94 protein-coding genes and 7 tRNA genes are annotated in these 100,275 nt (G+C 52.3%); 26 read left to right on the forward strand and 75 right to left on the reverse strand.

Annotated elements, in window-relative coordinates:
- On the reverse strand, positions 1–917 hold a 917-nt coding region (locus JSN25_RS11605), incomplete at its 3' end, for an oxidoreductase (protein WP_233638412.1).
- Between the two features lie 131 nt (positions 918–1,048).
- Between JSN25_RS11605 and JSN25_RS11610 the strand changes: the two genes are divergently transcribed.
- Positions 1,049–2,209, forward strand: coding sequence for a pyridoxal phosphate-dependent aminotransferase (locus tag JSN25_RS11610; protein ID WP_204524950.1), 1,161 nt, complete (start codon positions 1,049–1,051; stop codon positions 2,207–2,209).
- On the opposite strand, the gene JSN25_RS11615 is transcribed toward JSN25_RS11610, so the two are convergent.
- The 4 genes from JSN25_RS11615 to dsbG all read right to left on the reverse strand — a co-directional run bounded on the left by JSN25_RS11615 (position 2,210) and on the right by dsbG (position 6,073).
- The gene (locus JSN25_RS11615) at positions 2,210–2,827 is read right to left on the reverse strand and encodes an IbrB-like domain-containing protein (protein WP_038638649.1); all 618 of its coding nucleotides are present in this window, start codon (positions 2,825–2,827) and stop codon (positions 2,210–2,212) included.
- Positions 2,812–4,035 (reverse strand): phosphoadenosine phosphosulfate reductase, encoded by a 1,224-nt coding sequence (locus tag JSN25_RS11620; RefSeq protein ID WP_204524951.1) that lies wholly within the window; start codon positions 4,033–4,035, stop codon positions 2,812–2,814. The genes JSN25_RS11615 and JSN25_RS11620 overlap by 16 nt, the downstream gene beginning before the upstream one ends.
- 173 nt (positions 4,036–4,208) lie before the next feature.
- Positions 4,209–5,120, reverse strand: coding sequence for a DNA-binding transcriptional repressor CitR (citR, locus tag JSN25_RS11625; protein WP_204524952.1), 912 nt, complete (start codon positions 5,118–5,120; stop codon positions 4,209–4,211).
- A 206-nt stretch (positions 5,121–5,326) separates the two neighbouring features.
- Positions 5,327–6,073, reverse strand: coding sequence for a thiol:disulfide interchange protein DsbG (dsbG, locus tag JSN25_RS11630; protein ID WP_204524953.1), 747 nt, complete (start codon positions 6,071–6,073; stop codon positions 5,327–5,329).
- 366 nt (positions 6,074–6,439) lie between these two features.
- On the opposite strand from dsbG, the gene ahpC reads away from it, so the two are divergent.
- Both ahpC and ahpF read left to right on the forward strand, forming a co-directional pair.
- The gene (ahpC, locus tag JSN25_RS11635; RefSeq protein WP_004859485.1) at positions 6,440–7,003 is read left to right on the forward strand and encodes an alkyl hydroperoxide reductase subunit C; all 564 of its coding nucleotides are present in this window, start codon (positions 6,440–6,442) and stop codon (positions 7,001–7,003) included.
- A 150-nt stretch (positions 7,004–7,153) separates the two neighbouring features.
- On the forward strand, positions 7,154–8,719 hold the full coding sequence (gene ahpF, locus JSN25_RS11640) for an alkyl hydroperoxide reductase subunit F (RefSeq protein ID WP_038638660.1): 1,566 nt from the start codon (positions 7,154–7,156) through the stop codon (positions 8,717–8,719).
- Between the two features lie 101 nt (positions 8,720–8,820).
- Here ahpF and JSN25_RS11645 read toward each other — a convergent pair whose 3' ends face one another.
- The 8 genes from JSN25_RS11645 to JSN25_RS11680 form a co-directional block, all read right to left on the reverse strand.
- Entirely contained in the window at positions 8,821–9,381 is a 561-nt protein-coding gene (locus tag JSN25_RS11645; protein WP_137346971.1) for a desulfoferrodoxin family protein, read from the reverse strand.
- Positions 9,382–9,394: 13 nt separating this feature from the next.
- The gene (gene fadK / locus JSN25_RS11650; RefSeq protein ID WP_204524954.1) at positions 9,395–11,056 is read right to left on the reverse strand and encodes a medium-chain fatty-acid--CoA ligase; all 1,662 of its coding nucleotides are present in this window, start codon (positions 11,054–11,056) and stop codon (positions 9,395–9,397) included.
- Positions 11,057–11,059: 3 nt separating this feature from the next.
- A complete protein-coding gene (locus tag JSN25_RS11655; protein WP_038638665.1) occupies positions 11,060–12,382 on the reverse strand; it encodes an MFS transporter in 1,323 nt (440 codons plus the stop codon).
- Positions 12,383–12,448: 66 nt separating this feature from the next.
- Positions 12,449–12,733: a ferredoxin family protein gene (locus JSN25_RS11660; RefSeq protein ID WP_069323141.1), complete on the reverse strand. Its 285-nt coding sequence runs from the start codon at positions 12,731–12,733 to the stop codon at positions 12,449–12,451.
- On the reverse strand, positions 12,730–14,022 hold the full coding sequence (locus tag JSN25_RS11665) for an FAD-dependent oxidoreductase (protein WP_137351046.1): 1,293 nt from the start codon (positions 14,020–14,022) through the stop codon (positions 12,730–12,732). Before JSN25_RS11665 ends, JSN25_RS11660 begins: the two co-directional genes overlap by 4 nt.
- Positions 14,023–14,067: 45 nt before the next feature.
- Positions 14,068–15,024 (reverse strand): FAD-binding protein, encoded by a 957-nt coding sequence (locus JSN25_RS11670; protein WP_121528750.1) that lies wholly within the window; start codon positions 15,022–15,024, stop codon positions 14,068–14,070.
- A gap of 19 nt (positions 15,025–15,043) precedes the next feature.
- Positions 15,044–15,808: an electron transfer flavoprotein gene (locus JSN25_RS11675; RefSeq protein ID WP_038638677.1), complete on the reverse strand. Its 765-nt coding sequence runs from the start codon at positions 15,806–15,808 to the stop codon at positions 15,044–15,046.
- An 11-nt stretch (positions 15,809–15,819) separates the two neighbouring features.
- On the reverse strand, positions 15,820–16,965 hold the full coding sequence (locus JSN25_RS11680; protein ID WP_069323144.1) for an acyl-CoA dehydrogenase: 1,146 nt from the start codon (positions 16,963–16,965) through the stop codon (positions 15,820–15,822).
- Positions 16,966–17,372: 407 nt separating this feature from the next.
- Between JSN25_RS11680 and JSN25_RS11685 the strand changes: the two genes are divergently transcribed.
- The 4 genes from JSN25_RS11685 to JSN25_RS11700 all read left to right on the forward strand — a co-directional run bounded on the left by JSN25_RS11685 (position 17,373) and on the right by JSN25_RS11700 (position 22,243).
- A complete protein-coding gene (locus JSN25_RS11685; RefSeq protein WP_038638685.1) occupies positions 17,373–18,539 on the forward strand; it encodes an acyl-CoA dehydrogenase family protein in 1,167 nt (388 codons plus the stop codon).
- Positions 18,540–18,663: 124 nt separating this feature from the next.
- Complete coding sequence (locus tag JSN25_RS11690; protein WP_069323146.1) at positions 18,664–19,977, forward strand: MFS transporter; 1,314 nt, start codon at positions 18,664–18,666, stop codon at positions 19,975–19,977.
- Positions 19,978–20,009: 32 nt separating this feature from the next.
- On the forward strand, positions 20,010–21,224 hold the full coding sequence (locus JSN25_RS11695) for a CaiB/BaiF CoA transferase family protein (protein ID WP_038638690.1): 1,215 nt from the start codon (positions 20,010–20,012) through the stop codon (positions 21,222–21,224).
- Positions 21,225–21,292: 68 nt separating this feature from the next.
- A complete protein-coding gene (locus JSN25_RS11700) occupies positions 21,293–22,243 on the forward strand; it encodes a helix-turn-helix domain-containing protein (RefSeq protein ID WP_038638694.1) in 951 nt (316 codons plus the stop codon).
- Between the two features lie 47 nt (positions 22,244–22,290).
- Here the strand turns inward: JSN25_RS11700 and uspG are convergent, their stop codons facing one another.
- Both uspG and rnk read right to left on the reverse strand, forming a co-directional pair.
- Positions 22,291–22,719 carry a universal stress protein UspG gene (gene uspG, locus JSN25_RS11705; protein ID WP_016152215.1) on the reverse strand — a complete coding sequence of 143 codons (429 nt, stop codon included), beginning with the start codon at positions 22,717–22,719 and terminating at the stop codon, positions 22,291–22,293.
- A gap of 188 nt (positions 22,720–22,907) precedes the next feature.
- On the reverse strand, positions 22,908–23,318 hold the full coding sequence (gene rnk / locus JSN25_RS11710) for a nucleoside diphosphate kinase regulator (protein ID WP_005120853.1): 411 nt from the start codon (positions 23,316–23,318) through the stop codon (positions 22,908–22,910).
- A 276-nt stretch (positions 23,319–23,594) separates the two neighbouring features.
- On the opposite strand from rnk, the gene JSN25_RS11715 reads away from it, so the two are divergent.
- Together JSN25_RS11715 and JSN25_RS11720 are read left to right on the forward strand one after the other, a co-directional pair.
- Positions 23,595–24,425 carry an alpha/beta fold hydrolase gene (locus JSN25_RS11715; protein WP_038638697.1) on the forward strand — a complete coding sequence of 277 codons (831 nt, stop codon included), beginning with the start codon at positions 23,595–23,597 and terminating at the stop codon, positions 24,423–24,425.
- Positions 24,426–24,521: 96 nt separating this feature from the next.
- A complete protein-coding gene (locus tag JSN25_RS11720) occupies positions 24,522–25,145 on the forward strand; it encodes a flavin reductase family protein (RefSeq protein WP_087857129.1) in 624 nt (207 codons plus the stop codon).
- 41 nt (positions 25,146–25,186) lie between these two features.
- Here JSN25_RS11720 and rna read toward each other — a convergent pair whose 3' ends face one another.
- The 8 genes from rna to citC form a co-directional block, all read right to left on the reverse strand.
- Complete coding sequence (rna, locus tag JSN25_RS11725; RefSeq protein WP_160955443.1) at positions 25,187–25,993, reverse strand: ribonuclease I; 807 nt, start codon at positions 25,991–25,993, stop codon at positions 25,187–25,189.
- Between the two features lie 110 nt (positions 25,994–26,103).
- Complete coding sequence (gene citT / locus JSN25_RS11730) at positions 26,104–27,567, reverse strand: citrate/succinate antiporter CitT (protein WP_038638704.1); 1,464 nt, start codon at positions 27,565–27,567, stop codon at positions 26,104–26,106.
- A gap of 25 nt (positions 27,568–27,592) precedes the next feature.
- A complete protein-coding gene (gene citG, locus JSN25_RS11735; RefSeq protein ID WP_069323151.1) occupies positions 27,593–28,498 on the reverse strand; it encodes a triphosphoribosyl-dephospho-CoA synthase CitG in 906 nt (301 codons plus the stop codon).
- Positions 28,467–29,021, reverse strand: a complete 555-nt coding sequence (gene citX / locus JSN25_RS11740; protein ID WP_137351041.1) for a citrate lyase holo-[acyl-carrier protein] synthase — start codon at positions 29,019–29,021, stop codon at positions 28,467–28,469. Before citX ends, citG begins: the two co-directional genes overlap by 32 nt.
- Before the next feature lie 3 nt (positions 29,022–29,024).
- Positions 29,025–30,557, reverse strand: coding sequence for a citrate lyase subunit alpha (gene citF / locus JSN25_RS11745; RefSeq protein ID WP_038638713.1), 1,533 nt, complete (start codon positions 30,555–30,557; stop codon positions 29,025–29,027).
- Positions 30,558–30,566: 9 nt separating this feature from the next.
- A complete protein-coding gene (locus JSN25_RS11750; protein WP_137351146.1) occupies positions 30,567–31,475 on the reverse strand; it encodes an aldolase/citrate lyase family protein in 909 nt (302 codons plus the stop codon).
- Positions 31,472–31,768, reverse strand: a complete 297-nt coding sequence (gene citD, locus JSN25_RS11755; RefSeq protein ID WP_003831276.1) for a citrate lyase acyl carrier protein — start codon at positions 31,766–31,768, stop codon at positions 31,472–31,474. Before citD ends, JSN25_RS11750 begins: the two co-directional genes overlap by 4 nt.
- Entirely contained in the window at positions 31,765–32,841 is a 1,077-nt protein-coding gene (citC, locus tag JSN25_RS11760; RefSeq protein WP_038638718.1) for a [citrate (pro-3S)-lyase] ligase, read from the reverse strand. Before citC ends, citD begins: the two co-directional genes overlap by 4 nt.
- Positions 32,842–33,229: 388 nt before the next feature.
- On the opposite strand from citC, the gene dpiB reads away from it, so the two are divergent.
- Both dpiB and dpiA read left to right on the forward strand, forming a co-directional pair.
- On the forward strand, positions 33,230–34,891 hold the full coding sequence (dpiB, locus tag JSN25_RS11765) for a sensor histidine kinase DpiB (RefSeq protein WP_159121142.1): 1,662 nt from the start codon (positions 33,230–33,232) through the stop codon (positions 34,889–34,891).
- Positions 34,860–35,540, forward strand: a complete 681-nt coding sequence (gene dpiA / locus JSN25_RS11770) for a two-component response regulator DpiA (protein WP_087857132.1) — start codon at positions 34,860–34,862, stop codon at positions 35,538–35,540. The genes dpiB and dpiA overlap by 32 nt, the downstream gene beginning before the upstream one ends.
- 149 nt (positions 35,541–35,689) lie before the next feature.
- Here the strand turns inward: dpiA and dcuC are convergent, their stop codons facing one another.
- A complete protein-coding gene (gene dcuC / locus JSN25_RS11775) occupies positions 35,690–37,072 on the reverse strand; it encodes an anaerobic C4-dicarboxylate transporter DcuC (RefSeq protein ID WP_038638723.1) in 1,383 nt (460 codons plus the stop codon).
- Positions 37,073–37,522: 450 nt separating this feature from the next.
- Here dcuC and pagP point away from each other — a divergent pair, with 450 nt between their 5' ends.
- Together pagP and cspE are read left to right on the forward strand one after the other, a co-directional pair.
- On the forward strand, positions 37,523–38,086 hold the full coding sequence (gene pagP, locus JSN25_RS11780) for a lipid IV(A) palmitoyltransferase PagP (RefSeq protein WP_038638726.1): 564 nt from the start codon (positions 37,523–37,525) through the stop codon (positions 38,084–38,086).
- A 189-nt stretch (positions 38,087–38,275) separates the two neighbouring features.
- Complete coding sequence (gene cspE / locus JSN25_RS11785; RefSeq protein ID WP_000034825.1) at positions 38,276–38,485, forward strand: transcription antiterminator/RNA stability regulator CspE; 210 nt, start codon at positions 38,276–38,278, stop codon at positions 38,483–38,485.
- A gap of 51 nt (positions 38,486–38,536) precedes the next feature.
- On the opposite strand, the gene crcB is transcribed toward cspE, so the two are convergent.
- Complete coding sequence (gene crcB, locus JSN25_RS11790) at positions 38,537–38,920, reverse strand: fluoride efflux transporter CrcB (RefSeq protein ID WP_003831281.1); 384 nt, start codon at positions 38,918–38,920, stop codon at positions 38,537–38,539.
- 90 nt (positions 38,921–39,010) lie between these two features.
- Between crcB and JSN25_RS11795 the strand changes: the two genes are divergently transcribed.
- A complete protein-coding gene (locus tag JSN25_RS11795) occupies positions 39,011–39,799 on the forward strand; it encodes a deaminated glutathione amidase (RefSeq protein WP_038638732.1) in 789 nt (262 codons plus the stop codon).
- A 128-nt stretch (positions 39,800–39,927) separates the two neighbouring features.
- Positions 39,928–40,131, forward strand: a complete 204-nt coding sequence (gene tatE / locus JSN25_RS11800; RefSeq protein ID WP_038638735.1) for a twin-arginine translocase subunit TatE — start codon at positions 39,928–39,930, stop codon at positions 40,129–40,131.
- 97 nt (positions 40,132–40,228) lie between these two features.
- Here the strand turns inward: tatE and lipA are convergent, their stop codons facing one another.
- From lipA to JSN25_RS11850, 10 genes are all read right to left on the reverse strand, one after another.
- On the reverse strand, positions 40,229–41,194 hold the full coding sequence (gene lipA / locus JSN25_RS11805) for a lipoyl synthase (RefSeq protein WP_003022702.1): 966 nt from the start codon (positions 41,192–41,194) through the stop codon (positions 40,229–40,231).
- 206 nt (positions 41,195–41,400) lie between these two features.
- Entirely contained in the window at positions 41,401–42,042 is a 642-nt protein-coding gene (gene lipB / locus JSN25_RS11810; RefSeq protein ID WP_038638740.1) for a lipoyl(octanoyl) transferase LipB, read from the reverse strand.
- A gap of 113 nt (positions 42,043–42,155) precedes the next feature.
- Positions 42,156–42,419, reverse strand: a complete 264-nt coding sequence (ybeD, locus tag JSN25_RS11815; protein WP_003022706.1) for a DUF493 family protein YbeD — start codon at positions 42,417–42,419, stop codon at positions 42,156–42,158.
- Between the two features lie 106 nt (positions 42,420–42,525).
- Complete coding sequence (gene dacA, locus JSN25_RS11820; RefSeq protein ID WP_038638745.1) at positions 42,526–43,737, reverse strand: D-alanyl-D-alanine carboxypeptidase DacA; 1,212 nt, start codon at positions 43,735–43,737, stop codon at positions 42,526–42,528.
- A gap of 142 nt (positions 43,738–43,879) precedes the next feature.
- Complete coding sequence (gene rlpA, locus JSN25_RS11825; RefSeq protein WP_121528756.1) at positions 43,880–44,974, reverse strand: endolytic peptidoglycan transglycosylase RlpA; 1,095 nt, start codon at positions 44,972–44,974, stop codon at positions 43,880–43,882.
- A gap of 10 nt (positions 44,975–44,984) precedes the next feature.
- The gene (mrdB, locus tag JSN25_RS11830) at positions 44,985–46,097 is read right to left on the reverse strand and encodes a peptidoglycan glycosyltransferase MrdB (RefSeq protein ID WP_006685529.1); all 1,113 of its coding nucleotides are present in this window, start codon (positions 46,095–46,097) and stop codon (positions 44,985–44,987) included.
- A 2-nt stretch (positions 46,098–46,099) separates the two neighbouring features.
- A complete protein-coding gene (gene mrdA / locus JSN25_RS11835; RefSeq protein ID WP_006685528.1) occupies positions 46,100–48,001 on the reverse strand; it encodes a peptidoglycan DD-transpeptidase MrdA in 1,902 nt (633 codons plus the stop codon).
- Between the two features lie 30 nt (positions 48,002–48,031).
- Positions 48,032–48,499 (reverse strand): 23S rRNA (pseudouridine(1915)-N(3))-methyltransferase RlmH, encoded by a 468-nt coding sequence (rlmH, locus tag JSN25_RS11840; RefSeq protein ID WP_003022725.1) that lies wholly within the window; start codon positions 48,497–48,499, stop codon positions 48,032–48,034.
- A gap of 3 nt (positions 48,500–48,502) precedes the next feature.
- Complete coding sequence (rsfS, locus tag JSN25_RS11845) at positions 48,503–48,820, reverse strand: ribosome silencing factor (RefSeq protein ID WP_003022728.1); 318 nt, start codon at positions 48,818–48,820, stop codon at positions 48,503–48,505.
- Between the two features lie 254 nt (positions 48,821–49,074).
- Positions 49,075–49,686, reverse strand: a complete 612-nt coding sequence (locus JSN25_RS11850; protein WP_204524955.1) for an adenosylcobalamin/alpha-ribazole phosphatase — start codon at positions 49,684–49,686, stop codon at positions 49,075–49,077.
- A 96-nt stretch (positions 49,687–49,782) separates the two neighbouring features.
- Here JSN25_RS11850 and cobD point away from each other — a divergent pair, with 96 nt between their 5' ends.
- Positions 49,783–50,877 carry a threonine-phosphate decarboxylase CobD gene (gene cobD / locus JSN25_RS11855; RefSeq protein WP_137346987.1) on the forward strand — a complete coding sequence of 365 codons (1,095 nt, stop codon included), beginning with the start codon at positions 49,783–49,785 and terminating at the stop codon, positions 50,875–50,877.
- Here the strand turns inward: cobD and nadD are convergent.
- Genes nadD through leuS form a run of 4 tightly spaced genes read right to left on the reverse strand, consistent with a single transcriptional unit; the run spans position 50,852 to position 55,716 of the window.
- Positions 50,852–51,493 carry a nicotinate-nucleotide adenylyltransferase gene (gene nadD / locus JSN25_RS11860; RefSeq protein WP_087857163.1) on the reverse strand — a complete coding sequence of 214 codons (642 nt, stop codon included), beginning with the start codon at positions 51,491–51,493 and terminating at the stop codon, positions 50,852–50,854. The two genes, cobD and nadD, sit on opposite strands and share 26 nt — an antisense overlap.
- Before the next feature lies 1 nt (position 51,494).
- Positions 51,495–52,526, reverse strand: a complete 1,032-nt coding sequence (holA, locus tag JSN25_RS11865) for a DNA polymerase III subunit delta (RefSeq protein ID WP_069323158.1) — start codon at positions 52,524–52,526, stop codon at positions 51,495–51,497.
- The gene (gene lptE / locus JSN25_RS11870) at positions 52,526–53,119 is read right to left on the reverse strand and encodes an LPS assembly lipoprotein LptE (RefSeq protein WP_199966175.1); all 594 of its coding nucleotides are present in this window, start codon (positions 53,117–53,119) and stop codon (positions 52,526–52,528) included. The genes holA and lptE overlap by 1 nt, the downstream gene beginning before the upstream one ends.
- 14 nt (positions 53,120–53,133) lie before the next feature.
- Positions 53,134–55,716 (reverse strand): leucine--tRNA ligase, encoded by a 2,583-nt coding sequence (leuS, locus tag JSN25_RS11875; protein ID WP_204524956.1) that lies wholly within the window; start codon positions 55,714–55,716, stop codon positions 53,134–53,136.
- Between the two features lie 235 nt (positions 55,717–55,951).
- On the opposite strand from leuS, the gene JSN25_RS11880 reads away from it, so the two are divergent.
- Positions 55,952–56,434, forward strand: a complete 483-nt coding sequence (locus tag JSN25_RS11880) for a zinc ribbon-containing protein (RefSeq protein ID WP_006685521.1) — start codon at positions 55,952–55,954, stop codon at positions 56,432–56,434.
- Between the two features lie 96 nt (positions 56,435–56,530).
- Here the strand turns inward: JSN25_RS11880 and rihA are convergent, their stop codons facing one another.
- From rihA to miaB, 10 genes are all read right to left on the reverse strand, one after another.
- Positions 56,531–57,466: a pyrimidine-specific ribonucleoside hydrolase RihA gene (rihA, locus tag JSN25_RS11885; protein ID WP_160955896.1), complete on the reverse strand. Its 936-nt coding sequence runs from the start codon at positions 57,464–57,466 to the stop codon at positions 56,531–56,533.
- Between the two features lie 116 nt (positions 57,467–57,582).
- On the reverse strand, positions 57,583–58,308 hold the full coding sequence (gene gltL / locus JSN25_RS11890; RefSeq protein WP_000631392.1) for a glutamate/aspartate ABC transporter ATP-binding protein GltL: 726 nt from the start codon (positions 58,306–58,308) through the stop codon (positions 57,583–57,585).
- A complete protein-coding gene (gltK, locus tag JSN25_RS11895) occupies positions 58,308–58,982 on the reverse strand; it encodes a glutamate/aspartate ABC transporter permease GltK (protein WP_038638772.1) in 675 nt (224 codons plus the stop codon). The genes gltL and gltK overlap by 1 nt, the downstream gene beginning before the upstream one ends.
- The gene (gltJ, locus tag JSN25_RS11900; protein WP_038638776.1) at positions 58,982–59,722 is read right to left on the reverse strand and encodes a glutamate/aspartate ABC transporter permease GltJ; all 741 of its coding nucleotides are present in this window, start codon (positions 59,720–59,722) and stop codon (positions 58,982–58,984) included. The genes gltK and gltJ overlap by 1 nt, the downstream gene beginning before the upstream one ends.
- A gap of 160 nt (positions 59,723–59,882) precedes the next feature.
- On the reverse strand, positions 59,883–60,791 hold the full coding sequence (gene gltI, locus JSN25_RS11905) for a glutamate/aspartate ABC transporter substrate-binding protein GltI (protein ID WP_159121147.1): 909 nt from the start codon (positions 60,789–60,791) through the stop codon (positions 59,883–59,885).
- A 358-nt stretch (positions 60,792–61,149) separates the two neighbouring features.
- Complete coding sequence (lnt, locus tag JSN25_RS11910) at positions 61,150–62,688, reverse strand: apolipoprotein N-acyltransferase (protein WP_038638779.1); 1,539 nt, start codon at positions 62,686–62,688, stop codon at positions 61,150–61,152.
- A 24-nt stretch (positions 62,689–62,712) separates the two neighbouring features.
- Positions 62,713–63,591, reverse strand: coding sequence for a CNNM family magnesium/cobalt transport protein CorC (corC, locus tag JSN25_RS11915; protein WP_038638785.1), 879 nt, complete (start codon positions 63,589–63,591; stop codon positions 62,713–62,715).
- Between the two features lie 96 nt (positions 63,592–63,687).
- Positions 63,688–64,155: an rRNA maturation RNase YbeY gene (ybeY, locus tag JSN25_RS11920; RefSeq protein ID WP_003835559.1), complete on the reverse strand. Its 468-nt coding sequence runs from the start codon at positions 64,153–64,155 to the stop codon at positions 63,688–63,690.
- Entirely contained in the window at positions 64,152–65,198 is a 1,047-nt protein-coding gene (locus JSN25_RS11925) for a PhoH family protein (protein WP_204524957.1), read from the reverse strand. The genes ybeY and JSN25_RS11925 overlap by 4 nt, the downstream gene beginning before the upstream one ends.
- A 153-nt stretch (positions 65,199–65,351) precedes the next feature.
- On the reverse strand, positions 65,352–66,782 hold the full coding sequence (gene miaB / locus JSN25_RS11930) for a tRNA (N6-isopentenyl adenosine(37)-C2)-methylthiotransferase MiaB (protein ID WP_038643077.1): 1,431 nt from the start codon (positions 66,780–66,782) through the stop codon (positions 65,352–65,354).
- 147 nt (positions 66,783–66,929) lie between these two features.
- Here miaB and ubiF point away from each other — a divergent pair, with 147 nt between their 5' ends.
- On the forward strand, positions 66,930–68,105 hold the full coding sequence (gene ubiF / locus JSN25_RS11935; RefSeq protein ID WP_087857138.1) for a 3-demethoxyubiquinol 3-hydroxylase: 1,176 nt from the start codon (positions 66,930–66,932) through the stop codon (positions 68,103–68,105).
- A 104-nt stretch (positions 68,106–68,209) separates the two neighbouring features.
- Here the strand turns inward: ubiF and JSN25_RS11940 are convergent.
- The 12 genes from JSN25_RS11940 to nagB all read right to left on the reverse strand — a co-directional run bounded on the left by JSN25_RS11940 (position 68,210) and on the right by nagB (position 75,104).
- Positions 68,210–68,284: transfer RNA gene (locus JSN25_RS11940), tRNA-Gln, on the reverse strand.
- Positions 68,285–68,319: 35 nt separating this feature from the next.
- Positions 68,320–68,394 (reverse strand) — tRNA-Gln (locus JSN25_RS11945).
- A 43-nt stretch (positions 68,395–68,437) separates the two neighbouring features.
- A tRNA-Met gene (locus tag JSN25_RS11950) sits at positions 68,438–68,514 on the reverse strand.
- A gap of 20 nt (positions 68,515–68,534) precedes the next feature.
- Positions 68,535–68,609, reverse strand: a tRNA-Gln gene (locus JSN25_RS11955).
- 38 nt (positions 68,610–68,647) lie between these two features.
- Positions 68,648–68,722, reverse strand: a tRNA-Gln gene (locus JSN25_RS11960).
- Between the two features lie 23 nt (positions 68,723–68,745).
- Positions 68,746–68,830, reverse strand: a tRNA-Leu gene (locus JSN25_RS11965).
- An 8-nt stretch (positions 68,831–68,838) separates the two neighbouring features.
- A tRNA-Met gene (locus JSN25_RS11970) sits at positions 68,839–68,915 on the reverse strand.
- Positions 68,916–69,139: 224 nt separating this feature from the next.
- Positions 69,140–70,804: an asparagine synthase B gene (gene asnB / locus JSN25_RS11975; protein WP_038638793.1), complete on the reverse strand. Its 1,665-nt coding sequence runs from the start codon at positions 70,802–70,804 to the stop codon at positions 69,140–69,142.
- Between the two features lie 251 nt (positions 70,805–71,055).
- A complete protein-coding gene (gene nagD, locus JSN25_RS11980) occupies positions 71,056–71,808 on the reverse strand; it encodes a ribonucleotide monophosphatase NagD (protein ID WP_038638796.1) in 753 nt (250 codons plus the stop codon).
- Positions 71,809–71,865: 57 nt separating this feature from the next.
- Positions 71,866–73,086 carry a DNA-binding transcriptional regulator NagC gene (gene nagC, locus JSN25_RS11985; RefSeq protein WP_160955894.1) on the reverse strand — a complete coding sequence of 407 codons (1,221 nt, stop codon included), beginning with the start codon at positions 73,084–73,086 and terminating at the stop codon, positions 71,866–71,868.
- 8 nt (positions 73,087–73,094) lie between these two features.
- A complete protein-coding gene (nagA, locus tag JSN25_RS11990; protein ID WP_085047510.1) occupies positions 73,095–74,243 on the reverse strand; it encodes an N-acetylglucosamine-6-phosphate deacetylase in 1,149 nt (382 codons plus the stop codon).
- A gap of 60 nt (positions 74,244–74,303) precedes the next feature.
- The gene (gene nagB / locus JSN25_RS11995) at positions 74,304–75,104 is read right to left on the reverse strand and encodes a glucosamine-6-phosphate deaminase (RefSeq protein ID WP_003022803.1); all 801 of its coding nucleotides are present in this window, start codon (positions 75,102–75,104) and stop codon (positions 74,304–74,306) included.
- 342 nt (positions 75,105–75,446) lie between these two features.
- Between nagB and nagE the strand changes: the two genes are divergently transcribed.
- From nagE to JSN25_RS12015, 4 genes are all read left to right on the forward strand, one after another.
- The gene (gene nagE, locus JSN25_RS12000) at positions 75,447–77,396 is read left to right on the forward strand and encodes a PTS N-acetyl glucosamine transporter subunit IIABC (RefSeq protein ID WP_085047508.1); all 1,950 of its coding nucleotides are present in this window, start codon (positions 75,447–75,449) and stop codon (positions 77,394–77,396) included.
- Between the two features lie 186 nt (positions 77,397–77,582).
- The gene (glnS, locus tag JSN25_RS12005; protein WP_204524958.1) at positions 77,583–79,250 is read left to right on the forward strand and encodes a glutamine--tRNA ligase; all 1,668 of its coding nucleotides are present in this window, start codon (positions 77,583–77,585) and stop codon (positions 79,248–79,250) included.
- Between the two features lie 433 nt (positions 79,251–79,683).
- Entirely contained in the window at positions 79,684–81,090 is a 1,407-nt protein-coding gene (chiP, locus tag JSN25_RS12010) for a chitoporin ChiP (RefSeq protein WP_204524959.1), read from the forward strand.
- 49 nt (positions 81,091–81,139) lie between these two features.
- On the forward strand, positions 81,140–81,472 hold the full coding sequence (locus tag JSN25_RS12015) for a ChiQ/YbfN family lipoprotein (protein ID WP_038638809.1): 333 nt from the start codon (positions 81,140–81,142) through the stop codon (positions 81,470–81,472).
- 44 nt (positions 81,473–81,516) lie between these two features.
- Here the strand turns inward: JSN25_RS12015 and tcuC are convergent, their stop codons facing one another.
- The 8 genes from tcuC to ybfF all read right to left on the reverse strand — a co-directional run bounded on the left by tcuC (position 81,517) and on the right by ybfF (position 89,158).
- The gene (tcuC, locus tag JSN25_RS12020; protein ID WP_038638812.1) at positions 81,517–82,812 is read right to left on the reverse strand and encodes an MFS transporter; all 1,296 of its coding nucleotides are present in this window, start codon (positions 82,810–82,812) and stop codon (positions 81,517–81,519) included.
- Between the two features lie 53 nt (positions 82,813–82,865).
- Positions 82,866–84,005 (reverse strand): tricarballylate utilization 4Fe-4S protein TcuB, encoded by a 1,140-nt coding sequence (gene tcuB / locus JSN25_RS12025; RefSeq protein WP_042309776.1) that lies wholly within the window; start codon positions 84,003–84,005, stop codon positions 82,866–82,868.
- Positions 83,992–85,395, reverse strand: coding sequence for an FAD-dependent tricarballylate dehydrogenase TcuA (tcuA, locus tag JSN25_RS12030; RefSeq protein WP_137351029.1), 1,404 nt, complete (start codon positions 85,393–85,395; stop codon positions 83,992–83,994). Before tcuA ends, tcuB begins: the two co-directional genes overlap by 14 nt.
- 97 nt (positions 85,396–85,492) lie before the next feature.
- Positions 85,493–86,419: a tricarballylate utilization LysR family transcriptional regulator TcuR gene (tcuR, locus tag JSN25_RS12035; RefSeq protein WP_038638820.1), complete on the reverse strand. Its 927-nt coding sequence runs from the start codon at positions 86,417–86,419 to the stop codon at positions 85,493–85,495.
- A 127-nt stretch (positions 86,420–86,546) separates the two neighbouring features.
- Positions 86,547–86,993 (reverse strand): ferric iron uptake transcriptional regulator, encoded by a 447-nt coding sequence (gene fur, locus JSN25_RS12040; protein ID WP_003022836.1) that lies wholly within the window; start codon positions 86,991–86,993, stop codon positions 86,547–86,549.
- Between the two features lie 289 nt (positions 86,994–87,282).
- Positions 87,283–87,813 (reverse strand): flavodoxin FldA, encoded by a 531-nt coding sequence (fldA, locus tag JSN25_RS12045; protein WP_003022839.1) that lies wholly within the window; start codon positions 87,811–87,813, stop codon positions 87,283–87,285.
- A gap of 155 nt (positions 87,814–87,968) precedes the next feature.
- Positions 87,969–88,256, reverse strand: a complete 288-nt coding sequence (ybfE, locus tag JSN25_RS12050; RefSeq protein WP_042310165.1) for a LexA regulated protein — start codon at positions 88,254–88,256, stop codon at positions 87,969–87,971.
- Positions 88,257–88,384: 128 nt separating this feature from the next.
- Complete coding sequence (gene ybfF, locus JSN25_RS12055) at positions 88,385–89,158, reverse strand: esterase (protein ID WP_160955891.1); 774 nt, start codon at positions 89,156–89,158, stop codon at positions 88,385–88,387.
- 193 nt (positions 89,159–89,351) lie between these two features.
- Here ybfF and seqA point away from each other — a divergent pair, with 193 nt between their 5' ends.
- Entirely contained in the window at positions 89,352–89,894 is a 543-nt protein-coding gene (gene seqA / locus JSN25_RS12060) for a replication initiation negative regulator SeqA (RefSeq protein ID WP_204524960.1), read from the forward strand.
- Between the two features lie 24 nt (positions 89,895–89,918).
- Positions 89,919–91,559: a phosphoglucomutase (alpha-D-glucose-1,6-bisphosphate-dependent) gene (gene pgm / locus JSN25_RS12065; RefSeq protein WP_204524961.1), complete on the forward strand. Its 1,641-nt coding sequence runs from the start codon at positions 89,919–89,921 to the stop codon at positions 91,557–91,559.
- Positions 91,560–91,654: 95 nt separating this feature from the next.
- On the opposite strand, the gene kdpE is transcribed toward pgm, so the two are convergent.
- From kdpE to kdpF, 6 genes are read right to left on the reverse strand one after another with little or no spacing between them, the layout of a single operon-like run.
- Entirely contained in the window at positions 91,655–92,332 is a 678-nt protein-coding gene (kdpE, locus tag JSN25_RS12070; RefSeq protein WP_204524962.1) for a two-component system response regulator KdpE, read from the reverse strand.
- Positions 92,329–95,013, reverse strand: coding sequence for a two-component system sensor histidine kinase KdpD (gene kdpD / locus JSN25_RS12075; protein WP_204524963.1), 2,685 nt, complete (start codon positions 95,011–95,013; stop codon positions 92,329–92,331). The genes kdpE and kdpD overlap by 4 nt, the downstream gene beginning before the upstream one ends.
- Positions 95,014–95,023: 10 nt before the next feature.
- A complete protein-coding gene (gene kdpC / locus JSN25_RS12080) occupies positions 95,024–95,590 on the reverse strand; it encodes a potassium-transporting ATPase subunit KdpC (RefSeq protein WP_137351024.1) in 567 nt (188 codons plus the stop codon).
- A gap of 8 nt (positions 95,591–95,598) precedes the next feature.
- Entirely contained in the window at positions 95,599–97,647 is a 2,049-nt protein-coding gene (gene kdpB / locus JSN25_RS12085) for a potassium-transporting ATPase subunit KdpB (protein WP_085047503.1), read from the reverse strand.
- A gap of 20 nt (positions 97,648–97,667) precedes the next feature.
- On the reverse strand, positions 97,668–99,347 hold the full coding sequence (gene kdpA / locus JSN25_RS12090) for a potassium-transporting ATPase subunit KdpA (RefSeq protein WP_204524964.1): 1,680 nt from the start codon (positions 99,345–99,347) through the stop codon (positions 97,668–97,670).
- Complete coding sequence (gene kdpF / locus JSN25_RS12095) at positions 99,347–99,436, reverse strand: K(+)-transporting ATPase subunit F (RefSeq protein ID WP_077949339.1); 90 nt, start codon at positions 99,434–99,436, stop codon at positions 99,347–99,349. Before kdpF ends, kdpA begins: the two co-directional genes overlap by 1 nt.
- Before the next feature lie 308 nt (positions 99,437–99,744).
- Here kdpF and JSN25_RS12100 point away from each other — a divergent pair, with 308 nt between their 5' ends.
- Positions 99,745–99,951 carry a YbfA family protein gene (locus tag JSN25_RS12100; protein ID WP_003022870.1) on the forward strand — a complete coding sequence of 69 codons (207 nt, stop codon included), beginning with the start codon at positions 99,745–99,747 and terminating at the stop codon, positions 99,949–99,951.
- An 87-nt stretch (positions 99,952–100,038) separates the two neighbouring features.
- Positions 100,039–100,275: 2-thiouracil desulfurase family protein (locus tag JSN25_RS12105; RefSeq protein ID WP_204524965.1), on the forward strand; the 237-nt coding region annotated here is incomplete at its 3' end.

Here is a 100,275-nt window from a genome sequence, read left to right on the forward strand (position 1 = left end):
TTGAAGCGCTGATAAGCGGTAACTAATTGCGCCAGCACATCATCTTGTCCAAGCAGCGCGCACTGCACCAGAATGCCATACGCCACTTTGGTGCCATGGAGAAACTTCTCCGTTTGCGGGAGGACGGTCAGACCGTTATGGACCGAATGAGCCGCCGCTACACGGGTGTAGCGCTCGCCCAGGCCGCCGACCATACCGCCGCCGGCTATAATCGCATCCACCACGTCGCTAAACGCCTGGGTTAGTTCACCACGCTGCTTATCTGCCAGTGCCTGCTCGCTGCTTTCCAGCAGGACGTCGCGGATGGCCAGCGCGCCGTTGATGCCCAGACGTACGGTCAGAGGTAACGTTTCTGGCTGCGGAGCCAGCACCACTGCCTCATACCATTTCGCCAGCGTATCGCCAATACCGGCCAGTAAATACTCTTCAGGCGCGTTAAGTATGATTCGTGGCTCAACCAGCACCAAAAAATTGGCATCGTCGAATATTTCGAAATGCAGCGCCTGACCGGCATCGTTGTACCAGACGGAAAGCGGCGTCCAGGCCGCGCAGGTGGCGGCGATGGTTGGGATCGCCACGAAAGGTAAATCAAGGCGGCGAGCCAGCGCTTTAGCCGTATCGAGCAGTGTACCGCCACCCACGCCAATCACGATGCTGCGATCATCTCCCGATTCTTTTGCCAGTTGAGCAACATCGGTTTCGCTGCAATGTCCCTTAAACAGCAGGCGCTTAGCTTCGGCAAGATGAAAAGCTTCTGGCAGATAAGGACGCGCCGCGGCGATAGCTCGCTCACCGTAGACCCAGACGGCGTGTGAGAGTTGATCCGGGGTGAAAAAGTCGTGCAGTCTGGAGAGGCTACCGGTGTGGGAAAAGTAGTTAGCCGGGCCGGTGACGACGCGAATCTCGGTATTACTCATGTTGTGTTGTCCTTGTGCTGTCCTGATCTGGCAGGTTATTTTTATATAGACGTCTGAACGTCTTGATTGCCAAATACTAACATCGTGCTATAGTGGCTTCAACAACAACATCACACGTCGGGATAACAATAATGAGCAATAACCCACTGATTGTGCAAAGCAAACTCCCAAATCTGGGGACCACAATATTTACGCAAATGAGCGCGCTGGCACAGCAGCATCAGGCTATTAACCTCTCGCAGGGATTTCCTGATTTTGACGGTCCACATTTCTTGCAGGAACGTCTGGCATATCATGTCGCGCATGGCGCTAACCAGTATGCGCCGATGACGGGCGTGCAGCCGCTGCGCGAAGCCATTGCCGATAAAACCGCGGAGTTGTACGGTTATAAGCCCGATGCGACAAGTGAAGTCACCGTCACGGCAGGGGCTACAGAAGCATTGTATGCAGCCATTACAGCGCTGGTGCGGCCTGGTGACGAAGTGATCTGTTTTGATCCGAGCTACGACAGCTACGCGCCTGCGGTGGCGTTATCCGGCGGCGTGGTGAAACGTATTGCGTTGCAACCGCCGTCATTTCGTGTGAACTGGCAGGAATTTGCCACGTTACTCAGCGAGCGCACCCGGTTAGTAATCCTCAATACACCGCATAACCCATCTGCTACCGTCTGGCAGCGCGCTGATTTTGATGCGTTATGGCAGGCGATTAAAGAGCGCGAGATTTTTGTTATTAGCGACGAAGTGTATGAGCATATCTGCTTTGCCGCTCATGGACATGCAAGCGTGCTGGCTCATCCGCAGCTACGGGAACGCGCTGTTGCCGTTTCATCTTTCGGTAAAACGTATCATATGACCGGCTGGAAAGTCGGCTATTGCGTTGCACCCGACGCCATTAGCGCCGAGCTAAGCAAAGTCCATCAGTACCTGACGTTCTCAGTCAACACACCGGCTCAGCTGGCTCTGGCGGATATGCTGCGGGAGGATCCAATACACTACCGCGAGCTGCCCGCGTTTTATCAGAGAAAGCGTGATGTGCTGGTGAATGCGTTACGCGACAGCCGACTGGAAATTCTGCCGTGTGAGGGGACCTATTTTCTGCTGGTCGACTACAGTGCGGTCTCAACGCTTACTGACGTTGAGTTTTGTCAGTGGTTAACTAAAGAAGTGGGGGTTGCGGCGATACCGCTGTCGGTGTTCTGCGCCGATCCTTTCCCGCATAAGCTGATCCGCCTATGTTTTGCCAAGCAAGAATCGACGCTGTTAGCAGCCGCAGAGCGTCTGGTTTCGCTGTAATTATTTTACTGTCCAGGCTTTGGAAAACCGACGGTCGGCAAATAACTCCTGTAGGCCGTTGATTTGTTTCAGTCGCAACACTTCATCGTTATCCATGCCCAGTTCTTTAGCGATTTTTTCTTCACTCCAGCCCAGTTGCGATAATTCACGCACGATTTCCGACATGGCGTGGATTTGGTGGCGTCCGCGGGCGCGGTTATGGCGGATTGTCGCCGCCATACGTTCATGGCGATCGCGTTCCAGGCAGGCGACGGGCAGATAGCCTTTTAATCGTGGTTTTAGCGATGCTTTGTTTTTTCCTAATTCATGGCGGTGAAAGCCATCGATGATTTCATACTCTTCTTCCGTTGAGTGAACCACGACAATCGGCTGGGTGAAGCCATCCGCTTCGATGGATTTCAACAGCAGCTTTTTCTCCGGCGGCGCAACGTTATTAGGATTGTAATCATTGGGCGAAATGTGATCGCTTTTAATCCATAACACGCAATCTACTGGTTCTTCACGAAATGGACTGACGCTGTGGATTGCCATTCTGAATTCATTAATGGCTTCAATTCTATCTTTTTCTGGCAAACCAGAAAGAAAGCCGAGGAGTTCCTGTGTTAATCGTTGTTGCATAACAACCCCCATTCCTGACGTTTGGTTTTCATGCGTTCAGTATATCGCTGGTAGTTTTTCGTTTTTGTGGGGCTGAACGACAGTGCTCGACACCAGTAATCATTATTCAGGAGTACTTTGCAGATCCTTCTCCATGAGGGGATATCCCTGGAACCAATATCGCCTTCCTGACTTTCCGGGATATTGTCCATGCCTTTTTTCTTATACCACTGTATATAGACAGCGATTTTGTTGCGGTAATGTTCTGCGGTCTGTTCTGGCATGCTGTGTAATAGCAGCATGGCGTATTGCTGCCAACTTAAATGCTCTGGTTTGAGTATTTTCCGATGACCGTAAAAATGGTTGTCATGACCGGCGTAAATCCCGCCACTTTTAACGCCGCTGACGCGGGCGCACATAGCCGCCCATCGCTGTGGCTCAATGACATGGTACAGCCACAATCCCTGGCGTTGTTCCGGTCCAAAGGGCTCGCAAATACGCATATATCTTGTTGGGACCCCGGCCTGATACATCAGGTTATACAAGGGATTGCACGGCATTTTTGTCTTCGCAAACCATGTCCAGATATCGGCTGTTTTCCAGTCATATAACGGATAAATATACCAGGTGTGGCCACCTGGCGCTGCCGTCGTCCACGGCTTGTCATCGGCAAAACGTTGCTTACGCGAGTTGGCGATGGCCACAAAGCGGTTATAGGACTCGTCCGCGCGAATACCGACCATCATCGCTGCGGGACGCTTTTGTGAAAACCAATCTGCGAACTCGCGAACGAAGAGCTCAAAGGTCATACCGGGCTGATAGAAAGAAAAGAAATTGGGGTCGGTAATGGCATCGGCCGGTGGCTGACGCACCCACTGTATATTCGGCTCCCAGCACTGCCATTCGGGTTGATATTGTGAAAGCGCGTTTTGTGTGGTCAGAGGTAATGCGACCCAATAAAATTCTTCGATAACATCGGAATAACTCTCGCGTAGCGCCTGGACATAATCGATAGTGCAGGAAAACTGAGCTTCCCAGTCAATAAATAAGATGCTAATTTTTTTCTGTAACTGGCGGGCAAGGGTGGCCGTAAGATGGAGCATAAGACCGGAATCTTTTCCTCCCGATAATGAAACACAAATGCGCGGCAGCGTGTTGAGCGTCCATGTAATGCGCTCCTGTGCGGCTTCAAGTACATGTTGAGTTAGAGGTATTTTATAAACAGACATATCAAATCCATAGTGAGGAGCTGTTATTCCCCGCTATGGTAAATGGTCAGCATAAGAAATGCTAATCTATATGTGTCGTAATTCTCATAAATAATTCACCATTTCAATAAATGGCTTTTATGAATTATTAATATGAATTAATTACGCTCACCGGGAAAAAAATTAACAGGCGTTTATTCGCTATCTGGTGTAATTCTTTTTATATATGAGGCAAAGGAATCGTTAGAAAGCGAAGCGCGGTTATACATCAAATACAGTTTTGCTGACGGCAATTTTATACCGACGCTAATCTCCTTGAGATTAAAGACAGGGGAGTAAAATTCGTACATAACTCTGGGTATAATACCAATGATATCAGTGTTTGATATAACGTTAACGATTGAAATCAAAGAGTCGCTACTGAAACCAATATCACGATTGGCTAAAAGTTGATTCGTTTGTGACTGATACTCTTTCATCCCCTGTTCCTCAGTGAGGAGTAATGTAAATTTTTCCTTTAATAATTGTTCTACGGTACTTGAATCATTAATTCTGGGATGGTTACTGTTACGGACTAACACCCCTTCGAGCGTTTTGACCGGCGTGCATACAATGGAGCGGTTATGTACTGGTACGATTGTGAATACCAGATCCGCTTTGCGGTAAGATAGAATATTTTCAGCAGTTTCCGCGCTCATTAGAATGTCGTGATGTTCAATCTCAATATCAATATCAGAACCTTCTCTGAGGGAATGAACCATCTCGTATAAATTTAAATTGGTTGCCATTTGCGGGCTATAAATAATAAATTTTTTCTTTAAACTGGAGTTATGCATGATGTTAATTGTTTGCTCCAGTGAGTTGAGGTTTTGTTCCAGATGATGATGAAGATTGATGCCAGTTACCGTAGGCGTGATGCCTTTTCCCGAGCGAATGAACAATGGATCGTTAAACTGAGTACGAAGTCGTTGCAATGACTGGCTCACGGCCGAAGGTGTAATAAAAAGTGTTTCTGCAGCCTTGCTGATGCTCAGGTGCTGATAGATACATTCAAAAATAACAAGTAGGTTTAGATCGAATTTTTTAAGATCGTAAAGATTAGCCATGTATACTTTCCTCTGACGGTAAAATTTGAAATAATTAAATTATGAAATAGTTTGAAATGTACTTATTTACAGACTTTATGTTTCAGTGCTTAATGAACGATTAATTTAAACTAACATAGCACAAAACACTTTATTTTCACGAGAAAAAAAAGAAGTGTGGTGAGTGATTGAAATGAGAACGATAACAATCACTCATTTTATTACCTTTATTTATTTCCCATGATAATGTTTAATTTCTCCTGATCGGGTAACCCGACTTCCTGTTGCAGCGTATTGTCTTTACTCATGTAGTAGATGGCTGGCGTCACGTTAGCACCCAAATCATCCATCAACTTTTGATTGATATTGAGTATCTTCATCTGCTCGGGCGGGAGAGAGGCAGGAATTTCCAGCTTCATTTTGCCGCCGGAGGCTTCATAGTTATGCCAGGTTTTGGCCGGATCTTTTGTCGACAAGATTGCGGCAGCTGTTGCCGGGCTTTCAGGTTTGATTACGCCCACCAGTAGCGTACGCAACTGAACTTTACCGGAATCGACCCACGGACGCGCCTGCTGCCAAAACTGTTTGCAATAAGGGCAGAAGGGATCGGCGAACACGTAGACAATCACCGGGGCCTCTTTCTTACCATCCAGAATCCATGAGGCTTTTTCCATTCGCTGCCACATCTCGCGCCCTGCTGGGGCATAGATCTCTTTTTCTATCAGTGCATTACTGAGGTTTTCACCTTTCTCATTGTACATGTAGCCTGAGATAGCATGTTTGCCGTCGGGCGTGACGTAGATAGTGACGCCCATATCCTGATATTTACCCAGATAACCTTTCATTCCGCCAGGGGCATCGAAAGGTTTCAGAATAGTAATGCCCTGTTTCTCAATGGCTTTAACAGGGGCAGGTAGCTCTTCGGCATGAACGATAGCGGGAAGTAAGGATAAGAGTAAGGTACGCTTGAACATTGATTTTCCTTATAAAATCAGAAGGAAAGGGGACTGAATTGCAAAACCTATCACAGCCATAGGTAAGATCGACAGTCTGTCGATTGCCCTTTCTTTAGTTGGGTGATGTAATCCCAATCGCTGTTACGACCTTTGTTAAGGTAATGTAGAGCGCAACACATAGCCAGTTCTGCTGGTACTGAAGTTACCTGCGGGTAGCTCGGGTAATGAGGCTCCCTGCAAAGGGGGCCTTTTTTACTTTTGTCTTTTAGGTTCGATTGAGGAAGTTGTTAGTTAACGCTTATTGATTTGATAAAGGAAACGCATTAGCCCTTGGAAGAGATTTTCGTTAACTTATCTCTCAACGAAAACACGGAGGAAGTACAGATGTCCTTGATTAATACCAAAATTAAACCTTTCAAAAACCAGGCGTTCAAAAACGGTGAGTTCATCGAAGTAACCGAGAAAGATACCGAAGGTCGCTGGAGCGTCTTCTTCTTCTATCCGGCTGACTTCACCTTCGTATGCCCGACCGAACTGGGCGATGTTGCAGACCATTATGAAGAACTGCAGAAACTGGGCGTAGACGTTTACTCTGTTTCTACCGATACCCACTTTACGCACAAAGCATGGCACAGCAGCTCTGACACCATCGCAAAAATCAAATATGCAATGATCGGCGACCCGACTGGCGCCCTGACCCGTAACTTCGACAACATGCGTGAAGATGAAGGTCTGGCTGACCGCGCAACCTTCGTTGTTGACCCGCAGGGTATCATCCAGGCAATCGAAGTTACCGCTGAAGGTATCGGCCGTGATGCGTCCGACCTGCTGCGCAAAATTAAAGCCGCACAGTATGTTGCATCCCACCCAGGTGAAGTTTGCCCGGCTAAATGGAAAGAAGGTGAAGCGACACTGGCTCCATCTTTAGACCTGGTTGGTAAAATCTAAGCCAATTTGTAGGCCGGATAAACATAGTGCATCCGGCATTCCACAGGCGCAAATTTGCGCCTGTTTCATTCCAGCACCATGACGCAAGTTGCATTAATGCAGTCCCGCGAAGTCGGCTTGCATGATGATGTTTTCAGAGAGGGAAGAAGAATGCTCGACACAAATATGAAAACCCAGCTCAGGGCTTACCTTGAGAAACTGACCAAACCTGTTGAGCTGATTGCTACGCTGGATGACAGCGCTAAATCGGCAGAAATCAAGGAACTGCTGACTGAAATTGCTGAACTGTCAGAAAAAGTCACCTTTACAGAAGACAATACTCTGGCAGTGCGTAAGCCATCGTTCCTGATTACCAATCCTGGCTCTCACCAGGGGCCTCGCTTTGCGGGTTCTCCGCTGGGCCATGAATTTACCTCGCTGGTGCTCGCGCTGTTGTGGACCGGTGGTCATCCGTCAAAAGAGGCGCAGGCGTTGCTGGAGCAGATCCGCGATCTCGACGGTGATTTTGAATTTGAAACCTATTATTCACTCTCCTGCCATAACTGTCCGGACGTGGTGCAGGCACTGAACCTGATGTCGGTACTGAACCCACGCATTAAACATACGGCGATTGACGGCGGTACGTTCCAGAATGAAATTACCGATCGTAACGTGATGGGCGTTCCGGCGGTATTTATGAACGGTAAAGAGTTCGGCCAGGGTCGCATGACGCTGACTGAGATCGTGGCGAAGGTGGACACCGGCGCAGAGAAACGTGCGGCTGAAGAGTTGAACAAGCGTGATGCTTATGACGTACTGATTGTTGGTTCCGGCCCTGCGGGAGCGGCTGCGGCGGTGTACTCTGCACGTAAAGGTATCCGCACCGGTCTGATGGGCGAACGTTTTGGCGGTCAGGTTCTGGATACCGTTGATATTGAAAACTATATCTCGGTACCGAAAACCGAAGGCCAGAAACTGGCTGGCGCGCTGAAAGCACACGTTGATGACTATGATGTTGATGTGATCGACAGCCAAAGCGCCAGCAAACTGGTTCCTGCGGCGCAGGAAGGTGGGCTGCATCAGATTGAAACGGCATCCGGCGCGGTGCTGAAAGCGCGCAGCATTATCATCGCGACCGGTGCGAAATGGCGCAACATGAATGTTCCGGGCGAAGATCAATATCGCACCAAAGGCGTAACTTACTGTCCGCACTGTGATGGCCCACTGTTTAAAGGCAAGCGTGTGGCGGTGATTGGCGGTGGTAACTCCGGTGTTGAAGCCGCTATCGACCTGGCGGGCATCGTGGAACATGTGACGCTGCTGGAGTTTGCTCCTGAAATGAAGGCCGATCAGGTGCTGCAGAATAAACTGCGTAGTCTGAAAAACGTCGACATCATTTTGAATGCGCAAACGACAGAAGTAAAAGGCGATGGCAGCAAAGTCACTGGGCTCGAGTATCGTGACCGCGTAAGCGGCGATGTTCACAGTGTAGAACTGGCAGGTATTTTTGTTCAGATTGGTCTGCTGCCGAACACCAACTGGCTGGAAGGCGCCGTGGAACGTAACCGCATGGGTGAAATTATCATTGATGCGAAGTGCGAAACCAGCGTGAAAGGTGTTTTCGCTGCAGGTGACTGCACAACCGTACCCTATAAGCAGATCATCATCGCGACAGGCGAAGGCGCGAAAGCCTCGTTAAGCTCCTTTGATTATCTGATTCGCACCACAGTAGCATAAAAAAGTAAGACTCACCTGCAATGCCAAAACCGCCAGTCATCCGCTGGCGGTTTTTTATTTCGCTAAAGCGCGCACAACATGCTGACCTGCAATGTGAACCGTCAAAATGTGTACCGCCACAACCCATGCTGGTTGCACCAGGTATAGGCTGAAAATCCTCGTTTGCAGTTGAATTTACACTGTTTCCCTTTACAGATTGGGCGATCGCAATAAACATAAGCATCATTGCCCGCGAGTGCAAAAGTGGCTTCCGGCGGCGCGCCTGGCGGCAGATATTTAAATTGTCCCCCCTGAAAGGTGTAAATAAAGATCCACTCCAGATAGTGATCTGCCGTCATTGGATGCGCCGGATTACCTACCGTTACGGAAAGCGTATTTGATTCAAATCCCCCGGAAATGGTCATCAGCGGTTGATGCTGTTGGGCGAGCGCATCGGTAGTAGTGGCATCATTAACCCGTAACGCGACGAGTGTTTTTCCACAGCAGGTTATCGGGGATGTTTCGTCACGTATAGCCATGGTGACAAGGAACGCCCCACACTGAGGACAACGGTAGAAGTTCGGGTTAGGGCGGATAAAAGTGGGTTTGGTACTGTTTTTAATCCGGTTTGATACCCTGCGTACGTTGCGGGAATGTTCGGGAACAGTATGAGTGAGAGACATAACGCGCTCCTTCTTACGCCGAGGTTGTTAGACCAGTCGTTTCTTGCGAGAGGGATGCCAGACGCTGGAGAATATCCTGTCGGAGAATGTATTTTTGAATTTTGCCTGAGGCCGTACGCGGTAATTTGTCTATAACAACCAGATATTCCGGGTATTTATATTTTGCGATACGCCGTTGGGCGAAAAACGCGATGATATCAGCCAACTGAAGCGTTTTTTGTGGATGACTCAGCACGACATAAGCGCAAGAACGTTCACCCAGGCGTTTATCTGGCATGCCCACCACAGCGGCATCGTGGATATCCGGATGAAGCAGCAGAATATCTTCTATTTCGCGACTACTGATGTTTTCACCGCCACGAACAATAACGTCCTTTTTTCGGCCAGTAATTTTGATATAGCCGTCTTTATCCATCCGGCAATAGTCGCCGCTGTAATACCACCCGTCGTCGTCAAGCACCTGGTCGGTCAGTTCCGGTTCATCAAGATAGCCGACAAAAACATTGGGGCCGCGAGAGGCTTCTTCGCCCTCATTATTTTCCGCCAGAGTCATCTTCTTCTGGTCGACCACTCTGATTTCAACGCCTGCAGCGGCTCTGCCATCCGTGTTCATTTGATGAGTCAGAGAGTCATGCGGTTGCACTATCGCATGGGGAGCACTTTCTGTACTTCCGTATACGCCAAGGAGTTGAATCCCTGCCTGGTGACATTCCTGCAGAAGTTTTCCTGGGATTGTGGTTCCCCCGCACAGAAAGAAGCGAAGAGAAGAGAGACTGCTGCGCTGTGCTTTGGAAGCATACAGCAGATCGCACACGAACGGTGTTGCTCCCATGATGCAGGTGCAGCGCTCTTGCGCCAGTAATGCCAGGCACTCTTGCGGAGAAAATATGTCCATCAACACGCTGCTGGCGCCTGTTAAAAAAGGGGCGGTCACGCCATGCAGAAATCCTGTTGCATGGGCTAGCGGAGCGGGCATGAGAATCGAATCCGTCCAGTTTATATTGAGCGCCGCGCAGAAGGTTCGTTCACTGGCGATGATGGTATTGTGCGTCAGCATCACGCCTTTGGGATGACCTTCCGTACCGGAAGTAAAAAGAACAGCCGCCAGATCGTCGCTATGCGTTAGGACGTGATGCACTATTGGCGGAGAATCATTGAGGATCTGGCTCAGAACGGGGCCTGTGGGCGCAGGCGCCAGCTTATCAACCGCCACCACCTTCTCAAGCCAGGGCAGATCGGAACGGAGTGCGGCGATCCTATCTGCCGGGTTGTCGTTTTTAAAACTCGTTGGTGTAAACAGTATCCGGGCCCGGGATTTATTGAGTATCCAGGTCAGTTCACACTCCCTGAAAGCAGGCAGGAGCGGGACGATCACGGCTCCGCTTTTCAGACAAGCCAGATAAATTATCGTGAATTCACACCAGCCGGGCAACTGGAGCGCCACGCGATCGCCCGGGCGGATACCGACGTCAATGAGCCAGGACGCCAGCCGTCCCGCGGCAATATCCAGCGCTTTATAAGTATAGTTATCCCCCCGATTATCGGTGACCGCCACTTTGTCTGCATACGCTTTGGCCGACAGGGACCAGTAATCGGCTAATGTCGCATCTCCCCAGTGGCCCTGTTGCCGGTATTGCGCTTTACGCTCGGCATTGATTTTTAGGTTCGTTGTCATTGGTTATGTCTCAGACTGAGTTCTTTTTTTGCAATACATCGCCAGTGCGCCAGCCAGTAGCGGCAGAGGCAAAAACAGAAAGACGTCACTGAATGTCCAGCCTGCTGCGAGCATGAGCGAACCCACGCCTGCGCTGGTAATCGCGCCCAGCCGACCAATGCCCGTCGCCCAACCAACGCCGGTTGCCCGTATTGAAGTCGGGTAAAAGTGCGCAGCCAGTGCATAGCAACCGGGGTTGATCCCGTTGAGAGTGAAGCCAAGGATAAGAACCAGGGCATAGAGCAGGAAAAGCGAAGGGGTGAACAGCCCCAGAACTAATGCGCCGCATATGCTGCCTGACAGCGTCAGAATAATCGCCTCGTGTTTGCCCCAACGATCCATTTCAATACCAATGCAAAAATTGCCTATCATGCCGCCTATCTGAAAGACAGACCCCATAATGACGGCTTGAGAGAGCGTAAGTCCGGCATCTTTTATCATCAGGGGTAACCAACTGGATAAAAGGTAAACGCTGAAGAGTCCGACAAAAAGCGTCAACCACAGCGCCACCGTTCCCAGCGTGTAAGGGGGATGCAGCAGTGACTTTGCCGTGCTGGCGCGGGCTTTTTGCGGCTCGGTGGTGTAAAAACGCGTATCTTTGTCTGCAATTCCGGGAATAAACAGATTTAGCAGGCGAACCAGGCGCGCATCGTTACCGGCGTGCTGCACCAGATACAACATCGATTCAGGTAAACAACGCAGTAAAACCAGTGCCAGCAATAATGGCAAAATGCCGCCTGCGATAAGCACGGCGCGCCAGCCAAACGTTCCGAGCAACTGTTGGCTAAGTATGCCTCCCAGCGCTGCGCCAGAATTAAAGCCGCAATGGATCACCGTTGACAGGCGAGAGCGATAACGGTGGGGGGCGTACTCTGCAACCAGCGTCGTGATGTTGGGCATGGCTGCGCCTAACCCGAGTCCGGTAATAAAACGAAAAAAAGTCAGGCTGGATAAATTCCAGGCCCCGGCAGAAAGCAGGCTGCTGAGACCAAAAAAGACAACTGACCCAATAATTAACTTTTTACGTCCATAGCGGTCAGCTAGCGGGCCAGAAATTAAAGAGCCTGCCGCCAGCCCCAATAATCCACTCATCATAACCGGGCCCAGATCTTGTTTGGATAGTTGCCAGTGATCTATTAATGCCGGAGCAATGTAGCCAATTGCCGTGACATCGAAACCATCAATACCCAGAACAAAAAAACCGAGAAAGACAATAAACCATTGCCGTTTGCTGATGGGGTGTTTGTCTAAAATCGTACTGATATCAATTTGATTCTGTACCGACATGGTCTTCTCCCTGAACCGCGAACACGAGGTATCTCCTGATACGGCGATATGCTGTTTTGCAGGGGGTTAGCCGAAGCGAAATTCAACGCCAAACGTTCCTTGTGGATATTCCCATTTTTGTAGAATGGTGTGTGAACACAGCACCCGGCATGTGCCGCATTCGAGGCAGCCAGCATAATCAAAGTGAATATTGCCAGCGTCATCCTGGCGATATAATCCGGCGGGGCAGGCGAGGATCAGTTTACGGAACTGCTCTGGATCGGGGTTTTCCACCAGGACAATATGGGGATGGCTTTCATCGACCCTGAATTTATTCGTGCCCAATTTCACATCGACGTTCACGGTATTCATAATGCGCGAACTCCTTTAATGCCGTCTTTTAAGAGATTAATTAATCCGATTTTTTTGCCGTGCGCTAATACTGTCGAGCACAGTGAAGCAGGGGCCTTGCCGTTGACGGTAAACAGAGACGCCATGAGATCGGTTGCCATTTGCGGATATTGTTGAAAAATTCGCGGGTTCTCCATCATTGCGGGGAGGCGGCGGTAGTGGCGCATATCGCGTAACACCGCGCTTTTCTCCAGTGCGTTGGGATAAGCCTGGAGTTTTCCTTTACTGAAATCATTGGCATTTTTCGCGGCAATGACCGTTTGCGCCGCCACATTGGCTGCTGTGATGGCGAGATCCATGCCCCGCACGGTATAGCCCAGATTCAGACACATTCCGGCTGCATCACCGACAATCATCACTCCGTTCTCGACTAACGTTGGAACCATATCTATCCCGCCTTCCGGCACCAGATGCGCGGAATATTCCTGTAGCGTACCGCCTTCGATTAGCGGACGGATAGCAGGATGCTGTTTGAAGTCTTCCAGCATTTGCGGCACGGTTTTACGGGCATGCTCGATACCGTCGAGGCCGCATACCAGACCCAGTGAAAGCGTATCGCGATTGGTATACAAGAAACCGCCGCCCATTAATCCGTCTGATGGTGAACCGGCAAACAGCCAGGCGGCGCCTTCGTTACCTGTTAGCCCGAAGCGCTGCTGAATTTGTGCGGATGGCAGTGAAATCACCTCCTTCACACCAACGGCATAATGGTGCGGCGATGATTCTGGCACCATACCGATAGCGCGGCCCAGCAGAGAATTTACACCGTCGGCGAGGAGAACCACATTTGCCTCCAGGGTATCGTCTCCGGCCTGAACTCCCGTCACTCGTCCATTTTGACGGATCAGTGAATCTACTCTGACGCCGGTGATGAACTGAGCGCCAACGGCTTCTGCTTGCGCCATGAGCCAACTGTCAAATGTGCGGCGAAGCACCGTCCATGATTCTGCGACCGGGGCCTGTTGGGGGAGGCTCGCGAGATAGTCCAGCGTGACAGCGCTTTCTGTTGTAAGAAAGGAAATTCGCTCCCTGACGACTTTTCTTTCAACGGGGGCTATATGGGTAAAACCCGGCATAATTTCTTCCAGGCTGTGCGTGTAGAGTCGTCCTCCGGTCATATTTTTACTGCCCGCAGTATCACCACGCTCAATGACCAGCACATCCAGTCCTGCTTTTGCCATTACATAAGCGGCGATGCAGCCTGAGATGCCTGCGCCGACAACAATGGCGTCAAATTTTTCGTCCGACATCGCTTTTGCTCCTGTTGCCGCCATTCGGGATGGCGGCGTTAAATGTTAGTGCTGCAGCAGTTCCGTTAATGCCGGGACGACTTTATATATATCGCCTACCAGCCCGTAGTCGGCGTACTGAAAGATTGGCGCATTCTTATCTTTATTAATGGCGACAATGGTTTTGGCGCCATTACCGCCGACCATGTGCTGTATCTGCCCTGAGATGCCCAGCGCCAGATACACATCGGTTTTAAGCAGTACGCCAGAAACGCCAATGTAACGTTCACGATCCATCCAGTGCTCACCTTCAGCAATGGGGCGAGAGCAGCCGACTTCCGCATTCAGCGCAGCGGCTAAATCCCAGATCATATGCAGATCGTCTTTGGCCGCTAAGCCACGCCCAATACCGACGACACGACGGGCTTTACTGAGATCGATGCTGCTGACCGATTTTGCCCGGCGCGCTTTGCATAAAAGCTCATGTTGCGGTGGGATATAGCTGACGGGTATGGGAGCAAGCTGATGCGGCGCATTTGCTTCCAGCGGCTCGAATGCGCCACTCGAAACGGTCACGATAGCCGTAGGTGTGTTAATTTTTTCCCGACCAAACGCCAGACCGCCATACATTCGATGTTCGGCATACAGTTCGCCATTCTCCAGCGCCAGGCTGGTGGCATCATTAATCAGCGCTGATTGCAGCAGGATGCTAAGCCTGGCCGCCAGGCTTTTTCCTCGTCGGGTTGCCGCCAGAAGGATTAATGTGCCCGTCCTGAGCGCACTGTCGTCTTTTTCGGTATTTTGTATCAGGGCAACGAGGGTTTCTGCATAGTTTTCTAACCGTTGCTGTTCTGACTTTCCGCTCAGGACGTACACCGCGTCGGCATGTTGTACCTGCAAAGCCTCGCTCTCATCCCAGATGACCGCACTCACGTGTTCACCGAACTGCTTTGCTCCTGCAAGGAGATCCGCGTAACGGTCGGCGCTGTCACTCACTACCCATACCTGATTGATTTTGCTCATTCCAGCTTCTCCGTTGTCTTCAGTTCAGCACTTTATTGAGATGCTCTGCCAGGCGAGCGATATCTTCTGCGCCGTCGCCTTCAATGATGATGTGTTTACGTTCTGCCTGCTGCGGGGCATAAATATTGACCATTTCGGCCTCGGGAGACACCGGCGACCAGCCGATGTCATCGGCCGTCCATTGGGTAACGGGCTTTTTCCCTGCGCCGAGAATCGCTTTCATGGAAGGAATACGCGGTTCATTAATATCTGACGTGACGCACAAGACGGCAGGAAGCGGCACATCAATAATCTCTATTTCATTTTCCAGTGTGCGTTCGACCGTAACGTAGCCGTCATGGATTTCAATGTGGCTGACGGCATTGACGGTGGGCAGATGAAGCATTTCCCCGACACGCAGCCCGGTTTGCTGTGCATAGAGATCGCCAGAGCCTTCGCCACACAGCAGCAGATCAAAACCGATTTTCTTCGCTGCTGCGGCAATGACCCGGGAGGTTTCGTGCGCAAGCGCAGTTGACAGCCGCTCGTCGCGCACCAGGTAGAGTCCATGAGGACCTCGGGAGAGTAAATCTTTTCGCAGTTTGGCGTTATCCAGCGCCTGACCGCCAACGCACAGGGCTATGACTTCATCGTTTTCACCGGCCAGCAGGACGGCCTCTTCAATAGCATTGAGGTCGAATGGGCTGATTTTCTCTCCAGCACGCGTTGTGTCCAGCGTTCTGTCGGCGGTGATAGTGATGTCTTGTTCTTCCGCGACCAATTTATAACAGGCAAGTAATTTCATGACGTATCCTATTATTTTTCATACTGTTTCAGGATCTGGCGGGCTGAGATATACACCATAATCTCGTCAGTACCGCCACCGATGCGGTTAACACGGGTATCTCGCCAGAAGCGGGATACCCGGCTGTCATTGGTGTAACCAAGGCCACCTAAAATCTGCATCGCATCGTCAATGACTTCACAGGCTGACTGTGCGCAATACAATTTGCACATCGGCGCGGACAGGCGCATGGGTAAATCGTTGTCACATTCCCATGCCGTGCGATAGACCATGTTTTTCATGTTTTGGATTTTTATCGCCATTTGGGTCAGCTTGAGCTGAATCATCTGGAACTGGCCGATATTTTTATCGAACTGAATACGTTGGTTGGCGTAGCGGGCGGCATCTTCAAAGGCGCATTCCGCCACACCCAGCGAGTGTGCGGCGATGACGAGACGTTCAATATCGAAGTTTTCCATCATGTGAATGAAGCCGTAACCTTCGCGGCCCACCATCGCGCTTTCTTCCAGTTCAACGTTATCGAGAAAAACCTCACAGTTGCTGACCATGTGCCAGCCGATTTTGTGCAGGCTATTGCGCTTAACGCCCGGCATGTTTGGATCCACCCACCACAGGGTGAAGCAACGCTTCGGATCTTCCGGTTCGGGATTGCGTGCCAGCACCAGCATGTATGGGTAATCTTTGGCGCCCGTGATGAACGTTTTTTGCCCGTTCAGATAAACTTTGCCATTTCTTCGGGTATAGGTTGTGGCGACGCGGTTATTATCCGATCCCGCCTGCGGCTCGGTGAAGGCGAGTGAATAGGCAGGGATCCCGGTCAGCCCGACTTCAGCCGTTTTCGCCAACTGTTCTGCATTGCCAAAGCGCTGCATATTATGGATGCATTGGCCTTCCGTCATAATGTAGGCGGGAGCCCCCATGCGCGCGATTTCCTCCAGAACCAGCACTTGCGTCATCATATCGGCGGGGATGCCGCCGAGTTCTTCTGGAATGCCTAACAGCCCCACGCCGCTTTCGGCCAATGCCTGAAAGAACTTGCTGGGGAAGGCGCCATTTTCATCACAGGTCTTGAAATATTCTTCGGGAAAATCTCGTGTTATCAGTTCGCGGATACTGGCTAAAAGCAGTTCCTGCTCTTCGGTCAGGCTAAAGTCCATGATGTCTCCTCAATGATGCCTGCTGATAAGAATTGATGTTTCGGACGATGTTCATTTCTTTATATTCTGATCGTGCCTGGACGCCGACTTGCAGAATAATTGGTATGAGGAGAATAAATTCAGCGGGCATTAATGATGCATAGACATATTTAACAACGTCCTGGACAAAACGAGCATTTAGTATGTTTTTGTGATGCGGGTTCAGAAATAAGCGCTGGGTTTTGGTGATGTTCGATTTGTCCTGTTTTTGGTTAAATCTGTCAATGTCAGGAGGACGAATTTTATTTTTATAATCCATCACGTTAATTCATGGAAACAGGTTGGTTAGAATATCTTATCTTTTATATATTCATATTCTTATGGCCTGCATTCTTACCTGAGTATTCAACGTGGAGTGGGGTTGGTATATGTCCATTTTATCTCAGCAGCAACTGGAAGCATTGAAGAAAAAAGTCAGAAAGGTTACCGAAACTGAGCTGGAAGAAATTCAACTGGAAGTTGAGCGGACGAATGTCTTTCCTGACTCTTATTACGACGTTTGCCGTAAAAACGATCTGTTTCGTCTGGCAATGCCTGAAGAATTTGGCGGTATGGGACTCAACTGCGAACAGTTCTTTTCGGTGATGGAAGAGTTTTGCCGCGGGCCTGGTGGGATGCGTATGAACCTGCACCACGCCAACGGATTGAACTGGCGAATTATGTACGATCATGGCGCAGAAGATTTGCGTGCTAAATGGTTACCGCTGCTGGCGAATAAAGATGCGTATATTAACTTTGCATTAACTGAGGCGGATTGCGGTTCGGGTGCAGATATTCGTACTACCGCGGTTAAAAAAGGGGATAAATATATTCTTAACGGAACTAAGACGTTGATATCTCATACGGATATATCCGATGGGAGCTATGTTATTGCGGTTACGGATGAGAATAAGCGTAAAAAGGGTGGCTTAACAGCATTCTTTATCGAAACGAATACCCCCGGTTATTACATTGATCCTATGCCGCATATGATGGGGTGCCGTGGTGCGGGTCATGCTTATCTGCGTTTTGAAAACTGCGAAGTCCCTGCGCATAACATTATGGGGAAAGAGGGCGATGGCCTGGATATTTTCATGAATGCGCTGGCGCATTCACGCGCCATGATTGCCGTAACCTGCCTTGGCATGTCACAGCGCTTCCTGGAGCTGGCGATTGCCAGAGCAAAAGATCGTGTGACTTTTGGTAAGGCTCTCGTTTCTCGCCAGGCGATTCAACAAACGCTGGCGGATATGGGCACGCAGGTACATGCGCTGCGCGTCATGCTGCGCGACTGTGCGCAAAAATTCGACCGTGGCGAAGATATTGAGATGGTTTCAGCCATGTGCAAACTGCACGGCATTGATACCGTGCGTACGGTATCGGATAGCTGTCTCGAAATCTTTGGTGGTATTGGCTATTTCGAAGATAACCCGTATGGCCCGGTAGAAAGGATGTACCGCGATGCTCGTGCCCTGTGGTTTGAAGAAGGCCCACGTACCGTGCAGCGACTGACTATCGCACGCCCATTGATTGCCGCAGGTGGTGAGATTCGCTAGTCCGGGGGCGTTTGCACCGTGTCAGAGGTTAGCCGATTTTACGGGACACTAACCTCAGTTTTGGTCGTACGTCGCTGTTTATCCTGTGGCTACGGCCATTTTTGCTTTTTTGCGAGAGTGACCTATGAGTACATCACCAGGGAACAGACGCTGGGGCATTATTGTCCTGCTCATTATTGATTATTTCGTCATGTTTGTGGCGCGAAGTGGGATGTCGATGTGTGGGCCTGCATTAATGCAGGAATATGGCTGGAGCGCTATGCAGTTTGGCTGGGTATCCACGGCGTTTTTCATTGGCTATGCCGTCACAATGTTACCCGCGGGTTTACTGGCGGACAGGTTCGGCGGCGGGGTCGTTTTGGTGACCGGAACATTATGGTGGGCAGTTTTCACATTTCTAACGCCGTTAGGATCAACGCTGGGCATCATGATGTTGCTGCGTATTCTGGTCGGGATTGGCCAAGGGTTGCTTGTGCCGGCTAACTTTTCACTGGCGGCAAAATGGGTACCTAAGCATGAAGCAGGAATGGCGACAGGATTATTGCAGATAGGTTGCCCTACTGGTATTGCCGTTGCCATGGTTCTGGCTGCATGGATAGTCCAACGCTGGGACTGGCAGGCCGTGTTTTACGTTGTATCGGTACCCGGCGTACTGTGGTGTCTGCTGTGGTGGAAGCTCGGCAGCAACCGTCCGCAACAGGATACATTTATCACCCAGGGGGAACGAGACTATATTCTGGCTGGGCAAGTCTCTACTGAAATCTCTCCGGCCACACAAAATGAGCCGCTAAGTAAAGGCGATATTCTGGCAACCCCTTCAGTCTGGGCATGCGCCTTATGTTACTTTTGTACCAATTACCTCTTTTTTCTCTTCATGACCTGGCTGCCAACCTACTTTGCTATGGGGCGTGGAATCGATCTCAAACAAAGCGCGATTTTTTCTATGCTGCCGTATCTGGTGGCAATCTTTGCCTATCCGCTGGGGGGCGTAGTTACTGATGCCGCATGTCGTCGATTTGGACAAAACGTCGGACGTAAGATTTCTCCGGTACTGGGGTTATTATTAGCTGGGGTATTTTTGATCCTCGGCACTCAGGCAAACAGCTTGTGGAGTGCCGCCACGCTTATCTCTGCGTCGAACTTCTTCCTGTGCTTCACGATGGCTGCACACTTTTCAATTCCTATTATTTTCTCGCAAAAAGACACCGGTATGTTGGTCGGGCTGAACGGGGTGTTCGGGACGTTGGCGGGTATTCTCTCGCCTGTACTCGCTGGCTGGGTGATTGATGTCTCCGGTGGTCAGTACGAGTACGCACTGTATCTGGGCGCGGGCGTGGCGATTGTCGGAGCCTTCTTTATGTTAATTGCGCGCATTCGGCCAATAGAAAAGAAATCAGCACGCGTAAGCGCCGGTGGCCGTAAAGGATTTGCCGGTTAAACAGGCTACTCATTATTGAGGGAATATGACGTATGAGACCATTAGAGGGCGTTAAGGTCGTTGATCTGACATCATTTCTGGCTGCGCCAACGGTAGCGCGTATTTTAGGTGATTGGGGGGCGGATGTGATCAAAATCGAACCGCCCATCGGCGATCCTGGTCGTACGCAGGCGTCAGTTTTTAATATGCCGTATGAAGATGATGAGAATCCGGCATTTGATATTTCCAATGCCAATAAGCGTTTTCTGTGCCTGAATTTGAAACAGGAGCGAGCGAAAGAAATTGCCTGGCGTATTCTATCCACCGCTGATGTGGTAGTGACCAGCTATCGGACGAAAGCGCTGGAGCGGCTGGGGTTCTCATGGGAAGAGTTGCACCTGCGTTTCCCTCGTTTAATTTTCGCTCAGATTCTGGGGTACGGTGAGCAAGGGCCAGAAAAAGATACCGCAGGGTTTGATGCGACGGCCTATGTTTGCCGGGGAGGGATCCTGGGGTCGACAAACGAACGGGGGGAAACGCCGATTAACTCAGTTAATGGGTTTGGCGATTTCCAGGCCTCCATGTGTCTGGTTTCGGGTGTTTGCGCGGCGTTATATGGTCGTACGCTCTCCGGACAGGGGGATAAGGTCACTGTGAGTCTGCATCATACCGCGTTGTTTATGATGAGTATTGCCGTCACATCGGCGCAATACGGCAACGTTTATCCTAAATCCCGTTGTGAAGTCGCGAACCCGTTCAACAATACCTATAAAACCCGTGATGGTCGCTGGATGGTAATTTGTATCCCAGAGTACGATCGCTTTTTCAATAAGTTCATGACGCTACTTGGTCGCGAAGATTTGGTCGACAGTCCCGAGTTTTGTCGTATTGCCGATGTCAATCTGCATGGACGTAACCGGGATATTATCAGGATCATCAGTGAGCAGGTCGCTAAACGCTCGCTTGATGAAATGATGCAGATGTTAAAACAAAACGACTTTGCTCATGAGAAAGGCTTCACGCCTGATGAAATCCTTGACGATGAGCAGGCGTGGGCGACGGACTGTCTGCGAAATGTTGAATATATCACTGGTAACCGACGCGTGCTGGTGACCCCTCCTGTGAACATTGGCAGTATGGGGCCTGCACAAATTCGTCCATCCCGCAGATTAGGGCATGATTCGCAGCAAATTCTTTTGGAATACGGATATTCTGTCGAGGAGATAGCGCGTTTGAATGCTGACGGCGCGGTCATTATGCCCGCATAACCTTAGCCCGCCAGGGGATGACACCGTTGCCGCCTGGCGGGTCCATTTGATTGGGTGGGGAAGCATTGATGACAACGACCATTCCTACTTATGCGTTATATGGCGAGCAGTCGGAACCAGGCTGGGAAAATTTCTTTAATGTAGAAATGATCTCATTGCGTTCAAAACCCCTGAACTGGAAAGCCAGCCCGCATATTCATGACTCATTGATTCAGACCCTCTTTATTCAGAGTGGCGAGGTTGATGTTTTAATGAATTACACCCGGATGAAGTTGAAGGGGCCGGGTCTCATCCTTGTACCTGCGCAGACCGTTCATGGTTTTGATTACCGGCCCGGTACGGAAGGGATGACGATCACTGCCTCACAAGGGCCAATGGAGTCGGTAATGGGATTATTGGCGCCCAACGTTCTCACTCTGATGCATAAGCCCTGCGTAATCCCCCTCGATGGCTCCCCAGAAGACGGGAAAATTATTCAGGGTTTTTATCAGTCTTTACAAAAAGAGATGCAGAAACCGAGGGTTAATCATAAGGCAATGTGCATTTCGATTTTTATTTCCATCCTGGTTCACCTCACGCGTATCAGTACCCTGACAGAAGAACAGCAGAAATTTGATATCTGCTCGCGTAAAGCCTCACAAATAAACAAATTCCTCCTGCTGGTGGATCAGCGCTTTCGCCAGCGGCTGACCGTTAATGATTATTCTGAAGAGATGGGGATGTCCCCGGGGCATCTGTCGCGCTTATGCCGGATAACATTAGGCATGTCCAGCCTGGATGTGATTAATATGCGCGTACTGCAGGAAGCCCAACAGGAGCTGGTCTACACCTCTAAGACGATAAAGCAGCTTGCGGCTTTTTTAGGATTCAATGATGAAGCCTACTTTACGCGTTTTTTCCATAAACATACGGGTGTCAGTCCAGGACAGTACAGGGAGTTGGCCTTACAAAAAATATCTACAGGGGAGGTGTGCCAGGTTATGGGCGCTGCTGATGAGAAAGAGTGCATCACGCAATAACCCCCACCCGTAAGACGGGTGGGGTTGTTACAGTAAATCAGACGCAGTTAACGGACAACCAGTACCGGCAGAGTGGCGTGGCGGACAACGCTGGAGGCGTTTGAACCGAGCAGGTGGGTACTGATGGACGGGTTACGTGACCCAATGACCACCACATCCGCATTCAACTCTTCACCCAACTCGTTGACCACGTCACGGACACTACCAAAGCGCACGTGTTGTTTAATGCGGGAGGGATCGATGCTGAAGTGACCGACCATTGTTTGCAGACGCGTTTCCGCTTCGTGTTGCAGATGCTCTTCAAAACGACGAACGTCTGCCGCAAAGCGGTGCAGGCTTAAGCTCGCTGAGCCTGGCAGCACATGCAGCAGATGGATAACGCCGTTTTCCTGTGCCAGGAATTCTGCATGGCGAATAGCCTTGTCACTCAGTTCCATTTCGAATACATCAACAGGCATTATGATTGTGTTGTACATAAACATTCTCCTTGTCATTACATGAACACATAACAGCATAGTATTAAAAATGATTCTGTCAGTCACGGCACAGATTTATGTTTTGCGAACAGGAAATAACGTGAGGAGCGGGGAGATGAGGAGTAACCGGAAAGAGGATGCAGATGCATCCCCTGCAAGATAAAGCGAATAGCTTTGATAAGACAGAGTTAGCGCAGGTAGTCGCCCGCAGCTTCTGGTTGGTACTCAAGCTCGATGACTTCGAGGTGTGTTGATGTACCGCCCGGCAGTTCCCAGTGAATGGTGTCGCCAACGCGCAGGCCCAGCAGTGCCGCGCCAACAGGCGCCATGACGGAAAGCTGTGTGCTGCTGTCAGTCATATTAGCCGGATACACCAGGGTACGCACACGGACTTCGCCATCACTCAGATTGCGGAATTTCACGCGGCTGTTCATGGTCACGACATCGTGCGGCATGGTTTCTGGAGAACACATTTGCGCGCGATCCAGCTCGGCGTTCAGGGCGTCGGCAATGGGTAAACCAGCAAACGCAGGTTGCTCCAACAGGCGGTCAATGCGTTCCGCATCGAGGTCGTTAATGATGATAGTTGGTCTGGACATTTATTACTCCATGTCGTCGATACTGCGGGTGCGCAGGTAAATAATCCCAAAAGAAAACCCTCACCGTCAGGCGGCAAGGGTTTAGCTTGTATGATGATACTGAGACTTACCCCATGTTTGAAGTGATTTAGTTCACATTCAGGTAAATCATCAATATTGTCGCATATGGTGTGATTTTAGCCGAAAAACGTGATCGTTCTCCAATTTGCATTATGCTTTTTAAGCGCTCGTTGCGGGTGCGTCAATACAACTCAGTGTTCCGCTACAGGAGATCTCATGAGCCAGTACGACAAACTTACCTTAAAAGACGGCAGCTATTTGCATTTTAAAGACTGGGGAAGTGGACAGCCCATCGTGTTCAGCCATGGTTGGCCGCTGACGGCAGATGCGTTTGAGGATCAGATGCTGTTTCTTGGGTCGAAAGGATTTCGTGTGATCGCCCATGACAGGCGCGGACATGGCCGCTCGGCCCAACCGTGGGATGGCCACAATATGGATCAGTATGCTGACGATCTGGCTGAACTTACCGCGCATCTCAATCTTAAAGATGCCGTGCATGTTGGACACTCTACCGGCGGTGGGGAAGTGGCGCGTTATATTGGCCGCCATGGGACGCAGCGGGTGGCAAAAGCGGTGTTAATTGGCGCGGTGACGCCCATCATGATCAAGACCGACTTTAACCCGAATGGCGTGCCGAAAGAGGTGTTTGATGGCATCCGGGAAGGGGTAGTGAACGATCGCGCCGCCTTCTTCTATGAACTGACCGCGGCATTCTATGGTTATAACCGTCCGGGCGCAAAAGAGTCGAAAGCCGTCCGGGAAAGTTTTGTTGAACAGGGCTTACAAGGGTCCATCAAAGCGTTGTACGACTGCATTCATGCGTTTTCAGAAACAGACCTGCGTGGCGATCTCGAAAAAATGACCATCCCGACGCTGGTGATCCACGGCGATGACGATCAGATTGTCCCGTTTGAAACCTGCGGCAAGGTCGCGGCGGAAATATTGCCGGATGCGCAGTTGAAGGTATATGCCGGAGGTTCTCACGGTATTTGCACCACCCATAAACAGCAGATCAATGGCGATCTGCTCAACTTTATTCAGTCGTAATCTTTAACGGATTGTTCTACGCTGATCTTCTTTTTCCAGGGAGATGAGCGAAGCATAATTCGTGCTGCGCTACCGTTAATGACACCAGAGAAGGCTATGTATTTCTATCAACCATCACAGGGACACGGCTTACCGCACGACCCGCTAAATGCCATCATTGGACCGCGCCCCATTGGCTGGATTGCGTCGCGCGATAGTAACGGGCGACATAACCTGGCGCCATACAGTTTCTTTAATTGCTTTAACTACCATCCGCCGATTATTGGTTTTGCCAGCAGCGGCTGGAAAGACAGCGTGCGGAATATTGTCGAAACCGGTGAGTTTGTCTGGAACCTGACCACCCTTGAACTGGCTGGCGCGATGAATGAAACGTCTGCCAGCTTGCCGCACGGCGAGGACGAGTTTTTTGCCGCTGGGCTGAATAAAGCCGACAGCCGGATTGTCAGCGTGCCGCGCGTGGCGCAAAGCCCGGTTAATTTTGAGTGCCGTTTATCGCAAACTCTGCAACTGACCACTGCTGACGGCGCGCCTGTAGAAACCTGGCTGGTGCTGGGAGAAGTGGTGGGCATCCATATAGACGAAACGCTACTGGAAGAAGGCATCTACCAGACGGCGAAAGCGAAGCCGGTACTGCGTGCGGGTGGACCCACGGCGTACTATTCAATCAGTGAAACACACCGTTTTGATCTGGTTCGCCCGGACGCCCGTTTGCAACGCTAAGCATGCAGACCGACGCCCGGTTTGCGCGTCGGTCGTGATTTTCAGTATCCTGCCTTGTCGATAATAAACTGTTTACCGCAGTTACCCGGATGCGGCTGCGGTAAGAATGACTGCGCAGATAGCGGTTGATTGATGGTGTCGGCTTTCAGGGATAGCTGGATCTCTGTGAGATAAGCCGGATTGCCGTGGCAGCTTAGCTTCACGGCTTTGACGTTCTCTTTGCCCCAGCTTTTGGCGATAGCGGCGTCAAATGCGTTGCGGCTGACGGTTTTGCCGTAGTTATCCGCGAGGAACTTGCCCGCTTCACTGTTTTTGAATTCATTATTCAGCCGCACCATCGTGCCAAAGTACACGTCGGGATCAAAACCAAAACAGGCGCCGTGTTTGGCATACTCGTAGCGTTCCAGGCAGGATGTTCCGCCAGCGCCTGGCATCACCGCGCTCAGTTTCGCCGCACTCTCCAGTGACAGGCCGGTTTCAGGCGCTGCGCATTTACGGCTGGCACGCGCTTCAGGCAGGTTAGGGACAGGACGCGTTGCGCAGCCAAAACGCATCCAGCGGCGGTTGTCTACCCCGCGAGCGGCGATTGATTTTGGCAGGCTGGGCCACAGGCCGTGAACGGTCAGAAAATCCGCTTTGTCTGCAATCTCTTTTTGCAGACGACATTCGTCGGGTTCCTGACGATTACGCTCGTGTTGGCTTTGACAGAAACCGGTTTGCCAGGAGAGGGCCAGCACGTAGCGGTCAAAATCAGCGTACTGTTTTGCCTGAAGTTCATCGGCCTGAGCCACAGAAACTGGCAGCAGAAGCGCTGCCAGTAAAGAAGAATAACGCCACGTTGATGTCATGATGATTTCGGATACTTATATAAATTCTGAATATCATCTATTTAATCATAAAAAATGCCAGTCAGGTTTAGCTGACTGGCATCATTTTCATCAGGCGTGAGCCGGAATGATTAGCTCCACATTGCCAGAATCGGCCAGCCGACCAGCAGAAGCATAGCGATGTAGATAACGCCGAAGATAGCTCCCAGACGCCAGTAGTCTTTAGACTTCACATAACCACAACCGTAGATGATAACGCCAGGGCCGGTTGCATACGGCGTCAGGCAGCCCATGATACCGATGGACAGCACCAGCAGGATACACAGATGTTCCATTGGAACGCCCGGGATACCTTTACCGACCGCCAGAATAACCGGCAGCATGGTGGCGGTGTGTGCGGAAAGGCTGGCGAACAGGTAGTGAGCAAAGTAGAACACCAGCACCAGCACGATCACGGTCGCGTTAGGTGAGAAGCCTTCCAGGTGCGTGCTCATGGTGTTAGCGAACCAGTCGATGAAGCCTGAACGGGTCAAACCATTTGCCATAACAACCAGCGTGGCGAGGTTTACCAGTGTGTTCCATGCGCTGTTATAGCGGGTAATATCTTTCCACGGTACAACGTGTAGCGCCAGCATCAGGGAAACCGCCAGCAGACCCACCGCGGTGGCATCAATCAGTTTACCCCCGAAGACCCACAGACCCAGGCTGAGCAGAACCAGACCGATCAGGGTCAGCTCTTTACGCGTCAGTTTACCCATGGTTTTCAGTTCTTCACCGGCCCATGCGGCAACTTCAGCACTGTGAGTGACTTCTGGTTTGTACAGAACATAGGACAGCCACGGCGCAACGATCAGCAAAATAATACCGACCGGCAGGAAGCTGAGGAACCATTGCAGCCAACTGATTTGAATGCCAGCAATTTTGTTGACGAATTCCAGACCCAGTACGTTCGGCGCCGCGCCGGTCACGAACATAGAGGAGCTCAGGCTGGTACTGATGACCATCATCCACATCAGATATCCGCCGATACGGCGCGCGGAAGGATCGTTCGGGAATGATTTAAACAGCGGCGGCAGGTTTTTGATAACCGGGAATACGGTACCACCGGTACGCGCGGTGTTGGACGGTGTAAACGGCGCCAGCAGGATGTCGATAATAACAATCGCATAGCCCAGCGTCAGGGTACGTTTACCCATGAATTTCACCATGAACAGCGCGATACGACGACCCAGGCCGGTAACTTCATAACCCAGTGCGAAAATAAACGCGCCAAACACCAGCCACACGGTGGTGCTGGAGAAGCCCGCCAGACCCCATTTCAGCGCTTGCTTACCCGCTTTGAATGCCGGGTCGGCCAGCTCGGATGCGTCAAACAGCAGATAGTTACTGCCGATAACGCAGATCGTCACTGCGATAAAGCTGATTGCCGTTGCCGGAATTGGCTCCAGAATCATCCCGACAATCATGGCCACGAACACGGCAAAATAGTGCCATGCCTGTGGGGGCATGCCATCAGGGACGGGGATAAGAAACATGACACCCATGACTACCAATGGGGCCAGTAACTTCCAAATTTTATCTTTTGCTAAAGACATGTGTGTGATTCTCCGGAAAGGATCTTTAATTGTGATAATGATGAACTTGTGAAATCTGAGCTAAGAACCATGTGACGATCAGCAGATCGGCGCAGCCTCCAGGACTGAGGTTGCGTTCAATGCACTGTTGGTCGAACTGGCGTAGGTATTCGAGATCGGCAGGGGTACGAATTCCGCCTTGTTGTAACAACGTGGAGGCCTGCTGCTGTAACCAGCGCAAACCTTCTGCGCCACCACGGGAAGCCACGTTGGTGTCGCCGTTGATAGACATCAGCAGCAGTAACGTATCGAGTAACGCCAGTTCAGGATCGCGGCCCTCAGCCAGCAGTGCACGGTAGTGCGGCAGAGCATGCTGAATGACGAGGGGATATCCTGCTTCGGCTTCGCCGCGTGCGCCGGTTAATCCCAGTTGCTGATAAAGACGTTGGCCAGCCGTGAGTTGTTGGTTGTTCTGGCGCAGTTCGCGCTCGGTCAGGCCACGGCAAAATGTTGCTGCCGTAGAGCAAAGGGTTTCAGCGGTAACGCTCAGGCGGAGCTGGAGCAGGCGGCCAATGGCGGCGCACAGTAATCCCAGCGAGAAGATGCTGCCTTTATGGGTGTTCACTCCGGCAGTAGCGCGAAACATATCGGCTTCGCAGGCCATGCCCAGCGGACGTAGTCCTGGCAGGACATCTTCCGGCGACTGCTGTGCGCTAAATGCGCCGTATTCGATAAAACGCGGCAGCCATGTCTGAATCGCTTCAGCACTGCGATAAAAATCTTCCAGCGCCATGTCTTTATGCGCGCCGTTATTAATACGATCCACCAGACCCGGTTTAGGCGACAGGTTGACTTCCGTCAGCATGGCGCGCCACGCCAGCGTGGCGTAAGCGTCAGGCAGATCCAGAGGAAGAACTGCGTTATGAGTTGATGTTGCGGGAATCGGCATCATGCAGCAGTGCCTCCATCTGAGTGAGTAAGTCGGAAAGCGCGTGAGTTTTACCCCGCGCGCATTCGGCAGCGCTTTGCTCGCATAGCAGACAGCGGCGGGCAGGGAGCGCGAAATGACGCCGGGACAGAATTTCCCCTTCAGGGTTCAGGACGTCGATGTCCCATAACCGTCCCAGCGGATGTGAATGCTCAAGTCCGATAGTGGCGAGCTTGAGGTACTGGGCCGGAGCCTCAATGGCCAGCAGGCCTTCCGGTCCGCTGGCAGAGACCAGCGCAGTTTGCTCCCTGACAATCCAGGCGGATTTTTCCGCCAGCGCGAGCAGGGCGGTGACGCCGTGATTAAAGATGCGACGGGTTAATTCGCTGTCTTTAATCGGACCTGGCGCGACCACGGTAAACGAGACCAGTGGCGCGTGATGATGCGTGAGCCAGGCATGCTGCCTTGCTTGTCTCTCATCTCGGCTGGCGAGCAGCTCAGGGATGGAAACCGCGTGGCAGGTGGCGTGTTCAGGGAGCAGGTGCATAGCTTATTCCTTCACCTGATGCACAACGTCAATTACCGAACCATCGCGGTAGCGCACAACGGCAATTACGCGATCGGTAAATTCGATGGCGCGCGGTTGACCGGTTAGCTGCTGTGCACGTTCGCGCAGCCATTCAATCGACACCACTTTCATGCCAGCTTCTTGCAGGCGTTCCGCCAGTTCAGGGCGAGCAGGGTTGACGGCGATACCGTGGTCGGTAACCAGAATGTCAACGCTGGAACCAGGGGTTACGCAGGTCAGCACGTTATCTACCAATGTCGGGATGCGTCCACGAACCAGCGGTGCGACGATGATAGAAAGCGCTGCGGCCACAGCCGTATCGCAGTGACCACCGGAAGCGCCACGCAGTACGCCGTCGGAGCCGGTCAGTACGTTAACGTTGAAGTTGGTGTCTACTTCTAATGCGCTCAGTACCACAACGTCCAGGCGGTCAACGGATGCGCCTTTCGAGCCCCAGTTAGCGTACTGGTTAGCGCTGATCTCAATGTGGTTTGGATTGCGGGCCAGAGATTTCGCGGCGGTACTGTCGAAGCTTTGTACATCCAGCAGTTTGCGGATTAAGCCTTTTTCATGCAGATCAACGATGGTGGCGGTAATGCCGCCCAGCGCGAAATCGGCATGGATGTCACGGCTACGCATTTTGTCTTCCAGGAAACGGGTAACGGCCAGAGACGCGCCGCCGGTTCCTGTCTGCAATGAGAAACCTTCATTGAAGTAACCGGAGTTAGCAATGACGTCTGCCGCGCTGCGGGCGATCAACAATTCACGCGGATTGGTGGTCATACGGGTCGCGTCAGCACCAATTTTGTCCGCATCGCCGACCTGGTCGATCTGCACGATCAGATCCACTTGATCCTGGGTAATGCTGGCCGGGTTGTGCGGATAGCTCAGCAGTTGTTCTGTCAGCAGAACAACCTGCCTGGCGTTCTCGGCATCGACGCGGGCATAGCCCAGTGAGCCGCAGCATGCTTTGCCGGTATAACCGTTAGCATTACCAAACTGGTCGCACGCCGGTACGCCGAGGAATGCGACATCAATGTTGAGTTCGCCACTTTGCACCAGGTGTACACGACCACCGTGGGAGTGGATTTGCACCGGCTCAGCCAGCAGACCACGAGAGATCTCTTCTGCCAGCGGGCCACGCAGCCCGGAGGTATAAATTCGGCTGACCACGCCCTGACGGATGTGCTCAACCAGCGGCGCGTGGCAGTCGCTCAGGGAGCTTGAGGCCAGCGTTAGATTTTTAAAGCCCATGTTGGCGATGGCGTCCATCACCAGGTTAATCGTCAGATCGCCACCGCGAAATGCGTGGTGGAAAGAGATGGTCATACCATCCTGTAAACCTGAACGACGAATGGCGTCTTCCAGATTAGCGCACAGCTTTTTGTCGCGCGGTTTTTGCGCCTGCAATTCTACTTTTGCGGTGCTCTGATAAGCGGAAAGCTCGCTTTCTGCATGACGGCTCCAGGTCGCCACGCGATCCTGGCGTTGAGACTGTTCGATTTTCTGCGTCATTTTTTTGCCTTATTCTTCGCGAATGCCGGAAAGTTCTGCACGGGAGATAACCAGAAGGGCGCGCTCGATAACCGGGCTGTCGACCATCTTGCCGTTCAGGGAAACCACGCCACGACCTTCGCGGGCGGCAGCTTCAGCGGCTTCCACCACCTGACGGGCATGAGCCAGCTCTTTGCGCGTCGGGGCATAGAGGTTATGCAGAAGTTCAATCTGGCGAGGGTTGATCAGCGACTTGCCGTCAAAACCCAGTTGCTTGATGTGTGAGGCTTCGTGCAGGAAACCTGCTTCGTTGTTGGCATCGGAATAGACGGTATCGAATGCCTGAATACCGGCAGAGCGTGCAGCCTGCAAAATAGAGCAGCGGGCAAACAGCAGTTCAGTGCCTTCCGGGGAACGTTCAGTGCGCAGGTTACGCACATAATCTTCAGCACCCAGTGCAATACCAATCAGACGCTCGGAAGCGTGGGCGATTTCTACCGCGCGGGTAATGCCTAACGGCGATTCGATAGCGGCTAACAGACCGGTGCTGCCGGGTTCGCGACCACAGGCGTTTTCGATGCGCAGGATTTCGCTTTCGATGTCGATGACATCCTGTGCGGTATCGGTTTTCGGTAAACGCACGATGTCGGCGCCGCCGCGCACAACGGCTTCGAGGTCATTGATGCCCCATTCGGAGTCGAGGGCGTTTACGCGCACGATGGTTTCTACGTCGTGATACAGCGGATGTTGCAGCGCGTGGTACACCATGCGGCGGGCGGTATCTTTTTCACGCAGCGCGACGGAGTCTTCCAGGTCGAACATCAGCGCATCAGCCGGGTAGATAAACGAGTTGCTGACCATGGCGGCATTGGCGCCCGGTACGAACAACATGCTACGGCGGGTACGGGTTTTACGTTGTTGTAAAGATTCGGCAATCACTGGCAATCCTCCCATGGCAGTGCCGGAATACCGCCAGCGCGGGCCAGTAGTGCTTCCAGTCGCGCACGTAAAATGCAGTCCAGTGCGCCTTTATCATCAACATTCAATTGCACGCCGCGTACGTTGTAGCGGGACAAAACGTCCAGAATGGTGGCCCGGATGGCATCACCGAACTGCTTTTCGACGCTACTATTAACCTGCAGGTCAATATCCTGCGAATCGAGTGGGGCGATGCGAATCATCACATCACCGGACTCGAGAGTGCCTGCGACGGCTGCCTGGTTTATTTTCATTTTTCACCTGTTGCTAATGCGGGGGTATTTTGGCGGACTGCCGCACCCGATGAGGCTCGTTCAACCATGCTTTGCAGATAGCGCAGCGTGGCGTCAGGAACCAGGGATGCGATAGCCGTGAGATCTTTTTTAACCAGCAGCTTGCGCACCCAGGAGGCGGAAATCGGCATCTCCTGGAAGCACAGCCGCTCAATTTCCACCAGTTCAATCGGTGGGGCGGGAAGCGTTGGGGTCTCCAGCCAGTAACGCATATCGTTGTTGTACTGGGAGGTGACGGTGCAATACGGCTCGGTACCCACGAAACGGTGCGTAACGCCGAGAGCCGGGGCCAGGTACTGGCGGAAGATTTTCAGGTCTATTTCGGTGTAGCAGTGGTTAATAACGCTCTGCTCTTTGATGAAGTAGCACGGGAACGTGGCGCGGGAAATGATGTATTCCGAACCGCGATGCACGGTTAAACGCGGAATGTCTTTTGTCCCTTTAAGTACCAGATCCAGTCGGTCTTCATACGGAAAACGCGAGGTATCTTCTTTCACCAAAAACAGATGCAGCCAGTCACATTGCGCGGCCGCCTGTTGGATCAGAAAACGATGACCGTTGGTGAAGGGGTTGGCGTTCATGACGATACAGCCAATTTTTTTCCCTTCATGACGCTGTTTTGCCAGCGATTCGGCGTAGCGTTTCAGCCGCGTGGTGCTGTTTTCCATCAACACCATAATGCCGGGCACGCTGGTGAGTGTGGAAAAGCCGCACTGTTTAAACAGCGATTCGTACTCGGTTTTGGTATAGATGAAGAGGTGCGTACAGTGGCGCTCATAGGCGAGGTTGATGAGTTCTGTCGCCAGCGTCAGCGCCAGGCCTTCACCGCGCACGGACTCACAAATCGCGACGCACTTAATGATATTTCCGGCGATACCGCCACAGGCAATCAGGCGATCGTCACGGGTGACGGTGATAAATACTTCGACGGTGGTATCAACGCTCAGATCGTTCTCTTTCAGAAATTGCGCGATAGCCGCCATCTTTTTATTTTCTGAGCGTTTAACTTGCGTGAATATATTATTACCGAACATAGTAAATAGAGCCCCGATGCTATATTTGTTACTGGGTTTCTGTTTTTGTTGCTCTGATTAGCAACCTGATAACGTTTTGTTTGCAATTGAAGGGAATGGTTTTTTATTACGGAGTATTTCTTTTTTTCCCTGCTGCATACATCGTAAGGAGTATTTTGGAGGTAATTTTTGATTTATTTCACAATAAGTTAGAAGGTTTTAATGTGTTTTATGGTTTTAAGTTTTTTAATTAATTTAACCCGGAAATAGCGCGTGGTTTTAATTTGTTTAATTGATTTAAGGTGGGGAATCTGCAACGATCCTGTTTTATATCGTCACTTTTAAATAAAACATTTTTATTACAACTACAATAGAAAATAAGTTTCGGTAACGTCGGTGAGGAAAATTTATGGCAGAACAGAAAAATAAAACACGGTTTCCTTTTTTTCGCAGTCTGGCGTTTCCGTTACGCATTTTTCTGCTCATTCTGGTCGTTTCTGTTCTTATTATCGCAGCGTTAGCACAATACTTTACCGCCAGTTTTGAAGATTATCTGACGACACATGTCCGCGATATGGCAATGAACCAGGCCAAAATCATCGCCTCTAATGACAGCATCATCACGGCGGTGAAGCATCGTGATTACAAGCGTCTGGCGACTATTGCCGACAAACTACAGAGCGGGACTGATTTCGATTATGTGGTGATTGGAGATACCCATTCTATTCGTCTTTATCATCCGAACCCGGAAAAAATTGGTTACCCGATGCAGTTCACCAAGCCTGGCGCGCTGGAAAAAGGTGAGAGCTACTTTATTACCGGCAAAGGATCTATTGGGATGGCAATGCGCGCCAAAACCCCTATCTTTGATGACGATGGCAAAATCATTGGCGTGGTCTCAATTGGCTATCTGATCAGTAAAATTGATAGCTGGCGCTCGGATTTCTTACTGCCAATGGCTGGGGTATTTATCCTGCTGTTGTTGGTACTTATGCTGCTCTCCTGGTTTTTTGCTGCCCATATTCGTCGGCAGATGTTGGGGATGGAGCCTAAACAAATCGCGCGGGTGGTGCGTCAGCAGGAAGCGCTGTTCAGCTCGGTGTATGAAGGGTTGATTGCCGTGGATCCTGACGGATATATCACTGCGATAAACCGCAGTGCGAGGAAAATGCTGGGGCTGTCATCGCCGGGCAGAAAGTGGCTGGGCAAACCGGTAAATGAAGTCGTTCAGCCAGCGGACTTTTTCACCCAGCAGATTGCGGAACAACGCCAGGATGCGATGGTTAATTTTAATGGGTTGAGCGTTATCGCCAACCGTGAGGCGATTCGCTCCGGTGACGAACTGCTCGGCGCCATTATCAGTTTTCGTAGTAAAGATGAAATTGCTACCCTTAATGCGCAATTAACGCAAATCAAACAGTATGTTGAGAGCCTGAGAACGCTGCGTCATGAGCACCTGAACTGGATGTCGACTATCAATGGCCTGCTGCAAATGAAAGAGTATGACCGGGTGCTGGCTATGGTTCAGGGCGAGTCACAGGCACAGCAACAACTGATTGACAGCCTGCGCGGCGCCTTTGCCGATCGTCAGGTGGCGGGGCTGTTATTTGGTAAGGTGCAACGTGCGCGGGAACTGGGTCTTACGATGGCCATTGTTCCTGGCAGCCAACTGCGCCAACTGCCTGAAGGGCTGGATAGCACAGAGTTTGCAGCAATTGTTGGCAATCTGCTTGATAATGCATTTGAAGCGAGTTTACGCACCCAGCAAGGCAACAAAGTCGTCGAACTTTATTTGAGCGACGAAGGGGATGATGTGGTCATCGAAGTTGCCGATCAGGGATGCGGTGTGCCGGAAGCATTGCGTGAAAAAATATTTGAACAGGGTGTAAGCACCCGTACCGATGAACCAGGCGAACATGGCATCGGTTTGTATCTGATTGCAAGTTATGTGAGGCGCTGTAACGGGGTGATTACGCTCGAAGATAACTCCCCTTGCGGCACCTTATTTTCTTTATTTCTTCCGAAAGTGAAAAAAAATAATGACGGAACCATTAACGCTACTGATCGTTGAGGATGAAACGCTACTGGCGGAAATGCATGCTGAATATATCCGCCATATACCCGGCTTCAGCCAGATATGGCTGGCGGGTAATCTTGCGCAGGCAAGAATGATGATTGAGCGTTTTAAGCCCGGTTTGATTCTTCTTGATAACTACTTGCCGGACGGTAAGGGTATTACTTTGTTGCATGAGCTGACCCAGGCGCGTTATCCGGGCGGTGTGGTCTTTACCACGGCGGCCAGCGATATGGAAACGGTCTCCGAGGCCGTGCGCAGCGGCGCGTTTGATTATCTGGTCAAACCTATCGCTTACGAGCGGTTGGGGCAGACGCTGACGCGGTATCAACAGCGCAGACGCATGCTGGCAGGCAATGACAGCGCCAGTCAAAAGCAGATTGATGAAATGTTTAACGCCTACGCGCGCGGCGAGCCGAAAGGCGATTTGCCGACCGGGATTGATGCGTTAACGCTGAATGCGGTGCTGAAGCTATTTGCCGATCCGACGGTACATCATACTGCGGAATCGATCGCCCAGGCGCTCACCATCAGTCGTACGACCTCCAGACGTTATCTGGAGTACTGTGCCAGCCGCCATTTGATTATCGCGGAGATTATTCACGGGAAGGTGGGTAGACCGCAGCGTATTTATCACGGCGGCTAATACACGTCATCCTTYAAGCTGCCTCTTTGTTGGCTGCGTGCAGAAACCCCAGTCACATAGTTATCTATGCTCCTGGGGATTTCTTTACTTGCCGCCGCGATGCAGCATAAATGATTATGTGTATTAAGGTCAGGTATTGACAGGTATCGTTAACCGCCAATCAGGGCAGACGTTGCCGGTACCATCACTTCGGTGGCGATGATCACCACCAGCAGTCCGACCAGCACCGGAACCGAGGTACGTTTCACAACTTCGAACGGAGAAATCTTCGCCATCCCAGCCACAGCCACAACGACGCCGGAGACCGGAGATATGGTACGCCCGAGGTTGGAGGCCTGAAGCATCGGGATAGCGAGGTAAGCCGGGTTAATGCCGGAAGAGTGTGCCAGTTTCGGGATCATCTCAACGAAAGCATAGAACGGCGCGTTACCGGAACCCGTGGTCATTGCTGCCAGCATGGTCAGGATCACCAGTACCAGCATCAGAATAATACTCGCTGAGCCAAACGAGGTGGCGATAGAAATCAGGCTTTGAATAAAGCCGATGGTACTCAAGCCTTGGGCAAAAACACCCGCAGCGACGAGCAGCATCACTACGTTAGCAAAGGCGTCCGCCATGCCCCGGTAAGCGACTTCCAGACCTGAAAACACCTTCTGAGTATTGAATCCGCGAACAAATTCCAGAACGGCGGCGATGAGCATGCACAGTACCAGGATAGTAATAATGTGCAGCTGCGGACCCCATTTACCATCAAAAATCAGAACGCCTACGATCGGTGTAAACGGCAGGATGGCGTAAAACGACGGCGCGGTAGTGGTGATTTCTGCTACGTCTAACATTTCGTGAGAAATGTTCTCTTTTTTATCCAGGTAGCGCTGCCAGAAAAAGTGTGCGATCGCCATAGCAATGATGGCGGCAATGGAAATTGGCAGCGTGGTTTTAAACGCGAAATCAATCAACGGCATTTCTGCGGCTTTTGCCGCCAGCACCACATCACCGGATGTCGGTGAAAGAATGATTGCAGCGGGGGAGGCACATATGGCCGCCGCGGCGCCACGGCTGATCCCAACGTTAACCATAACCGGGAAAAGCGTTGCCATCAGCAATACGCCCAGGCCGGTAGCTGAGGAGACTGCCAGCGACATCAGACAAGCGACGAAATAGGCGGCAATCATCAACAGATAAGGTGAGTTGATATATTGCAGCGGTTTGGAGGCCAGCTTAACGACCATATCATTCGCGCCAATATGCGTCATGTAGGCGGCAAAACCACACAGCATCATGATCATCATGCCGAGATCGCCACCGCGACTCATCAGCAGAATTTTAATGTATTCAACAATGTCTGTAGCAGTATAGCCCGTCGTTGCTGCGCTGGAAGGCAGAACTTTATGTCCCATTACCGCACTGATAATCAGCAAAACCAGACCGCCAACAAACAGTACGCCGGTGGCGGAATAACCTTTGATGATGTAGCGCGCTACACCCACAATAACCACAACCCCAATAAGGAGTTCAATAAATGTCAACATTGTTTCCCCTGTCGCATTGCTGCCCGGAAAGTAAAAAAACTAAAAAAAGTAAAAAGTGGTGACAGAATGTGCCTAATAAACCGATAACTATTGCTGATTGAAATCAATAAAAATACGGATTCAACCGATGGCCTGACTGTTTTTTCAACATCGTGGTTTAAAAAAGAATATCCCCGGCAAAAACTGTGAAACAGCATTGCTGCTGTGTGTGTTTTGATATGAGAGTGTTAAATTATTGTTTCTTTATTTGCTTGTCACGTTTGAAAAGAACAATTTAATAGCAATCAAGAGAAAATTATTCCTGTAATAAAGCCCAGTAAATAGGGGGGAATCATCTTATAAGTATTGCCCGAAGAATATTCTGATTTTTTACCTGCGCATTTTTGTTAAGTTAACATTAAGGTTGAGTTTGCTACAATTGCTGATAACTCCCAGGATGGTAATTAAGTTGTGATTGTCGCTAAACGATATTTTCTCATTTTTTCATTTCTTTTTATTCAGTTAGCTTTCATTCCCCAAGGGGCTGCTGAAGATAAAGGCTGGTTTGCCACGTTTAAAGATAATGTCAGTGAAACCTGGCAGCAGCCGGAGCATTATGACCTGTATGTACCGGCTATTACCTGGCATGCCCGTTTTGCCTACGATAAAGAAAAAACGGATCGCTACAATGAACGCCCATGGGGGGCCGGATTTGGCCAGTCCCGTTGGGATGATAAAGGTAACTGGCACGGGCTTTATATTATGGCCTTTAAGGATTCCTACAATAAATGGGAACCGATTGGCGGCTACGGCTGGGAGAAAACCTGGCGACCGCTGCCTGATGAAAACTTCCATACCGGCCTTGGCTTTACCGCTGGTTTTACCGCACGCGATAACTGGAACTACATTCCCGTACCGGTGCTGTTACCGCTGGCGTCAATCGGTTATGGTCCGGCAACGTTTCAGATGACCTACATTCCAGGAACCTATAACAATGGTAACGTCTACTTTGCGTGGTTACGCTTCCAGTTTTGATGGACTGCCTGTATTGTCAGTCAGGTTTTAAAAAAAACCATTAAAAACATATGGATGGAAACGGTTACTGAAAAATAACGCGACATTTATCACTTTTTGATAAAGTTCGACTGGACAAAGCGCATCACAATTGTTGTACTGATACCCGACACAGCATTTGTGTCTATTTTTCATGTAAAGGTAATTTTGATGTCTAAGATTAAAGGTAACGTTAAGTGGTTTAATGAGTCCAAAGGATTCGGTTTCATTACTCCGGAAGATGGCAGCAAAGACGTGTTCGTACACTTCTCTGCAATCCAGACCAATGGTTTTAAAACTCTGGCTGAAGGTCAGCGCGTAGAGTTCGAAATCACTAACGGTGCCAAAGGCCCTTCTGCTGCAAACGTAATCGCTCTGTAAGCATACGACAGCAAGCATTCAAAACCCGCTTAATTGCGGGTTTTTTTCGCTCTAATGTGCGGGAGAGGCAGAAACCAGCCAGAATGCCAGGGCGGTCATCGCAAATGACCCCAGCAGATTAACCAGCACATTCACCATAGCCCAGCCAAAGCGTCCTTCCTGAAGTAAAAACACGACCTCTGCCGAGAAGGTGGAGAACGTTGTCAATCCGCCGCAAAAGCCGGTAGTAATCAGCACTTTCCACATTGGATCGATGTTTGTCATGCGATTAAACCACGCCAGACCCATACCAATGATAAACGCGCCAAGTAAGTTTGCCGCCAGCGTACCGAATGGGATAGCCTGATGCAGTGGGTTGAAGCGCATGCTCAACATCCATCTTGCTACGCTACCTGTACCACCACCGATAAAAACCGCTAAAAGAAGTTGTAACACTGCTAAATCCTGCTATTTGATTGTATATAGGATGAGTGTAACGCTGAATAATCACTGTTGGCGAGCCTGACAAACTTTTCTGGAGGGAATATGTTCGTTGCAGCAGGGCAGTTTGCCGTGGGTCCTTCGTGGGAAAAGAATGCAGAAACCTGCGCTTCATTAATGTCTCAGGCCGCAGGAGAGGGAGTATCGTTGTTGGTACTACCGGAGGCGTTGCTGGCCCGTAACGATATTGACCCTGACCTGTCAGTGAAGTCAGCGCAATTGCTGGAGGGTGGGTTCCTGACGCGTTTACTCCGAGAAAGCGCGCAAAATGAGATGACGACAATTCTGACGATTCATGTTCCTTCTGTGCCAGGTCGGGCTTTTAACATGCTGGTGGCGTTGCGGGGAGGTCGGGTTGTTGCCCATTATGCAAAATTGCATCTTTACGACGCGTTTGCGATTCAGGAGTCGCGGAATGTCGATGCAGGAGACGCCATAGCGCCGCTGCTGGACGTAGACGGATTAAAGGTAGGGTTGATGACCTGCTATGACCTGCGTTTCCCTGAGCTGGCGTTAGCGCACGCTCTGCAGGGGGCCGACATTCTCGCTTTACCTGCCGCCTGGGTGCGGGGAGCGCTAAAAGAGCATCACTGGGCAACATTGTTGGCGGCAAGGGCTCTTGATGCTACTTGCTATGTTATTGCCGCTGGAGAATGTGGTAATAAGAACATTGGGCAAAGCCGGGTCATCGATCCCTTTGGGGTGACCATTGCCGCAGCGGCAGAAACGCCGGCGCTGATTATGGCCGAGGTTTCAGCAGAGCGGGTGAAGCAGGTCAGGGCGCAACTTCCGGTGTTAATTAACCGACGCTTTGCGCCACCGCAATTATTATGACGTTTTTTTAAACAAGACTTGATTCACCTTGTTACAGATTGCTATTGTGTGCGCGCGTCGAAAGGCCGTTAATATTCTCAGGTTAATATGGCGCATTATGTAGCCTGGTTTAAGTTAAGAAGGTATCTATGGGTGAGATTAGTATTACCAAACTGCTGGTGGTTGCCGCACTGGTCGTTCTGCTGTTTGGTACCAAGAAGTTACGTACACTGGGTGGAGACCTGGGAACGGCAATTAAGGGCTTTAAGAAAGCGATGAACGACGATAATACCGATGCCAGGAAAGAGGCTGATGGTAGCGTTCAGGCGGAAAAGCTCTCTCATAAAGAGTAATATCAGGAGCATGATGCTCATACTGTATGCTCTGTATGAAAAAAACCGGCAAATTGCCGGTTTTTTTATTGCTGATATGTAAGTGAGTATTACACGATTACTTCACTTCCAGCCCTTTGGCCTGCATATCAGCATGGTATGAAGAACGAACAAACGGGCCGCAGGCTGCATGGGTAAAGCCCATCGCCATGGCTTCGGCTTTCATCTCGTCGAACTCATCCGGGCTGACATAGCGTTGCACCGGCAGGTGATGGCGGCTCGGCTGCAAATACTGCCCCAGCGTTAGCATGGTCACGCCATGGCTGCGCAGATCGCGCATGACTTCAATAATTTCGGCATTGGTTTCACCCAGACCTACCATCAGACCCGATTTAGTCGGGATCTCCGGGTGCGCTTCCTTGAAACGCTCCAGAAGCTTCAGCGACCAGTTGTAGTCCGCTCCCGGACGTACGTTACGGTAAATACGCGGTACGTTTTCGAGGTTGTGGTTAAATACGTCCGGCGGCGTGGCCGTGAGGATATCCAACGCACGATCCATACGACCACGGAAGTCAGGCACCAGCGTTTCGATTTTAATCGATGGGCTTTTCTCGCGGATAGCGGTGATGCAGTCAGCAAAGTGCTGAGCACCGCCGTCACGCAGATCGTCACGGTCAACGGAGGTAATGACGACATAGCGCAGCGCCATGTCCGCAATGGTCTGAGCCAGTTTCAACGGCTCGTTAGCATCAGGCGCAACCGGACGACCATGGGCAACGTCACAGAATGGGCAACGGCGAGTACAGATTGCGCCGAGGATCATAAAGGTTGCGGTTCCGTGATTGAAACATTCAGCCAGGTTAGGGCAGGAAGCTTCTTCGCAGACAGAGTGCAGGCCGTTTTTGCGCATTGCCGCTTTGATGCCCTGGATACGGGTGGAGTCCGCTGGCAGTTTTATTTTCATCCATTCCGGTTTACGCAGCAGGGCTTCACGCTCTGTTGCCACATTTTTAACCGGGATAAGAGCCATCTTATCGGCATCGCGGTATTTAACACCGCGTTCCATCACAATGGGTTTACTCATAGCTTGCGTGTTCCAGTTGCGAATTACGAAGGAAAGCGTTTCAATTCAAGGGAATGTTGCATTTATCAACTATTTTTGAATTAGTGATACGCAGTATATCATTGAAACGGGCCAGAAAGCAGCCTGACAGGCTGGCAAAATGTAAAATAGTTGTTGTTTTGTGCCATTTGCCACAACATATGCCGTGGCAAAGTATGACAGCCTTTTTAGTCCACAACGTACTCGTGCGGTGGGTTACCCAACAGCGCCAGAATGTTGGCCAGCAGGCGTGGGCGAATGCTCTCAGTCGTGGCAGCGCTATCCCATTGCGATACTTTTGCCATCTCCATTCCGGCATAACCGCAAGGGTTGATGCGCAGGAAAGGCGACAGGTCCATATCCACGTTAAGCGCTAAGCCGTGAAATGAACATCCCTTACGAATACGTAACCCTAATGAGCAGATTTTCTTCTCACCGACATAAACGCCTGGCGCATCGGCTCGCGGGTGGGCGTCGATGCCAATTTCCGCAAGGGTATTGACGACAGTTTGCTCCAGCAGCGTAACCAGTTCGCGAACGCCCAGTTTGCGGCGTTTCAGGTTCAACAGCACATACATGACCTGTTGACCTGGTCCGTGGTAGGTCACCTGACCGCCGCGATCGCTCTGAATCACCGGAATATCTCCCGGCATCAGTACATGCTCGGCTTTACCGGCCTGACCCTGGGTAAAGACAGGATAATGCTCTACCAGCCAGATTTCATCATGACTGTTTTCATCGCGGGTATCGGTAAATTCGTGCATGGCCAGAGAGACTGGCTCGTAAGGTTGAAGACCGAGCTGGCGGACCAGAATTTTATCCTGATACAAAACGGCATCTCCGTAGATACTCACACAGAGTAGAGAATGTTAAAGAGGGGAAAAGTATATCACAGGAGGAAGGGGTTACCCGAGCGGGGATGCAGCGGGTAACCGACAGGTTTTTACAGCACCATGCGTACGATATCAATATTGCCTAATTCTTCGTACAGTGTTTCAACCTGCTCAATGTGTGTAGCAGTGATGGTGATAGAGACCGAGTGGTAGTTGCCTTTGCTGCTCGGTTTTACCGTCGGAGAGTAATCACCTGGCGCATGGCGCTGTACCACTTCAACCACCTGATCAACCAGCTCAGGCAACGCCTGCCCCATTACTTTGTAAGTAAATGGAGTAGGGAATTCAAGCAGTTCGTTAAGTTTGGTTTTCATGTCAGCTCCGGCGTTACATCAAAAAATAATAACTCCCACAGCGCGTGGGAGTTATCTGGATACCTAGTATATGGGGACGTAAATCACACTTTCAAGTGTTCGATTTTTAGCCAAACCAGTGATGGAACATTAATTTAATGTAATCAATGATTTTCCCAAAGAAGTTGCCTTCCGGGATTTCCTGCAGCACGACCAGTGGGCGCTGCTCGATGGTTTTGCCATCAAGCTGGAAGTTGATGGTACCGACAACCTGGTTTTTCTGCAGCGGCGCGTGCAGTTCAGTGGTGTTCAGCACATAACTTGCTTTCAGATCTTTCATACGACCGCGCGGTATAGTCAGGTAGACATCCTTATCGACACCTAACGATGCGCGATCGGTGTTACCAAACCAGGCGGGTTCTGAGGCAAATTCTTTACCCACTTTCAGCGGGTTGACGGTTTCGAAGAAACGGAAGCCCCAGGTCAGCAGTTTTTTGCTTTCGGTTTCGCGACCTTTATAGGTGCGGCCACCCATTACGGCGGAGATCAGACGCATCTGGCCTTCGGTTGCGGATGCAACAAGGTTATAGCCAGCTTTATCGGTGTGACCGGTTTTGATACCGTCGACATTCAGGCTGTTATCCCACAGCAGACCGTTACGGTTTAACTGACGAATGCCGTTAAAGGTGAACTCTTTTTCTTTATAGATAGAGTATTCATTAGGCACATCGCGAATCAGCGCCTGACCAATCATCGCCATATCGCGGGCTGAGCTGTACTGACCGTCAGCATCAAGACCATGAACGGTCTGGAAGTGGGTGTTTTTCAGACCCAGCGCGTTCACATAGCTGTTCATCAGGCCGACGAAAGCATCCTGGCTGCCGGCAGCGAAGTCAGCCATCGCCACACATGCGTCGTTCCCGGACTGCAGGTTAATACCACGGATCAACTGAGAGACAGGAACCTGCATGCCAGGCTTGAGGAACATCAGCGATGAACCTTTAAAGACCGGGTTACCCGTAGCCCATGCGTCATTGCCGACGGTGACCAGATCGGTTTCTTTGAACTTCCCGGCTTTCATCGCCTGGCCGATGACGTAGCTGGTCATCATCTTGGTCAGGCTGGCGGGGTCGCGGCGAGTGTCAGCATTCTGTTCTGCCAGAACTTTACCTGAGTTGTAATCAATCAGGATATACGACTCCGCATCGATCTGCGGAACGCCGGGGATCATGGTTTTAATATTCAGGTCATCGGCATGGGCAGCAGAGAGAGTAGCTGCGCAGAGAGCCGCGGTGAGCGCCATACGCTGCACGAAACGAGCGGAAAAAGTGGTCTTCATGGTCTGAACTACGACGTCCGTGATGAAATTAAAAAAAGTGCCCTACTATAGCAAATGCATAACGGGCAGGCATCTGACTTTCCGCGTGACTTTGTTAATGTCATTTACGGAAATTGACAATTCAGATACCCGGTTTACGTTATTACATGCCGGTGATGAAGGACTGTAATTGCGCCTCGGATTGAAGACGCTGCTGCAATGAGGAGGCTTCAGTTTTACTGGCGAATGGCCCCATCTGAATACGCCATACCGCGCCGTTTTGCACTACCCGTCCAGGGACGCCAAACTGCTGACTTAAGCGCTTTTGATACTGCTGCGCACGGGTTTGATCGCTAACGGCACCGACCTGAACGACATAGCGTCCGTTGGTCGCAGCAGCTGGCGCGGCAACGGTCGCTGGCGCGGTTACCGTGGCAGTTGATGCTGCGGGAGCGGCGGTTACAGGCTGTGGCGCAGGCGTGGGTTCGCTGCCTTCAAGTACACCGGCAGCAAGCGTTGTCGGTGCGCCGAGGAAACCACTGCTGTTGACCGGCGCACCGCTGGTATCCTCGCTTTTCAGCGTGGAATTACTGATAGGGCGGATATCGTTTTGCGGCTGACCCGCATCCGGTGCGGAAGACATCGCGCCGCCACCGCTTAAATCAGGACGAGCCGGCAGGGCATAGGTTTGTTTCGCCACAGTTGTGCAGGCCATTCCCGGGCCGGATAATGAACCATCCTGCGCGACGATGATAGGGTCGATACGCACTTTGGTGTTGTTAGACGTGTTCAGTCGATCTGCGGCGGCACGTGAAAGTGAAATGACGCGATCGTTGCCATAAGGGCCGCGATCGTTAATGCGTACGACGATCATCCTGCCGTTTGCCAGGTTGGTGATTCTGGCATAGCTTGGGATCGGCAGCGTCGGGTGCGCAGCGGTTAACTGCATTGGGTCAAACGCTTCACCAGACGCGGTTAAATTGCTTCCAGGCTCCGCATCATAAATAGCGGCAAGCCCGGCCTGGCTAAAGCGGGAGGGATCCTGGACTATTTTGTAGCTCTTACCATCACGCTGGTAGTCCTGATTCGCCGTTGGGTTCAGGGGTTCAAAGCGCGGATCGGCCCCGCTGATTTCAACAATCGGACCATTACACACCGCAGGCTGCGGCGCGACAGCAACCTGTTGCTGACCATCATCATTCGAACACGCCGCGAGCATTCCTGCTGCGATGCAGATACCAAGCCACTGCTTACGCATTGCGTACCCCTTACACGCTTTTCGACAACATTTTTCTATGGGTGTGGATCGACATAACAATCCCGAACCCGGCCATCAGCACGATCAGTGCCGAGCCTCCGTAACTGACCAATGGGAGTGGAACCCCAACCACAGGTAGAATACCGCTCACCATACCAATATTTACGAAGACATAAACGAATAATATCAACATTAAACCACCCGCCATGACGCGACCAAAGGTGGTTTGTGCGCGAGCAGCGATCCACAACCCGCGCATAATCAGCAAAATGTACAGCGTCAGCAAAATCAAGATCCCCACCAGGCCCAGCTCTTCCGCTAAGACGGCGAAGATAAAGTCAGTGTGGCGTTCGGGTAAAAACTCGAGCTGCGACTGCGTACCGTGCAGCCAGCCTTTACCGCGTAATCCGCCGGAACCAATAGCAATTTTAGACTGAATAATGTGATAGCCCGCGCCCAGCGGATCGGTTTCTGGATCAAGTAACATCATGACGCGCTGACGCTGGTAGTCATGCATCAGGAAGAACCACAGTATCGGAATAAACGCGGCGACCAAAACTACTGCCACACCGATTAAACGCCAGCTTAAACCGGAAAGGAACAGGACAAACAGACCAGAAAGGGCAACCAGAATTGAGGTGCCGAGGTCAGGCTGAGCGGCAACCAGCAGCGTGGGCATAAAAATCAGCACCAGCGCAATCGCGGTATTTTTTAGCGATGGCGGGCAGACGTCGCGGTTGATGAAGCGCGCGACCATCAGCGGCACGGCAATCTTGGCGATTTCAGAAGGCTGAAAGCGCACGATACCCAAATCCAGCCAGCGCTGAGCGCCTTTGGAAATAGCGCCGAAGGCGTCAACCGCCACCAACAGAATGATACAGAAGATATAGAGATAGGGCGCCCAACCTTCATAAACCCTGGGGGGAATTTGCGCCATCACCACCATGATGACCAGACCCATCGCGATCTGGCCGACCTTACGCTCCATCATGCCAATATCCTGGCCGCTGGCGCTCCAGATGACCAGCGAGCTGTAGACCAGCAGAGCCAGCAAAATAAGCAACATTGTGGGATCGATGTGGATTTTGTCCCAAAATGTTTTTTTGTTCGGATTATCCGTCACGATTATTGGTCCTCAGCTGCTGCAACCGCTGGGTTTTCCGCAGGCAGATTGGTGTTGTTGTCGCCCAACATAATGTGGTCAAGGATCTGGCGCATAATCGTCCCCACAGCCGGACCCGCGCCGCCGTTTTCAAGGATCATGGCGACAGCGACCTGGGGTTTATCATAGGGTGCGAAGGCCGTCATTAACTTGTGGTCACGTAAACGTTCGGCGATCTTATGCGCGTTATAGGTTTCATTCGCTTTCAGGCCAAAGACCTGTGCGGTACCGGATTTCGCCGCAATTTTGTAAGGCGCGCCAGCGAAATATTTATGTGCAGTCCCGTTAGGGCGGTTAGCGACACCGTACATACCGTCTTTGGCGATTTCCCAGTAACCGGAATGAATATCGCCCACGGGCGGTTCGTGCGGCTGAACCCATGGCACTTGCTTGCCATTTTCTGCCGTGCTCATCAGCAGATGCGGGACTTTTACCAAACCGTCGTTGATAAGGATCATCAGCGCTTTACTCATCTGGATAGGGGTTGCCGTCCAGTAACCCTGACCGATGCCGACCGGAATGGTATCACCCTGGTACCATGGTTTTTTAAACCGTTTTTGCTTCCATTCACGGGTTGGCATGTTCCCGGAACGTTCTTCGGCAAGATCGATACCCGTATATTGGCCATAACCAAACTTGCTCATCCACTCGGAAAGCCGGTCTATCCCCATATCATAGGCGATTTGATAGAAAAACGTATCCGCGGACTCTTCCAGGGAGCGGGTAATGTTCAGGTGGCCGTGACCCCATTTTTTCCAGTCGCGGTAACGTTTCTCAGAGCCGGGTAACTGCCACCAGCCCGGATCGAACAGACCGGTATTGCGGGTGATGACGCCCGCGCTTAACGCAGAAACCGCCACGTAAGGCTTAACCGTCGACGCCGGAGGATAAACGCCTTGCGTGGCGCGGTTAACTAATGGGGTATTCGGATCATTGAGCAACCCGGAGTAATCTTTACTGGAGATGCCATCCACAAACAGGTTCGGGTCGTAGCTTGGCATGGAAACCAGCGCCAGAACGCCACCGGTACGCGGGTCGGTGACCACCACGGCGGCGCGGCTACCCGCCAGCAGCGTTTCAATATACTGCTGGAGCTTCAAATCCAACGTGAGGTAAATATCATGCCCGGCCTGCGGCGCGACCTCTTTCAACTGACGAATGACACGACCGCGGTTGTTGACTTCAACTTCTTCATAGCCGGTCTGCCCATGCAGTACGTCTTCATAGTAACGTTCAATACCGAGCTTACCAATATCATGCGTCGCAGCGTAGTTAGCCAGTTTGCCGTCTTTGTCCAGGCGGTCCACGTCTTTATCGTTGATCTTCGATACGTAGCCAATCACGTGGGTCAGGGCGGAACCGTAAGGGTAGTAGCGGCGTTTATAGCCTTTAACTTCAACGCCAGGAAAGCGATATTGATTTACGGCAAACCGTGCGACCTGAACTTCCGTCAGGTTGGTTTTTACCGGAATAGAGGTGAAGCGGTGTGAACGGGCGCGCTCTTTTTTAAACGCGGCAATATCGTCATCCGTCAGGTCTACGACGTTGCGCAGCGCGTCGAGCGTATCCTGAATGTTGTCTACCTTCTCCGGCATCATTTCAATCTGATAAATGGTGCGGTTAAGGGCAAGCGGAATTCCGTTGCGGTCATAAATAATGCCGCGACTGGGAGGAATGGGTACCAGTTTAATGCGGTTTTCGTTCGAACGGGTCTGATAATCAGTAAAGCGAACGATTTGCAGATTATACAGGTTGGCGATCAGCACGCCGGTCAGCAGCAAAATCCCCAAAAAAGCGACCAGCGCCCGGCGCACAAACAGCGCGGACTCAGCCGAATAGTCGCGAAAAGAATTCTGTAGTTTCATCCGCTGCTTAATCTACTCAAGAATCAATGATCACTCACGGTGATAAGGATGGTTGGTGGTAATGCTCCACGCCCTGTACAGACTCTCTGCGACCAGAACCCGAACAAGAGGGTGAGGTAGGGTTAATGCAGAGAGTGACCAGCTTTGTTCCGCCGCGGCTTTACAGGCGGGAGAAAGACCTTCCGGCCCGCCGATCAGCAGACTGACGTCACGACCGTCCAGTTTCCAGCGCTCCAGTTCGGTCGCCAGTTGCGGCGTGTCCCAGGGTTTGCCCGGAATATCAAGGGTGACGATGCGGTTTTTGCCTGCGGCGGCCAGCATCTGCTCACCCTCTTTGTCGAGAATGCGTTTAATGTCCGCGTTCTTGCCGCGTTTTCCTGCCGGGATTTCGATCAGCTCAAAGGGCATATCTTTCGGAAACCGACGCAGATATTCGGTAAATCCGGTTTGTACCCAGTCAGGCATTTTCGTACCCACAGCGACAAGTTGCAGCTTCACGCATTAACTCCAGAGTTTTTCCAGTTCATACAGGCGACGGCTTTCTTCCTGCATCACGTGGACAATCACATCGCCGAGGTCAACGACGATCCAGTCAGCGACGTTCTCGCCTTCCACGCCGAGCGGCAGCAGGCCGGCAGTGCGGGACTCCTGAACAACGTGATCTGCGATAGACATAACGTGACGGCTGGATGTACCGGTGCAGATAATCATGCAATCAGTGATACTGGATTTACCCTGAACGTCTAAGGCGATGATGTCTTGACCTTTCAGGTCATCAATTTTGTCGATTACAAAATCCTGGAGTGCTTTACCCTGCAAGTGTTCCCCCTGGGTGAAAAGAGTTAAAAACGTCTGTTAGTATACCTGAACCAGAGGCGATATCGGGACAAATGTCTCCGAAAGCGCTTTTGAAGTGCGCTATCATCCCACCCCACGCCACAGAATGCATCGCCATTTTTGTAAAACAATTTCTGCAAAGCTCTGAAGGGCGGGAAAAGTCAGGTTGCGGAGGATAACAGCCTGTCAGGGGGTGTCAATGGGAGAGAGGCCCTTCGGCAGAAAAAACCGCGCATTCACTCCCCGTCGTCCCATGCGGCCCGGCTGTTAAGCACTTTCAGAACCGCGAAATCGTCACATAAATCTATTGCGCTCCAGCAGCCTTGTTCGACGCGGAAATGCCACATTGCCGCAGCCGGCATGGACAGCATGCGGGCGATCAACACGCTCAGCACGCCCTGATGACTCACCACCAGCAGGTTTTGACACGCTTTATAATCGGCAAGTTGGGCAATGAAGCGTTCAACCCGCTGAGAAAATGCCTGAAAGCCTTCGCCATTCGTTGGCGTTGCGTTCTGCCAGTCGTTACACCATAAGGCGTAATTTTCAGCGTCTTCGCGCGCTAAATCGAGATGGTGGCGCATTTCCCAGTCACCAAAAAACATCTCATTCAGTTCAGGCATAATGCGCACAGGGAGGTCGCGATCGCCTAAGATCAACCGGGTTGTATGGCGGGCGCGTTCGAGTTCGCTGCAAAGAACATTGTCGACAGGAAGATTGCGTAACAGCTTGCCCACTGTTTGCGCCTGTGCGATCCCTCGCTCCGTTAGCGAGGTGGGGGCGTGGCCGCTGTATAATCCGGCGACATTGGCGTCGGTTTCGCCATGCCGTACTAACCAGAGTCTCATGTTTTCCTCGTGAAGCTATTCGCACAAAATATGATGTTTGCCCTGATTGCGCAGAGTTTTTTCACTAAAATACCCTTTTTTATGTGGAGCGGCACGATGTCTTTATTGAAGAGCGCGCATGGTGGTAATACCCGAGAAGCCGCCGAATTGTTGGGTATCTCGCCTGAACAATTGCTGGATTTTAGCGCGAATATTAACCCGTTGGGTATGCCGGCAAGTTTAAAACGCGCGATTATCGACAATCTGGACTGCGCGGAGCGTTACCCGGATGTCGATTACGCTCAATTGCATGCGGCGCTGGCGGATCATCATCAGATCCCGGCCTCGTGGATCCTGGCCGGAAACGGTGAGACCGAGTCTATTTTTACCCTGGTGCATGGCCTTAAGCCACGTCATGCGATGATCGTTACGCCCGGATTTGCGGAATATCGTCGGGCGTTGCAATGGGGGGAGTGTGCGATTCATGAATTTGCGCTGCGTGAAGAGGATGGCTGGCAACTTACCGAGGCGATTCTTGATGAGTTAACCTCTGAGCTGGACTGCCTGTTTCTCTGTACGCCTAACAATCCTACCGGTTTACTGCCAGATAACCACCTGCTACGTGAGATTGCCACCCGTTGTGAGCGGCTTGGGATCAATCTGATCCTTGATGAAGCGTTTATTGATTTTATTGCCGGTGAGCCGGGATTTATCCCGCTGCTGCACGGGAATCCACATATTTGGGTGCTGCGCTCGTTGACTAAATTCTATGCGATACCGGGATTGCGTTTGGGGTATCTGGTCAACAGTAACCAGCACGCCGTTGCACAGATGCGTAGCCAACAAATGCCGTGGTCAATTAATGCGTTTGCTGCCCTTGCAGGCGAGATTATTTTACGCGATAGCGCCTATCAGCAGGCGACGTGGAAATGGCTGGAGCAAGAGGGCGCGCGGTTTGATCTACAGTTGCAAGAACTGTCCGGCCTGACGGTGTATCCCGGCCGGGCAAATTATCGTTTATTACGCTGCGATCTGACGGATGTTGATCTGCAACGCGCCATGCTCGAACAACATGTTTTGATCCGCAGTTGCGCTAACTATCCGGGGCTGGATACGCGCTATTATCGCGTAGCCGTTCGCAGCATGGAAGAGAATAACCGACTGCTGGCGGCATTACGCAAGGCGCTTAGCGGTACAACCCTTGTTGATTGATATAGTCAAGCACAGCGCCCGGCAGTAAGTCGTCGCACGGCTCCCCTTTTTCCAGGCGCTCGCGGATCAGCGTGGCGGAGATGTTAAACCACGGCGTTTCGGCCAGGTAAATTTTCCCGCAGGGCAGGTTGTGCAGGTCTTCCGGCGAATGGGTCAGATGATCCTCCAGCCACTGCTGGTGCTTTTCCTGCGCCATCTCGAGTGGGTAGCCCGGGCGTCGGCACACAATAAGATGCGTGTTACCCAAAATCGTGTCGTAGTCATGCCAGGACGGAAAGGTTAGCAGCGAGTCCTGACCAATAATAAACGCTAACGGCACGTCCGGACCTTGCTCTTCACGCCACTCTTGTAGCGTTTGCGCGGTGTAGGAGGCGGTATCGCGTTTGAGTTCGCGTTCATCCAGAGAAAACAGCGGCTTATCAGCAATGGCCAGTTCAACCATGCGCTTACGTTGTTCGCCGGACGCTTCGGGTTGCGCGCGATGTGGCGGCACGTTATTGGGCATGATGATGACCCGGGAAAGGCCAATCAGATTAGCCAGAATTTCAACCGGTTTAAGATGACCATAATGCACCGGATCAAAGGTGCCGCCGAACAGAGCCTGCAATGATTTCATATCAACCATCAATAAAAACATCGGCCAGCGATTTATGGCAGAGCAAAAGGGAAAGTCCCTCAAGTTCCGCCCACACTGACTGACCATAGTCTTGTTTAAGCGTAATTTCCGTACGCGTTAACAGCGTCACGGCCTGACGCAGCTGTGCCGGATTTAGCCGGTTAAGCGCGTCTCCCATCATGCCACGGCGATTTTGCCACACACGATGTTTATCAAACAACGTGCGTAAGGGCGTATGGGCCGACTGCCGTTTCAGGTTGACCAGCAACAGCAATTCGCGCTGTATCGTACGCAGTAAAATAACCGGCTCGCTGCCCTCAAGGCGTAACTGTTGCAGGATGTGCAGCGCGCGCTTGCTTTTGCCCATCAGCAGCGCATCCACCCAGTGGAATGGGGTAAAGTGCGCGGCATCGTTAACGGCTTTCTCTACGCGAGGCAGCGTGAGTTTGCCATCAGGCCACAGCAACGCTAACCGCTCAAGGGCTTGCGCCAGTGCTAACAGGTTACCTTCATAGCAATAGCATAATAGCTGATTGGCTGCGTCATCCAGTTGCAGGTTGTTAAGTTTCGCTCTCGCGGCAACCCAGCGTGGGAGCTGTGCTTGTTCCGGCGTCTGGCAGCTAACCTGAACCGCGTTATTCGCCAACCCGGTATACCATGCGCCGTTTTCCTGCGCCTTAGTCAGTTTGTTGCCGCGAACAATCAGCAGCAGATCGTCATGAAGCAGAGTGATGAGCGAAGCGAGTTGTTCGTTAATGGCGGCATTGGGGCCATTTTCAGGCAACTGCAGGAGTAGCGTTTGACGGCTGGCAAACAGGCTCATCGCCTGGCAGAGTGAAAATATTTCTCCCCAGTCGGTGCTGGTGTCCAGAGTAAAAGCGTGGTGTTCTTCGAATCCTTGCGTTGCGGCAGCCAGACGGATGGCATCCTGGCTTTCCTGCAATAAAAGGGGATCGTTGCCCAGTAGTAAATACGCCGCGCGCAGCCCTTCATTGAGCTGTGCGCGGAGTTGTTCAGGGTACAGCTTGAGCATCAGTTACCCAGCGTGGTGGAAACACGCGCCGGAGATGACGCAGACGCTGCAGGTTTCGTCGCTGCTGGCTCAGCATCCACACTGGATGACTGAGTATCGGCCAAATGTACACTTGGCAGCTTACGAATCAACTGTTCTGCCGCTTTGTCGTACATCTCTTTGATGATCATGTCCTGCTCGTTATCCTTCGCCAGTGCAGCCTGTGGGTTGTCAAAGAACGAACGATAAACTTTGGCGCTGATGGGGTAAATATCATGTCCCGGAATCAGTACGGTAGCGCTTACGGACATCACCATCTGGTATTCAGCCGTTTGACCATTCTGGAATACCGACGCCGTATCCTGCGAAATGCTGACCGCGCCAAGGCGTAAGGACGTCACATCTTTGCGCATGGTACCGTCTTCAAGCAGCGTAACGCCGTTCAGACGCAGCTGATTACGCACAGCGCGGCTTAATGGACCATTCGGATCGCCAGAGTTCAGGATCATGGTTTTCATTGAGGGTGGAACCTGCGTAGTACTACGCAGATGCCAACCACACCCGGCGGTGACCAGCACCGCCAGAGATAACAACAATGTTGTCAGAAGTCGCACGCTTCCTCCCGCGCTTAGCCAACGACCAGATTGAGGAGTTTACCCGGTACGTAAATCACTTTACGCACGGTAACGCCATCAAGATATTTTGCCACCAGGTGTTCCTGGCCAGCACGTTCACGAACCTGTTCTTCGGTGGCGTTTACCGGAACGGTGATTTTGCCACGTACTTTACCGTTAACCTGAACGACAACCAGCGTTGAGTCTTCAACCATAGCGCTTTCGTCAGCTACTGGCCACGGTGCGTTATCGATATCACCTTCGCCTTTCAGCGCCTGCCACAGGGTGAAGCAAACGTGTGGGGTGAACGGGTTAAGCATACGCACAACGGCCAGCAACGCTTCCTGCATCAGGGCGCGGTCCTGCTCGTCTTCCTGCGGCGCTTTCGCCAGCTTGTTCATCAGTTCCATAATCGCCGCAATTGCGGTGTTAAAGGTCTGACGACGACCGATATCATCGGTGACTTTAGCGATAGTTTTGTGTACGTCGCGACGCAGCGCTTTTTGATCTTCGCTCAGAGCAGCAACGTTCAGGGCAGCAACATCACCTTTAGAAGTATGCTCGTAAACCAGTTTCCAGACACGTTTCAGGAAGCGGTTAGCCCCTTCAACGCCGGATTCCTGCCATTCCAGGGTCATGTCAGCCGGAGAGGCGAACATCATAAACAGACGCACGGTGTCCGCGCCGTAACGTTCAACCATCACCTGCGGGTCGATGCCGTTGTTTTTGGACTTGGACATCTTGCTCATGCCGGTATACACCAGTTCATGACCTTCGGCGTCCTTCGCCTTCACGATACGACCTTTTTCGTCGCGTTCAACGATGGCATCAACCGGAGAAACCCAGTTACGCTCGCCGTTAGCGCCGACGTAATAGAACGCATCTGCCAGCACCATGCCCTGACACAACAGTTGTTTAGCCGGTTCGTCAGAGTTGACCATGCCCGCGTCGCGCATCAGCTTATGGAAGAAGCGGAAGTAGAGCAGGTGCATGATGGCGTGTTCGATTCCGCCAATGTAGATATCAACTGGCAGCCAGTAGTTAGCGGCCTCTGGATCCAGCATGCCTTCGTTGTACTGCGGGCAGGTATAACGCGCGTAGTACCAGGAGGACTCCATAAAGGTATCGAAGGTGTCGGTCTCACGCAGCGCAGGCATGCCGTTAATGGTGGTTTTCGCCCACTCAGGATCGGCTTTGATCGGACTGGTGATGCCGTCCATGACCACGTCTTCCGGCAGAATAACCGGCAGTTGATCTTCTGGTGTCGGCAGCACGGTACCGTCTTCCAGCGTCACCATCGGAATCGGCGCGCCCCAGTAACGCTGACGGGAAACGCCCCAGTCGCGCAGACGATAGTTAACTTTACGCTCACCCACGCCTTTTGCGACCAGCTTGTCAGCAATGGCGTTGAAGGCAGCTTCGAAGTCGAGGCCATCGAACTCACCGGAGTTAAACAGCACGCCTTTTTCGGTCAGAGCTTGTTCCGACAGATCCGGCTCTGCGCCTTCGGCGGTCAGAATGACCGGCTTGATGGTCAGGCCATATTTGGTGGCAAATTCGTAGTCGCGCTGATCGTGACCCGGAACGGCCATCACTGCGCCAGTGCCGTATTCCATCAGGACAAAGTTTGCCGCCCAAACCGGGATCTCTTCGCCAGTCAGCGGGTGAACGGCTTTAAAGCCAGTGTCGACGCCTTTCTTCTCCATGGTCGCCATTTCGGCTTCAGCAACCTTGGTGTTGCGGCATTCGTCAATGAAGGCGGCCAGTTCAGGGATGTTCGCGGCGGCTTTCTGCGCCAGCGGATGACCTGCGGCAACGGCCAGGTAGGTCGCACCCATAAAGGTGTCCGGACGGGTGGTATAGACGGTCAGCGTGTTGTCGTAACCGTTCACGTCGAAGGTGATTTCCACACCTTCAGAACGACCGATCCAGTTGCGCTGCATAGTCTTAACGGTGTCCGGCCAGTGATCCAGGTTATCCAGATCGCGCAGCAGTTCGTCAGCGTAAGCGGTGATTTTAATGAACCACTGCGGGATTTCTTTACGCTCAACTTTGGTATCGCAACGCCAGCAGCAGCCGTCGATAACCTGCTCGTTGGCAAGAACGGTCTGATCGTTCGGGCACCAGTTGACTGCAGAGGTTTTCTTATATACCAGGCCTTTTTTATACAGCTCGGTGAAGAACTTCTGTTCCCAACGGTAGTATTCCGGGGTGCAGGTCGCCAGCTCGCGGCTCCAGTCATAACCAAAGCCCAGCATTTTGAGCTGGTTTTTCATGTAGGCGATGTTGTCGTACGTCCACGGTGCCGGAGCGGTGTTGTTTTTAACCGCAGCGCCTTCCGCAGGCAGACCGAACGCATCCCAGCCAATGGGCTGCAGTACGTTTTTGCCCAGCATTCGCTGGTAGCGGGCGATCACGTCACCGATGGTGTAGTTACGTACGTGGCCCATGTGTAGTCGACCAGAAGGATAGGGAAGCATAGACAGGCAGTAATACTTCTCTTTGCTCTCGTCTTCGGTCACTTCAAATGTGCGCTTCTCATCCCAGTGAAGCTGTACTTTGGATTCTATCTCTTCCGGGCGGTATTGCTCTTGCATGGCAGCCAGTGGTCCTGTTTTCAATACAGCTACAAACGTAGCTCTAGATGTGGTGTTTCAGATCCGCATAGCATAGCCCAAACGCCCGCGCCAAAACAGCCTTTCGCGCATTCAGCGTTGAATTCCCGCAAGGATAATTCTTGCACGAATTTACACACTCTGTGGACAGTCTTGCAAAGCGTAGCGTAAATAACGTCTATTATTATAGACAGTTAACGACCCAGGAGGTGAAGTGATGAACAAGGTTGCTCAATATTACCGTGAACTGGTGGCTTCACTGAGCGAACGCCTGCGTAACGGCGAACGCGATATTGATGCGCTGGTGGAGCAGGCGCGTCAGCGAGTTATGCAGACCGGGGAGTTAACGCGAACCGAGGTGGAAGAGGTCACCCGGGCCGTCAGACGCGACCTGGAAGAGTTTGCGTTGAGTTATGAAGAGAGTCTCGATGAAGAGACTGATAGCGTCTTTATGCGGGTTATCAAAGAGAGCATCTGGCAGGAACTGGCCGATATTACTGATAAAACGCAGCTCGAATGGCGCGAAGTGTTCCAGGATCTTAGCCATCATGGGGTTTATCACAGCGGCGAGGTGGTCGGCCTGGGCAATCTGGTCTGCGAGAAGTGCCACTTCCATTTAGCGGTATACACCCCGGATGTACTGCCGCTGTGCCCGAAATGCGGCCATGACCAGTTTCAGCGTAGACCGTTTGAGCCGTGATCGCTTATTGCCGGATGGCGACGCGAAGCGTCTTATCCGGCCTACAAACTGCACGATTTTGTAGGCCGGATAAGCGTTAGCGCCATCCGGCGTGTATTAGGCGTAAAACTTCAGCCGTTCTGCCAGCAAATCGACAAACCCCTGGCGATCAACGTCCACCATCACGGTTGCGTTAGGTTTATTGCCGCTCAGGAAATAGTAGTCCACCACCGTCATCCCCTGGGTATATTTGCCCTGCGTTTCCACGCCAACCCAACGCTCAACGGTAGTAAACAGTTCAGGTTTCAGCAGCCAGGCAATGGTACACGGGTCGTGCAGCGGCGCGCCGATGAATCCCCATTTTTCGTCTTTATGATATTCAAAGAAAAAGTCGAGTAGTTCAGCCACGATCGTCGAAACAGGGTTGCCGATAGCGCGGAATCGCTCGGTATCTTCACGATGTATTTGCGCTTTATGCGTGACGTCCAGACCTGCCATCACCACAGGGATACCCGACTGGAATACGATCTCAGCGGCTTCAGGATCGACATAGATATTGAATTCCGCCGCGGGCGTCCAGTTCCCGAGGCCCATCGCACCGCCCATAATCACGATACGGGCGATTTTTGCGTGCAGCTCAGGATGGCTGTTCAGAAGCAATGCCACGTTAGTTTGCGGCCCGGTGGAGACAATCGTGACCGGTTCCGGGCTTTCGCGCAGGGTTCTCGCCATCAGTTCCACGGCGGTACAGTCCAGAGGAGCGAAAGCGGGTTCCGGCAATGCCGGACCATCCAGACCACTCTCACCGTGGACGTTATCGGCAATAATCAGATCGCGCATCAGCGGTTTTACGGCTCCGCCGGCTACAGGGATATCCGTACGGTTGAGTAACGTTAACATGCGTAATACGTTACGCAGCGTTTTGTCGGGCGTCTGGTTGCCGGCAGAAGAGGTGATTGCTTTCACATCCAGTTCAGGTGAGGCGAGGGCGAGAACAATTGCGATAGCGTCGTCATGACCTGGATCGCAATCAAACAGGATAGGAAGTGCCATTGTTGCTCCTTGTAAGTGGGACTTTGTGACAAGGTTAACGCTGGGCTGTACCTGTTTCGAGGAGTGAAGAGATAAAGCGTGAGGTGGCGCGCACATAGCGGTGCGCGCCAGCAAGATTAGTGCAGGATTTTCGCGAGGAAGTCTTTGGCGCGGTCCGATTTCGGATTGGCGAAGAACTCTTCTTTCGGTGAGTCTTCAACAATTTTCCCTTCATCCATGAAGATCACCCGGTTCGCCACTTTCCGCGCAAAGCCCATTTCGTGGGTAACCACCATCATGGTCATCCCTTCATTGGCCAGTTCAACCATAACGTCCAGAACTTCGTTGATCATTTCAGGATCAAGCGCCGACGTCGGTTCGTCAAACAGCATAGCGATAGGATCCATGCACAGCGCCCGGGCGATGGCGACACGTTGTTGCTGTCCCCCGGAGAGCTGAGCCGGAAACTTTTCGGCATGGGCCGCCAGACCGACACGCTCCAGCAGCTTCTGCGCTTTTGCGCGGGCAGGCGCTTTATCGCGTTTCAGCACTTTTACCTGCGCCAGCGTCAGGTTTTCAATGATCGACAGATGTGGAAACAGTTCAAAGTGCTGGAACACCATGCCCACACGGGAGCGCAGTTTGGCCAGATCGGTTTTTTTGTCGTTCACCACGGTGCCATCAACCGTGATGACGCCCTGTTGTACCGGCTCCAGACCGTTCACGGTTTTGATAAGCGTGGATTTACCGGAACCTGAAGGACCGCAGACCACGACCACTTCACCTTTTTTCACTTCCGTAGAGCAGTCGGTCAGCACCTGAAAGTGACCATACCATTTAGAAACATTTTTCAGGGTAATCATTAAACTGTCCTTTTCTTCAAATAGCTGACCAACAACGATGCGCTCAGACTGAATACAAAATAAACGGCGCCAGCAAACAGGATCATTTCAACCTGCGTGCCGTCACGCTCGCCAATGGTGGAGGCGGTACGGAAGAAGTCTGCCAGACTTAATACATAGACCAGCGAGGTATCCTGGAAGAGTACGATACCCTGGGTAAGCAGCAGCGGCACCATCGCGCGGAAGGCCTGCGGCAGAATAATGAGCTTCATCGACTGCCAGTGGGTCATCCCCAGCGCCAGCGCGGCGCTGGACTGCCCGCGAGAAATACTCTGGATCCCTGCCCGGATAATCTCTGAGTAGTACGCGGCTTCAAACATTGAAAACGCGACCATCGCCGAGATCAGGCGAATATCGGTCTTTGGCGACAAACCCAATACGTTTTGCAGGAAGCCGGGCACAATCAAGTAGAACCACAGCAGTACCATCACCAGTGGAATGGAACGGAATACGTTGACGTAGCCTTTCGCAAACCAGGCAATCGGCGCGAAGCTGGACAGACGCATGACGGCCAGGATAGTTCCCCATACGATACCAATGACGACCGCCGTGACGGTAATTTTCAGCGTGATCATCAGCCCATCCAGCAGATACGGCAGGGAAGGGACAATAGAACTCCAGTCAAATTCGTACATTATTTGCCTCCCATATTGCCCGGCAGGCGGATCTTGCGTTCGACGAGATTCATCACCAGCATGATGACAGCGTTAATCAGCACGTAGGCCAGAGTAATGGCCGTAAACGATTCCCAGGCGTGGGCGGAGTAATCCAGCAGTTTCCCCGCCTGCGCCGCCATATCGACCAGGCCGATAGTAGAAGCGATCGCGGAGTTCTTCACCAGGTTCATCATCTCTGAGGTCATTGGCGGAACAATCACGCGGTAAGCGTTTGGCAGCAGAACATAACGATAAGCCTGCGGCAACGTCAGCCCCATCGCCAGCGCAGCGTTTTTCTGTCCACGAGGCAGAGACTGAATAGCAGCGCGAACCTGCTCGCAGACGCGCGCGGCGGTAAACAGCCCCAGACAAAGCATGGATGAAAGGAAGAACTGAATATTGGGATCCAGTTCCGACTTGAACCACATACCAATGTTTTCCGGCAACAGTTCAGGAATGACCAGATACCAGGTAAAAAATTGGACAATGAGCGGAACGTTACGAAACAGCTCAACGTACAGCGTGCCGATCCCGGCAAGGAAGCGGTTGGGAACTGTACGTAAAATGCCGAATAAAGAACCGATGAGGAAAGCGATAATCCAGGCCGTAATGGATAACGCGACCGTGACCTGGAAACCACTCCAGAGCCAGCCGAGATAGGTGGTGTTGCCGAACGGGGCTTGTTGTAAAAAAATGCCCCAGTTCCAGTCTATAGACATAAATCTACTCCAGAAAAAAAAAGGGTAGCAGCGCTACCCTCGAAGATTGTTATTCAGCGTTTTGCGGTTTTCAGGCCTGATGGGGAACGACCATCAGGCTTATAGTCTGTCCGTGCCGAGTAGCAATCGAGAGGGAGGGGAAGCCTCCCATTTATTTTAGTTAGTTAAGCGCTTTATCATTCGGTTCTTTGAACAGAGCTTTCATCTCATCTGATAGTTCGAAATTCATGTTCAGGTTCTTCGGTGGAATTGGGTTTTTAAACCACTTATCAAACCATTTCTCTGCTTCGCCTGAGGTCTGCGCCTTGGCGATCGTGTCGTCCATCAGTTTTTTGAACTCTGGGTCATCTTTACGCAACATGCAGCCGTAGGCTTCCTGAGACTGCGGCTTGCCGACGATCTCCCAGTTGTCTGGTTTCTTCGCCTTCGCGCGTTCACCAGCCAGCAGGGCATCATCCATCATAAAGGCAACGGCGCGACCGCTTTCCAGAGTACGGAAAGAGTCACCATGGTCTTTCGCGCTGATGATGCGCATGTCCATTTTTTGTTCTTCGTTCAGCTTGTGCAGCAGCACTTCTGAGGTGGTACCCGAAGTCACGACCACGGCTTTGCCTTTCAGGTCAGCGAAATCTTTGACGTCGCCGCCTTTTTTCGCCAGCAGACGGGTGCCGACAACGAAAATGGTGTCAGAGAATGCCGCTTGTTTTTGACGCTCGACGTTGTTGGTGGTGGAACCACATTCAAAGTCGAAGGTACCGTTTTGCAGCAGCGGGATACGGTTCTGTGAGGTAATCGGGATCAGTTTTACCTGCAGGTCAGGCTTGTTGAGTTTTTTCTTCACGGCTTCAACGATGGCGTTGGAGTAATCCTGTGAATAACCGACCACTTTTTGCTGATTATCGTAGTAAGAAAACGGTACCGATGATTCACGGTGACCGACAACGATAACGCCATTTTTGGCGATCTTGTCCAGCGTGCTGCCTGCCGCTGTTGCCGCATCTTCTGCGTGCGCCAGACCGGCGGACATTCCCATGACCAGCATGGCAGTGGCGAGCTTACGTAATTGCATATCCAACTCCTTTATCGTCTGCGCCAGGGACGCATTGATACCCATTGTGATGTTGTTATTGTTTGCTACTTAAACGTGCAGTCTTGTATATGTTTGTTAACATTTAGTTTGGATGAATGTAAAGAATTTGCTGTGTTATTGTTTATTTTTGCGAAGTGCGCCGCACCATTTGGGGGCAAAAATATCTTGTTGCACGTTTCAGGTGCTACCAAAGATCAACTTTGGTGCGACCAGGTTGCACATTCAGCCAAAACTGCGTTTGCCTTGTATAACAAAGCAATAGACGTGCCAGAATGGGCAAGGTAGGGAGTTTGTCGGCCGGATAAACACAGTCGTTATCCGGCCCGGGGAAGGAAGGTTATTTACGACGCTGGCGCAGGCTCATTACCAGCGCGCCAAAGCCAAACAGTGCGGTAAGCAGCCATAGCGGCCAGTTACCGGTACGGGCATACGGGGTTAAGCCCGTGGTTGGCGTTACGCTGGTGGTCAGAACCTGGCGGGTAAACTGCGGGATCATCGCCTGAATCTCACCCTGTGGACCAATCACCGCCGTAATACCGTTGTTGGTGCTACGCAGCAGCGGGCGCGCCAGTTCCAGGGAACGCATACGCGCCATCTGGAAGTGCTGCCATGGGCCGATAGACTTACCAAACCACGCATCGTTAGAGATGGTGAGCAGGTAGTCCGTATCCGGGCGGAAGTTATCACGAACCTGTTCGCCAAGAATGATTTCGTAGCAGATAGCTGCGGTCAGCTTAAAGCCGTGCGCATGCAACTGTGGCTGCACATACGGCCCGCGGCTGAACGACGACATAGGCAGGTCAAAGAACGGCGCTAATGGGCGCAGGATCGATTCCAGCGGGACAAACTCGCCAAACGGTACCAGATGGTTTTTATTGTAGCGGTTGCTGGAGTCGTAGCTGTACGGGCTGTCTTTACCCAACGTGATGATGGTGTTGTAGGTGTCGTAACGGTTCTGCTTGTTCAGCCGCGCGTCTACGATACCGGTAATCAACGTGCTGTTTTTCGATTTCAGCAGATCATCCATCATGCTCAAAAAACGCTGCTGGTTAATTTCCAGGTCCGGGATAGCGGACTCCGGCCAGATGATCAGCTGTGATTTACCCATTTCGGGCTGGGTGGCGTCGAGATAAATTTTCAGCGTGTTAAGTAGCTGACCCTCATCCCACTTCAGTGACTGCGGAATGTCACCCTGTACCATCGAAACCTGAGTTGTTTTTTCCGGCTCAAGCGTATACCACTGGATATAGCGCAGCGGGAAGGGCAGAGCGAAAAGCACCACGCCAGCAATCAGCGGTTTCCAGTTGCGCGTCACCAGCGCCAGCGCCAGCAGGCCGCTGACCATCATCAGCAGGAAGTTAATCGCTTCAACGCCCATCACCGGCGCCAGCCCTTTTAACGGGCCATCAATCTGGCTATAACCAAACTGCAGCCACGGAAAGCCGGTCAGGACCCAGCCGCGCAGGAACTCGGTTATCTGCCAGACAACCGGCGCGGCAATGGCGACGCGTAGCCAGGTTGTTTTCGGCCACAGGCGTGACAACACGCCAGCAAACAGACCGGTATAGAGTGAAAGGTAGGCGGCAAGCAGTACCACAAGGAAAACGTTAACCGGACCTGGCATACCGCCAAACTGCGCGATGCTGACGTAGACCCAGTTAATGCCGGAGCCAAACAATCCCAGGCCCCAGAAGTAGCCGATAGCGGCTGACTGAAGTGGACGGCGGTTGAGGGTGAGAGCCTGCAGGCCCATCAGCGATACGATCGCCGCAGGCCAGATGTCATACGGAGAGAAAGCCAGCGTCCCGCAGGCACCGAATAATAACGCCAGCAGCAGGCGAATGCGCTGGCGTTCAATTAGTGAGGCAAATGCCATGTAGTCTTAGATCCAGTTTCGGGTTTATTCGTCCAGTTTGGGCTGGGGTGAGTCGTCCGGAATTCTGACATGAACCTGAATAATACGACGGCTGTCGGCCATTGCCACTTTGAACTGGTAACCATCAATGTCGATAGTCTCCCCACGAGCGGGAAGATGACCAAAGGCCTGCATAACCAGACCGCCAATGGTATCGACTTCTTCGTCGCTAAAGTGGGTGCCAAAGGCTTCGTTGAAGTCCTCAATTGGCGCCAGCGCGCGAATGGTCCAGGTGTGGCGACTGAGCTGACGGAAATCAATATCGTCTTCTTCGTCGTACTCATCTTCGATTTCACCAACGATCAGTTCAAGGATGTCCTCAATGGTCACCAGACCAGAGACACCGCCGAACTCGTCGATGACGATAGCCATATGATAACGCTGGGAGCGGAACTCTTTCAGCATGCGGTCAACACGCTTGCTTTCCGGTACGACAACCGCCTGGCGTAACACTTTCTCCATGCTGAAGGCTTCGGCATCGCTGCGCATAAACGGCAGCAGATCTTTGGCCATCAGAATCCCTTCAATGTGATCTTTGTCTTCGCTGATCACCGGGAAACGCGAGTGGGCTGACTCGATAATGACATCGAGGCATTCATCCAGGGTCTGGTTGCGTTTCAGGGTAATCATTTGAGAGCGGGGGATCATGATGTCGCGAACGCGCTGGTCCGCAATGTCCATCACCCCTTCGAGCATATCTCGCGTATCTTCATCGATAAGGTCGTTCTGCCCGGAATCACGGATCAGCTCCAACAGTTCGTCGCGGTTTTTGGGTTCACCGTGGAAAAGTTGGCTCAGTAACAGGGAAAAAAATCCCTTTTTGCTGGTTAACGTGTCACTACTGTGTGAATTGTCGTCGCTCATGGCGTCGTATGGGTTCTCATGTTAGTTAATAGGTCGCTCAATGCGCGTAAACTCAGCGCATGGCTTCATGGGAAGCCCGGGCAGATGCCCGACGGCTTATTCCTTCTCGGCAATGTACGGATCCTCATAGCCCAGAGCAAGCATAATCTCTGTTTCAAGGGATTCCATTTCTTCCGCTTCATCATCTTCGATATGGTCGTAGCCGAGTAAATGCAGGCTACCGTGCACCACCATGTGCGCCCAGTGGGCCTCAAGCGGTTTACCTTGCTCCTGCGCTTCTTTCTCAACCACCTGGCGGCAGATGATCAGATCGCCCAGCAGTGGCATCTCAATGCCCGGCGGGGCTTCAAACGGGAAAGAGAGCACGTTGGTTGATTTATCTTTCCCGCGATAGGTCAGGTTCAGCTCGTGGCTTTCCGCGTCATCAACCAGGCGAATCGTCACTTCAGACTCTTCCTGAAACTGCGGGATTACCGCATCCAGCCAGCCCTGAAACTGACTTTCTGTGGGTAAACCAGATTCGTCTTCACATGCCAGCTGTAAATCGAGAATAACCTGACTCATTTTTGCTCCTGCTCCTGAGCTTCGCGCTTGCGTTCCGCTGCCAGCTCGGCTTTTCGTTTCTGTTCTGCTTCTTCCCAGGCTTCATACGCCGTGACGATACGGGCGACTACCGGGTGGCGAACCACGTCTTCGCTATGGAAGAAATTAAAACTAATCTCATCGACTTCGGCCAGTACCTCAATGGCATGACGCAGACCGGACTTAGTGCTACGCGGCAGGTCAATCTGAGTGATATCGCCGGTGATGACCGCTTTGGAGTTAAAGCCGATACGGGTCAGGAACATTTTCATCTGTTCGATGGTGGTGTTCTGGCTCTCATCAAGAATGATGAACGCATCGTTTAAGGTACGACCGCGCATATAGGCCAACGGCGCCACCTCAATGACGTTACGCTCGATCAGCTTTTCGACCTTCTCAAAACCGAGCATTTCGAACAGCGCGTCATACAGCGGACGTAAATAGGGATCGACTTTCTGACTCAGATCGCCTGGCAGGAAGCCCAGTTTTTCGCCGGCTTCCACTGCCGGACGGGTCAGCAGAATTCGACGGATCTCCTGGCGCTCAAGCGCATCGACCGCAGCGGCAACTGCAAGATACGTTTTACCCGTACCCGCAGGGCCAACGCCGAAGGTGATGTCGTGATCGAGGATGTTAGCGATGTACTGCGCCTGGTTCGGCGTACGCGGTTTAATCACTCCGCGCTTGGTTTTGATATTCACCGCTTTGCCAAATTCCGGCACGCTGTCCGCGCTTTGCTCAAGCACACGCGCTTCTTTAATCGCCAGATGAATTTGCTCAGGTTCAATGTCCTGCGTCTGACCGCGCATTGGGGCGGTATTGACATACAGGCTGCGTAAAATATCAGCCGCAGCGGTGACGCAAATTGGGCGACCGGTCAGCTTAAAGTGGTTATCCCGACGGTTAATTTCGATGCCGAGGCGACGTTCAAGCTGTTTGATGTTGTCATCAAATGGACCGCAAAGGCTCAACAGACGGGCGTTGTCTGCGGGTTCAAGGGTGATTTCGCGAGTGTCTATGTTCAAACTGTTCCTCTTTAGCATGTCTCGCCGGACGCTGAACATTTACCGGCATCTAAGGAAATTATTCACGCCATAGGGAAAAGGCGCAAGCATTGCAATAAATATGGGGATTGCGGGAGGCAATACAAGGCCCGCCAGAGCTGACGGGCCAGAAGATTAAGGCTGGTAAATACCGACGCCCAGATCGTTTTCTTTGCGAGTACGCGCAATGACCGACTCAGGGGATTCTGCGATGCGCAGGCCCATTTCGTCTTCGGTGCGCACCACTTTACCGCGCAGGGAGTTCGTCCAGACATCGGTAATTTCAACATCCACAAACTTACCGACCATTTCCGGGGTGCCTTCAAAGTTCACCACGCGGTTGTTTTCGGTACGCCCTGACAACTCCATGATGCTCTTACGTGATGTGCCTTCAACCAGAATACGCTGGGTTGTGCCGACCATACGGCGGCTCCAGGCCATGGCCTGCTGGTTAATACGCTCCTGCAGGATATACAGACGCTGTTTTTTCTCTTCTTCCGGTACGTCGTCAACCATATCGGCAGCCGGGGTGCCAGGACGCGCAGAGAAGATAAAGCTGTAGCTCATGTCAAAATTCACGTCAGCAATCAACTTCATGGTCTGCTCGAAATCCTGTGTGGTTTCGCCAGGGAAGCCAACGATGAAATCCGAGCTAATCTGAATGTCCGGACGCGCCGCGCGCAGTTTGCGAATGATCGCTTTATATTCCAGCGCGGTATGGGTGCGTCCCATCAGATTCAGTACGCGATCTGAACCGCTCTGTACCGGCAGGTGCAGGAAACTCACCAGCTCCGGCGTATCGCGATAAACTTCAACGATATCATCGGTGAATTCGATCGGATGGCTGGTGGTGAAGCGGATACGGTCAATGCCGTCGATCGCCGCAACCAGGCGCAGCAGGTCAGCAAAAGATCCTGTCGTGCCATCATAGTTCTCACCGCGCCAGGCGTTCACGTTTTGCCCCAGCAGGTTCACTTCACGCACGCCTTGCGCCGCAAGCTGAGCGATTTCGAACAGGATGTCATCCGCCGGGCGGCTGACTTCTTCACCGCGGGTGTAGGGCACCACGCAATAGGTACAATATTTATTACAGCCTTCCATGATGGACACAAACGCGCTTGGACCTTCAGCACGCGGTTCCGGCAGGCGGTCAAACTTTTCGATCTCCGGGAAACTGATATCAACTACCGGGCTACGGCTAGTGCTTCCACGTACTTTGTTGATCATTTCCGGCAGGCGATGCAGAGTCTGCGGCCCAAAAATAATATCGACGTAGTGGGCGCGCTGGCGAATATGATCGCCTTCCTGAGATGCGACACAGCCACCGACACCGATGATGAGATTGGGATTTTTCTCTTTTAACAGCTTCCAGCGGCCCAACTGATGGAAAACTTTTTCCTGAGCCTTCTCACGGATTGAGCAGGTATTCAGCAGCAGCACATCCGCTTCTTCCGCCACGTCGGTCAGTTGATACCCATGAGTGGCATCCAGCAGATCGGCCATCTTCGATGAATCGTATTCGTTCATCTGACAGCCCCAGGTTTTAATATGGAGTTTTTTGGTCATCGACTTGCTCTTGCGAAATTGTGGCTGAAATGCAGGGCGCATAGTGTACTGCTTTGGCGCGGTTGTGACCAGTATGACGGATGTCAGCCTCAAGGGGTAAAAAATCCTGTAAACTTACACAATACATGTAACAGGATGATTGACCACATGACAAATCAACCAACGGAAATTGCCATTGTCGGCGGGGGGATGGTCGGCGGCGCGCTGGCGCTTGGACTGGCGCAGCATGGATTTACGGTAACGGTCATTGAACATGCCGTTCCCGCGCCGTTTGTGGCTGATGGACAGCCCGATGTCAGAATTTCCGCCATTAGCTCCGCCTCGGTGTCGTTGCTGAAAGGGCTGGGGGTCTGGGATACGGTTCAGGGTATGCGCAGTCATCCTTACCGTCGTCTGGAAACGTGGGAATGGGAAAATGCCCATGTAATGTTTGATGCCGCCGAGCTTAAGTTACCTTTGCTGGGTTATATGGTGGAAAACACGGTTCTGCAACAGGCACTCTGGCAGGCGCTGGAAGCCCACCCGAAAGTCACGCTGCGCGTACCGGCGTCATTGATCTCTCTGCATCAGCATGATGATCGTCACGAGCTTGAACTGGCTGGCGGTGAGAAAATCAGCGCGAAGCTGGTGATCGGCGCGGACGGTGCAAATTCTCAGGTGCGGAAAATGGCCGGGATTGGTATTCATGCCTGGCAGTACGCGCAGTCCTGCATGTTAATCACCGTACAATGCGAGAACGCACCTGGCGACAGCACCTGGCAACAATTCACGCCTGACGGACCGCGCGCATTTTTACCGCTGTTTGATAACTGGGCCTCTCTGGTGTGGTATGACTCACCGGCGCGTATCCGCCAACTGCAGGGTTTGAGCATGTCGCAACTGCAGGTGGAGATCGCCAAACACTTCCCGTCGCGACTCGGCAACGTTACGCCTGTGGCGGCGGGGGCATTCCCGCTTACGCGTCGTCACGCGCTACAATATGTCCAGCCAGGTCTGGCGTTGGTGGGCGATGCCGCGCATACCATTCATCCGCTGGCGGGGCAGGGCGTTAATCTGGGGTTCCGTGATGTGGATGCGCTGATTGACGTGCTGGTTAATGCGCGCAGCTACGGTGAATCCTGGGCCAGTCAGCCGGTGCTGAAGCGCTATCAGAATCGTCGTATGACTGATAATTTCATTATGCAGAGTGGGATGGATCTGTTCTACGCCGGATTCAGCAACAACCTGCAGCCGCTGCGTATCATGCGTAATCTCGGGTTAATGGCCGCAGAGCGCGCAGGCGTACTGAAACGTCAGGCCTTGAAGTATGCGTTAGGATTGTAATTCAGGCAGGCCTACGGGGGAAATACGTAGGCCTGATAAGCGGAGCGCCATCTGGCGATAAACGCAGAAAAGCAAAAAGCTCGCCGAAGCGAGCTTTTTTAATATGGCTGGGGTACGAGGATTCGAACCTCGGAATGCTGGTATCAGAAACCAGAGCCTTACCGCTTGGCGATACCCCAACGGGCGCACCCACAATGTGGACGACTTTTGAAATTGGCTGGGGTACGAGGATTCGAACCTCGGAATGCCGGAATCAGAATCCGGTGCCTTACCGCTTGGCGATACCCCAACAATATTTTGGCTTTACCGAACGAGTCGATACGTCCTTAATATGGTGGCTACGACGGGATTCGAACCTGTGACCCCATCATTATGAGTGATGTGCTCTAACCAGCTGAGCTACGTAGCCATATATTACTTATTCTTCGATGGCTGGGGTACCTGGATTCGAACCAGGGAATGCCGGTATCAAAAACCGGTGCCTTACCGCTTGGCGATACCCCAATGACCGTTGCGGTGAACCGCTATATCGAAGAAAAAAATGGCTGGGGTACCTGGATTCGAACCAGGGAATGCCGGTATCAAAAACCGGTGCCTTACCGCTTGGCGATACCCCATCCGTGCAACGCTTACGGGTGAATGGTGCGGGAGGCGAGACTTGAACTCGCACACCTTGCGGCGCCAGAACCTAAATCTGGTGCGTCTACCAATTTCGCCACTCCCGCAAAAAAGATGGTGGCTACGACGGGATTCGAACCTGTGACCCCATCATTATGAGTGATGTGCTCTAACCAGCTGAGCTACGTAGCCATCTTTTTTTTCGCGTAACCTTATCGGCGTTGCGGGGCGCATTATGCGTATTGAGCCTTGAAGCGTCAACCCCTTTTTCATTGAAAATAGCTGGAATGTGACTGTTTGGTTAGGTTGCGAACAGCATGGCGCAATATTCGGCAATTATTAGTTATTAATTGTTTTTTTGCACAGAAAACAGACATAAAAAAAGAGCCCCGTAGGGCTCTTTTCTAAGGATTAACTTATTTATAAGCGGACTGATGTACGCCAACCGCACGACCAGAGGGATCGTTCATGGTTTTAAACGCTTCATCCCATTCAATCGCTTTGGCGGAAGAACAGGCTACTGATGGTCCGCCAGGCACGCATTCCGCCGCGCTGGCAACCGGGAACAATTCTTCAAAAATCTCACGGTACAAATACGCTTCTTTAGACGATGGCGTGTTGTAAGGGAAACGGAAGCTGGCGGTTTCCAGTTGTTGGTCAGAAACTTGCTCAGCAGCCACCTCTTTCAAGGTATCGATCCAGCTGTAACCGACACCATCAGAGAACTGCTCCTTCTGACGCCATGCGACGCTGGCAGGCAGGTAAGATTCAAAACATTCGCGCAGCACATGTTTTTCCATTTTACCGTTGCCGCACATTTTATCCTGCGGGTTGATGCGCATCGCCACATCAAGGAATTTCTTATCCAGGAAAGGCACGCGAGCTTCCACACCCCAGGCAGACATCGCTTTGTTGGCGCGGGCGCAGTCGAACATATGCAGCGCCTGCAGCTTACGCACGGTTTCTTCATGCAGCTCTTTCGCGTCTGGCGCTTTGTGGAAATAGAGATAGCCGCCGAATACTTCGTCAGAGCCTTCACCCGACAGCACCATTTTAATGCCCATCGCTTTAATTTTACGCGACATTAAGTACATCGGCGTTGAGGCGCGGATCGTTGTGACATCGTAGGTTTCGATGTGATAAATCACGTCGCGGATAGCATCCAGACCTTCCTGCACGGTGAAGTGGATCTCATGGTGCACGGTACCCAGATGGTTCGCGACCTCTTGCGCGGCTTGCAGATCCGGTGCGCCTTCCAGGCCGACGGCGAAGGAGTGCAACTGCGGCCACCAGGCTTCACTACGTTCCTGATCTTCAACACGGCGCGCCGCGTATTTTTTCGTAATCGCGGAAATGACCGAGGAATCCAGACCACCGGACAGCAGTACACCATAAGGAACATCTGACATCAGATGGCTTTTCACCGCATCTTCCAGCGCCTGACGCAGCTCGTTTTTATCGGTCACGTTGTCTTTTACCGCATCGTAATCAAACCAATCACGCTGATAATACTGACGAATTTCGCCGTCCTTACTCCACAAATAGCTACCGGCCGGGAATTCTTTGATTGTGCGACATACCGGAACCAGGGCTTTCATTTCAGACGCGACGTAGAAGTTACCGTGTTCGTCGTAACCCATATACAGTGGGATGATCCCGATGTGATCGCGACCAATAAGATAAGCGTCCTGTTCGCTGTCGTACAGGGCAAAAGCAAACATGCCTTGTAGGTCATCCAGGAACTCCGGGCCTTTTTCCTGATACAGCGCGAGGATAACTTCGCAGTCTGAACCGGTCTGGAACTGATAGCGATCGCCGTATTCCGCGCGCAGCGCCTGATGGTTATAAATTTCACCGTTAACCGCCAGGATATGCGTTTTCTTCACGTTGTACAGCGGCTGAGCACCGGCATTGACGTCGACGATGGACAGACGTTCGTGCGCCAGAATGGCGTTATCACTGGCGTAAATACCTGACCAGTCCGGGCCGCGATGGCGCATCAGACGAGATAATTCCAGGGCTTTTTTACGCAGTTCAACTGCGTCAGTTTTAATATCGAATACGCCAAAAATAGAACACATAACCTTCTCCGTTAACCTGTTGCGTGATGCTTTTTATGTTTGCTTGATAAAGAAAATGCCGCAAAGCGGGAGAGGGCGCAAGCGAATTACGGTGCGGAAAATAAAAAACGCAATGGTCATTGCTGATTGGTGAAAAAAGATTACGTAATGAGCGCTATTATTGATGAATCAGCAGTGAAAAGATGAATTTATTGAATGGGCGTGTTTTTCAGGCCGGATAACTTGCAGGTATTGTTATCCGGCCAAAGAGATTAAATGACGTCTATCTCAGCAACGGACGGATAAATCCAGCTCGGTCTGAACGGCATGCTGTCGATGTCGTCAAGCGTTGAGACGCCAGACAATACCAGAATGGTTTCCAGACCGGCCTGGAAGCCCGCCAGAATATCGGTACGCAGGTTATCGCCAACGATAACGGTCTCTTCCGAGTGCGCCTGCATTTTGTTGAGCGCCGCGCGAATAATCCACGGACTGGGTTTGCCGACATAAAACGGCTTACGGCCAGAGATTTTCTCGATACCGGCGCACAGTGCACCGCAGGCGGGATAAAAGCCGCGGCCGTGAGTATCCGGGTTTGTGGCGATGAAACGCGCGCCGTTAGCGACAAAATATGCCGCTTTATGCATCATGTCCCAGTTATAGGAGCGCGTCTCGCCAACAATCACAAAATCGGGGTTCACGTCGGTAATGGTAAACCCGGCTTTATACAGCTCATGAATTAACGCGCCTTCACCTACCACGTAGGCTTTTTTCCCTTCCTGGCGACGAAGAAAATCAGCGGTAGCCATGGCGGAAGTATAAAAGACGCTATCGGGGACATTCACTCCCGCGGTGGCGAAGCGGTTTGCCAGATCTTGCCCGGTCTGTGAAGGATAGTTAGTCAGCAGAACTAACGGCAGGCCTTTTTCCAGGATCCCGGTCAGAAATTCTGCCGCACCCGGTACGGCGACATTGTCGTGCATCAGCACGCCGTCGATATCACAAATTACATTCTTAATGGTCATGAACAACCCAGGGAATTAGTTATGAGTCTTATAGTAATCCACTACTATATGAGAGCATTAGTTTTCCAGCAAACGTTGCAGCAATGTCCCGTTGAGCATCGCACGCTTCACCAGCGCAAAGGCGCCAATGGCGGAACGGTGATCCAGCGTGGAACGAACCACCGGTAAATTGTGGCGAAACGCTTTCAACGCCTGCGTGTTGATACAGCTTTCTATTGCAGGCAGCAGCACTTTATCTGCCTCAGTAATTTCGCCTGCAATGACGATTTTTTGTGGGTTAAACAGGTTGATAGCGATGGCGATGGTTTTACCCAAGTGGCGACCAACGTGTTCAATCACTTCTGCTGCCAGGTTATCGCCCTTATTTGCCGCCTTACAGATAGCTTTAATATTGCAATCATCCAGCGTGAGTCGGCTGGGATAACCCTGTTTCAGTAAGTTTTGCACGCGGTGCTCGATAGACGCATTGGCGGCAATGGTTTCCAGACAGCCGAAGTTACCGCAGTGACAGCGCTCACCCAGCGGTTCAACCTGAATGTGACCAATCTCGCCCACGTTGCCATTGCGACCGATGAAAATTCGGCCATTGGAAATAATTCCCGCCCCGGTTCCGCGGTGAACTCGCACTAAAATGGAGTCTTCGCAATCCTGGCTTGCCCCGAAATAGTGCTCGGCCAGCGCCAGGCTGCGGATATCGTGACCGACAAAGCAGGTAACCTTAAAGCGTTTTTCGAGCGCCTCGACCAGCCCCCAGTTTTCGACCTGAATGTGCGGCATATAGCGAATGACGCCGCTTTCAGGATCAACCAGGCCGGGCAAGATGACGGAAATCGCAATCAGCTCGCGGATTTTCCGCTGGCAGCTGTCAATAAAAGTGGCAATGGTGTTGAGCAGCGCATACTCCAGCGTTTCCTGGGTGCGCTCCGGGAGAGGGTAATGCTCTTCGGCGATCACTTTACTGCTCATATCATAGAGCGTGAGCGTCGTGTCGTGACGGCCCAGACGTACGCCAATGGCGTGGAAATTGCGGGTTTCGGTGACGATAGAGATAGCGCGGCGGCCCCCGGTGGAGGCCTGCTGATCGACTTCTTTGATCAGCCCGCGTTCGATCAACTGACGCGTAATTTTGGTTACGCTGGCGGGGGCAAGCTGGCTTTGCTCGGCAATTTGAATACGCGAGATTGGCCCATGCTGGTCAATCAGGCGATAAACCGCCGCGCTGTTAAGCTGTTTTACGAGATCAACATTACCTATTTGAGCTTGTCCGCCTGGTGTCATTCTTTCTCTTACTCAGTAACGACCTCGTTGCCATTAACGATGGTCTTGATGATTTTAAAGTCGTGCGTAAACGCAGTCAGGTTGGCTACTTTGCCTGGCGCGATGCTGCCGAGTCGTTTGTCGACGCCAATGGCGCGAGCAGGGTAGAGCGTTGCCATGCGTAACACTTCGTCGAGAGCGATATTCGCATGTTCGACCAGATTGCGTACGCCTTCAATCATGGTTAATGATGAACCGCTCAATGTACCGTTCTCATCAACGCACAATCCATTCCGGTAGTATATTGTTTTACCAGCGAAAATGAACTGTTCAATATTGGCACCTGCTGGCGCGGTCGCGTCGGTGACCAGGCACAGCTTGTCGCCTTTCAGGCGCTTGGCATTACGGATGTTAACGTAGTCAACATGCAGACCATCAGCGATGATACCGCAATAAATATCGGCTTCGTCAAGAATAGCGCCCGCCAGGCCTGGTTCGCGGCCCGTTATATAAGGCATGGCGTTAAACAGATGCGTTGCAAAGGTAATCCCTGCGCGGAAGCCGATTTTGGCCTCTTTTACCGTCGCATTGGAGTGACCGGCGGAAACCACGATACCTGCATTTACCAGTTTGGTGATGACCTCTACCGGGACCATTTCTGGCGCCAGCGTCACTTTGGTTATCACGTCAGCATTATCGCACAGGAAATCAACCAACGCAGCGTCCGGTTGACGGACAAATCCCGGATTATGGGTGCCTTTTTTCACCAGATTGAGCCACGGACCTTCCAGATGAAGTCCTAATGCCTGATTCGGGTGTTTCGCCAGGTATTCACGCATGACGCGAACGCCTTGTTTCATCAGGTCATCGCTGGTGGTGATAAGCGTAGGCAGATAGTTGGTGCAGCCTGATTTTTCATTGGCTTTCTGCATGATTTCCAGCGTTTCGACGGTCACGGCTTCTGCCGTATCGTTAAACTGTACGCCACCGCAGCCGTTTAGCTGTACATCGATAAAACCGGGGGAAATAATGGCCCCATTCAGTGAGCGCTGTTCAATTCCTGACGGTAACTCAGTCAGTGGGCAAACGCTGTCAATCAGGCCATTGGCGACAACAATCGCATGGTCATCAAGAATTTCGTGACCGGTAAAGATCCGGCCCTGGGTTAAAGCATACATTCCGACCCCCGATTTCAAAAAATGCCGCCCTGCAACTTATCGACAGGGCGGAGACATCAATTACAGACCTTTAATATTTTCCGCTTCTAACTCGTTAAAGTATTTCAGCGTTTTCACTTTCAGTTCCATGGTGGAAGGCTCATCGCACACCACAACGGCTTTTGGATGCAACTGCAGACAGCTGATGGTCCACATGTGGTTAACGTTGCCTTCAACGGCGGCTTGCAGCGCCTGCGCTTTCTGGTGACCCAGTACCAGGATCATCACCTCTTCAGCATCCAACAGGGTGCCCACGCCCACGGTCAGGGCATATTTAGGCACCTGGCTTACGTCGCCGTCAAAGAAGCGTGAGTTAGCAACACGCGTGTCGTGAGTCAGCGTTTTGATGCGGGTACGGGAAGCCAAAGAGGAGGCTGGTTCGTTGAACGCGATGTGACCATCGTTGCCTACACCGCCCATAAACAGGTGGATTTTACCGTAAGAACGGATTTTTTCTTCATACTGACGGCATTCTGCATCAATATCCGGCGCGTTACCATTGAGGAGGTTGATGTTTTCTGCTGGAATATCAACGTGATCAAAGAAGTTACGATGCATGAAGCTGTGATAGCTTTCCGGATGCTCTTTCGGCAGGCCAACATATTCGTCCATATTGAAAGTAACAACATGCTTGAAGCTCACCTGGCCCGCTTTATGCATTTCAACCAATGCCTTATAAGCTGTCAGCGGAGTACCGCCCGTCGGCAGGCCCAGAACGAACGGGCGATCTGCCGTTGGTTTGAACGCGTTAATACGGTTAACGATATGGCGAGCAGCCCATTTGCCGACTTGTTCAGCGGTATTCAGGGGGATCAGTCTCATTCTTCACCTCAAAAGTAAATGTAAGCAATTGGCGGATTGAGTCTCTGTGCAGTATTAAGCGTAACCTGGTTTTGCATCGGTAAGGATCAATCCGTTTCGATTTTTTGAATGATAAAATAAGTTTTCGTAGTTAGCCAGTGAAAGGGAGGGTTAATAACGATATTTGGTGACTGGAATCACAAAAAACACGCGTTTAATTTGCGATACGAATTAAATTTTCACACACTCAGAATGTAGATGAATGGTTAATATCGTTGATCCAGAATCTTGCTGTCAGGAATGGTCGCACAATAAAAATATGGCTTCAAAGAAGCCTAATCGGGGTCTCGTAGGGGGAATAAAATGAATATTTTAGGTTTTTTCCAGCGGCTGGGTAGGGCGTTACAGCTCCCCATCGCTGTGCTGCCAGTCGCGGCACTGTTGCTGCGATTCGGCCAACCAGATTTACTAAACGTACCTTTTATCGCGCAAGCGGGTGGGGCTATCTTCGATAACCTGGCGCTGATTTTCGCTATCGGTGTGGCTTCCAGCTGGTCAAAAGACAGCGCGGGTGCGGCAGCGCTGGCAGGTGCGGTCGGTTATTTCATATTGACCAAAGCAATGGTTACCATTAACCCGGCCATCAATATGGGTGTACTGGCGGGTATCATCACCGGTCTGGTTGGCGGTGCGGTGTATAACCGTTGGTCTGGTATCAAACTGCCTGACTTCCTGAGCTTCTTTGGCGGCAAACGCTTCGTGCCCATCGCCACTGGCTTCTTCTGTCTGGTGCTGGCTGCTATCTTCGGTTACGTGTGGCCGCCGGTGCAGAACGCCATCCATGCGGGTGGTGAGTGGATCGTAGGCGCTGGCGCGTTGGGTTCCGGTATCTTTGGTTTCATCAACCGTCTGCTGATCCCAACCGGTCTGCATCAGGTTCTGAATACCATCGCCTGGTTCCAGATTGGCGAATTTACTAACGCCGCTGGCACCGTTTTCCACGGTGACATCAACCGCTTCTATGCGGGTGACGGCACTGCGGGTATGTTCATGTCTGGTTTCTTCCCGATCATGATGTTTGGTCTGCCGGGTGCGGCGCTGGCGATGTACTTCGCTGCTCCAAAAGCGCGTCGCCCGATGGTTGGCGGCATGCTGCTGTCCGTTGCGATCACCGCGTTCCTGACCGGTGTTACCGAGCCGCTGGAATTCCTGTTCATGTTCCTGGCGCCACTGCTGTATCTCCTGCACGCACTGTTAACCGGTATCAGCCTGTTCGTTGCGACGATGCTGGGGATCCACGCGGGCTTCTCCTTCTCCGCAGGTGCTATCGACTACGTGTTGATGTACAACCTGCCGGCAGCAAGTAAGAACGTCTGGATGCTGGTCGTGATGGGTCTGGTCTTCTTCGTCATCTACTTTGTGTTGTTCAGCGCGGTTATTCGTATGTTTAACCTGAAAACGCCGGGCCGCGAAGATAAAGAAGACGATATCGTTACAGAAGAAGCGAACAGCAATACTGAAGAAGGTCTGGCTCAACTGGCAACCAGCTACATTGCTGCGGTTGGCGGTACCGATAACCTGAAAGCGATTGATGCCTGTATCACCCGTCTGCGTCTGACTGTGGCCGATTCTGGTCGCGTAAACGATGCGATGTGTAAACGCTTAGGCGCATCGGGTGTCGTTAAGCTGAACAAACAAACTATCCAGGTCATCGTAGGTGCGAAAGCGGAATCCATCGGCGACGAAATGAAGAAAGTTGTGGCGCGTGGCCCGGTTGCGGCAGCGTCTGCTGAAAGTGCACCAGCAGCAGCGGCCCCGGTGGCAAAACCGCAGGCTGTAGCGAACGCAGTCACCGTTGAAGCGCTGGTTTCTCCGATTACCGGTGACGTCGTTGCGCTGGAGCAGGTTCCTGATGAAGCCTTCGCCAGCAAAGCGGTAGGCGACGGCGTTGCGGTGAAACCAACAGATAAAATCGTGGTTGCTCCGGCTGCGGGCACTATCGTGAAAATCTTCAACACCAATCATGCGTTCTGTCTGGAAACCGTTAAAGGCGCGGAAATCGTAGTCCATATGGGTATCGATACCGTCGCGCTGGAAGGTAAAGGCTTTAAACGCCTGGTTGAAGAAGGTGCGGAAGTGACGGCGGGTCAACCGATTCTGGAAATGGATCTGGATTTCCTGAACGCCAATGCACGTTCCATGATTAGCCCGGTTGTGTGCAGCAACAGCGATGATTTCGGCGCTCTGGTCATTAAAGCCGAAGGTCATGTGGTTGCCGGTCAGACACCACTGTATGAGATTAAAGGTAAATAACTGCTCCTGAGTAAAGTGAGTTAAATGCCTTAAGCGGCGGGGGATATTCCTCCGCCGCTTTTTTTTGCAGCAATTGGCCCCAATATTTTCGATTGATACATATTTTGCGTAACTAAAGGTTGTCAGTCTGCCTGGCTTATAAGATCATATTCCGTTATACGTTGTTTACGCTTTGAGGAATCCACGATGAGTGAGGCTGAAGCCCGCCCGAGTAACTTTATTCGTCAGATCATCGATGAAGATCTGGTCAGTGGTAAGCACACCACGATCCATACCCGTTTTCCGCCGGAGCCAAATGGCTATCTGCACATTGGCCACGCGAAATCCATTTGTCTGAACTTTGGTATTGCGCAAGATTACCAGGGCCAGTGCAACCTGCGTTTTGATGATACGAACCCGGTTAAAGAAGATATCGAGTACGTTGAGTCGATTAAAAACGACGTTGAATGGTTAGGTTTCCACTGGACTGGCGACATTCGCTACTCGTCGGATTACTTCGATCAGCTTCATGCCTATGCGGTAGAGCTTATTAATAAAGGTCTGGCGTACGTTGACGAACTGTCAGCGGACGAAATTCGCGAATACCGCGGTACGCTGACTCAGCCGGGTAAAAACAGCCCGTTCCGCGATCGCAGCGTCGAAGAGAACCTCGCGCTGTTCGAAAAAATGCGTACCGGTGGCTTTGAAGAAGGTAAAGCCTGCCTGCGCGCGAAAATCGACATGGCGTCGCCGTTTATCGTGATGCGCGATCCGGTGCTGTACCGTATTAAGTTCGCTGAACACCACCAGACCGGCAACAAGTGGTGCATCTATCCGATGTACGACTTTACCCACTGCATCAGCGATGCGCTGGAAGGCATTACCCACTCGCTGTGTACGCTGGAGTTCCAGGATAACCGTCGTCTGTATGACTGGGTGCTGGACAACATCACCATCCCGGTTCACCCGCGTCAGTATGAATTCTCGCGCCTGAATCTGGAATACACCGTGATGTCCAAGCGCAAGCTGAACCTGCTGGTGACCGACAAGCACGTTGAGGGCTGGGACGATCCGCGCATGCCGACCATCTCTGGCCTGCGTCGTCGCGGTTATACCGCGGCCGCTATCCGTGAATTCTGCAAACGCATTGGCGTGACCAAGCAGGACAACACCATTGAGATCGCCTCTCTGGAATCCTGCATTCGTGAAGATCTGAATGAAAACGCGCCGCGCGCGATGGCGGTTATCGATCCGGTGAAACTGGTTATCGAAAACTACCCGCAGGGCGAGAGCGAAATGGTGACCATGCCTAATCATCCGAATAAACCGGAAATGGGCAGCCGTGAAGTGCCGTTCAGCGGTGAAATCTGGATCGATCGCGCTGACTTCCGCGAAGAAGCGAACAAGCAGTACAAGCGTCTGGTGATGGGCAAAGAAGTACGTCTGCGTAATGCTTACGTGATCAAGGCCGAGCGTGTAGAGAAAGATGCGGAAGGGAATATTACCACCATTTTCTGCACTTACGATGCCGATACTCTGAGCAAAGATCCGGCCGATGGTCGTAAAGTAAAAGGTGTTATTCACTGGGTCAGTGCGGCACATGCGTTACCGATTGAAATCCGCCTGTACGATCGTTTGTTTAGCGTACCGAACCCAGGTGCGGCAGAGGACTTCCTGTCCGTGATTAACCCGGAATCCCTGGTGATTAAACACGGCTACGGCGAGCCATCGCTGCAGGCCGCGGTCGCAGGCAAAGCGTTCCAGTTTGAACGTGAAGGTTACTTCTGCCTTGACAGCCGCTACGCTACGGCTGACAAGCTGGTGTTTAACCGCACCGTTGGTCTGCGCGATACGTGGGCTAAAGCGGGCGAATAAGCCGCAACACATCCTGTCTAAACGCCGCTTCATGCGGCGTTTTTTTTACGCCAAAACGTTTTTCAGGCTCCATTTGCGGAGCGAATTAATTACATGCCTGTAATAATGAATCGGCTGAATGTTTTTACCTTTAAATAACTTACCGCAATATGAAATCGGCTGAAACCGATTTCATCCCCATGGAAAACAAGCGGTTTTTTCTTTTTTTCAACGCTTTTTTATCTCCCGATGAAAATGTAACAGAAAGCAATGAAATATGTGCGGTTGCTCATACTATTACATACTCGTTACAGAAAGAGATTGATAATTCGCGTCGCGAAAAATAGTCTATTCATTGTAGTCACTGAGGTTTTCTTAGCACTACTTTTTTAATTTTTGTTTTTTCGCTGACCGCTTTTATCGGCAGCATTTTTATGTCAAAGAGGATTAACATATGCGTACGTTTAGTGGCAAACGTAGTACGCTGGCGCTGGCTATCGCCGGTATCACAGCAATGTCGGGTTTCGTTGTCGCTCCCCAGGCTCACGCCGAAGGTTTCATTGATGACTCCACTTTAACCGGCGGCATCTATTACTGGCAGCGTGAGCGTGACCGTAAAGATGTCACCGATCATGACAAATACAAAACCAACCTTTCTCACTCCACATGGAACGCCAACCTCGACTTCCAGTCCGGTTATGCGGCGGATATGTTTGGTATTGATATTGCAGCATTTACCGCGATTGAAATGAACGAAAGTAGCGAAAGCGGCCATCCAAACGAAATCGCATTCTCTTCAAAAAATAAAGGCTATGACGAAGATTACTCCGGCGATAAGAGCGGAATTAGCCTGTATAAAGCAGCAGCCAAATTTAAATACGGCCCAACCTGGGCACGCGCCGGTTACATTCAACCAACCGGGCAGACGCTATTGGCTCCGCACTGGAGCTTTATGCCTGGTACTTATCAGGGTGCCGAAGCCGGTGCCAACTTCGACTATGGTGATGCCGGCGCACTGAGCTTCTCCTATATGTGGGCCAACGAATATAAAGCGCCGTGGCACACCGAAGTCGATAAATTCTATCAGGCCGATAAAAAGACCAGCGTAGATTACCTGCACTCAATCGGCGCGAAATATGACTTCAAAAATAACCTGATGCTGGAAGCGGCATTTGGTCAGTCTGAAGGCTACGTCGATCAGTACTTCGCGAAAGCCAGCTACAAATTCGATTTAGGCGGTAACCCGTTTACCACCAGTTATCAGTTCTACGGCGCGCGCGACAAAGTTGATGACCGCACCGTGAACGATATTTATGACGGCACGGCCTGGCTGCAGGCGTTGACCTTCGGCTACAAAGTGGCGGAAGTGGTTGACCTGCGACTGGAAGGGACTTGGGTTAAAGCGGACGGGCAGCAGGGGTACTTCCTGCAGCGTATGACCCCGACCTACGCCTCATCAAACGGTCGTCTGGATATCTGGTGGGACAACCGCTCTGACTTCAACGCCAACGGCGAAAAGGCCGTATTCTTCGGTGCAATGTATGACCTGAAGAACTGGAACCTGCCGGGTTGGGCAGTCGGTGCGTCCTACGTTTACGCCTGGGATGCCAAGCCATCTACCTGGCAGCTCAATCCGGATGCGTACTACGACAAAAACCGGACTATCGAAGAGTCTTCTTACAGCCTGGATGCGGTCTATACCCTGCAGGACGGTCGTGCGAAGGGCACCATGTTTAAACTGCACTTCACCCAGTACGACAACCATTCAGACATTCCGAGCTGGGGCGGTGGTTACGGCAACATCTTCCAGGATGAACGCGACGTGAAGTTCATCGTTATTGCTCCGTTCACCATCTTCTAATGCCAACAGCGGCAGACCAGACGTCTGCCGCTCCGTTGAGGAAAGTGCTATGAAAAAACTGATACTCATCGCCATTATGGCATCAGGGCTGGTGGCTTGTGCGCAATCCCCTTCGCCGAAAGAAGACAGTCGCCTGAAAGAAGCCTACAGCGCGTGTATTAACACCGCGCAAGGATCGCCGGAGAAAATTGAAGCCTGCCAAAGCGTGCTGAATGTGTTGAAGAAAGAAAAGCAGCACCAGCAGTTTGCTAATGAAGAAAGCGTACGCGTACTGGATTATCAGCAGTGTATCCAGGCCACGCGCACGGGTAACGATCAGTCCGTTAATGCTGATTGTGACAAGGTCTGGCAGGAAATTCGTAGCAAGAACGCTGCGCAGTAATTCGAAAAATGCTACGGGCGGAGAATTTTCCGCCCGTTTGCTTTTCAGAGCTTATGTTCCACTGGTTGATAGCCCCGACTCAGTCGGACAAACAGCATTGCCGTGGCGGCGAGTCCACAAAGTGCTGCGCACATCAGCCACCATCCAGGTGAGCTTTTATCCCCGGTTAGCTGGACCAGCGCCGTGGATATGACTGGTGTAAGGCCGCCAAAAATCGCCGTGGCAAGACTGAATGCCAGTGAAAAGCCCACCGTACGGACATAGACAGGCATCACCTCGGTGAGTGCCGCGACCATTGCCCCGTTGTACATGCCAAAAAAGAACGAGAACCAAAGCAGGACCAGCGTCATGCGCATGAAGTCTGGCGCGGCGGTGAGCCAGTGCATTACCGGCCAGGTGGTAAGCAGTGCCAGTACGGTAATCCCCATCAATACCGGACGACGACCAATTCGGTCAGATATCGCCCCGCCAATCGGCAGCCAAATAAAGTTAGAAATACCGACCAGCATGGTGACTACCAGGCTATCGCGCGCGCTCAGGTGGAGTACGGCCCTGCCGTAGGTTGGGGTGTAGACGGTAATAAAGTAAAACGTCGTGGTGGTCATCGCTACCAGCAGCGTACCCGCAGCGATCAGACGCCAGTTTTTGATGATAGTGGTGAAAATTTCCCTGGTGTCGGGACGGTGCGTACGTTGTAAAAATGCGTCTGTTTCCTGAAGCGAACGGCGCAGGACGAAGATCAACGGAATAATCATACAACCAATAAAGAACGGAATGCGCCAGCCCCATTCAGAGATCTCATCGTGCCCCAGTGTGGCATTCAGAGCGTAGCCAATCAGCGCCGCCACCACAATGGCGACCTGTTGGCTGGCGGACTGCCAACTGGTGTAGAAACCTTTATTGCCAGGCGTGGCGATTTCAGAAAGATAAACCGAAACGCCTCCCAGCTCTACGCCCGCAGAGAAGCCTTGCAATAATCGACCGACTAATACCAGCACAGGGGCCAGCAGGCCAATGCTTTGGTAACCGGGAACCAGGGCAATCAGCAGGGTACCGCAGCCCATGATCGCCAGCGTCACCATCAGTCCTTTACGGCGACCAATTCTGTCGATGTAAGCACCCAGCACGATTGCGCCAACGGGCCGCATTAAAAAACCCGAACCGAAAACCGCAAAGGTCAACATGAGCCCGGCAAATTCACTCTCCGCGGGGAAGAACGTCTTTGCGATATAGGTGGCGTAAAACCCGAACAGAAAAAAGTCGAACTGTTCGAGAAAATTACCGCTGGTTACCCGCAGTATTGCGCCGAAAGTTCCGGCGCGCGATGGTTGTTGTGTCATTGGGTTTGCTCCACTGTCTTATCATAATATTTATAGAGGTAAGAGTTTGCGGGTTAGTCGCCTGTGACCCCCGCTTGTTTGCCGCGCCGTTTCTCAATCGCCCACTTGAGTAAGGCTGCGCAGCGGTAAAATCCGTGGGCAAATTTTCCGTAAGGAATGGTCAGAAAAAGCGCCATGACCACGCCGAGATGAATGGCCAGTAAAATAGCCATCCATGAGGTGTCTCTTCCCGCCAGCAGCGCCAGACCGGTCAGACTGGTCAGCAGCAGCAGCAAAATAAAACCGCGATCCATCGGTTTTTGCCGTGCGTCGCCGTGTAGCGGTGAGCGTTTAAGATTCAGCCATAGTAAGCCAGCCGGGCCGACAACCAGACCAATGCCGCCCAGCGTGCCCAGCATCACCGGAACGCTGAAGAACGGGTAGGGCGCTTCTATGCCTGCAAAGTAGTGATAGCCTGTTGCCACCACGGTGGCGGCAAAGCAGAGCATAAAACCGTAGAAGGTAAAGTGGTGGAAACGGCGGCGCATCAGGGTGAAAGCATCATCCGCTTCGTTACAACCTTTGCCGTGGCCACCATCGAGATATTTCAGCGTCAGCGCATCGTGTGAGGCTTCAGCAATCTCGGCGGAACGCGGCATACCCGGAGAGATCTCGCGCCAGAAGCGGATCACGCCCGCCATCAGCAAACCGATCGCCAGAATAAAGACCGAACCAAACATCCAGGCCAGCAGGTTATGCGGGAAAATTTGATAGAAATCCCCGGCCAGCGGAGGATGGAATAGTGAACCTTTCAAACCTATAGCGAGGAGTAAAAACAGGATCAGACCGAAAACCAGCGCCAGCGTCACGGTTACGCCCGCGCGACGATAAAGCGCGCCAAAGGCGGCGGGTTGCGCATAATGCTGATAGGTTTCGAGCCGGACCTCCGCCATCGCCTTCGGTACGTTGATGGCAAATTCATGAGGCGGGGCATACTGACACGCGTGCAGGCAAGCGCCGCAGTTATGGCACAAGTTCGCCAGATAGTTGATATCCGCTTTACCGAATTCCAGACGTTGCGTCATCGCCGGGAATACGGCGCAAAAGCCTTCACAATAGCGACAGGCATTGCACACCTGCATCACACGTTCAACTTCAGCTTCCGGTTCGGTGATAATTTGCGCTTCGATGATCAGTTTCTCAAGCTGCTTCATGACGTGTCTCCTTACGTGCGGCCAGCGCGGCTTCTTTTCCGGCAATGCGGCCAAAGGTGGTACCGATCGACATCCCCACGCCTGCGGTGTAGCCCTTGCCCAACACGTTGCCCGCCATCATCTCTCCGGCGACGAACAGGTTACGGCTTGGAAGCCCGGCAAAATGCACAGCGGCGTGTTCGTTCACTTTTAACCCAAGATAAGTGAAGGTGATCCCTGGTCGCAGGGCATAGCCGTAGTATGGCGGCTGGTCCAGTGGTCGCGCCCAGTGCGTTTTCGCGGGTAGCAAATCTTTGGTGGCGCAGTTATCCAGAACGGTGTGGTCGAACTGACCTGGCTGGCAGGCGTTGTTGTATTGCGTCACGGTGTGGGTAAAACGTTCGGCATCCAGTCCTAACTGAAGAGCCAGCTCTGCCAACGTATTGGCCTGCGCGCCGGGAAAGACCGGCGGCATAAAGTGGCCAATAGCTTTACTGTCGATGATGGAGTAGCCAATCTGCCCTGGCTGTTGAGCGACCAGACGTCCCCAGATGGCGTAGCGTTTGGGCCAGAAATCTTCACCTTCATCATAAAAGCGCTCAGCGTCCCGGTTCACCACTATACCGAGCGAGACGCAGTCCACGCGGGTGCAAATCCCGCCGTCATATAATGGCGCTCTGGCATCAATGGCCACGCAGTGTGACTGGGAAGGATCGCCGATAATGTCGGCTCCGGCATCCATCATAAATTTGAGCAGTACGCCCTGGTTAAAGCGCGTGCCGCGAATCAGGAAGTTATCCGCTGGCCATTCGCCGCGCTCGTTCTCTCCCCATGCTTCTCGTAGCCATTCGCGGTTAGACTCAAAACCGCCAGCGGCAAGCACGCAGGATTTAGCGGTGATGCGCTCTTCGCCTGCCAGCGCCGCCACGAACTCGCCATTACGCAGTTCAAGCGCCTGAACCGGGGTGTTATAGCGGATCTGCACTCCCAGCTTTTCTGCGCTGCGATAATAGGCATTCACAAGGGCCTTTCCACCGCCCATAAAAAAGGCGTTGGTTCGCGCCACGTGTAAAGCGCCAGAGAGAGGAGGCTGAAAGTTAACGCCGTGCTGGCGCATCCAGTCGCGGCATTGTGAAGAGGTACGGATCACCAGACGCGCCAGCGCTTCGTTGGTATTCCCTTCCGTGACGCGCCACAGATCTTGCCAGAATTCTTCTTCAGGATAGCTGTCCACCAGCACATCCTGCGGCGCATCATGCATACAACGTAAATTACGCGTGTGTTGGGAGTTTCCTCCGCGCCATTCCCGGGGGGCCGCTTCGAGCAGGAGTACCGAAGCTCCTTGCTCCCGGGCGGTCAAGGCAGCACATAACGCGGCATTACCACCACCAATCACCAGAACATCAACCATCGTATACTCCATTACCATTTAACTATTTGTTAAATTTGTAATTGAAATGTATACGCACAGCTTGTGCGGGCGCTATGATGTGGTGCTAAACGGTACTTTAGTTATTGTAAAGAGTAGCGCCAGGCCAGCTTCCTGCTTCCACCAGTTGATGCATAACTTTCGTCAGCACCACACGGGCGGCAAGGCCTGCCGGGGTAAGTTCATCGTCAGAGAGGCTGACCAGAAAGTTAGGGCGGCTAAGTATCGGATTATAGACGCCGATCACTCTTAGAGTTTCTTTATCGAGATGGGAGATCGCCGCACCGGGCTGAAGAGTGGCGCCAATGCCACTGCGTACGGCGCGCATCAGTAACGCCAGACCATCAATTTCAGTAGCGATCTCAATATTTAGCGCGTGTTCCTGGCAGATGGCATCCAGCCTGCCGCGCAGACCATGTCCCGGGCTTGGCATGATCAATGGAATATTTGCCAACTGGGCTGGAGCAATATTGTCGTCGACAATATCAGCCAATAGGGCATGGGTCCCAATCAAAAACAGCCGTTCTTCAAGAATCGGTCTGGCGCTCCAGCGCAGGATCTTTTCTTTTTGAAACACGACAGCCAGATCAATCTGGCGGGTATTAATCATTCGTTCCAGGTTGCCAGAGAGACTTTCCACCACATGCAGGCGAACATCAGCATAGCTTTCCCGCATGGCGTGAATAAATGGCATACCGAGAACGGAAGCGGTACTGGGGGCCATACCGACGCTGACGTGTCCGGAAAGTCGGGCCTCGCGCGCGGCGAGGATTGCATCGTCTGCATGCCGGAGCGCCAGCTGCGCCTGGGAGTAAAAAGCCAGTCCGGCGCTGGTGGGCGTCACACCGCGCGAGGTGCGTTGAAGCAGACGAATAGCAAGTTCGCTTTCCAGGCGCGTCATTTGCTGACTGAGTGCCGAAACACCGATATTGAGATCGAGCGCCGCGCTACCCATGCTGCCGGTTTCTACAATACGCACAAAATAGCGTAGTTGACGAAGTTCCATTTCAACTCTCCGAATGGCAATTGATTTTTACATTAAAGCAACATTGACGTAGAAGGAAGAGGGGGATGGTCAAATTTGGCCCATAAAAAAAGCCAACCGGATGGTTGGCTTTTCAGAAAGCGTCACATTATTTGCCGTCGTGCGCATGCTCATCTTCGCGGCAATCGCCTTCGGCGCAGTGGCCATAAAGATAGAGGCTATGGTTGGTTAAGCGAATACCATGTTTAGCCGCAATCTCACGCTGACGCGCTTCAATGGAATCATCGCTGAACTCGACCACTTTGCCGCAATCGAGGCAAATGAGGTGATCGTGGTGATGCTGTTGAGTCAGTTCGAAGACGGATTTACCACCTTCAAAATTGTGGCGGGTCACGATACCGGCATCATCAAACTGGTTCAGCACACGATACACGGTCGCCAGACCAATTTCTTCACCCATATCGATCAGGCGTTTGTATAAGTCTTCCGCACTGACGTGATGGTTATCCGGTTCCTGAAGAACTTCCAGAATTTTTAAACGAGGAAGCGTTACTTTCAGGCCAGCCTTCTTTAATGCGGTATTGTTGTCAGTCATGCGGAATCTGTCCTGTAGCTAAACGATTCACTTCATTAACAGAAGTGACAGAAATTGCACTTGAGAAATTGCGTATCATTATAGAACTGCCATGGTTAAATGAAAACAGCAAGTCTCTGGCATATATTGTTAATCAAAACGTGGTATCGCCGACAAACACACTGTGCAACACCCGATTGGCATCCAGCCATTGTACAGGGTCAGACGGAAAAGTTACAAATTTGTAGCAATTATTTTGATTGGTTTTATCTATTGATGCGGCGCAGATGAGGATCTGCGCCGCGCGAAATCAGGCATTGATGATTTCGTCGAGGTGCAGTTCTTCTGAGATCTGCTTAACCCATTTTTCTACGCGTTCAGCGGTCAGCTCCGGCTGGCGATCTTCATCGATAGCCAGACCGACAAAGTGGTCGTCGTCAGCCAGGCCTTTGGACGCTTCAAAGTGATAACCCGCCGTTGGCCAGTGACCGACGATGGTGGCGCCGCGTGGCTCAATGATGTCGCGAATTGTGCCTAACGCATCGCAGAAATATTCTGCGTAATCTTCCTGGTCGCCGCAGCCGAACAATGCAACCAGTTTGCCGTTAAAATCAATGTCTTCGAGGGTAGGGAAGAAATCGTCCCAGTCACACTGCGCTTCACCGTAGTACCAGGTTGGAATGCCGAGCAGCAGAATGTCATACCCTTCCAGGTCTTCTTTGCTGCTTTTTGCAATGTCATGTACATCGGCAACGTCTTTACCAAGCTGTTTTTGAATCATTTTTGCGATGTTTTCGGTATTACCGGTGTCGCTGCCGAAAAAGATGCCAGTGATTGCCATGAGTAAAATAACCTCTTGAAACTTATTGAAATGGTGGTGGCGCATTGCCCACGGATAAGGGCAATCATAGCAGAACAGTCAGGCATGCGGAAACAGCAAACACGCGGGACTGCACTCTGTGCTACACGATTTATGATTTAGAGCAGAAATTCAGACTATGCCTGACCGCGCAATGCGGTGAGTTGGGTCATCAGCATCTCTTCGATGAGTTCACTGCGACTCATGTTGCGCGCCTCGGCCAGCTCGTTTAACGCGTCAACGGCATCAGCGTTCAGTTTCAGTTCGACACGCTTAAGCCCGCGAACTTTGTCACGTTTAAGCTGATTACGTTTATTTATACGTAACTGTTCATCACGCGAGAGCGGATTAGTTTTGGGTCGTCCCGGGCGACGCTCCTGCGCGAACAGATCTAATGTCGTACGGTCCGTTTGTTCTTTGGCCATGATCTTGGTGACTTCGGGGAAACAATCAGCCAGGCGTCCGCCCGGATGGATAGCGCGCCATAATACATCAGCAGGAGAGGCACGCCAACGCCCACGCGCGTAATCGCGCACGGACGCTGAGTTTTTAATCAGTTAGCCGGTTCGTTCAGATAACGACGGATGGCCCGCAGCACTGCTTCAGGTTTTTCCGCATGTACCCAATGCCCCGCGCCTGCAATAACGTGCGCCCGAGCCTGCGGGAATTGTGCCAGTAGCTGCTCGCGATACGCTTCGGTGACATAAGGGGAGTTACCGCCTGGAATAAACAATGCCGGGTGCTCCCATGCCGGGATGGTTTGCCAACCGACGATAGTGGGATATTGATCCCACAACACGGGAACGTTAAAGCGCCACTCGCCGTCAACAAAGGATTTCAGCAGAAACTGAATAACACCCTCCTCTTGCAGATGCTGGCGCATGACGCTTGCCGCTTGCTGGCGCGAGGACGCTTGTGCCTCGGTTACGGCATTGATTGCCGCAAAAATCTCATCGTGACGGCGCACATGATAGTCAACCGGTGCAATATCAATAGCCACCAGCCGATCAATACGATCAGGGGCCAACGCGGTTAACGCCATGACGGCTTTTCCCCCCATCGAGTGACCAATAAAGATCGCTTTTTCGATCTGTCGATCGTCCAGCGTATCCACCAGGTCTTGCGCCATGGCCGCATAATTCATTTCAGGCGATCGGGGCGAGAGGCCATGATTTCGCATATCAACCTGGATGATATCGTGATCGGCCACCAGGGAGCGTGCCAGGATCCCCAGGTTATCCAGGCTACCAAACAGGCCGTGAACCAGGACGATGGGAGAATTATTGTGCAGGTTTTGCGCAGATTGCGCTCGGATATTCAATTTCATGGCAAAGTTCTTTTTTTCACACTCACGGGTTAGGGTATCATGTTGACCATTCTGCCACAGGGCTGCAACAACTACGGTTACTCCGAGTTTTATCAGCCACCAGGCTTGACGCTATCCGCTGTTGGGATTTGCCTTTACACTACGCGTGTTAACCCAACAACTTGTATTCAGCTAAACACTGCACTGGATTAAGATGAAAACGATTGAAGTTGATGATGAACTCTATAGCTATATTGCCAGCCATACCAAGCATATCGGCGAGAGCGCATCCGACATTTTACGGCGTATGTTGAAATTTTCCGCCGCAGCACAGCCTGTCACTCCGGTAGTAAAAGAAGTCCGCGCTGTGCAACCTGTCGTGGAAGCTAAGCCGGTTAACCCCGTAAAAGATAAAGTGCGCGCGATGCGTGAACTGCTGTTGTCCGATGAATATGCGGAACAGAAGAAAGCAGTAAATCGCTTTATGCTGGTGCTGTCTACACTCTATTCTCTGGATCAAAACGCATTCGCCGAAGCAACGGATTCGTTGCATGGCCGGACGCGCGTTTATTTTGCGGCAGATGAACAGACGCTGCTGAAAAATGGTAATCAAACCAAACCGAAACACGTGCCAGGCACGCCGTACTGGGTGATCACCAATACCAACACCGGCCGTAAATGCAGCATGGTGGAGTACATCATGCAGTCAATGCAATTCCCTGCGGAATTGATTGAAAAGGTTTGCGGAACAATTTAATCCTTGCATTAGAAGGACCAGGCAATGGCAATCCACAACCGTGCAGGTCAACCTGCGCAACAGAGTGATTTGATTAACGTCGCCCAACTGACGGCACAGTACTATGTACTGAAACCAACGGCAGGGAACGCTGAGCACGCCGTCAAGTTCGGTACGTCCGGGCATCGCGGCAGTGCAGGTCGTCATAGTTTTAACGAGCCGCATATTCTGGCTATCGCCCAGGCGATTGCTGAAGAACGTGCGAAAAACGGGATTACTGGCCCGTGCTTTGTGGGCAAGGATACCCACGCGCTGTCTGAACCGGCTTTTATCTCTGTGCTGGAAGTGCTGGCGGCGAATGGCGTTGATGTCATCGTGCAGGAAAACAACGGCTTTACGCCAACCCCTGCCGTGTCGAATGCCATCCTGGTCCACAACAAAAAAGGCGGCCCGCTGGCTGATGGCATTGTGATCACGCCGTCCCACAACCCGCCGGAAGATGGTGGCATTAAATACAACCCGCCAAACGGTGGTCCGGCAGATACCAACGTCACCAAAGTGGTGGAAGACAGGGCTAACACGTTGCTGGCTGACGGTCTGCAAGGCGTGAAGCGTATGTCGCTGGACGCGGCGCTGGCATCGGGTCATGTGAAAGAGCAGGACCTGGTTCAGCCGTTTGTGGAAGGACTGGCGGATATCGTCGACATGGCGGCGATCCAGAAAGCGGGTCTGACGCTGGGTGTTGATCCGTTGGGCGGTTCCGGTATCGAGTACTGGAAGCGTATTGCGAAGCACTACAACCTGAACCTGACTATCGTTAACGACCACGTTGATCAGACTTTCCGCTTTATGCATCTCGATAAAGACGGCGCAATCCGTATGGACTGCTCCTCCGAGTGCGCGATGGCGGGTCTGCTGGCGCTGCGTGACAAGTTCGATCTGGCCTTTGCCAACGATCCGGACTATGACCGTCACGGTATCGTCACCCCGGCGGGGCTGATGAACCCGAACCACTACCTGGCGGTGGCGATCAATTACCTGTTCCAGCATCGCCCACAGTGGGGCAAAGATGTTGCCGTCGGTAAGACGCTGGTTTCCTCGGCAATGATTGACCGCGTGGTCAACGATCTGGGTCGTAAGCTGGTGGAAGTGCCGGTCGGTTTTAAATGGTTTGTTGACGGTCTGTTCGATGGCAGCTTTGGCTTTGGTGGTGAAGAGAGCGCGGGCGCTTCTTTCCTGCGTTTCGACGGTACACCGTGGTCGACCGACAAAGACGGCATCATCATGTGCCTGCTGGCGGCAGAAATTACCGCAGTGACCGGTAAGAACCCGCAAGAACACTACAACGAACTGGCTGCTCGCTTCGGCGCGCCGAGCTACAATCGTTTGCAGGCGAGCGCGACCTCCGCGCAGAAAGCGGCGCTGTCTAAGCTGTCTCCGGAAATGGTAAGCGCCAGCACGCTGGCGGGCGACCCGATCACCGCACGTCTGACCGCGGCACCTGGCAATGGTGCTTCCATTGGCGGTCTGAAAGTGATGACTGACAACGGCTGGTTTGCCGCGCGTCCGTCAGGCACAGAAGACGCTTACAAGATCTATTGCGAAAGCTTCCTCGGTGAAGAACACCGCAAACAGATCGAAAAAGAAGCGGTTGAGATCGTCAGCGAAGTGTTGAAAAACGCGTAAACCCCAGGCCGGATAAGACGCTAACGTCACCATCCGGCATGAATACAAAAGCCGGATAGCATGTATGCTGATCCGGCTTTTTTATTCGACTAGACTTACGGCATAAACCGATAGCCAATCCCGGTTTCGGTCAGAAAATGACGTGGACGAGCCGGGTCCCGCTCCAGTTTCTGGCGCAGGTGTCCCATATAAATTCGCAGATAATGGCTGTGCTCAACGGCGTTTGGCCCCCAGACCTGATTTAACAGCTGGCGTTGCGTCAGTACCTTCCCGGCATTATTCAGCAGTACCGCTAACAGGCGAAACTCAATCGGCGTCAGATGGATTTCCTCGTCACCACGGTGTACGAGGCGGGCGGCGATATCCACTTTTACGTTGGAAAAATGCACCACCGGTTCGGGAGACGCGCCGCTGGCGTGGCGACGCAATGCCACGCGCAATCGCGCCTGTAGCTCGCCAATACCGAAGGGTTTACTGAGATAGTCATCGGCGCCGGCATCCAGTGCGGCGATTTTATCGCTCTCTTCGCTGCGGGCTGAAAGCACAATTACCGGGATTGCGCTCCATTGCCGCAGGTCGCGAATAAAATCAATGCCGTCGCCGTCTGGCAGGTCAAGATCGAGAATGATGAGATCGGGTTTTCGCGTGGCGGCTTCCAGCAAACCACGTTGTAGCGTTTCCGCTTCATATACACGCAGGCCATCGGCTTCCAGCGCAGTGCGCAGAAAGCGGCGAATGGCCTGTTCATCTTCAACAATCAGTACGTTTGTCACATATCCTCATGAAAATCTTCAAGTTCAGGGGGGATCTCCTGGGGTAGTGTAACACGGAAACATGCCCCCCCCTGGGCACGATTATGGGCGGAAATGGTACCGCCGTGCACGTCCACAATCGCCTGACAAATGGCCAGTCCCAACCCCACGCCGGGTACCGATGACTCTTTGTTTCCTCTGGAAAATTTGTCAAAAACGCGCTGTTCCATACCCGACGGAATACCCGGTCCATTATCCCAGACGTCCAGTAGCAGGTGCTCGCCATCGACGCTGGCGTCAATGCCGATTTGTGCCTGCGGACCCGCATATTTTACGGCGTTCTCCAGCAGGTTGATCAACACCCGTTCAAAAAGCGGGCCATCGACATGGATCAGCGTCAACGGTTCGGGTAACGACAGGTTAATCGGAGCAGAGAGTCCTGGCTCCAGCATCTGCAGGGCGCTGCCCACCACCTCTTCCAGCGTTAACCACTCCTTCTTAAGATTAAAGCCGCCAGACTGAATTCGCGCCATATCCAACAGATTATTAACCAGTCGGGTGGTATTCAGCACGTGCTGGCGAATCTCACTGGCCTGGCGCGCATGCGGCGAACCTTCACTGGCCAGATCCAGCGTTAAAATCTCTGCCTGACCGAACAGCACCGTCAGCGGTGTGCGCAAATCGTGGGACAGGGCGGCAAGCAGCGCATTGCGAATACTTTCGCGTTCACTGGCAAACCGGGCCTGCTCTTCGCTGGCGGTCAGGGTCAGACGTTCCAGCGCACTGGCGACCAACAGGGTAAAGGTTTCCAGCAGGCGCTGCTGCTCGGGAATCATCAACTGACGCAGATTTCCCGGTTCCACTACCAGTAGCCCATGCGTTTTATCGGCACTTTTTAGCGGTAAGATTTGGTACGGTACGCCCGGTAAGGTATCCGTGCCCGCGCCAGCCGGTTGCCCTTTGTCAAAACTCCATTGGGCAATGGCATCGTCCCATGGCGTTATGCCCTGTTGATGGGTGAGGGGAGCCAGCTTACCGTTTTCATCAGGTAATAAAACCTGACTGCGGGCCTGAAACGTTGAGGCGATAAACTGTTCGCTGGTCGCGGCGATTGCCTGCTGGCTTCGTCCAACGGCTAACGCTTTCGACATCTCATACAGATGACGCGTACGCTGTTCCCGATAGCGCGCCACACGCGCCTGATAACGGACGCCGGCGGTCAGATTACCGATAACCAGCCCGACCGTTAGCATTACGGCAAAAGTAAGCAGGTACTGGACGTCGGAAACGGCCAGCGTCCCACGCGGGGCAATAAAGAAGAGATCGAAGCTGGCGACGTTAATAAAGGTTGCCAGTACGGATGGCCAGCGTCCGTAGAAGAGGGCGATAACCACCACACCCAGTAAATAGAGCATTACCAGGTTAGCGGCATCAAAAGCCATCAGCCACTGCATCGCGATTAGCGTAATGATGGCGCATAGCGCGACGGCAACCACACAACCCTGAATTTGTACCCGCCATTTATCTTTAAAGGTGCGGCTATCCGTAGTGGGAAGCGTCGGGCGTGAAGGCGGTTCGTCCAGCGCGACAATCATCAGATCGAGATCCGGTGCGCGATGGGCCAGTTTGTCGGCAAAGGAATCGCTGCGCCACCAGCGACGCGTTGTCGGACGCCCGAGCACAATTTTTCCCAGATTATGCTCGCGGGCATAGCGGATTACCGCTTTATCTTCAGCAGGATCGGAAAGCGTGGCGGTTTCCGCGCCCAGCTCCTGGGCTAATCGCAGTGCGCTTAAGATCGCGCGCCGCTGTTTTTCGGGGAGTCGGTGCAGTGCCGGCGTTTCGACATACACAGCATGCCAGACGCTGCCGAGACGCGCCGCCAGCCGCGCGGCGGCGCGCACCAGTTTTTCGCTGCCGGTATTGTGCCCAATACACAGCAAAACGGCGTCGCGGGTATGCCAGACTTTTTCTTCCCCTGGACGCCCGCGCCAGGCGCGCATTTGATCGTCCACCCGATCGGCCGTGCGGCGCAAGGCCAGCTCGCGCAGCGCGATCAAATTACCTTTGCGAAAGAAATGCTCGATGGCTCTTTCCGCCTGACCTGCGATATAGACCTTGCCTTCGTTCAGGCGCTGGCGCAAATCATCGGGGGGAAGATCGACCAGCACCACATCGTCAGCGGCATCGAAGAAAGGATCAGGGACGGTTTCGCGCACCTGAATACCAGTGACGCCGCTGACCACATCATTGAGACTTTCCAGATGCTGGACGTTAACGGTGGTAAAGACATCGATACCGGCTTCCAGCAGCTCTTCAATATCCTGCCAGCGCTTTGGATGGCGTGAGCCTGGCGCATTACTGTGCGCCAGTTCATCCATTAAAATGAGCGCCGGACGGCGGGCCAGCGCGGCATCAAGATCGAACTCGCTGATGTGACGACCATGACGCGCGTGTCGCTTTAGCGGCAGGATACTGAGACCGTCCAGCAGCGCGGCGGTCTCTTTGCGTCCGTGGGTTTCCACCACGCCAATCAGCACATCTAACCCCTGCGCCCGCAGCCGCTGGGCTTCCGTTAGCATGGCCCAGGTTTTCCCGACGCCTGCGCAGGCGCCGAAGAATAGTTTTAGTTTTCCGCGGTGCGGGGCGGTGGTCTGCTCCAACAGGCGATCGGGGTCGGGACGTAAGGGTTCGCTATGCATGTCCTTTTTCTCAGAGCTTATCCAGCGCTAAATTAAGTTCCACCAGGTTCACCACCGGCTGGCCGATAAAACTGACCAGCGGCTTTTGCGTGTATTGTGCAACCAGGCGCGACACCTCTTCAACGCTGAGGTTGCGGGCCTGCGCCACGCGAGGAATTTGCCAGGCCACCGCGGCGGGCGTCAGGTTGTTATCCAGCCCGCTGGCAGACGCGGTTACCAGCTCTAGCGGAACGGCTGGATTAGCCTGTGGATTGGCAGCGCGCAGCGCGGCAATCCGGCTTTGCAACTGTTTATCCAGTTCCGGGTTGCTGACGGCCAGGTTACTGCCGCCAGAAGCCATGGGATTATAGGGCATTTCCGCCGTCGCAGACGGACGCCCCTGAAAATAACCGGCGGCGGTAAAATGTTGCCCAATAAGCTCAGAGCCGCGAACAACCTGATCTTCGCGGATCAACGAGCCGTTAGCCTGGTGGGGAAACCACCACTGCCCCAGCGCGGTGGTCAGCAGCGGGTAAGCCCCGCCGGTAATAAGCATCAGGAAAATCAATGTTGATAATGCAGGACGTAATCCACTCATCTGAAACCTCACACCAGACCCAACAGGGTCAGCAGTAAATCAATCGCTTTAATACCAATAAATGGCACCACCAGACCGCCCAGACCGTAGATCCACAAATTACGGCGCAACATTGCAGATGCGGATAACGGCTTGTAGCTCACGCCTTTAAGCGCCAGTGGGATCAGAAAAACGATGATTAGCGCATTAAAGATAACCGCGCTGAGGATCGCTGAATCCGGCGAATGCAGTCCCATGACGTTAAGCGCATTGAGCTGCGGATAGGTGGCGGCGAACGCGGCCGGGATAATGGCGAAATACTTTGCCACGTCATTGGCGATACTGAAGGTGGTCAGCGAGCCGCGCGTCATCAGCATCTGTTTCCCAATGTGCACCACTTCAATCAGTTTGGTGGGGTTGGAATCGAGATCCACCATGTTGCCAGCTTCCTTCGCCGCCTGGGTCCCGGAGTTCATGGCGACCGCGACATCCGCCTGCGCCAGTGCCGGGGCGTCGTTGGTTCCGTCGCCGGTCATCGCCACCAGACGGCCTTCCGCCTGATACTGACGAATCAGCGCCAGCTTGGCTTCCGGCGTGGCCTCCGCTAAGAAATCATCCACCCCGGCTTCTGCGGCGATCGCGGCGGCGGTCAGGCGGTTATCGCCGGTTATCATCACCGTTTTGATCCCCATTTTGCGCAGTTGGGCAAAACGTTCTTTGATCCCGCCTTTCACAATATCTTTCAGGGCTATCACGCCCAGTACGCGGGAGCCTTCGGCTACCACCAGCGGCGTAGCGCCAAGGCGAGCGACGTTGTCGACCTTCTGCTCGACATCGGCGGGGAAGTGACCGCCGTTGGCTTCAACGTGACGACGAATGGCATCGACCGAACCTTTGCGGATCATACGGTTGTCGATGTTGATACCGCTCATCCGGCTTTGCGCGGTAAACGGCACAAAGGTCGCGTGCAGCGATTGCACGTCGCGAATACGCAGATTAAAGCGCTGTTTTGCCAGAATAACGATGCTGCGGCCTTCCGGTGTTTCATCGGCCAGCGATGAAAGCTGTGCGGCATCGGCCAGCGTTTTTTCGTCCACGCCCTGGGCAGGCAGAAAATCTGAAGCCTGACGGTTACCCAGCGTAATGGTACCGGTTTTATCCAGCAGCAGGACGTCCACGTCACCCGCGGCTTCGACCGCACGTCCGCTGGTGGCAATGACGTTCGCGCCCAGCATTCGGCTCATCCCGGCCACGCCAATAGCAGAAAGCAGACCGCCGATGGTGGTGGGGATCAGACAAACGAGCAGGGCAACCAGTACCGTGACGCTGACCGCGCTGCCGCCCCAGGCGGAAAACGGCCATAGCGTGGCGGTCGCCAACAGAAAGACGATAGTCAGGGCAATCAGCAGGATCGTCAGGGCGATTTCATTGGGGGTTTTACGCCGCTGCGCGCCTTCGACCATGGCGATCATCCGGTCGAGGAATGTTTCGCCGGGGTTTACGCTACATTCGATCACCAGCCAGTCGGAGAGGATGCGAGTCCCGCCGGTGACCGAGGCAAAATCGCCACCGGATTCACGAATGACCGGCGCAGACTCACCGGTAATCGCGCTTTCGTCTACCGATGCGCCACCTTCGATCACCTCGCCGTCACACGGGATAATATCGCCAGCTTCCACCAGCACAATATCGCCTTTACGGAGATCATCGGCAGGGACGTGATCCATGGCCGAGCCGTATTTTGGTTCGCGAAGTTTGCGGGCAAAGGCGGTTTTTTTCACCCCTTTCAGACTGTTCGCCTGTGCTTTACTGCGCCCCTCAGCCAGCGCTTCGGCAAAGTTAGCGAACAGGACGGTAACCCACAGCCACAGACTAATCGCGCCGGTAAACCACGGATTGCCAGGCATATAACCTGTTGCCATCGCCAGCGTTAACAGCGTGGTCAACAGACTGCCCAGCCAGACGAGAAACATCACCGGATTACGCCATTGGGTATGTGGGCTTAATTTTTTCACGGCATCCATCAGCGCCTGTGCGACCAGAGAAGGTTCGAACAGCGCCAGTTGCTTGCGACTCATAGTAATGTGCTCCGCATCACTCAGTGTAATGACAGGTATTCTGCGACCGGGCCAAGGGCCAGGGCAGGAACAAAGGTGAGAGCGCCAACCAGTAACACCGTACCGATTAACAACCCGACAAACAGCGTGCCGTGGGTGGGTAGCGTGCCAGGGCTGGCAGGCTGGATCTTTTTACTGACCAGCGACCCGGCAATAGCCATCACGGGTACGATCACGCCGAAGCGACCAAAGAACATGCACAGCGCCAGCAGGCAGTTCCAGAACGGGCTATTGGCGCTTAATCCGGCAAAGGCGCTACCGTTGTTGTTCGCAGCAGATGACACGGCATACAGCACTTCACTAAACCCATGTGGACCCGGGTTGAGCATGGCGCTGCGCCCGGCATCGGTCATCATTGCTATTGCTGTGCCAAGCAGGACCAGCGCAGGGGTGACCAGAATCGCCAGCGCGGTCATTTTCATTTCGCGCACGTCGATTTTCTTACCCAGGTATTCCGGTGTTCGGCCAATCATCAGCCCGGCGATGAACACAGCCAGCAATACGAACAGCAGCATGCCGTACAGACCTGAACCCACACCGCCGAAGACCACTTCGCCAATTTGCATCAGCCACATCGGCACCATTCCACCGAGTGCGGTAAAAGAGTCATGCATCGCAATCACTGCGCCACAGGATGCCGCCGTTGTGACGACCGCAAACAGACTGCTGACCAGTACGCCAAAGCGGCTCTCTTTGCCCTCCATGTTGATATTGCTATCTGCACCTAACTGCATCAGATGCGGGTTGCCCTGAACTTCGGCCCACATCACGACGGCTACGCAGATGACAAAAATGAGCGACATGGCCCATAACAGGGTCCGGCCCTGACGACGATCGCCCACCACATCGCCAAAGGCAAAACACAGCGCGGTAGGAATTAAGAAAATAGCCAGCATCTGTACCAGGTTGGTCAGCGCGGTTGGGTTTTCAAACGGATGTGCTGAGTTAGCGTTAAAGAAACCGCCCCCGTTGGTGCCGAGCATCTTAATCGCTTCCTGCGAAGCGACAGGTCCCATCGGCAGCAACTGTTTCACCCCTTCAAGCGTCGTGATGGGCTGATAGGGCAATACGTTTTGCAGCACGCCTTGTTGAATAAAAAACAGGGCGATGAGCAGCGCAATCGGCACGAGGATCCACAGCGTAATACGAACCAGATCGACCCAGGCATTACCCAGCGTATCCATGCTCTGCCGCGTAAAGGCACGCGTCAGGGCAAAAATCACCGCAATCCCGGTCGCCGCGGACAGGAAGTTCTGCACGGTCAACCCAGCCATCTGGCTGAAGTAGCTTAAAGTGGTTTCACCGGCATAAGATTGCCAGTTGGTATTGGTGACAAAACTCACTGCCGTGTTGAGCGCCAGATGCCATGAAAGTCCTGGAAGCTGCTGAGGATTCAGCGGCAGCAGGTTTTGCGCCATCAGCATCGAAAACAGGACCAGCAGGCCCAGTACATTGAGCGCGAGGATTGCCAGCAGATACTGCCGCCAGTTCATCTCCTGTTGCGAAATGCCCAGACCACGCCAGAGCACACTCTCCACGCCAGCGAGGCCCGGTAGGGACGTATTATTGATGAGTCGGGCCAGTCCAAACCCCAGCGGTCTGGCGATGACAAACAGCACCAGCAAGAAACTGGCAATGAGTAAAAAACCTTGAGCCGCCATCAGAACGCCTCCGCATTAATCAGGGCATACACAAGGTAACCTAATAATAAAAAGACCAGCCCAATGCCGGTTATCACGCCTGCACTCACAGTGCACCTCCAGTGGCATAAATGTGATAACCAGAGCGTAGGTTTTTGCTTGCAAAGATTTCGCAAAAATCGGCGGGCGGGGTGTAAAAAAAGTATAAAAATGGCAAAGACCATTATTTAACTAATGGTTAGTATTAATTTAACTTTTATGTAACTTAATTACGGTTTTAAGCTAAACGGGGCATAAATAGATAAAAATAAGTGGTCGGATGAGTAGTAAAATTACACACAAGGCGGTATTATTTTCATCAGTTAACCAACTTTATTTTTCCGGTGCGATTCACCGAACAGTTATATGGGAGAGGATTATGGACTTTTATAAAGAATATCCAGCACACATTGTTTTCTTACGCCGTACCTTTGCCGTAGTGGCGGGCGTACTGGCGCTGCCGGTCATGCTGTTCTGGAAAGACCGTGCCCGTTTTTACAGCTACCTGCATCGCGTCTGGTCTAAAACCAGTGATAAGCCGGTGTGGATGGAGCAGGCTGAAAAAGCCACCTGCGATTTCTATTGATAATTTATGAATCCTAAAAGCCGCTGATATCAGCGGCTTTTTTGCTCATGATAGCTACACTTATCTCAGGAATGAAAAGGAGCGATCATGAGCGAGAAAATCCCTGTTGGTATCAGTGCCTGTCTGTTGGGGGAAGCGGTTCGCTATGATGGTGGGCATAAGCGCCTGGCCTTTGCTGTAGAAAAACTGTCGCCGTGGGTCGCGTTCGAACCCGTATGCCCTGAAATGGGGATCGGGTTACCGGTCCCGCGACCTGCGCTGCATCTGGTCAAAGAGGGCGAGGCTGTCTCCCTGCGTTTTAGTGATAAGCGCGAGGGGTATTTG

This window comes from Citrobacter cronae (assembly GCF_016893685.1).
Taxonomy (GTDB): domain Bacteria; phylum Pseudomonadota; class Gammaproteobacteria; order Enterobacterales; family Enterobacteriaceae; genus Citrobacter; species Citrobacter werkmanii.

Bases quoted from the DNA above. Each gene is read 5' to 3' on its own strand.
- JSN25_RS11610 (WP_204524950.1), top strand. From the start codon at position 1,049: ATGAGCAATAACCCACTGATTGTGCAAAGCAAACTCCCAAATCTGGGG.
- JSN25_RS11615 (WP_038638649.1), bottom strand. From the start codon at position 2,827: ATGCAACAACGATTAACACAGGAACTCCTCGGCTTTCTTTCTGGTTTG.
- JSN25_RS11620 (WP_204524951.1), bottom strand. From the start codon at position 4,035: ATGTCTGTTTATAAAATACCTCTAACTCAACATGTACTTGAAGCCGCA.
- citR (WP_204524952.1), bottom strand. From the start codon at position 5,120: ATGGCTAATCTTTACGATCTTAAAAAATTCGATCTAAACCTACTTGTT.
- dsbG (WP_204524953.1), bottom strand. From the start codon at position 6,073: ATGTTCAAGCGTACCTTACTCTTATCCTTACTTCCCGCTATCGTTCAT.
- ahpC (WP_004859485.1), top strand. From the start codon at position 6,440: ATGTCCTTGATTAATACCAAAATTAAACCTTTCAAAAACCAGGCGTTC.
- ahpF (WP_038638660.1), top strand. From the start codon at position 7,154: ATGCTCGACACAAATATGAAAACCCAGCTCAGGGCTTACCTTGAGAAA.
- JSN25_RS11645 (WP_137346971.1), bottom strand. From the start codon at position 9,381: ATGTCTCTCACTCATACTGTTCCCGAACATTCCCGCAACGTACGCAGG.
- fadK (WP_204524954.1), bottom strand. From the start codon at position 11,056: ATGACAACGAACCTAAAAATCAATGCCGAGCGTAAAGCGCAATACCGG.
- JSN25_RS11655 (WP_038638665.1), bottom strand. From the start codon at position 12,382: ATGTCGGTACAGAATCAAATTGATATCAGTACGATTTTAGACAAACAC.
- JSN25_RS11660 (WP_069323141.1), bottom strand. From the start codon at position 12,733: ATGAATACCGTGAACGTCGATGTGAAATTGGGCACGAATAAATTCAGG.
- JSN25_RS11665 (WP_137351046.1), bottom strand. From the start codon at position 14,022: ATGTCGGACGAAAAATTTGACGCCATTGTTGTCGGCGCAGGCATCTCA.
- JSN25_RS11670 (WP_121528750.1), bottom strand. From the start codon at position 15,024: ATGAGCAAAATCAATCAGGTATGGGTAGTGAGTGACAGCGCCGACCGT.
- JSN25_RS11675 (WP_038638677.1), bottom strand. From the start codon at position 15,808: ATGAAATTACTTGCCTGTTATAAATTGGTCGCGGAAGAACAAGACATC.
- JSN25_RS11680 (WP_069323144.1), bottom strand. From the start codon at position 16,965: ATGGACTTTAGCCTGACCGAAGAGCAGGAACTGCTTTTAGCCAGTATC.
- JSN25_RS11685 (WP_038638685.1), top strand. From the start codon at position 17,373: ATGTCCATTTTATCTCAGCAGCAACTGGAAGCATTGAAGAAAAAAGTC.
- JSN25_RS11690 (WP_069323146.1), top strand. From the start codon at position 18,664: ATGAGTACATCACCAGGGAACAGACGCTGGGGCATTATTGTCCTGCTC.
- JSN25_RS11695 (WP_038638690.1), top strand. From the start codon at position 20,010: ATGAGACCATTAGAGGGCGTTAAGGTCGTTGATCTGACATCATTTCTG.
- JSN25_RS11700 (WP_038638694.1), top strand. From the start codon at position 21,293: ATGACAACGACCATTCCTACTTATGCGTTATATGGCGAGCAGTCGGAA.
- uspG (WP_016152215.1), bottom strand. From the start codon at position 22,719: ATGTACAACACAATCATAATGCCTGTTGATGTATTCGAAATGGAACTG.
- rnk (WP_005120853.1), bottom strand. From the start codon at position 23,318: ATGTCCAGACCAACTATCATCATTAACGACCTCGATGCGGAACGCATT.
- JSN25_RS11715 (WP_038638697.1), top strand. From the start codon at position 23,595: ATGAGCCAGTACGACAAACTTACCTTAAAAGACGGCAGCTATTTGCAT.
- JSN25_RS11720 (WP_087857129.1), top strand. From the start codon at position 24,522: ATGTATTTCTATCAACCATCACAGGGACACGGCTTACCGCACGACCCG.
- rna (WP_160955443.1), bottom strand. From the start codon at position 25,993: ATGACATCAACGTGGCGTTATTCTTCTTTACTGGCAGCGCTTCTGCTG.
- citT (WP_038638704.1), bottom strand. From the start codon at position 27,567: ATGTCTTTAGCAAAAGATAAAATTTGGAAGTTACTGGCCCCATTGGTA.
- citG (WP_069323151.1), bottom strand. From the start codon at position 28,498: ATGATGCCGATTCCCGCAACATCAACTCATAACGCAGTTCTTCCTCTG.
- citX (WP_137351041.1), bottom strand. From the start codon at position 29,021: ATGCACCTGCTCCCTGAACACGCCACCTGCCACGCGGTTTCCATCCCT.
- citF (WP_038638713.1), bottom strand. From the start codon at position 30,557: ATGACGCAGAAAATCGAACAGTCTCAACGCCAGGATCGCGTGGCGACC.
- citD (WP_003831276.1), bottom strand. From the start codon at position 31,768: ATGAAAATAAACCAGGCAGCCGTCGCAGGCACTCTCGAGTCCGGTGAT.
- citC (WP_038638718.1), bottom strand. From the start codon at position 32,841: ATGTTCGGTAATAATATATTCACGCAAGTTAAACGCTCAGAAAATAAA.
- dpiB (WP_159121142.1), top strand. From the start codon at position 33,230: ATGGCAGAACAGAAAAATAAAACACGGTTTCCTTTTTTTCGCAGTCTG.
- dpiA (WP_087857132.1), top strand. From the start codon at position 34,860: ATGACGGAACCATTAACGCTACTGATCGTTGAGGATGAAACGCTACTG.
- dcuC (WP_038638723.1), bottom strand. From the start codon at position 37,072: ATGTTGACATTTATTGAACTCCTTATTGGGGTTGTGGTTATTGTGGGT.
- cspE (WP_000034825.1), top strand. From the start codon at position 38,276: ATGTCTAAGATTAAAGGTAACGTTAAGTGGTTTAATGAGTCCAAAGGA.
- JSN25_RS11795 (WP_038638732.1), top strand. From the start codon at position 39,011: ATGTTCGTTGCAGCAGGGCAGTTTGCCGTGGGTCCTTCGTGGGAAAAG.
- tatE (WP_038638735.1), top strand. From the start codon at position 39,928: ATGGGTGAGATTAGTATTACCAAACTGCTGGTGGTTGCCGCACTGGTC.
- lipA (WP_003022702.1), bottom strand. From the start codon at position 41,194: ATGAGTAAACCCATTGTGATGGAACGCGGTGTTAAATACCGCGATGCC.
- ybeD (WP_003022706.1), bottom strand. From the start codon at position 42,419: ATGAAAACCAAACTTAACGAACTGCTTGAATTCCCTACTCCATTTACT.
- dacA (WP_038638745.1), bottom strand. From the start codon at position 43,737: ATGAAGACCACTTTTTCCGCTCGTTTCGTGCAGCGTATGGCGCTCACC.
- rlpA (WP_121528756.1), bottom strand. From the start codon at position 44,974: ATGCGTAAGCAGTGGCTTGGTATCTGCATCGCAGCAGGAATGCTCGCG.
- mrdA (WP_006685528.1), bottom strand. From the start codon at position 48,001: ATGAAACTACAGAATTCTTTTCGCGACTATTCGGCTGAGTCCGCGCTG.
- JSN25_RS11850 (WP_204524955.1), bottom strand. From the start codon at position 49,686: ATGAGACTCTGGTTAGTACGGCATGGCGAAACCGACGCCAATGTCGCC.
- cobD (WP_137346987.1), top strand. From the start codon at position 49,783: ATGTCTTTATTGAAGAGCGCGCATGGTGGTAATACCCGAGAAGCCGCC.
- nadD (WP_087857163.1), bottom strand. From the start codon at position 51,493: ATGAAATCATTGCAGGCTCTGTTCGGCGGCACCTTTGATCCGGTGCAT.
- holA (WP_069323158.1), bottom strand. From the start codon at position 52,526: ATGCTCAAGCTGTACCCTGAACAACTCCGCGCACAGCTCAATGAAGGG.
- leuS (WP_204524956.1), bottom strand. From the start codon at position 55,716: ATGCAAGAGCAATACCGCCCGGAAGAGATAGAATCCAAAGTACAGCTT.
- JSN25_RS11880 (WP_006685521.1), top strand. From the start codon at position 55,952: ATGAACAAGGTTGCTCAATATTACCGTGAACTGGTGGCTTCACTGAGC.
- rihA (WP_160955896.1), bottom strand. From the start codon at position 57,466: ATGGCACTTCCTATCCTGTTTGATTGCGATCCAGGTCATGACGACGCT.
- gltL (WP_000631392.1), bottom strand. From the start codon at position 58,308: ATGATTACCCTGAAAAATGTTTCTAAATGGTATGGTCACTTTCAGGTG.
- gltK (WP_038638772.1), bottom strand. From the start codon at position 58,982: ATGTACGAATTTGACTGGAGTTCTATTGTCCCTTCCCTGCCGTATCTG.
- gltJ (WP_038638776.1), bottom strand. From the start codon at position 59,722: ATGTCTATAGACTGGAACTGGGGCATTTTTTTACAACAAGCCCCGTTC.
- gltI (WP_159121147.1), bottom strand. From the start codon at position 60,791: ATGCAATTACGTAAGCTCGCCACTGCCATGCTGGTCATGGGAATGTCC.
- lnt (WP_038638779.1), bottom strand. From the start codon at position 62,688: ATGGCATTTGCCTCACTAATTGAACGCCAGCGCATTCGCCTGCTGCTG.
- corC (WP_038638785.1), bottom strand. From the start codon at position 63,591: ATGAGCGACGACAATTCACACAGTAGTGACACGTTAACCAGCAAAAAG.
- ybeY (WP_003835559.1), bottom strand. From the start codon at position 64,155: ATGAGTCAGGTTATTCTCGATTTACAGCTGGCATGTGAAGACGAATCT.
- miaB (WP_038643077.1), bottom strand. From the start codon at position 66,782: ATGACCAAAAAACTCCATATTAAAACCTGGGGCTGTCAGATGAACGAA.
- ubiF (WP_087857138.1), top strand. From the start codon at position 66,930: ATGACAAATCAACCAACGGAAATTGCCATTGTCGGCGGGGGGATGGTC.
- asnB (WP_038638793.1), bottom strand. From the start codon at position 70,804: ATGTGTTCTATTTTTGGCGTATTCGATATTAAAACTGACGCAGTTGAA.
- nagD (WP_038638796.1), bottom strand. From the start codon at position 71,808: ATGACCATTAAGAATGTAATTTGTGATATCGACGGCGTGCTGATGCAC.
- nagC (WP_160955894.1), bottom strand. From the start codon at position 73,086: ATGACACCAGGCGGACAAGCTCAAATAGGTAATGTTGATCTCGTAAAA.
- nagA (WP_085047510.1), bottom strand. From the start codon at position 74,243: ATGTATGCTTTAACCCAGGGCCGGATCTTTACCGGTCACGAAATTCTT.
- nagB (WP_003022803.1), bottom strand. From the start codon at position 75,104: ATGAGACTGATCCCCCTGAATACCGCTGAACAAGTCGGCAAATGGGCT.
- nagE (WP_085047508.1), top strand. From the start codon at position 75,447: ATGAATATTTTAGGTTTTTTCCAGCGGCTGGGTAGGGCGTTACAGCTC.
- glnS (WP_204524958.1), top strand. From the start codon at position 77,583: ATGAGTGAGGCTGAAGCCCGCCCGAGTAACTTTATTCGTCAGATCATC.
- chiP (WP_204524959.1), top strand. From the start codon at position 79,684: ATGCGTACGTTTAGTGGCAAACGTAGTACGCTGGCGCTGGCTATCGCC.
- JSN25_RS12015 (WP_038638809.1), top strand. From the start codon at position 81,140: ATGAAAAAACTGATACTCATCGCCATTATGGCATCAGGGCTGGTGGCT.
- tcuC (WP_038638812.1), bottom strand. From the start codon at position 82,812: ATGACACAACAACCATCGCGCGCCGGAACTTTCGGCGCAATACTGCGG.
- tcuB (WP_042309776.1), bottom strand. From the start codon at position 84,005: ATGAAGCAGCTTGAGAAACTGATCATCGAAGCGCAAATTATCACCGAA.
- tcuA (WP_137351029.1), bottom strand. From the start codon at position 85,395: ATGGTTGATGTTCTGGTGATTGGTGGTGGTAATGCCGCGTTATGTGCT.
- tcuR (WP_038638820.1), bottom strand. From the start codon at position 86,419: ATGGAACTTCGTCAACTACGCTATTTTGTGCGTATTGTAGAAACCGGC.
- fur (WP_003022836.1), bottom strand. From the start codon at position 86,993: ATGACTGACAACAATACCGCATTAAAGAAGGCTGGCCTGAAAGTAACG.
- fldA (WP_003022839.1), bottom strand. From the start codon at position 87,813: ATGGCAATCACTGGCATCTTTTTCGGCAGCGACACCGGTAATACCGAA.
- ybfE (WP_042310165.1), bottom strand. From the start codon at position 88,256: ATGGCCAAAGAACAAACGGACCGTACGACATTAGATCTGTTCGCGCAG.
- ybfF (WP_160955891.1), bottom strand. From the start codon at position 89,158: ATGAAATTGAATATCCGAGCGCAATCTGCGCAAAACCTGCACAATAAT.
- seqA (WP_204524960.1), top strand. From the start codon at position 89,352: ATGAAAACGATTGAAGTTGATGATGAACTCTATAGCTATATTGCCAGC.
- pgm (WP_204524961.1), top strand. From the start codon at position 89,919: ATGGCAATCCACAACCGTGCAGGTCAACCTGCGCAACAGAGTGATTTG.
- kdpD (WP_204524963.1), bottom strand. From the start codon at position 95,013: ATGCATAGCGAACCCTTACGTCCCGACCCCGATCGCCTGTTGGAGCAG.
- kdpC (WP_137351024.1), bottom strand. From the start codon at position 95,590: ATGAGTGGATTACGTCCTGCATTATCAACATTGATTTTCCTGATGCTT.
- kdpB (WP_085047503.1), bottom strand. From the start codon at position 97,647: ATGAGTCGCAAGCAACTGGCGCTGTTCGAACCTTCTCTGGTCGCACAG.
- kdpA (WP_204524964.1), bottom strand. From the start codon at position 99,347: ATGGCGGCTCAAGGTTTTTTACTCATTGCCAGTTTCTTGCTGGTGCTG.
- JSN25_RS12100 (WP_003022870.1), top strand. From the start codon at position 99,745: ATGGACTTTTATAAAGAATATCCAGCACACATTGTTTTCTTACGCCGT.